The organism is Pseudomonas sp. MEJ086, from assembly GCF_030209025.1.
GTDB classification, from domain to species: domain Bacteria; phylum Pseudomonadota; class Gammaproteobacteria; order Pseudomonadales; family Pseudomonadaceae; genus Aquipseudomonas; species Aquipseudomonas fulva_A.
This window is the reverse complement of the sequence record NZ_JARVSV010000038.1, coordinates 1-111,235: the sequence shown is the minus strand read 5'-3', so window position 1 is coordinate 111,235 and position 111,235 is coordinate 1. Positions and strand designations below refer to the sequence as shown.

The following is a 111,235-nucleotide window of genomic DNA, read 5'->3' as shown; positions in this document are numbered from 1 at the left end:
CATGACCGCAGTGGTCGTTCGTACCCGTCACGGCGTTCGCCGTGCCGATGGTTCGATCATCCGCTTCGACGGCAACGCTGCTGTTCTGCTGAACAACAAGCAAGAGCCGATCGGTACCCGTATCTTCGGGCCAGTGACCCGTGAACTTCGTACTGAGAAGTTCATGAAGATCGTCTCGCTCGCCCCTGAAGTGCTTTAAGGAGATCCGACATGCAAAAGATTCGTCGTGACGACGAGATCATCGTGATCGCCGGCAAAGACAAAGGTAAGCGCGGTAAGGTGCTCAAGGTTCTCGCTGACGACCGTCTGGTCGTCGGTGGCATCAACCTGGTGAAGCGTCATACCAAGCCGAACCCGATGTCGGGCGTTCAAGGCGGTATCGTCGAGAAAGAAGCGCCACTGCACGCTTCCAACGTTGCCATTTTCAATGGCGAAACCAACAAGGCTGATCGCGTTGGTTTCAAAGTTGAAGACGGCAAGAAAATTCGTGTCTTCAAGTCCACCCAGAAGCCGGTTGGCGCTTGAGAATCATAGGTAAAACACCATGGCACGACTGAAAGAGATTTACCGGAAGGAAATCGCCCCCAAGCTGAAGGATGAACTGAAGCTTGGTAACGTGATGGAAGTTCCGCGCATCACCAAGATCACCCTGAACATGGGCCTGGGCGAAGCGATCGGTGACAAGAAAATCATCGAACACGCAGTTGCCGACCTCGAGAAGATCACCGGTCAGAAAGTCGTCGTGACTTATGCCCGCAAGTCGATCGCTGGTTTCAAGGTTCGTGAAGGCTGGCCGATCGGCGTCAAGGTCACTCTGCGTCGCGAGCGTATGTACGAGTTCCTGGATCGTCTGCTGTCCATCTCCCTGCCGCGCGTGCGTGACTTCCGCGGCCTGAATGCCAAGTCCTTCGATGGCCGTGGCAACTACAGCATGGGCGTGAAAGAGCAGATCATCTTCCCGGAAATCGATTACGACAAGATCGATGCGCTGCGTGGTCTGGACATCACTCTGACCACTACTGCCCGTACGGATGACGAAGGCCGCGCACTGCTGCGTGCTTTCAAATTCCCGTTCCGCAACTGATTGGAGTAGGAACATGGCCAAGACGAGCATGAAAAACCGCGAGCTGAAGCGTCAGCGCACGGTTGCCAAGTACGCCAAAAAGCGTGCTGAGCTGAAAGCTACCATCGTCAATCCGGAAACCTCTCCGGAAGCGCGTTGGGAAGCCCAGGTCGCACTGCAGAAGCAACCCCGTGATGCCAGCGCCTCGCGCCTGCGCAACCGCTGCCGTATCACTGGCCGCCCGCACGGTGTCTTCCGCAAGTTCGGTCTGTCGCGCATCAAGCTGCGTGAAGCAGCCATGCGTGGCGACGTACCAGGTCTGGTCAAGGCCAGCTGGTAAACCGCTGCGGCGTACGCCGGAGTTAGCTCCGGCGTACAAGCAATATGCATCAAGCCCCTTTTGGGGCTTGATTCATTTTTGATCAGTCTCTAGAATGCCCGGCTCGCCCGAGTCCGGATTTCCGTGAGTTCTGGTGATTCTTAGCCGAGAGGCTAATTCTTTTTGTATCAGGAGCGTCTAGCCCATGAGTATGCAGGACCCGTTAGCGGACATGCTAACTCGTATCCGTAATGCCCAGATGGCTGAAAAGTCCGTCGTAAGCATGCCTTCTTCTACCCTGAAGGTGGCTGTAGCCAAAGTTCTGAAAGACGAAGGTTATATTGCGGGTTATCAGATCAGCGGCGAAGCAAAGCCGCAGCTGTCCATCGAGCTGAAGTACTTCGAAGGCCGTCCGGTTATCGAAGAAGTCAAGCGCGTCAGCCGTCCCGGCCTTCGCCAGTACAAATCCGTCGATGATCTGCCGAAAGTTCGCGGCGGTCTCGGTGTTTCCATCGTCTCCACCAACAAAGGTGTGATGACGGACCGCGCTGCGCGCGCTGCCGGTGTCGGCGGCGAAGTGCTTTGCACTGTGTTCTAAGGGGGGATAAGCATGTCTCGCGTTGCTAAGAACCCCGTCAAGCTGCCTGCTGGTGTAGAGATCAAACTCGCCGGTCAGCAGCTTTCGGTGAAGGGTGCCAAGGGCACTCTGGAACTGAACGTTCACTCGTCCGTTGAAGTTCTGCAGGAATCCGGTGAGCTGCGTTTCGCTGCTCGCAACGGCGACCAGCAGACTCGTGCGATGGCTGGTACTACCCGTGCACTGGTTAACAACATGGTCATCGGCGTAAGCCAAGGCTTCGAGCGCAAGCTCCAGCTGGTCGGTGTTGGTTACAAGGCACAGGCCAAGGGCCAGGTCCTCAATCTGGCGTTGGGCTTCTCTCACCCTATCGACTATCAACTGCCGGAAGGCGTTGTGGCCGAAACCCCGAACCAGACCGAGATCCTTATCAAGGGTGTCGATAAGCAGCTGGTTGGTCAGGTTGCCGCGGAGATTCGTGACTTCCGCCGTCCTGAACCTTACAAGGGCAAAGGTGTTCGTTACGCTGACGAAGTCGTCCGCCGTAAAGAAGCCAAGAAGAAGTAAGGGGCTAGGAAATGACCGACAAAAAAGTTACTCGTCTGCGTCGCGCTCGCAAAGCACGCCTGAAAATGCACGAACTCGAAGCCGTGCGTCTCTGCGTGTATCGCTCTTCGCAGCACATCTATGCCCAGGTCATCTCGGCCGACGGCAGCAAGGTTCTGGCCAGCGCCTCTACCTTGGACAAAGCACTGCGTGACAGCGCCACTGGCAACGTCGACGCGGCCAAGAAAGTTGGTGAGCTGGTTGCCGAGCGCGCGAAAGCCGCTGGTGTGACTCAGGTTGCATTCGACCGTTCTGGCTTCAAGTACCACGGCCGCGTCAAGGCGCTGGCTGATGCTGCTCGTGAAGGCGGGCTGGAGTTCTAAGTTATGGCAAATAACGACCAAAAGCGCGACGAAGGCTATATCGAGAAGCTGGTTCAGGTGAACCGCGTTGCCAAGACCGTTAAAGGCGGCCGTATCTTCACCTTCACCGCGTTGACCGTGGTTGGTGATGGTAAGGGTCGTGTAGGTTTCGGCCGTGGCAAGTCCCGTGAAGTGCCGGCTGCTATCCAGAAGGCTATGGAAGCTGCTCGTCGCAACATGATCCAAGTTGATCTGAACGGCACCACTCTGCAGTACGCAATGAAGTCCGCCCATGGCGCTTCCAAGGTGTACATGCAGCCTGCTTCCGAAGGTACCGGCATCATCGCTGGTGGCGCCATGCGTGCCGTCCTGGAAGTCGCTGGTGTTCAGAACGTTCTGGCCAAGTGCTACGGCTCTACCAACCCTGTGAACGTGGTTCATGCCACTTTCAAAGGTCTGAAGGCTATGCAGTCTCCGGATTCGGTTGCAGCCAAGCGTGGCAAGAGTGTCGAGGAGATTCTCTAACCATGGCTAACACTGTCAAAGTGACTCTGATCAAGAGCACCAATGGCCGTCTGGCCAATCATAAAGCCTGCGTCAAGGGTCTCGGCCTGCGTCGCATCAATCATACCGTCGAAGTTCTGGATACTCCGGAAAACCGCGGCATGATCAACAAGGCTTATTACCTTCTCCGTGTGGAGGGTTGATCCATGTACCTGAACGATTTGAGTCCAGCGCCGGGTTCCCGCCGCGAGAAGCACCGTCCGGGCCGTGGTATCGGTAGTGGTTTGGGCAAGACCGGTGGCCGTGGCCACAAAGGTCAGACCTCCCGCTCCGGTGGCACCATTGCTCCGGGTTTCGAAGGCGGCCAGCAGCCTCTGCACCGTCGTCTTCCCAAGTTCGGTTTCGTGTCTCTGAAAGCTATGGATCGCGCAGAAGTGCGTACTTCCGAGCTGAACAAGATCGAAGGCGACGTAGTTACTCTGCAAGCGCTGAAGGATGCCAACCTGATTAATCAAAACGTACAGCGTGTGAAAGTCATGCTGTCCGGTGAGATTACTCGTGCGGTCACCCTTAAAGGTATCGCCGCCACCAAAGGTGCGCGCGCGGCTATCGAAGCAGCTGGCGGTAAGTTCGAGGAATAAATGGCTAAGCAAGGTGCTCTCTCTGCGCTGGCTGGTGGCGGGTTGTCCGAGCTCTGGGCTCGTCTGCGCTTTCTGTTCATGGCGATCATCGTCTATCGAATCGGTGCGCATATCCCAGTTCCAGGCATTAACCCGGATCGTCTAGCTGATCTGTTCCGACAGAATGAGGGGACCATTCTTAGCTTGTTCAACATGTTTTCCGGCGGCGCGCTGGAGCGGATGAGCATCTTTGCATTGGGGATCATGCCGTACATCTCGGCATCGATCATCATGCAGCTGATGACCGCCGTCAGCCCGCAGCTGGAGCAGTTGAAGAAGGAAGGTGAGGCTGGTCGTCGCAAGATCAGTCAATACACCCGCTACGGCACCTTGATCCTGGCGTTCGTCCAAGCTATCGGCATGTCCGTTGGCCTGGCGAGCCAGGGTGTAGCGTTTTCGGTCGATTTCGGCTTCCACTTCGTTGCAGTCACCACCTTCGTGGCCGGTGCGATGTTCATGATGTGGTTGGGCGAGCAAATCACCGAGCGCGGTGTTGGCAACGGTATTTCGATGCTGATTTTTGCGGGCATCGTAGCCGGTCTGCCGTCGGCGATCGGGCAGTCTTTCGAGTCTGCTCGTCAGGGCGATATCAATATCTTCGCCCTCATCGCCATCGGTTTGCTGGCAGTAGCGATTATCGGTTTCGTGGTGTTCATTGAGCGTGGCCAGCGTCGCATTGCGGTGCACTACGCCAAGCGTCAGCAGGGCCGCAAGGTCTTCGCTGCGCAGACCAGCCACTTGCCGTTGAAGGTGAACATGGCGGGCGTAATCCCGGCCATCTTCGCCAGCAGCCTTCTGTTGTTCCCGGCCTCGCTGGGTGCCTGGTTTGGTCAGTCCGAAGGTATGGGCTGGCTGCAGGATATTTCGCAGGCTATCGCTCCTGGTCAGCCGTTGAACATTTTGCTGTTTAGTGCAGGGATCGTTTTCTTCTGCTTCTTCTACACAGCGCTGATGTTCAACCCGAAAGACGTAGCGGAAAACCTGAAGAAGTCCGGTGCCTTTATTCCGGGTATCCGTCCCGGTGAGCAGTCCGCACGCTATATCGATGGCGTTCTGACTCGCTTGACCATGTTCGGTGCTCTGTACATGACGGCCGTATGCTTGTTGCCCCAGTTCCTGGTGGTGGCGGCCAACGTACCGTTCTACCTTGGCGGGACCTCGTTGCTGATCGTGGTAGTGGTTGTGATGGACTTCATGTCGCAAGTACAATCGCACCTCGTTTCGCACCAGTACGAATCCCTGATGAAGAAAGCCAACCTGAAGGGCTACGGCAGCGGCATGCTCCGCTGAAGTGTCCATAAGGTTCGAGGAGTTGGTGATGAAAGTTCGTGCATCGGTGAAAAAGCTGTGCCGTAACTGCAAAATTATTCGCCGTGAAGGTGTTGTGCGAGTGATTTGCAGCGCGGAACCGCGTCACAAACAGCGCCAAGGCTGAGTGTGATCGAAGCTATAAGCCCGGCAGCTAGTGCGCTGCCGGGTTGATTATTTGTTTCTACAGCGATAATATCTCGCGCCCCATTTCTTGGCTTCCGGGGCGTAGGTAGCTGTCAATTGGAGTTCCACTGAATGGCCCGTATTGCAGGCGTTAACATTCCGGATAACAAGCACACTGTTATCTCGCTGACCTACATCTTTGGTGTCGGTCGCACTACTGCACAGAAAATCTGTGCTGCTACCGGTGTAAACCCGGCAGCAAAGATCAAGGATCTCTCTGACGAGCAGATCGAGCAGCTGCGTGGTGAAGTCGCCAAGGTTAATACCGAGGGTGATCTGCGCCGTGAAGTGAACATGAAAATCAAGCGCTTGATGGATCTGGGCTGCTACCGCGGTCTGCGTCATCGTCGCGGCCTCCCGGTTCGCGGTCAGCGTACCAAGACCAACGCGCGTACCCGTAAGGGCCCGCGTAAGCCGATCCGCAAGTAATCGCGTTCGCGAATCGACAGGAATTTAGTCATGGCAAAACCTGCTGCTCGTACTCGTAAGAAAGTCAAGAAGACGGTGGTTGATGGCATCGCCCACATCCACGCTTCTTTCAACAACACCATCGTGACCATTACCGACCGTCAAGGTAACGCCCTGTCCTGGGCTACCTCCGGTGGTTCGGGTTTCCGCGGTTCTCGCAAGTCCACCCCGTTCGCTGCCCAGGTGGCTGCTGAGCGTGCTGGTCAAGCTGCGCTGGAATACGGCCTGAAGAACCTCGACGTAAACGTCAAGGGCCCAGGTCCGGGTCGTGAGTCCGCAGTCCGTGCTCTTAACGGTTGCGGTTACAAGATCGCCAGCATCACCGATGTGACGCCCATCCCGCATAACGGGTGCCGTCCTTCGAAGAAGCGTCGCGTGTAATCAGGAGACAGTGAGAAATGGCTCGTTACATTGGTCCCAAATGCAAACTGTCTCGTCGTGAAGGCACAGATCTTTTCCTGAAAAGCGGCGTTCGCGCTCTGGAATCGAAGTGCAACATCGAAGCAGCCCCAGGTATCCACGGCCAGCGCCGTGGCCGTCAGTCCGACTACGGCACCCAGCTGCGCGAGAAGCAAAAAGTTCGTCGTATCTATGGCGTCCTCGAGCGTCAATTCAGCGGTTATTACAAAGAAGCTGCCGGCAAGAAAGGCGCTACTGGTGAGAACCTGCTGCAACTGCTCGAATGCCGTCTGGATAACGTTGTTTACCGTATGGGCTACGGTGCTACCCGCGCCGAATCCCGTCAGCTGGTTTCGCACAAAGCGATCAGCGTCAACGGTAAGACTGTAAACGTACCGTCGTTCCAGGTTAAAGCTGGCGACGTGGTTGCAGTTCGTGAGAAATCGAAGAATCAGCTGCGCATCGTTCAAGCTCTCGAGCTGTGTGCCCAGCGTGGCCGCGTTGAATGGGTAGATGTAGATACCGAGAAGAAGTCTGGCGTTTTCAAAAGCGTCCCGGCTCGCGGTGATCTCTCCGCTGACATCAACGAAAGCCTGATTGTCGAGCTCTACTCCAAGTAAGGGCTAGAAAATAGGTGCATCCATGCAGATTTCGGTAAATGAGTTCCTGACCCCCCGCCACATCGATGTGCAGGTGGTCAGTCCGACCCGCGCCAAGATCACTCTCGAGCCTCTCGAGCGTGGTTTCGGCCATACCCTGGGCAACGCGCTGCGTCGCATCCTGTTGTCCTCCATGCCTGGCTGTGCAGTAGTCGAGGCCGAGATTGACGGTGTACTCCATGAGTACAGCGCCATCGAAGGTGTTCAGGAAGACGTAATTGAAATCCTGCTCAACCTTAAAGGTCTGGCAATCAAGCTGCACGGTCGAGACGAAGTTACACTGACTCTGGCGAAGAAGGGCTCTGGCGTCGTAACCGCTGCCGATATTCAGCTGGATCATGATGTTGAAATCGTCAACGGCGACCACGTTATCGCCAACCTGGCCTCCAATGGCGCGCTGAACATGAAGCTCGTAGTAGCTCGTGGTCGCGGCTATGAGCCAGCTGATTCGCGCCAGAGTGATGAAGACGAGAGCCGCAGCATTGGTCGCTTGCAGCTCGACTCTTCCTTCAGCCCGGTGCGTCGCGTGTCCTACGTGGTGGAAAACGCTCGTGTTGAGCAGCGTACCAACCTGGACAAACTGGTTATCGACCTCGAAACCAACGGTACCCTGGATCCTGAAGAGGCCATCCGTCGTGCTGCAACCATCCTGCAACAGCAGTTGGCTGCATTCGTCGACCTCAAAGGTGACAGTGAGCCTGTTGTAATCGAACAGGAAGACGAGATCGACCCGATCCTGCTTCGTCCGGTTGATGACCTGGAACTGACCGTTCGTTCGGCCAACTGCCTCAAGGCAGAAAACATCTACTACATCGGTGACCTGATCCAGCGCACCGAAGTAGAGCTGTTGAAAACGCCGAACCTGGGCAAGAAATCCCTGACTGAAATCAAGGACGTTCTGGCTTCCCGTGGTCTGTCCCTCGGTATGCGCCTCGACAACTGGCCGCCGGCAAGTCTGAAGAAAGACGATAAGGCGACTGCCTGATCGTCATCATCACCGAACGTGAAGTTTGGTAAGGAATTGAACCATGCGTCATCGTAAAAGTGGCCGTCACCTCAGCCGCACCAGCGCTCACCGCAAGGCCATGTTTCAAAACATGGCGGTATCGCTGTTCGAGCATGAGCTGATCAAAACTACTCTGCCGAAAGCCAAGGAACTGCGTCGCGTTGCCGAGCCGCTGATCACCCTGGCTAAAGAAGACAGCGTTGCCAACCGTCGTCTGGCGTTCGACCGTACTCGTTCGAAAGCCATCGTTGGCAAACTGTTCAACGATCTGGGCAAGCGCTACGCCACCCGTCAGGGCGGTTACCTGCGTATCCTCAAGTGCGGTTTCCGCGCTGGTGACAATGCCCCGATGGCTTATGTTGAGCTGGTTGACCGTCCGGTCGGCGGCGCAGTAGAAGCTGCCGAGTAAGGCATCGTTGCAAGAAAAACCGGGCTCAGGCCCGGTTTTTTTATGCCTAATTTTTAGTTAAAAACTATCGGTCTGTAAGGTCTTATTCATTTGAGAGTTCGCTACCGCTCGTCGATACTCAATGCCAATCCCGCTCAGTCGGGAACGATCAGGCCTGGTAAGGAGATAGATGATGAGTGAGAAGACCGAAGGTAAATGCCCTTTCTCGGGAAGCGCTTCCGAGACAACGCCGAAGCATACCGCTGGCGGTGGTACCGGTAATCGCGACTGGTGGCCGAACCAACTGCGTGTCGACCTGCTGCACCAGCATTCCTCCAAGTCTAACCCGTTGGGTGAGACGTTCAACTATGCCGAAGCCTTCCAATCGCTGGATTACGAAGCGCTGAAAAAAGATCTGCGCGCGTTGATGACCGACTCCCAGGACTGGTGGCCAGCTGACTTCGGCCACTATGGTCCGCAATTCATCCGTATGGCCTGGCACGCTGCCGGTACCTACCGTACTGGCGACGGCCGCGGCGGTGCCGGGCGTGGACAGCAGCGTTTCGCACCGCTCAACAGCTGGCCGGATAACGTCAACATCGACAAGTCGCGCCGCCTTCTGTGGCCGATCAAGCAGAAATATGGTCAGAAGATTTCCTGGGCCGACCTGTTGGTGCTCACCGGCAACGTCGCTCTGGAGACCATGGGCTTCCGTACGTTCGGCTTCGCTGGTGGGCGACAGGACACCTGGGAGCCGGATCAGGACGTCTATTGGGGTACCGAGAAGACCTGGCTGGGCGGCGATAACCGCTACGGCAAGGGCGCTGCAGGCCGTGATGACGATACCGGCGTGGTCGTGGCCGATGAAGAGCTGCATGGCCAGGAGCACGATCGTACCGACAGCCAGGGCCGCAACCTCGAGAATCCGCTCGCTGCCGTGCAGATGGGGCTGATCTACGTCAACCCGGAGGGCCCTGAGGGTAACCCCGATCCGCTCGCGGCAGCCCATGACATCCGCGAGACGTTCGCGCGCATGGCCATGAATGATGAAGAGACCGTCGCGCTGATCGCTGGCGGTCACACCTTCGGCAAGACCCATGGTGCTGGACCTGCGGACAACGTTGGTGCCGAGCCCGAGGCCGCCGGTCTCGAAGAGCAGGGTCTGGGTTGGGCCAGCTCGTTCGGTAGCGGGAAAGCCGGTGATGCGATCACCAGCGGTCTGGAAGTGACCTGGACGACCACGCCTGCGCAGTGGAGCAACAACTTCTTCGAGAACCTGTTCAAGTTCGAGTGGGAGCTGACCAAGAGCCCGGCGGGCGCCCACCAGTGGGTGGCCAAAGGCGCCGATGCGATCATCCCCGACGCTCATGATCCCTCGAAGAAGCGTCTGCCGACCATGTTGACCACCGACCTGTCGCTGCGCGTCGACCCAGCTTACGAGAAGATTTCGCGGCGTTTCCTGGATAACCCGCAGGCATTTGCCGAAGCCTTCGCTCGCGCATGGTTCAAGCTGACCCACCGTGACCTCGGTCCGAAATCGCGTTATCTGGGGCCGGAAGTGCCGAAGGAAGACCTGCTCTGGCAAGATCCTCTGCCGACTGTTCACCACCCGCTGATCGACGAGGCGGACGTCGCTGCGCTGAAGGCCCGCGTGCTGGCCTCCGGTCTGTCGGTCTCCGAACTGGTCGGCACGGCCTGGGCTTCGGCGTCCACCTTCCGTGGATCCGACAAGCGCGGCGGTGCCAACGGTGCACGCCTGCGCCTCGCACCGCAGAAGGATTGGGCTGCCAATCAGCCCGAGCAACTGGCCGGGGTTCTGGCGACGCTCGAGGGTATCCGTGGCGAGTTCAACCGCACCGCCACCGGCGGCAAGCAGGTCAGCCTGGCCGATCTGATCGTGCTGGCCGGTAATGCCGGTATCGAGCAGGCCGCCAGCCAGGCCGGTCACGCCGTCAACGTGCCGTTCTCGGCCGGGCGGGCGGATGCCTCGCAGGAGCAGACCGATGTCGAATCCTTCGCCGTGCTCGAGCCGATCGCCGACGGTTTCCGCAACTACCTCAAGGGGCGCTACAGCGTACCCGCCGAAGCGTTGCTGATCGACAAGGCGCAGCTGTTGACCTTGACCGCGCCTGAGTTGACCGTGCTGATCGGTGGCCTGCGCTCGATCAATATCAACGTGGGTGGTGCTGGCCACGGTGTGTTCACCGACAGGCCGGGGGCGCTGAGCAATGACTTCTTCGTCAACCTGCTCGACATGGGTACGGCGTGGAAGGCAGTGCCAGGCGACGCCAATCTGTACGAAGGGCGCGATCGCAAAAGCGGTGAGGTGAAGTGGACCGGCACGCGTGTCGATCTGGTGTTCGGCTCCAACGCCATCCTGCGCGCCCAGGCCGAAGTCTATGCCAGTGCCGATGCCCGCTTCATCGAAGACTTCGTGGCTGCCTGGACCAAGGTCATGAACCTCGACCGTTTCGACCTCGCCTGATTCCCGTCCGGGCGCTTGCGTCCGGCCTGGTGAGCCGCTGTAACCAACGCCTCCTCACGGGGGCGTTGTGCTTTTTACTTGACCGCGACGGATGATGGGTCGAGCATTCACCCATTCCATCCGCTGCACCAAGGATTTCCCCCCATGAAGGGCCACATCGAAGTCATCGATTACCTCAAAACCCTGTTGAAAGGCGAGCTGGCCGCGCGCGATCAGTACTTCATCCACTCGCGTCTATACGAGGACTGGGGTTTCACCAAACTCTACGAGCGCATCAATCACGAGATGGAAGAAGAGACTCAGCACGCCGACGCGCTGCTCAAGCGCATCATCTTCCTGGAAGGCGTGCCGGACATGGTTCCCGATGCCTTCACCTTCGGCCAGACAGTGCCCGATGCGCTGAAGCTGGACCTGGCCCTCGAGTATCAGGTGCGTGCAGCGTTGAGCAAGGGCATCGAGCTGTGCGAGCGCCATCAGGATTATCAGAGCCGCGACATCCTGCTGCTGCAGCTCAAGGACACCGAGGAAGATCACGCCTACTGGCTGGAGATTCAGCTGCAACTGATCGGCAAGCTGGGCCTGGAAAAGTACCTGCAAAGCCAGATGTAAGAATCGCGGCAAAAAAAAACGCCCCGCATCTGCGGGGCGTTTTCGTTTCAGGCCGCTGGGTCAGGCCCGATCACGCTCCAGCAGCGGCTTGAGGAAGTGCCCGGTATGCGATTGCGGCATTTCGGCGACTTCTTCGGGCGTGCCGACGGCAATGATCTGGCCACCCTTGGAACCGCCTTCCGGGCCGAGATCCACCAGCCAGTCGGCGGTCTTGATCACGTCGAGGTTGTGCTCGATCACCACCACGGTGTTGCCGTGATCGCGCAGGCGGTGCAGCACGTCCAGCAACTGCTGGATATCGGCGAAGTGCAGGCCGGTGGTCGGCTCGTCGAGGATGTACAGGGTCTTGCCGGTATCACGCTTGGACAGCTCGCGTGACAACTTGACCCGCTGCGCCTCGCCTCCGGACAGAGTAGTCGCCGACTGCCCCAGCTTGATGTACGAAAGGCCCACGTCCATCAGCGTCTGCAGCTTGCGCGCCAGTGCCGGTACTGCATCGAAGAAATCGCGGGCGTCCTCGATGGTCATCTCCAGCACTTCGTGGATGCTCTTGCCCTTGTACTTGATCTCCAGCGTCTCGCGGTTGTAACGCTTGCTCTTGCACACGTCGCAGGGCACGTAGATATCCGGCAGGAAGTGCATCTCCACCTTGATCAGGCCATCGCCCTGGCAGGCTTCGCAGCGCCCACCCTTGACGTTGAACGAGAAGCGCCCCGGGCCGTAACCCCGCGAGCGCGATTCGGGAACACCGGCGAACAGCTCGCGGATCGGCGTGAACAGCCCGGTATAGGTGGCCGGGTTGGAGCGCGGCGTACGACCGATGGGGCTTTGGTCGATGTCCACCACCTTGTCCAGATGCTGCAGGCCGTCGATGCTGTCGTGGGCCGCCGCTTCCAGCGTGGTGGCGCCGTTCAGTGCGGTGGCGCTGAGCGGGAATAGGGTGTTGTTGATCAGCGTCGACTTGCCCGAGCCCGATACACCGGTCACGCAGGTCAGCAGGCCGATGGGGATATCCAGGTTGACGTTCTGCAGGTTGTTGCCGCGGGCGCCCTTGATCTTCAGTGACAGCTTCTTGTTGCGCGGTGTGCGTTTGGCCGGCACGGCGATCTTGACCCGGCCGGACAGGTACTTGCCGGTTACCGAGTCCGGATGGGCCATGACTTCTTCTGCCGTGCCTTCGGCGACGATCCGGCCGCCGTGCACCCCTGCGCCCGGGCCGATGTCGACCACGTAGTCGGCCATGCGGATGGCGTCCTCATCGTGCTCGACCACGATCACCGTATTGCCGATATCGCGCAGGTGGCGAAGGGTGCCGAGCAGGCGCTCATTGTCGCGCTGGTGCAGGCCGATGGAGGGCTCGTCGAGGATGTACATGACGCCCACCAGGCCGGCGCCGATCTGGCTGGCCAGGCGAATGCGCTGCGCCTCACCACCGGACAGGGTGTCAGCGCTGCGATCCAGGGTCAGGTAGTCGAGGCCGACGTTGACCAGGAACTGCAGGCGTTCGCAGATTTCCTTGAGAATCTTGCTGGCGATCTCGCCACGTCGACCTTCCAGGGTCAGGCCCCCGAAGTAGTCGCTGGCCGAACCGATCGGCATGCCGGTCACCGCCGGCAGGGTCTTCTCGCCGACCCAGACGTGACGCGCTTCACGACGCAGGCGAGTGCCACGGCAGTCGGGGCAGGGCTGGGTGCTGAGGAACTTGGCCAGTTCTTCGCGCACGCTGGTCGACTCGGTCTCGCGATAGCGGCGCTCTAGGTTGGGCACGATGCCTTCGAACGGATGCGAGCGCTTGACGATGTCGCCCCGGTCGTTGAGGTACTTGAAGTCGACGTTCTGCGAGCCGCTACCACCGAGAATCACTTTCTGGTGGTCGTTGTCCAGCTCGCCGAAAGGCGTGTCCAGGCTGAAGCCGTAATGCGAGGCCAGCGAGCCGAGCATCTGGAAGTAGTAAACGTTGCGTCTGTCCCAGCCGCGTATCGCGCCTTCGGCCAGGGTCAGCTCGGCGTTGACCAGGCGCTTGGCATCGAAGAACTGCTTCACGCCCAGGCCATCGCAGGTCGGGCAGGCACCGGCCGGGTTGTTGAAGGAGAACAGCTTGGGTTCCAGCTCGCTGATCGAGTGGCCGCACACCGGACAGGCGAAGCGCGCGGAAAAGATGATCTCCTCACCGTCTTCGCCTTCCATGGGCGCGATCAGGGCCAGGCCATCGGCCAGCTTGAGTGCCGTCTCGAACGACTCGGCCAGGCGCTGCTGCAGATCGCCACGCGCCTTGAAGCGGTCGACCACGGCATCGATGCTGTGCTTCTTCTGCTTGTCGAGCTTCGGCAACTCATCCAGCTCATAGAGCTTGCCGTTGACCCGTACACGCACGAAGCCCTGGGCGCGCAGCTCGTCGAACACGGCCAAGTGCTCGCCCTTGCGCTCGCGAATCACCGGAGCCAGCAGCATCAGCTTGCTGCCTTCGGGCAGGGCGAGCACCTGGTCGACCATCTGGCTGACGGTTTGCGCTTCCAGTGGCAGATCGTGATCCGGGCAGCGCGGTTGGCCAGCGCGTGCATAGAGCAGGCGCAGGTAATCGTAGATCTCGGTGATGGTGCCGACCGTCGAGCGCGGGTTATGCGAGGTGGACTTCTGCTCGATGGAGATGGCCGGCGACAAGCCTTCGATGGTGTCGACGTCGGGCTTTTCCATCATCGACAGGAACTGCCGGGCATAGGCCGACAGCGACTCGACGTAACGGCGCTGACCCTCGGCATACAGAGTGTCGAACGCCAGGGATGACTTGCCCGAGCCGGACAGGCCGGTGATCACGATCAGCTTGTCGCGTGGCAGGGTCAGGTCGATGTTCTTCAGGTTGTGGGTGCGAGCACCCCGGATCAAAATCTTGTCCACAAGGAACCTCTAAAAGCTGCCTACGTTGTCATCGCTTCGTAAAAGAAAGGCTCTGGTCGCAGCCTCGCGTGGCGGGCGGATAAACCGCCGAGTATACGGGGGGCGACAGCCGTGCGGCAAAGCGCCGCTGCTGTGCCAGTAGGGTTTCGACTGGTAGAATCGCCCGCTTGTTTCAACAGGTTATCGACGATGCGCGATTCGCACAGCGAACGCATGAGTGGCGCGGAGACTCGGGCAGCCGGTGGGCTGGCACTGGTATTCGCATTCCGCATGCTGGGCATGTTCATGGTACTGCCGGTATTGGCTACCTATGGGCAAGAGCTCGCCGGTTCAACCCCGGCTCTGATCGGCCTGGCCATCGGCGCCTACGGCCTGACCCAGGCCTTTCTGCAGATTCCCTTCGGCGTGCTGTCCGATCGCATCGGTCGGCGACCGGTTATCTACTTCGGCCTCGTGGTGTTTGCCGCAGGCAGTCTGCTGGCGGCTAACGCCGACTCCATCTGGGGGGTGATCGCCGGTCGCGTGCTGCAGGGCGCCGGGGCGATTTCCGCGGCGGTGATGGCGCTACTGTCCGATCTGACCCGCGAACAGCACCGCACCAAGGCGATGGCCATGATCGGCATGAGCATCGGTCTGTCCTTCGCCGTTGCCATGGTGGTCGGGCCGCTGCTGACCCGGGCGTTCGGGTTGTCCGGCCTGTTCCTGGCCACTGGCGCCATGGCGCTGCTGGGGATAGTGATTGTCGCCGGCCTGGTGCCATCCAGCGCCGGGCCGCTGCAGCACCGTGAATCCGGGGTCGCCAAACAGGCGCTGTGGCCGACCCTCAAGCATCCTGACCTGCTGCGTCTGGACTTCGCCATCTTCGCATTGCACGCCATCCTGATGGCCAGCTTCATCGCTCTGCCGCTGGCTCTGGTGGAGCAGGGCGGCTTGCCCAAGGAGCAGCACTGGTGGGTGTACCTGACCGCACTGCTCGGTGGTTTTTTCCTGATGGTGCCATTCATCATCTACGGCGAGAAGAAGCGTCAGATGCGCCGTGTGCTGATCGGCTCGGTGATCGTCCTGCTTTGCTGTGAGCTGTATTTCTGGGCGTTCGGCCATGGTTTGCGCAATCTGGTGCTTGGCATCGTGGTGTTCTTCACCGCGTTCAACCTGTTGGAGGCCTCGCTGCCATCGCTGATCAGCAAGGTGGCGCCAGCAGGTGGCAAAGGCACCGCGATGGGGGTCTATTCGACCAGCCAGTTCCTCGGCTCGGCCCTGGGCGGCATCATGGGTGGCTGGCTGTATCAGCATCATGGTCTGCCCGGCGTGTTCGGTGGCTGTGCGCTGTTGACGCTTCTTTGGCTGGCCTTTGCTGTTACTATGCGCGAACCGCCGTATGTAACCAGCCTGCGTTTGCCGCTATCGACTGCGGCGTTACAGGAAGCAGGTCTGGCCGAGCGAATTCAGGCAGTGCCCGGAGTGGCGGATGCCGTCGTGGTGGCCGAAGAAGCCGCCATTTATGTGAAAGTGGATACCCAACAATTGGATCGCACGTCGCTGCAGCGCTTGATCGAAGCGGCGCCGGTGACGTGCTGAAAGTAGGAGAGCGTTATGGCCCGTGGGGTTAACAAAGTCATTCTGGTCGGTACCTGCGGACAGGATCCGGAAACGCGCTATCTGCCCAGCGGCAACGCCGTGACGAACCTGAGTCTGGCTACCAGCGAGCAGTGGACGGACAAGCAGACCGGGCAGAAGGTCGAAAAGACCGAGTGGCACCGTGTTTCGCTGTTCGGCAAGGTTGCGGAAATTGCCGGTGAGTATCTGCGCAAGGGTTCTCAGGTCTACATCGAGGGCAAGCTGCAGACCCGCGAGTGGGAAAAGGACGGTGTGAAGCGTTACACCACTGAAATCATCGTCGACATGCAGGGCACCATGCAGCTGCTTGGTGGCCGTCCGGACAACGCTGGCGGTGGCGACTCCGCCCCGCGTCAGTCGCGCCCGGCACCGCAGCGCGAGCCGCAGCAACAGGCTCCGCGCCAGTCCGCTCCGCAACAGCAGAAGCCGCAGCCGGCTCAGGACTACGACAGTTTCGATGACGATATTCCGTTCTGATCGTCAGCCGTGACAGCAAGAGGCCCCGCAATGCGGGGCCTTTTTCGTTTCGCTTGCTGCCAATTTCAGGCTGGGCTGAAGAAGCGTTTGCGCAGCAGGCCCTGGCAGATCCACAGCACCAGCGCGATGCTGATGCCGCACAGGTTGGCAAGAACGTCCAGCTGGCTGAATTCGCGACTAGGCTGGAAGTAGTGCTGCAGCCATTCCAGCAGCGGCGCCTGAATGTAGAGCAGGCTCCAGAGCGCCCAGCCTGGCACGGTCGGGAAGGCGATACGGCTGACCAGCGACAGGCCGGCAAAGGCCAGCAGGTGGAGGAATTTGTCCGATTCGTCGAACAGGTCCGGCGGCGGCTCCGGTCGGAACAGGCCGTAGGCGAGTACCGCGCAGCAGGCCAGGAACATCAGCTTTCTCAAATTTTCTGTCCTTTCATCTCTTCTTCGCTTGGCACTATGACCACCGCATCCGGCTGCGGTTGCCGGGGATGCCGATTCAGTGACCAGGTGTCCTTGATCCATCGACGTGCGTCAAGGTAGTTCGTGGTTGATGACGCCGCGGGGTAAAAACAGCAAAATGCAGGCCATAGGGCTGAACCGTCCGGGATCTGCCGAGAATTCTGCGGCTGGCGCGCCATTGCGCGGTGCACGCTCAAACCTGATTGTGGAGCCTCTAGTTTCGTTATGCGCATGCGCCTGTTGTTACTGGGTGGCGGCAGTACGCTGGGTCGGGCGTTGATTCGCCTGGGAGCCGAAGAAGACATCGGTTTCCTCGCACCCCGCCCGCCGGCCCAGGGTTGGGATGCCGCCAGCCTGACCCAGTTGGTCGACGATACCCGCCCCGATGCGGTGATCAACCTTGCCTATTATTTCGACTGGTTCCAGGCTTCGCAGGTCAGCGAGGAGCGTTTCGTCGCGCAGGAACGCGCCGTGGAACGCCTTGCCGAGCTCTGTCAGCATCACGATATTCGTCTGCTGCAACCGTCCAGCTACCGTGTGTTCGACGGCGCTCGCGCCACCGCATACAACGAAAAGGATGAGGCGCAGCCGCTCGGCTTGCGGGGGCAGGTGCTGGCCCGCATGGAGCAGAGTGTCCGAGCCCTGTGCCCGCGGCATGTGCTGCTGCGCTTCGGCTGGTTGCTCGATGACAGCCCGGATGGGCTGCTGGCGCGTTTTCTGGTGCGCGCCGAGCGCGAAGAAGCGCTGTTCCTGGCCGATGATCGGCGAGGCAACCCGACGCCGGTAGACGATGCCGCCCGAGTCATTCTGGCCGTGCTCAAGCAGCTCGATTGCGCTGCGCCGCTGTGGGGCACTTACCACTACGGCGGGCATGAGGCGACTACATCGCTGGCACTCGGTCAGGCGATCCTGGGCGAGGCACGGCACATGCGCCAGAACCTCCTCGAGGAGATATCCGGCCAGGCCCACGCCCTGCGGGGCGACGCTGCCGAAGAGCCGCAGCACGGCGTGATGTCGTGCAAGAAAATCCTTCACACCTTCGGCGTCAAGCCGCGCGCCTGGCGTGCCGGCCTGCCGAGCCTGCTGGAGCAGTACTATCGTCATGTCTGATCGACCCATTCTCGTTACCGGCGGTGCCGGTTTTATCGGCTCCAACCTGATCGACGCCCTGCTGGCGCGCGGCCACAGCGTTCGTGTGCTGGACAACCTGTCCATGGGCAAACTGGCCAATCTGCCGGTGAACGATCCGCGGCTGACCTTCATCGAGGGCGATGTGGCAGACGCCGGGCTCGTCAGTCGCGCCGTGGCCGGCTGTGGCGCGGTGGTGCATCTCGCCGCCGTGGCGTCGGTGCAGGCGTCGGTGGACGATCCGGTCAGTACTCACCAGAGCAATTTCATCGGCACCCTGAACATCTGCGAGGCCATGCGCGAGCACGGCGTGCGACGTGTGGTGTTCGCCTCCAGCGCCGCGGTCTACGGCAACAACGGGGAGGGGCTGGCGATCGATGAAAACACCGCCAAGGCACCGCTGACGCCCTATGCAGCCGACAAGCTGGCCAGCGAACATTACCTGGAGTTCTACGCGCGCCAGCATGGCCTGGAGCCGGCGATCTTCCGCTTCTTCAACGTCTTCGGCCCGCGTCAGGATCCGTCCTCGCCGTATTCCGGGGTGATCAGCATCTTCACTCAGCGCGCCCAGCAGGGGCTGCCGATCAGTGTGTTCGGCGACGGTGAGCAGACCCGCGATTTCTTCTATGTCGCCGATCTGGTCGAGTTGCTGCAGCAGGCGCTGGACGCCGAGCAAGTAGCGCAAGGCGCGGTGAACGTCGGTTGGAACCAGACCGTAAGCCTCAAGCAACTGCTGGCGCAGATCGGCGAGCTGCTTGGCGGCCTGCCGGCAGTCACCCACCTCGATCCACGGGCGGGCGACATCCGTCATTCCCGCGCAGACAATGGTCGCCTGGCCACGCATTATCAGTTGCCCGCGCAGACCACATTGCGCGATGGGCTGGCCGCGTTGCTCAATAGCTGAGCTGCCATGTTCCTGAAACGCAGAAAGCCGGCAATGCCGGCTTTCTGCGTTATCGGGCTTTGACAAGGCGCCAGCTTCGTCATTGTGGGAGCGCGCCATGCGCGCGAATCGCGGGCGCGGCCCGCTCCCACTGCGAACTGCAGGCGGCGCCCACCAAGGCGCCGCGTCACGGCGCCATAACGATGTCCGCTGTCGCCTTGTCGCGCGCTTAGAACTTGTAGCCCAGGCCAACCATGTACACGAACGGATCGACGTCGACGTCGACCTTGGCGCGCACGCCGAGGCCGGGATGGTCGACATAGGCGGTGGTGTCGATGTCGATGTAGCGCGCCTGGGCGTTGATCAGCAGGTTGTCGGTGAGCATGTAGTCGGCACCGATCTGCCAGGCCAGGCCCCAGGAATTCTTCGCCCGGAAATTGTCGAAGCCGGCCGAGGTGGCGCGGCTGCCCACGTGCTCGTCGTAGATCCAGGTGTAGTTGATGCCGGCGCCGATATAGGGTTGGAACACCGATTTCGAGTCGAGCGGGTAGTAGACCACGCTCAGGGTCGGCGGCAGGTGTTTCAAGGTGCCGAGTTTACCGTTGGCGGCATCCAGCGCGGTTCCCTTGATTTTCACGTCGTGTTCGAACGGTGTTGCGGCAAGCAGCTCGAGGCCGATGTTGTCGGTGAGCATGTAGGCAAAGTTGAGGCCCAGCTGCGTGTCACTGCTCATGGTCGCCTTGCCGCCCAGGTCGGTACCGGCGAGGCCGCCACGGTCGACCTTGACCGTGGAACTCTCGGCCTTCGGATTGACCGTGATGGCGCCCGCGCGCACGAGGATATCTCCGGCCTGGTGCGCCTGCGCCGCAGGGGCAGCCAGCGCCAGGGCGATCAGAGAGGCAGAGAACAGCGACTTGTACATGGTGAGCTCCTAACGGGTCATACGATAATCTCGGATGACGTCAGGTTAGGGCGCCTGGCGAAGCGTCCTTTGACTCAGCTCAATGCTCATGGCCGGCAGGGTGCGACTTTTTGCCACGATGTCAGTTGGCCGGCAGCTCGTACGGGTAGATCTTGTCCGCTGCCATCTGATAACCGACTTCGGCCAGCTCGCTGCTGCTGTGCTCGACCTTCAGTGGGCCCTCGATCCAGAACGGCTGGTACAGCGCGTCGAGCAGCACGCCCAGTTCGGCGGTGACATGGATGATCTGGTTGGAGGGTGGTGGCGGTACGTGGATGCAGGCGCCGAAGTAGGGCACCAGCAGGAACTCGGTAACGCGGCCTTCCTCGGTCACGTCCAGCGGCACGATGTAGCCCGGAATCTTGACCTGCTGGCCTTCCATCTCCTTGACCACCGGCGCGGACGGAAACTGCTGCAGAGAAGCGGCGCCCCCTTCGGACAGCGCGTCACCCAACTGCGACATGTCATGCATGGGCGTCATCTGGGCGATCTGCGGCGGTGCATCCTTGGGGATCAGCTCCTGCCAGTTCAGCGTACGCAGTTCGGCTGCCCATAGCGGAGCCGCCAGGGTCATGAGAAGGGCGATGAGCAGAGCGCGAAACATGACACTACCTCTTGATTGAAAACGGAGCCGCTGCCGGCTCCGAATATTCAGAACCTATTCACGATTGTGCGAGCTAGAGCCCTGCAAGGCGAAAATAAGCGAGGAAGCGGAGTTTACTGATGTAAATGAGCTTTCCGAGCTTGTTTTCAACGCCGCAGGGCCGACGCGCAGCCGATCGTGAGTAGGTTCTCAGAGGCGGATGGACAGACCATCTGCTAATGACTGCCGATAGGCCCGCCAGGCCGGTACGCAGCCCATCAGCAGAGCGGCCGCCAGAATAGCGCCGAGCAGCGTCCACTCATAGGGTGTCGGTGCACTCAATGGCAGATACAGCCCGTAGTTGGCCTGCACATAGCCCTGTGCACCGGCGATGCCGCCGTACAGCAGGGCGACACCGGCGACGACGCCAGCCACTGCCAGCGAGAAGGCTTCGAGGATCAGCAAACTGGCGACGTGCCACGGCCGTGCGCCCACCGAACGCAGGATGGCCATCTCCCGGCGCCGCTCGTTGAGGCTGGTGAGGATGGCCGTGAGCATGCCGATCAACCCAGTCAGTACGACGAACAGCGACACCACGAACAGCGCCTTCTCCGCCGTGCCCATCAGGCTCCACAATTCCTGCAGGGCAACGCCAGGGAGAATCGCCAGCAGCGGTTCGCCGCGGTACTCGTTGACCTCGCGCTGGACTGCGAAAGTGGCGATCTTGCTCTTCAGGCCGAGCATCACCGCGGTGATGGCCTTGGGCTGCAGATTCATCTCACGGGCCTGTTCAGCGCTTATCTTGCCAGCACCGCGGGCGGGGACACCGTTCTGCCAGTCGACATGCAGCGCTTCCATGCCCTCCAGGGAAATATGCAGGGTGCGATCCACGGGCGTACCGGTGCGGGCGAGGATGCCGCTGACCACGAACGGCTTGTCATCGTGTTGCTGCAGGCTGATGGCCGCCACGCCATGGGACAGCACCAGTTTGTCGCCGAGCTTGTAGTTCAGGGCCTGGGCCACTTCGGCGCCAAGCACCACGTCGAACAGATCGTGAAAGCGTTCGCCCTGGGCAACCTGCAATGCCTGGCCACGACCATAGTGGTAATGGTCGAAATAACCCGCGTCGGTGCCCATCACCCGGTAGCCTCGGTGCGAGTCGCCCAGAGAAATCGGGATGGCCCAGTCGACCTGGCGGTGCGCGGCGAGCTTCTCGAAACTGTCCCAGCGGATGTTGTTGGTGGCATTGCCGATACGGAACACCGAGTACAGCAGCAGATTCACGCTGCCGGAACGGGCGCCGACGATCAGGTCGGTACCACTGATGGTATTGGCGAAGCTGGCGCGGGCTTCGGTGCGCACCCGCTCCACGGCGAGCAGCAGACACACCGACAGGGCGATGGCGAAGACCGTGAGCAGAGCGGTGAAGCGGCGGTTGGCCAGACTGGCCAAGGCGAGTCGTAACAGGAACACCTCAGACCTCCTGGGGTTTGCTGGCGCGGTTCAGTTCGGCCAGCGACAGGCTGCGGTCGAACAGCGGGGCCAGGCTCTGGTCGTGGCTGACGAACAGCAGGCTGGCGCCGACATCTCGGCATTCGCCGAACAGTAGTTCGAGGAAGGCCTGGCGCGCATCGGCGTCCAGCGCCGAAGTCGGTTCGTCGGCAATCACCAGCTCCGGCTGGCCGATCAGTGCGCGAGCCGCGGCTACGCGCTGTTGCTGGCCGATGGACAGCGAATCCGCACGCCGTTCGAGCAACTCCGGGCGCAGGCCGAGGTGTTCCAACAGTTTCGCCGCCGCCTGATCCACGCTGCCATAGCGCTGCGCTGCACGTTGTGCGCGGAGGCTGGAGAAGCGGCAGGGCAGCTCGACGTTGGCGCGAACGCTGAGAAAGGGCAGCAGGTTGAATTGCTGGAAGATGTAGCCGGTGTGGTCGACACGGAAACGATCCCGGCGCGCGGCCGAGAGGGCGGCGAGATCCTCGCCGAGCAGACGAATATTGCCTCGGCCAGGTTTCTGCACACCGCCGAGCAATCCGAGCAGGGTGGTCTTGCCACTGCCGCTGGGGCCCTTGAGAAACAGGGTCTCGCCGCGCTGCAGATGAAAGTTCGGAATATCCAGAAGCTCGTCCTGGCCGGGCCAGGCGAAGCCGAGGTCGGTGAGTTCGATCAGTGCTGAGGTCATGGGGGCTGCTGGCGATTGAGGTGACGGGGCAAGTGTGCCAGTCATGGGCACCTCTAAAAACTACCTGCGTTGTCATCGCGACGTTAAAAACAGGCTCGAATGCGAGTCCAATCAAAATGCTCGTTTACAGCTCGTAAACTCCGCTTTCTCGCCTGTTTTGCCTCGCGCTGACTGCCTCGCCTACGTTTTTACAGGTGCCCTTATGGCGCGAAATGCTGACCCGAGGGGTGTTGCAGGACATGTGCGAATGCAAACGCCTCCAGCTGGAGGCGTCCGCGAGGCCGATCAGAACTTCAATTGTGCATTGGCTGGCGTCGACTCGACACCTTGCTGGCCGCTTGGGCCGATCAGTTGCACGTTGATCTTCTGGGTCGCCGGGAACTGCTTGTAGAAGGCCGACAGGTCGAGCGTCTTCAGGGCGTCCGGCTGCTTGCAGGTGAAGCTGTAGTCGGCATCGATGTCGCTGTGCTCATGGTCGTGATCGTGGCCAGCGGCAGCTTCATCGTGATCATGGTCATCGTTGCCGAACAGCGGGCTTTTCAGTTCATGCTCGGTGAGGCTGCAACCGGCAGCAGCGGGCAGGCTGAACAAGGCGAGTGGTTTTTCCAGCAAGGCGCGAGCGGCAGCGACGGTTTTCTTGTCGGCCTCGCTGGTTGCTGCGTGCTCGAAACCGACGATGTTCATGGCCGGGCTTTCCAGTTCGATCTCCAGCTCGTTGCCCTCGAGCGCGACGTTCAGCGTGGCGACGCCGTGCTCATGCTTGCCGAGGCTACCGTGTTCATGGTCGTGATCGTGGTCATGATTCTGCGCGTGAGCAGTGGCCAGGGGAAGCAGGGCGAAGGGCAGGGCGAGCAGTAGGCGGCGCATGAGAGGGCTCCGGTGCGTGAAAGTTGTTGATACGTTATAACAAATTTATGGACGGAGATAGAGGGGATGCTTGGTTTGCCTGCCTGTGGGAGCATGGCATCCGGAAAGTTCGGAGGTGGTGATGGTGCGTATACGTGGACGGATCGGTGACTGGCCGGTGGATTTGACGGTGGAGCTCGACCCCCAGGACTGGGCGCAGCTGGCGGCCGCCGTGCCGGGGTCGCTGCAGAGCCCGGCCGCTGTTAGCCCTCAGGCCGTTCAGCCCGATCAGGACGGGCAATGGCAAACGGTGCTCGAGTTGTTGCGCCGGGCCGGACGCATCGACGGGCCGCAGTTGCTGGCGCAACTGGCCGCACTGGCTGGCGGTGAGGTGGCGGGCAAGCGGTTGTTGGTGCGCCTGCGTCATTGCGAGCAGGTGCGCATGGAAACCGGCCCGGATGCGCCGGTTTATTGCTGGGTAGAGCAGCCGTAGCCGGCAGGTATCGGTAGGAGCCGGCTTGCCGGCGATAGCGATGTCGAAATCAACGTTACATCGCCCGCAGGCGGGTTCCTACCAGGCCGCATGATCGAGCGCAGTAGTTTTCACACAGTCGGCTACGGGACAGGTTCTCGGAATCAATAGAGCGCCTGATACACCCGGCGGCGGTAGGTGGTTACCAGCGGGTGGTCGTTGCCGAGCAGGTCGAACACCTGCAGCAACGTCTTGTGCGGCAGGCCGTCGGCGTAGTTGCGGTTGCGCACGAAGAGTTTCAGCAGGGCGTCCAGAGCCGGCTCATACTGCTGGCGGGCGAGCTGCTGAATGGCCAGTTGATAGGCGGCTTCGTCGTCCTCGGCGTTCTGCGCCAGACGGCTCTTCAGGGTGGCGGCATCCGGCAGATCGGCCGCTTCACGCAGGAAGGTCAGTTGCGCGCGGGCTCCGGCCAGGGCCTGTTTGTGTTCATCACCCTGGACGGCATCGAGTACCTGTTGCGCCTCACCCAGTTCGCCGCGCTCTGCCAGGCAGCGTGCATACAGAATCAGTGCGGCAGCGTTGCTGTTGTCCTCGCCGAGCTTTTGCTTGAGCAGGGCTTCGGCTTCGCCGATGCGGCCATCGGCGAAGGCTTCCTGGGCGACGTCCAGCAGATCGGCCTCGGGCGCCTGAGGTTCTGGAACATGGGGCTGGAGCAGGGCGCGGATCGCCGACTCGGGTTGCGCCCCCTGAAAACCGTCGACCGGCTGGCCATTCTTGAACAGCACCACGGTCGGCAGGCTGCGGATGCCGAAGCGCGCGACGATTTCCTGTTCGATATCGCAGTTGACCTTGGCCAGCAGCAGTTCGCCCTGATAGCCCTCGGTGATCTGCGTCAGCAGGGGCATCAACGCCTTGCACGGCGCACACCAGTCGGCCCAGAAGTCCACCAGTACCGGTTTGCTGAACGAGTTCTCGATCACCAGCTGTTCAAACTGGACGGCGCCATTGATATCGAAGATGTACGGGGTGTCGCTCATGGTCGGTCTCTGTCCGGGCGGAAAGTGGTTAATTGGAGATGACTATAAATGTGGGCGCCGGTGCGCGGCTACAAGGGGCCGCCGTCGGCATGATAGAGGCTGACGTGGCGGAAGGTTTCGGGCTCAGCCAGGTCCGGCCAGGTACAGCCCTCCAGGCCGCCGATGCGGCGGTAGGCCGGGTGGCTGAAGTCGCGCACTCTCGAGTCGGCCACCAGCACCTGTCGGGCATGTTCGAGAACGCGGTCGAGCAGGGGCAGGTTGGCGCGGTCGTAGAGCACGTCGGCGACTATCGCCAGGTCGTAGTCGCGCCGCTCGGCGAACAGGTCGCTGGAATACTCCAGCTGCACGCCATTGAGTTCGGCGTTGGCCTTGCAGGCCGCCAGCGCAAGCGGGTCCAGATCGCAGGCCACCACCTGCGCCGCGCCTGCTCGCATGGCGGCAATGGCTGCCACGCCGGAGCCAGCACCGACATCCAGTACTCGTTTGCCGCGTACCCATTGCGGGTGCTGGGCCAGCCAGTCCACCAGCACCAGGCCGCTGGCCCAGCAGAAGCACCAGTAAGGCGGCTCCTCGAGAATACGCCGGGTTTCCTCGGGGCTGAAGCAGCGATCCATGTTCGCCGGGTCGATCAACCACAGGCGCAGGTCGCTACCCGGCAGGGCGGTCGCGCTCAGGTGGGCATCGCCGAGCAGCTCACTCAGGGCCGCCTGCAGGTGGCGCGGTGGTGTCACAGCGCGGGTGTTACGCGTACTTCGCCGAGCGCCTGGCTTTGTGGCTGGCGGATCAACTGGCTAGGCATGTGCAGCACCAGCTTGCCGGACTGATGAACCCGGCCACGCAGTTCCACGCGGATGCCCTGGTCGAAGTTCTCGGGGTTGAACTGCAGGCGAAACGGCAGCGGCGCGCCGGTTCCGCGCAGCTGGATGTTACCCAGCAGCTTGTTAGGCAGACCGCGTTCGTTGATGGTCAGCAGGGCCAGCTCCACATCGGCGCCCGCTGGCACGTCGAGTAGCGTGCCGGTGAGGTCACGCAGGTGTGCCGGCGTTGCCGCTGGCTCCTGTTTCGGCGCAGGCGCTGCGGGTGGTGCGGCGGGTGGCGGTGTTTCGCTGGCGCAGGCGGCGAGCAAGGCGGCGAGACTGAGCAGGGCGAGCGGGCGCAATGGCATGGGGAATTCCTCGGGGCAGTGGCTGGATTCTCCCCATAGCCAACGGCGAATGCAAAGGAAAGTGGCCCTGCGGCGCTTGGCACCGGGCCGGGGGGATGCGCTACCATGCTGGCTTTCCCGCCTGGCTTTCCCGACCATGCATTGCCCCTTTTGCTCCGCCAACGACACCAAAGTCATCGATTCCCGTCTGGTCGCCGAGGGCGATCAGGTGCGTCGCCGCCGAGAGTGCCTGGCCTGCGGTGAACGCTTTACCACGTTCGAGACCGCCGAACTGGTGATGCCGCGTCTGATCAAGCAGGACGGCAGCCGCCAGCCCTTCGACGAAGACAAGCTGCGAGCAGGCATGCAGCGCGCACTGGAGAAACGTCCGGTGAGCATCGAGCGGCTGGAGGCGGCCATCGCCCATATCAAGCACCGCCTGCGGGCCACCGGCGAGCGCGAGATCAAGTCGCTGGTGCTGGGCGAACTGGTGATGACCGAACTGCAGAAGCTCGACGAAGTGGCCTACATTCGTTTCGCCTCGGTGTACCGGCGCTTCCAGGATCTCAACGAATTCCGCGAGGAAATCGACCGTCTTTCCCGCGAGCCCAATCAGGACTGAGATGAGCACCAGCGATCAGGCATTCATGGCGCGCGCGCTCGAGCTGGCGCGCAAGGGGCTGTATTCCACCCATCCCAATCCCCGTGTCGGTTGCGTGATCGTGCGCGACGGCAAGATCGTCGGTGAGGGCTGGCACGCCAAGGCTGGCGAGCCCCATGCCGAGGTTCATGCGCTGCGCCAGGCCGGTGACAAGGCGCGTGGTGCTACCGCCTACGTCACCCTCGAACCCTGCAGCCACCACGGACGTACGCCGCCTTGCGCCGATGCCTTGGTCGAGGCAGGCGTCGCGAGGGTCGTCGCGGCCATGCAGGATCCCAATCCGCAGGTGGCCGGTCGTGGCCTGCTGAGGCTGATGAACGCCGGCATCTCGGTGCAGAGCGGCGTGCTGGAAAGCGAGGCGCGGGCGCTCAATGCCGGCTTCGTCAAACGCATGGAAAAGGGCTTGCCGCTGGTGCGGGTCAAGCTGGCCATGAGCCTGGACGGGCGCACCGCCATGGCCAGCGGCGAAAGCCAGTGGATCACCGGGCCAGCCGCTCGCGCAGCGGTGCAGCGGTTGCGGGCGCGCTCCAGCGTGGTACTGACTGGGGCCGATACGTTGCTGGCCGATGCGGCGCGTCTGACGGTGCGTCCCGACGAACTGGGCCTGGGCGCCGAGCTCACGGCGCTGGCTCAGGCTCGCCCGCCATTGCGCGTGCTGATCGACGGGCGCTTGCGGGTACCGCTGAGTGCACCGTTCTTCCAGGTGGGGCCGGCACTGGTGGCGACCTGCGCGGCGGCGACGTCGCGCGACCGTTATCTCGACGATGGCCACGAACTCCTGGCGATGCCCGGCAACAACGGCCATGTCGACTTGCGCAAATTGCTGCAGGAGCTGGCAGGCCGTGGTGCCAACGAGGTATTGGTCGAGGCCGGGCCGAAACTCGCCGGTGCGTTCGCCCGTCTGGGGCTGGTCGATGAGTACCAGTTGTTCGTCGCGCCCAAGTTCCTCGGCTCCAGTGCCAGGCCGTTACTCGATCTGCCCCTGGCGCGGATGGCCGAGGCCAAAGCGTTGAAGATCGTCGATATGCGCGCCGTGGGTGACGATTGGCGCATCATCGCGGTGCCCGATTCCGGCAACTGAGCGTTGCCGCTGGGGCACGCCCTCCGTGCACCGCCACGGCAACTATGGTAAAACGCCTGTCGGCCGCACAGCGTGGCCACAACGTTCTCAGGGCGGGGTGCGATTCCCCACCGGCGGTAATGGTGCGCAACGCATCTAGCCCGCGAGCGCCCGGTACGGCACCAGCCGCCCGGGGTCCAGCAGATCCGGTGCGATTCCGGAGCCGACGGTATAGTCCGGATGAAGAGAGAGCGGGATTGCCTGACAAGGCGCCCTTGCGGCTGCCGACGTCCGTAATGTCCCTATCGATCCAAGCTGCCCTGTTTTAACCATAAACAGGAGTTGAACATGTCCATTGCTTCTCACGTGCGCCGGGTTGCCTTCGTGCAAGCCTGCTGGCACCGCGAAATCGTCGATCAGTCCCGTAACGCCTTCCTCGAAGAAATGCAGCGCCAGGGCTATGCAGCGAGCGAGATCGACTGCTTCGAAGTCGGCGGCGCCTTCGAAATTCCCCTGCATGCCAAGCGCCTGGCCAAGAGCGGTCGTTATGCTGGCATCGTCGCTGCCGGGCTGGTGGTCGATGGCGGTATCTACCGTCACGAGTTCGTCGCCCAGGCGGTGATCGAGGGCCTGATGCAGGTGCAACTGGAAACCGACGTGCCGGTGTTCTCGGCGGTTCTCACGCCCCATCATTTCCATGCCGGTGAAGAGCACCAGACGTTCTTCCGCGAGCACTTCCTGGTCAAGGGCGCCGAGGCCGCGCGCACCTGTGCCGATACGCTGCGCAAGCTCAAAGAACTGCCGGTCTGACGAGGAGCACTTATGTTCACCGGAATCATCGCGTCCATCGGCAGCATCGCCGCCATCACCCCCAAGGGCGGCGACGTGCGTGTCTACGTCAAGACCGCCAAACTCGATCTGGGCGATGTGGCCCTGGGCGACAGCATCGCCGTCAACGGCGTGTGCCTGACCGCCGTGGAGTTGCCGGGTGACGGCTTCTGGGCCGACGTCAGCCGGGAAACCCTGGCGCGTACCGCCTTCATCGACCTCAAGAGCGGCAGCCGGGTCAATCTGGAAAAGGCGCTGACGCCTACCACCCGCCTGGGTGGTCACCTGGTCAGCGGCCATGTCGATGGCGTCGGCGAGATCGTCTCCCGTGAGGAGAACGCCCGCGCCATCCAGTTCAGGGTGCGTGCCCCGCGTGAGCTGGCCAAGTACATCGCCCACAAGGGCTCGATCACCGTCGACGGTACCAGCCTCACGGTGAACGCCGTGGATGGCGCCGAGTTCGAGCTGACCATCGTGCCGCACACCCTGGCCGAGACCATCATGGCCGACTACCGCCCCGGGCGTCGGGTGAATCTGGAGGTCGACCTGCTGGCCCGTTACCTGGAGCGCCTGCTGCTCGGTGACAAGGCGGCAGAGCCCAGCAGCGCAGGGCTCACCGAAGGTTTTCTCGCCGAACACGGCTACCTGAAGAATTAAGGACACCGCCACCATGGCACTCAACAGTATCGAAGAGCTGGTCGAAGACATTCGCGCCGGCAAGATGGTCATCCTCATGGATGACGAAGACCGTGAGAACGAAGGCGACCTGATCATCGCCTCGGAATGCGTGACCGCCGAGCACATCAACTTCATGGCGCGCTTCGCCCGCGGCCTGATCTGCATGCCGATGACCCGCGAGCGCTGCGAAACCCTCAAGCTGCCCCTCATGGCACCGCGCAACGGCTCGGGGTTCGGCACCAAGTTCACCGTTTCCATCGAAGCCGCCGAGGGCGTCACCACCGGTATCTCCGCCGCTGACCGCGCTCGCACCGTGCAGGCTGCGGCGGCGAAGAACGCGGTTGCCGAAGACATCGTCAGCCCCGGCCACATCTTTCCGTTGATGGCCCAGCCCGGCGGCACCCTGGCCCGCGCCGGGCATACCGAAGCGGCCTGCGACCTGGCTCGGATGGGCGGCTACGAGCCGAGCGGAGTGATCTGCGAGATCATGAACGACGACGGCACCATGGCCCGTCGCCCGGAGCTGGAAGTGTTCGCCGAGCAGCACGGCATCAAGATCGGCACCATCGCCGACCTGATCCACTACCGGCTGATCCACGAACGTACCGTGACCCGCATCGCCGAGCAGCCGCTGGACAGTGAAGTGGGCCAGTTCAATCTGGTGACCTTCCGGGATTCGGTGGAAGGCGACGTGCACATGGCCCTGACCCTGGGCACCATCTGTCCGGAAGAGCCAACCCTGGTACGCGTGCACAACATGGACCCGATGCGCGACCTGCTGATGGTGCGTCAACCCGGTCGCTGGAGCCTGCGTGCGGCAATGACCGAAGTGGCCAACGCCGGCAGTGGCGTGGTACTGCTGCTGGGCCATTCGCTGGATGGCGACGAGGTGCTGGCACATATTCGCGAGGCGGATGGTGCTGCCAGCAAGGCACCGAGCACCTACAGTACGGTCGGTGCCGGTTCGCAGATCCTGCGCGACCTCGGTGTGCGCAAGATGCGCCTGATGAGTGCGCCGATGAAGTTCAATGCGATATCCGGTTTCGATCTGGAAGTTGTAGAATACCTGCCCCCGAAATAACGGGTGACCGTCACGGTGAGCTACGGTTAGCTCACCGACACTATTTTCAGGGCCTGCCACGGCATGCCCTGGCTCTTTAAAGACAGCTCGAGAACTCGCTATGACACTGAAGACCATCGAAGGTACTTTCATCGCTCCCGAGGGCCGCTTCGCCCTGGTGGTCGGCCGCTTCAACAGCTTCGTGGTCGAAAGCCTGGTCAGCGGCGCCGTCGACGCCCTGGTACGCCATGGCATCAGCGAAAGCGACATCACCATCATCCGTGCTCCTGGCGCCTTCGAAATTCCGCTGGTTGCCCAGAAAGTCGCCCAGCGCGGCGAGTACAGCGCGATCATCGCCCTTGGCGCAGTGATCCGTGGCGGCACGCCGCACTTCGAATACGTAGCAGGCGAATGCACCAAGGGCCTGGCCCAGGTATCCATGGAATTCGGCGTACCGGTCGCTTTCGGCGTGCTGACCGTCGACTCCATCGAGCAGGCCATCGAGCGCTCCGGCACCAAGGCTGGCAACAAGGGTGCCGAAGCTGCCCTGTCCGCTCTGGAAATGGTCAGCCTGCTGGCGCAGTTGGAGGCCAAGTGAGCCAGAACGACAACAAGCCGGTCAAAAAGGGCCCAAGCGCCAAGGTACTGGCTCGCCGTCAGGCGCGTACGCTGGCCATGCAGGCGCTGTACTCCTGGCATATCGCCGGGCAGGCGCTCAACGAGATCGAGGCCCAGTTCCGTGTCGACAACGACTTCAGCGCGGTCGACGGGGCTTACTTCCACGAGATCCTGCACGGCGTGCCGCGTCAGAAGACCGAGATCGACAGTTCCTTCGAGCCCTTGCTCGATCGTCCGCTGGAAGAGATCGATCCGGTCGAGCTGTCCATCCTGCGTCTGTCCACCTACGAGCTGCGTAACCGCATCGACGTGCCGTACCGCGTGGTGATCAACGAAGGCATCGAGCTGGCCAAGGTGTTCGGCGCCACCGACGGGCACAAGTTCGTCAACGGCGTGCTGGACAAGCTGGCGCCGAAGCTGCGTGCCGACGAAGTCCGCGATTTCAACAGCAAGCGCTGAGTGTGTTGGGCGAGTTCGAGCTGATCCGTCATTACTTCGCTGCTGCCGCCTGCGCGCAGGCGGCAGATGGTGTGGTGCTGGGGATCGGCGACGACTGCGCCCTGCTGGAAGTGCCCGTCGATGAACAACTGGCGGTTTCCACCGACACCCTGGTTGCCGGTGTGCACTTTCCCGCCGATGCGGCGGGCCTGTTACTCGGCCAGCGTGCCCTGGCCGTTTCGGTCAGTGACCTGGCCGCCATGGGAGCGGCACCTCTTGCCTTCACCCTGGCCCTGACGCTCCCCGACGTTGCCCCTGACTGGCTGGCCGATTTCACCGCCGGGCTGGAAAGCATGGCGCGCCATTGCGGTGTGCACCTGATCGGTGGCGATACCACCCGTGGGCCGTTGAGCCTGACCCTGACCGTATTCGGCCGTGTGCCCAAGGGCCTGGCGCTGACCCGTGCCGGGGCGCGCGCAGGCGATCTGCTGTGTGTCGGCGGTTCGCTTGGTGACGCCGCAGGTGCCTTGCCCTTCGTTCTCGGCGAGCAGCCGCTGCGCGAGGACGCCAACGCGTTGCTGGCCCACTACTGGTCGCCGTCACCGCAGTTGGCACTGGGGCAGGCGTTGCGCGGGCTGGCCACGGCGGCGCTGGACATCTCCGATGGCCTGCTCGCCGACTGCGGGCATATCGCCCGGGCATCCGGCGTGGCACTGATCGTCGAACAGCAACGCCTGCCTCTGTCAGCAGCCCTGCGAGCCTGTGCGGGCGACGAAACGGCACGCCAGCTGGCGCTTGCCGGTGGCGATGACTACGTGCTTGCCTTTACTCTGCCTGCCGAGAAGCTGGACGGGCTGCGCGCCATGGGGCAGCCTGTGCACGTGATCGGTCGCGTCGAGGCCGGACAGGGCGTACACCTGCAGGACGCCGAAGGCCGAGCCATCCAGCCGCTGCAGCGTGGCTACCAACATTTCGGATCGCAACGTGACTGATCATCCCAAGCAAGTCCCCGCCGAATTCGTGCCGCCCTCCGTGTGGCGCAACCCCTGGCATTTCATCGCCTTTGGTTTCGGCTCCGGCACGTTGCCCAAAGCGCCAGGCACCTGGGGCTCGATGGTTGCAGTGCCGTTCATCCCGTTGTGGCAGATGTTGCCAGACTGGGGCTACTGGCTGATGCTGGGCGTCACCATGCTGTTCGGTGTCTGGCTGTGCGGCAAAGTGGCCGAGGACCTGCGCGTACACGACCATGAGGGTATCGTCTGGGACGAGATGGTCGGCATGTGGATCACCCTGTGGCTGGTGCCGGAAGGGTGGGGCTGGGTGTTGGTGGGTTTTCTGGTATTTCGCTTCTTCGATATTCTCAAGCCGTGGCCGATCCGCTGGATCGACCGGCACGTGCACGGTGGCTTCGGCATCATGCTCGACGATGTGCTGGCCGGTGTGTTCGCCTGGCTGGCCATGCAGGTCCTGGTGTGGGGCTGGAGCAACGGCCTGGCGGCCAACCTGGGCTTCGCCTAATCCTGGAGGTGCGATGATTCGCGGTTTCTGGCTGGCTCTGCTGTTATCGCTCGGCGCCTGCGTTCAGGCGAGCGACGACGTGCCCGCGAACATTCGCATGGCCAGCGATGTCTGGGTGGATCGAATCAATGCCGACGGTACGGGCCTGTCCTGGGACATCCTGCGCCTGGTATTCGAGCCCGCCGGGGTCAAGCTGGACATGCAGATCGTGCCCTACACCCGATCCGTCGGCCTGGTGAAGCGTGGTGAGGCGGATGCCTGGGTGGCGTCCTATCAGAACGAGGTCAGCGGTGGCGTGGTGTACCCCACCTGGCACTACGATTCGGACCTGATCAGCGCCCTGAGCCTGGCCAGCAAGCCGCTGCCGGACCAGAAGACGCTCTCCGCTTCGCGCCTGGTATGGATGCGCGGTTACGAGTACCAGCGCTACATCCCCGGTCTCACCCATTACAACGAATTGCTGCGCCGTGGCGGCATCCTGCCGATGCTCGATTACGACCATGCCGACTACTACATCGATGCCCAACCGGAGGTTCAGGAAGTGCTCGCGGGCGCTGCCGACACCTCCAAGTACCGGGTCACCGATCTGATACGCCTGCCCCTGTACATCGGCTTCGCCGACACGCCGCGTGGGCGGGCATTGGCGAAACTGTACGACCAGCGTATGGCCCAACTCGTCGAGCAGGACGCGCTGCGTCCGGTCTTCGAGCGCTGGGGCCAGCACTACCCCTTCGATTAGCCGAGAGAGGCAGGGATGCGTCGATTGATCTTTGGCATGGCCGGCCTGCTGGCTGCTCAACTGAGTCTGGCTGCGCCGCAGGTACAGGTCGTCGGCCTGTTTCCGGGGGCTGCGGTGATTTCCGTCGATGGCCAGCGCAAGCTGGTGCGTGTCGGCCAGAGTGGCCCAGGTGGCGTGCAGGTGGTGAGTGCCGACAGCCGCAGCGCCGTGTTGCGAGTCGACGGCGTGGAGCGCAGTTACAGCCTCAGCCGCGAGTACAACGTCAGCGGTTTCGTCGAGCCGCAGAAACAGACCTTGAGCATCGCCCGCAGCAATGGTGGTCATTACTGGGCCGAGGGCGCGATCAATGGCCGCGCGCAGCAGTTTCTGGTCGATACCGGTGCCACTTCGGTGGCGCTCAACGAGAATCAGGCCCGCCGCCTTGGCATCGACTACCGTACCCGGGGGCAGCCGACCCAGGTCAGCACCGCCAGCGGTACTGCCCGTGGCTGGCGCGTGACGCTGGACAAGGTCAGCGTCGGTGCGCTGCAGGTGCTGGGTGTCGAGGCGGTTGTTCTGGAAGGCGCCTCGCCGGCCGAAGCGCTGCTCGGCATGAGCTTTCTCAATCGGATCGGCTGGCGGGTGGAGAACAACCTGCTGGTGCTCGAGTCCCGTCTTTGAGTCACGGCTGGCGATAGCGTCATCGCCAGCGCGCCCGGTCAGTGGCGGTCGTCGACAGCCGCTTGCGGCATGTCGCGGTACAAGCGGCTGACCAGCGGACCGATGGACAACCCCTGCAGCAGGATCGAGGTGAGCACGACGATGTAGGTCAGGCTCAGCAGCAGATCACGCTCCTCGCCGAGTGGCAGCGACAGTGCCAGGGCCACCGACACGCCACCGCGCAAGCCGCCCCAGGTGAGGATGCGGATCGCACCGTGGGACACCTGGCGGCGCCCGCCCGCGCTGCGGCGCATGATCAGAATGGCCGGCGCCACGGTCAGCAGGCGGGCCACCAGTACCGCGCCGCCAAGCACGAACGCCGCGATGATGTGCAGCCAGGAGAACGGCAGGAGCAGCAGCTCCAGGCCGATCAGGGCGAACAGCAGGGCATTGAGGATTTCGTCGATCAGTTCCCAGAAACCGTCCACGTAACGCCGCGACTCATCCGACATCGCATGCTTGCGGCCCATGTTGCCGATGATCAGACCGGCCACCACCATGGCGATCGGCCCGGAAACGTGCAGGCGCGAAGCCAGTGCCGCACCGCCGAATACCAGCGCCAGGGTCAGCATCACTTCTACCTGATACTGGTCGATGCTGCGCAGCATCAGCAGCACGCCATAGCCCAGCGCAGCGCCGAACAGCAGCCCGCCAACCGCTTCATGGATGAACAGCCAGCTCACCGTGCCCAGCGTTGGCGTACTGCCCAGTTGCAGGATGCCGAGCAGGATGGTGAACACCACCACCGCCGTGCCGTCGTTGAACAGCGACTCACCGACGATGGTGGTCGCCAGCGGCTTCGGTGCACCCGACGACTTGAGAATGCCCATCACCGCGATCGGGTCGGTAGGCGAGATCAGCGCGCCGAACAGCAGGCAGTAGATGAAATCCACGTGCCAGCCGAACAGGGCGAAGATGTAGTAGGCCAGGGTACCGATCACGCTGGTGGCGATCAGCACGCCGACGGTGGCCAGCAGGCCGATGGGCCACTTGTAGCTGCGCAGGTCGCTGAGGTCCACGTGCAGCGCTCCGGCGAACAGCAGTGCCGGCAGGAACCAGGTCATGAGGATGTCGGAGAAATCGATGCGGCGAATGATTTCCTGCGCTTCGAGCTCGATCAGCGGGTAGCCGAGCTGGCTCAGGCCCTGGGCGATCAGCGAGAAGATCAGCGCGGTGGCCATCACGCCAATGGTCGGTGGCAGGCGTATGAAACGGTAGTTGACGTAGGTGAGCAGGGTGGTGAGGACGATGAAAGCGGCTACGAGGTCGAGCACAGGGTCTCCTTTGAGGGCTGGTGTTCGCCATCCCGGCGAACACCCTGGAGGCCCGATGATACCTGCGTTGTAACCGGATGTGTGGTGCTGCTGGCCTTTTGGTACATGGCAGAACGATGGCAAGAAGGTTGAACCGGAGCCGTTCGTGAGGGTCGAGTAACCATGGGCCGGAAGGCTGCGAGGCGCATTTGCAGAGGCATGCAGAACGTCTGGCGAGCGATGTTCCCTTCCGGTGTTTGACGGCTGACGCGCAACGCGTCCGGCCAGCTCGACGGGCTGTTGCCCGTCGCTGATTGGAGTCGAAACATGTTGAAAAGCTTGGGCAAGGTGCTGCTGGGCGCTGCGGCGCTGGTTGCGGTACTGGCCTTGCTGATCCACTGGATCACCCCCGCAGTGCTCGCTTCGCACCGCGAAGACCTCATCTTCTACCTGCAGGCGCATCTGTATCTGGTGTTCCTGTCGATGTTCGCAGCGTTGGCGGTGGGAATCCCCGCGGGCATCCTGCTCAGTCGACCGGGGCGCGAGCACAGTGCCGAGCGCATCATGCAGGTGTTCAACGTGGGCAACACCGTGCCGCCGCTGGCGGTGCTGGCGATTGCCCTGTCCATCGTCGGTATCGGCAATGGCCCGGCGGTGCTCGCCCTGTTTCTCGCCTCACTGCTGCCCATCGTGCGTAACACCTATGAAGGTCTGCGCAACGTGCCGGGTTCGCTGAAGGAAGCGGCCACCGGTATCGGCATGACACCCGGCCAGGTGCTCTGGCAGGTCGAGTTGCCCAACGCCGTACCGATCATCGTTGGCGGCGTGCGCGTCGCGCTGGCGCTGAACGTTGGCACTGCACCGCTGGTTTTTCTGATCGGCGCCAACAGCCTCGGCAGTCTGATCTTTCCGGCCATCGCCCTGGAAGATCAGCCATTGCTGATTCTGGGCGCGGCAGCCACAGCCCTGCTGGCACTGCTGCTCGACGGCCTGGTGGCCGCGGTCAGCCGTTTCTGGTTCGAGCGAGGCCTGGCCCGCTAATGGAGACCTTGATGAAGTCATTTGTTCTTGGCCTCGGCATGCTGCTGGCCGCTACCAGCCAGGCGGCGGAAATTCGCATCGGCGCCAAGGTATTTACCGAGCAGGCGATCCTCTCGGAACTCACCGCGCAGTACCTGCAGCCCCACGGCTATCAGTCGCGCATCGTCGGCAATCTGGGCAGCACCATTGCCTGGAATGCCATGAAGAACGGCCAGCTGGATCTGACCTGGGAATACACCGGCACCTCGCTGGTGGCCTACAACAAGGTGACCGAGCGCCTCGACAAGGACGCGGCCTACGCGCGGGTCAAGGAGCTGGATGCCAAGACCGGCGCGATCTGGCTGGCGCCGACTCGCTTCAACAACACCTATGCCCTGGCGCTGCCGGAAAAGGTCGCCGAGGAACACCCGGATATCAAGAGCATCAGCGACCTGGCGGAGGCTCTGCAGCAGCCGGGCAAGGGCAATCGCCTGCTGGCGCTGGATATCGAGTTCGCCAACCGCTCCGATGGTCTCGACGGGCTGGTCAAGGAATACGGTCTGAGCTTCACCCGCAACGAGATCCGCCAGATGGACCCGGGCCTGGTCTACACCGCGCTGCGCAACGGCCAGGTGTTCGTCGGCCTGGTGTACACCACCGATGGCCGTCTGGACTCCTTTGGCCTGCGCCTGCTCGAGGACGACAAGGGCTACTTCCCTGACTACACCGCAGCCCCTGTGGTGAATGCCGACTACCTGAAGGAGCACCCTGATCTGGAAGCCCTGCTCAAACCCCTGGCCGAGCGCCTGGACGACGCCACCATGCGTCGCCTCAACGCCCGCGTCGATGTCGAGCGCGAGACGCCCGCTGCGGTGGCCGCCGACTTCCTTCGTGAACAGAAATTGATCGAGGGGGATCGTTGATATGGATTTCATGACCGCTTTTCAGCATATCGACTGGGCACAGGTTGTCAGCCTGACCGGTGAACACATCGCCCTGGTCGGTATCGCCGTCGGCCTGGCGATCGTCATCGGCGTGCCGCTGGGCATTCTGATGACCCGCTTCCCGTGGATTGCCGGACCGCTGCAGGGCGCCGCCACGGTCGTGCTGACGCTGCCGGCCATCGCGCTGTTCGGCCTGCTGTTGCCGTTCTACTCGCAGTTCGGGCAGGGCCTCGGGCCGCTGCCGGCCGTCACCGCCGTGTTCCTCTATTCACTGCTGCCGATCCTGCGCAACACCTACCTGGCATTGAGCAGCGTCGAGCCGGGCATCCGCGAGGCGGGTAAGGGCATTGGCATGAGTTTCTGGCAGCGCCTGCGCATGGTCGAGCTGCCGATCGCCGTGCCGGTCATTCTGGCTGGCGTGCGCACTGCCGTGGTGATGAACATCGGCGTGATGACCATCGCCGCCACCATCGGCGCCGGCGGCCTTGGCGTACTGATTCTCACGGCCATCAGTCGCAGCGACATGGCCACCCTTCTCGTCGGCGCGGTGCTGGTGAGCCTGCTCGCCATCGTCGCCGACCTGTTTTTGCAGTGGCTGCAGAAAACGCTCACTCCCCGTGGCCTGAAAGCCGCCCACTGAGGACTCGAACATGATTCAACTCGATAAGCTGACCAAGAAATTCCACCAGAAAGGCAAGGACGTCGTAGCCGTCAACGAAGTCAGTCTGACCGTCGACGAAGGGCAGATCTGCGTGTTCCTCGGCCCGTCCGGCTGCGGCAAGAGCACCACCCTGAAGATGATCAACCGGCTGATCGAACCGACCTCCGGGCGGGTGCTGATCAACGGCGAGGACACCACCGGCATCGACGAGGTGACCCTGCGCCGCAACATCGGCTATGTGATCCAGCAGATCGGTCTGTTCCCCAACATGACCATCGAGGAAAACATCACCGTGGTGCCCAAGCTGCTCGGCTGGGACAAGAAACGCTGCCACGAGCGGGCGGTCGAGCTGATGAGCATGGTGCAACTGGAGCCCAAACAATACCTGTCGCGCTATCCCCGTGAGCTGTCCGGTGGCCAGCAACAGCGTATCGGCGTTATCCGCGCCCTGGCAGCCGATGCGCCGGTGCTGCTGATGGATGAGCCCTTCGGCGCGGTCGACCCGGTCAACCGCGACGCCATCCAGAACGAGTTCTTCCAGATGCAGCGGGCGCTCAACAAGACCGTGATCATGGTCAGCCACGACATCGACGAAGCCATCAAGCTGGGCGACAAGATCGCCATCTTCAAGGACGGCACGCTGCTCCAGTTCGACCACCCTGACACCCTGCTGGCGCACCCTGCAGACGACTTCGTCAGTGGCTTCGTCGGCCAGGACAGCACCCTCAAGCGTCTGCTGCTGATCCGCGCCGAAGACGCTGCCGACGATGCCCCGTCGGTGTTGCCGGAAACCTCGGTAGCCGATGCCGTGGAATTGATGGAGGAGCACGACCGCCGTCACCTGGTGGTGACCGATGGGCAGAAAAAGGGCCTGGGCTACATCCGCCGCCGCGACCTGCGCGGGCAGGGCGGTTCGGTGCAGCCATTCCTGCAGCCGTTCAACGCCACCGCCTCCCACGACGAACACCTGCGCATCCTGCTGTCGCGCATGTACGAGTTCAATCGCTCCTGGCTGCCGGTACTCAGCGCCGACAACGACTTCCTCGGCGAAGTCACCCAGGAATCCATCGCCGACTACCTCAGCTCCGGGCGCTCGCGTGGCAAGAGCAGCATCGTCTCGCCGGCGGAGCAGGTGGCGGTCTAAGGAGGGCTGGGGCTCTCCGGCCACTCAACGCCATCGTTTCGTGGATTGCAGTGTCCCGTAGGAGCCCGCTTGCGGGCGATCCCTGCAGCCGACAGAGATATCGGCTGCAGGGCAGCCACTTCATCGCCCGCAAGCGGGCTCCTACCCGATCGCCATAAGCCCCATCTTGTAGAGACAGGCTGCGAGCGCCGCAGCCTGACCTCCATCTCTGCGCCTAGCCGGGCTCGGTGACGGCCATTACCATGCCGCCGCAACTCGCGTAATCTATCTGAGAATTATTATCTTTGATGGGTGCCGCTCCCGGCCCCTGGGAGGGGCCATGCCGGCCAGCCTGGCACGCATTCTGATCATCGAGGACGACCGAACCCTGTGCGCCCAGCTTGGCGAGCTGTTGCGCGGCCAGGGCTATGCCACCAGCTCGAGTCACTTGGGCGAAGCGGGGCTCGGCATGGCGATCAGCGATGCGCCGGATCTGGTGCTGCTGGACGTGCTGCTGCCGGATCTCAATGGCTTTTCCGTTCTACGCCGCCTGCGTGAGCAACAGCAGACGCCAGTGATCATGCTGACCGCCTGTGGCGCCGAGGAGGAGCGCATTCGCGGCCTGCGCCACGGTGCCGATGACTACCTGCCCAAGCCATTCAACATCACCGAACTGCAACTGCGCATCGATGCCGTGTTGCGGCGTACCCGGGTGACCGACAGCGTGCGCCCGGTAGACGTGCAGCAACTGCAGGCCAACGAGTTGCGCCTCGAGCGTCACGCTCAGCGGGTCACGGTCAACGAGCGCGAGGTCAGCCTCACGCCGATCCAGTTTCGTGTGCTCTGGCACCTGGTCAGTCACCGTGGCGAAGCGCTCAGCAAGCCCTACCTGTATCGCACGGTGCTGGAACGCGACTACAGCAGCTACGACCGCAGCCTGGACATGCACATCAGCCGCATACGCCGGTTGCTGGGAGAGGCGGGCTTGGCGACGGATCGCCTGCAGACCCTGCATGGCCGGGGTTACGTATTCCAATGAACCGGCGCCTGTTCTGGAAGCTGTGCATCGTCATCGCCGTGGGCAGCGTTGGGCTGTTCTGGATCATCGCCCGGGTCGCCTGGCAGACCGAAGAGCGCATGAGTTTCATCGACGCCGAGCACCAGCGCACCCTTCGTCATTACGGCGAGCAGGCCGAGTCGCTGTATCGTGGTGGCGATCACCAGGCGCTTGAGCGCTGGCTCAATACGTTGCAGCAGCAGGAGCGGACCTGGGCCGCCGTGGTACGAGCCGAGGTGCGCCCGCTGGCCGGCGAGCTGTCGGAACGCTTTCAGGACGGTTTCGGCCTGGGCCGCGATGTCAGCTGGAAGATCCACCTGTACTTCGCGGAAAACCCGATCATGGATATTCCCTTCAGTGATCGCAGCGCCAGTTTTCTGATCCAGCTGCCCCAGCGCATGCGCCCCGGCCTCAACTGGCACTACGCCAAACTGCTGCTGCAACTGGTGGTGCCGCTGGTGCTGCTGCTGATCGTCTGCCTGGTGCTGTACCGCCATTTGATGCAGCCGCTACGGCGGCTCGAACAGGCCACGCGGCAGTTCAGCGATGGCCGCTACGACGTACGGGTGCGCTCGCTGCTCGGCTCGCGCAACGACGAGCTGGCCAGTCTGGCGGATACCTTCGACGCCATGGCCGAACGCACTGGGCAACTGATCATCGACCAGCGCCAGCGTCTGGCGGACATGTCTCACGAATTGCGCACGCCGCTGACCCGCATCGAAATGGCGGTCAGCCTGGCCGAGCAGGGCGCCGACAGTCGCGTGCTGCTCGAACGCATCCGTGACGATTGCAACGGCATGCGCCAACTGGTCGAGGATGCCCTGACCCTCAGTTGGCTGGAAAACGAGCGCCCGCAGTTGCGTGACGAAACCCTCGACCTCACCGAACTGCTCGACAGCATTCTCGATGATGCCCGCTTCGAGTACCCGGATCGCCAGTTGCTGGCGCAACTGCCGGAAGAGGCGGTGCTGGCCGGCAGCAGCCATCGTGCGTTGGGCCAGGCCATCGAGAACGTGGTGCGCAATGCCCTCGACCACACGCCGCCAGGTGGGGTGGTCGAGGTCGACCTGCAGGCCGATGAACAGGCCTGGCAGTTGCAGATTCGTGATCAGGGCCCGGGCGTCGACGAACAGTGGCTGGAGCGGATCTTCCAGCCGTTCTTCCGGGTGGGCGGCGAGCGTGCCGGCTACGGCCTGGGCTTGGCACTGGCGCAGCGGCAGGTTCGCGCTACCGGCGGCAGCATCCGGGCGAGCAATCGTGAGGGCGGTGGGCTGCAGCTGACCATCTGCCTGCCGCAGCAGGCGAGCGGGCAGTCGTAACAGTTGTAAAAGTTGTACGTGCCCTCGGCTGGATTCGATAAGAATTTGCGAATACGAAATATTTGCATCTTTCTTGGGGAGGGATCAGTCATGCACCGTTGTCCGTATCGTCTGTCACTGCTGGGCGCCATGGTCGCTGGCAGCTTCATGGGCCAGGTTCAGGCGCAGAGCGCTGCTTCCTCGCTCGAGCTGGCGCCCAGTTCGGTGACGGCGGTGGCCAGCGAGCGCGCTGAAACCGTCGAGGCCGAGCAGATCCAGCGTCTGCAGGCCAACGATCTGCAGGACGTGTTCGAGAGCAACCCGCAAGTCACCGTCGGCGGCGGTGCAGGGATCGCCCAGAAACTCTACCTGCGCGGCTTCGAAGACACCCAGTTGAACATCACCATCGACGGTGCCAGCCAGGCTGGGCAGACCTTCCACCACACTGGGCGTATCGGCATCGAGCCCGAGCTGCTCAAGCGCGTCGAGGTACAGGCCGGAACCGGCGACGCCACCGCGGGCCCGGGAGCCCTGGGCGGTGCCATCCGGTTCGTGACCAAGGACCCGGACGATCTGCTGCGCGAGGGCGAGTCCTTCGGTGCATTGGTCAAGGGCGGTTACTTCAGCAATGCCGAGGGCTACAAGAGCAGCACCAGCCTGTATGGCCGCTTCAACGAGAGCTGGTCGGCGCTGGCTGTGGCCAGCTATCAGGATCAGAACGATTACGAGGACGGCAACAACGACGACGTACTGGGCACCGGGGCGCGGCAAAAGCTCGGCTTCACCAAGCTGGTGGGCAAGCTCAGCGAATCCCAGACCCTGCGCCTGAGCTACGAGCAGCGCACCGACGACGGCGAGCGCAGCCAGCGCCCGCAGTGGATTCCCAGCGGCTTCAACCGCCTGTATCCGATGCGCAGCGAGCGGGAAACCTGGACGCTCAATTACGCTTTCAAACCGCTGGACAACGACCTTGTCGATGTCGAGCTGACCGCCTTCCACAATGAGGTGGAGCTGCAGCAGGACGGGCGTTTCGGCCTGTACTTCGGTGGCACGCGCAGCAGCGGTTTCGACCTGCGCAACACCAGCCACCTGGGGCGTCATACGCTCACCTACGGCGTCGATTATCGCGACGACCGCGGCACCCTCGGCCCAGAAGGCAATCGTGAAGAGACCAGCGAAGACGGCAGCATCCTCGGCCTCTACGTGCAGGACAGCCTGCAACTGACCGAGCGCCTGCAGATCGGCGCCGGCCTGCGCTACGACCGTTACAAACTCGATGATCGTGACGACCAGCGCTTCCGTGAAGACGGCGTCAGCCCCAACCTCAGCGCCCGCTATGCGCTGACGCCCGAGCTGACCCTGCTCGCGGGGCATACCCGTGCCCTGCGCGGGCCGCAAGTGCGTGATGCCTTCAAGATGGACTCCTCGCGCAACGACCCTAACACCAAGGCCGAGCGTGCTCGCACCAGCGAGGTCGGTTTCGAGTACCGGCTGGCCAGCTGGGAGCTGTCCGGCAAGCTCTACGAGACGCGCATCGAGGACGCCGTCGCCGACCCCATCGGCGCGCCCAACGTTTACGGCAACATCGGTGACCTGAAGAGCGAAGGCGTGCTGCTGCAGACCGCCTACCACTGGCAGCGCGTGAGTGCCGGCCTGAGCTATCACCACAACAACGCCCGGCTCGATGGGCGCCGCCTGAACGTCTACGAACACAACGGTCAGGGCACCAGCCTCGGCGATACCTGGACGACCTTCGCCGACTACCGTGCCACCGATGACCTGACGGTTGGCTGGCAGGGCCGTTTCGTGGAAAGCGTCGACTCGGTGCATACCGGGCAGGGCACGGTGAGCAAGCCCGGTTACGGCGTGCATGACCTGTACGCCGAATGGCTGCCGCTGGCGGCCGACCGCCTGACCTTGACCCTGACCCTGAAGAACCTGTTCGACAAGCAGTATCTGGATCACGCCAGCAACGAGGACTTCACCCACATTCCCGGCTTCGAGGGGGTGCGGGGTTCCTACGAACCAGGCCGCGAACTGCGCCTTGGCGTGGCGCTGCGTATCTGATGGCGTGGTCGACGCGTACGCCCGGTGTGATGCCGGGCGTTTTGCTCATCCTGCTGGCACTGCAGTCCAGCCTGGCTCACGCCGGGCAACTGCTCACCGATATTGCCGGACGTCAGGTCGAAGTTCCCGCGCAGGTGCAGCGCATTGTTCTCGGCGAAGGACGCCTGTTGCCGGTGCTGGGGATTCTCGAGGGCCAGCAGGTGCTCGACCGCCTGGTGGGCATGCCGGCGGATCTGGCGCTGATCGACCCCGGCACCGAGCGGCAGTACCGCGACGCCTTTCCGGCGTTGCAGCAGGTGCCACGCATCGGCCAGGGCTCGGCCGATACCTTCAGCCTGGAGCAGGTGCTGAGCCTGGCGCCGGACCTGGCGATCTTCAGCCTGTCCGGTCACGGTCCCGGCAGCCATCAGCAGCGTCTGACCGAGCAGCTGCAGCGCGCTGGTATCGCCGTGCTGTTCGTCGATTTCCGCGAGCAGCCGCTGATCAATACGCCACGCAGCATTCGCCTGCTCGGCCAGGCCCTGGGGCGCGAGGCGCGTGCCGAGGCATTCGTCGCTGCCCACGCCAGGGCACTTGCCGCTGTCAGCGATGCGTTGCCCGGCCCGCCCGGCCCTCAGGTATTTCTGCATAGCCGGGCCGGGCTGGGCGACGGCTGCTGCGAGAGCATGGCGCGCGGCATGCTCGCCGGTCTGCTGGAGGCGGCCGGTGGTCGTAGCCTGGCAACGGACTACCTGCCGGGACATGCCGGCGTGTTGAGCCTGGAACTGTTGCTCAGCCAGCCGGTGGATCATTACGTGGCCAGTGCCGTGGGCTCGGCGAACAGCCTGGCCGAGGGTGCGCCTTACATTGCCCTGGGGCCTGGCGTGCAAGCCGAGCCGGCCCGCCAGTCGTTGCAGCGCTTGGTCAGCACGGGCGGTATCCGCCACCTGGCGGCGATCCGCAATGGGCAGACCCATGCCATCTGGCACGGTTTCTACAACAGCCCGTTCAATGTGGTGGCGGTGCAGGTATTCGCCCGCTGGCTGTACCCCGACGTTTTCGCCGATCTCGACCCCCAGGCCACGCTCGCGCAGTTGTACGGCGAGTTTCAGCCGGTGCCGCTGCAGGGCACCTACTGGATCAGCCTGTGAGCGCGAGCGAACTGCGCCGAGGTTATCGGCGATTGGCCTGGCGCCGGGTGATCTGCCTGGGGATTCTGACCCTGCTGCTCGGCGCGTCCTTCGTCAGCGACCTGGCCACCGGCCCGGCGGGCCTCGGCTGGTGGCAGGTGCTGCAGGGACTGCTGCAGCCGCAAAGCCTGGCGCCTGCGCAGTGGGTGATCATTCACGAAGTGCGCGTACCGTACGCGTTGATGGCGCTGGTGGTCGGCGCCAGCCTCGGGCTGGCCGGTGCGGAAATGCAGACCGCCTTGAACAACTCCCTGGCCAGCCCCTTCACCTTGGGTGTTGGCGCCGCCGCGACACTGGGCGCATCGCTGGTCATCGTGTTCAGCCCGTCGCTTGGCAGCCTGGGCCAGCAGGTGCTGCTGCCGCTGGCGGCGTTTGTCTGCGCCTTGCTCGCCTGCCTGCTGTTGCTGCTGATGGCGCGCTTGCTCGGCCCGGCGCTGCACACCCTGGTGCTGTTCGGAATCGCCCTGCTGTTCGGGCTCAATGCACTGGTCGGCATGTTGCAGTTTCTGGCCAGCGCCGACGCCTTGCAGCAGATCGTCTTCTGGACCCTGGGCAGCCTGGCCCGTGCCGACCTGCAGCGGGTCGCACTGGTCGCTGGGGTACTGTCGCTGTGCCTGTTCTGGGCCATGAGTCAGGCCTGGGCGATGACCACCTTGCGGGCAGGGGAGGAGCAGGCACGCAGCCTGGGTATTCGTGTCGAGCGCCTGCGCGCACTGGCGCTGCTGCGGGTCAGCCTGCTGACCGGCGTGGCGACGGCCTTCGTCGGTGAGGTGGGCTTCGTCGGCCTGGTCGGCCCCCATGTGGCGCGCCTGCTGCTGGGCGAGGATCACCGCTTCTTCCTGCCCGGCAGCGCCCTGGCTGGCGCCTTGCTGCTGTCGCTGGCATCGCTGGCCAGCCGCGCCTTGCTGCCCGGCGTCATCTTGCCGGTCGGCCTGGTGACCGCAGTGGTCGGCGTGCCGCTGTTCGTGGCGTTGATCCTGGCCCGTGGGCGGAGTGTGAGTGGATGAGCCTGCTGATTCGCGATCTGCGCCTGGCCCACGGCAAGTGGCTGGTGCTGGAGAACCTGAGCCTTGAGCCTATCGAGCCCGGCGCTATGGTGGCCGTGCTGGGGCCCAACGGGGTGGGCAAGTCGACGCTGATCCGCGCGTTGGCGGGCATGCACACGGCGACGGGGGAGGCGCTACTGGGCGATCAGCCGCTGCTCGGCATTGCGCCCTGGCGACAGCGCGCGCGGGTCGGCTACCTGCCGCAACACCTGCCACAGGCGACTTCCCTGCTGGCGTATGAGCTGCTGCAGGGCGCTTGCCGGGCACGCGGCGGCGCAGCAGGGGATGCCGACGTTCGCATCGCCGCCGTGCTGTCACGGCTGGGTATCGAGGGGCTGGCGTTGCGCCGGCTCAGTGAGTTGTCCGGTGGGCAGCGCCAACTGGTCGGCCTGGCCCAGGTGCTGGTCAGCGAGCCACGCCTGCTATTGCTCGACGAGCCGACCAGCGCCTTGGATCTGCGCTGGCAGCTACGGGTGTTGCAGGTGGTGCGCGAGCTCACCCAGGAGCGAGGCTGTATCGCCCTGGTCGCCTGTCACGATCTCAACCTGGCGCTGCGCCATTGCGATCGCCTGCTCTTGCTGGCGCCCGGCGGCCACTATCGGCTGGGCACGGCGGATCAGGTGCTGGATGCCGACTGGCTACGGCTGGCCTATGGCGTCGAGGCGCGCATCGAGCGCTGCTCCGCCGGTTGGCCTCTGGTGCTGGCGGATCGAGCGGTGACCCTTTAAATCGCCGCTCTTCCCGATGATGTTCAGGCCTGCTCGAAGATCACGTAGACCTTGCGGCACGGCTCGAGCACTTCCCAGGTGCCGACGAAGCCGGCCGGGATCACGAAGCGGTCGCCGACACGCACGGTCTTGGCGTTGCCTTCGCCGTCGCGCAGCACGGAAACCCCCTGAAGGATTTCGCAGTATTCGTGCTCGGTGTAGCTCACCGTCCACTGGCCGATGTCGCCCTCCCAGACGCCGGCATTGAACTGGCCGCAGGGGCTGGCGTAGTGGTTGCGTACCTGCTGCAGCGGGTCGCCCTTGAGGATTTTTTCAGGGGCTGGACGGTACTCTTCGGCGCTGCTGCCGCCTTGGGCGAAATCGACAATCTGCTGGATATTCATATTCGCTTCCGTGGTCAATCCGAGAACGTGCAGCGATCATCCCATGCCCATCGACGGCTTGGGACGGCAGGGCGTAACAGGCTGTTGAAAGCACCTGCGTTTTTCAACGGACCCTAACGATTCGCTCGAGTCTATGTTTAATAAATTGAACGCAGCAAGGGCATTTCCCGACAAAGTGTCAAGAATATTGAAAATCCTGCGGACGCTGGTTTAGTGTGGTTCGCAGTTTCCGAGGCGCCAGGCGCCTTCACCTACTAGAAGAGGATGATCAGATGAGCCGTTTGACTCGTGCCGACTGGGAACAGCGTGCCAAGGATCTGAAGATCGAGACCCGTGCCTTCGTGCAGGGTGAATACCAGGCCGCCCAGAGCGGCGAAACCTTCGATTGCATCAGCCCGGTCGATGGTCGGGTGCTGGGCCAGGTCGCCAGTTGCGACCTGGCCGACGCGGAGCTGGCGGTCAAGTCGGCGCGCGCAGCCTTCGACTCCGGCGCCTGGTCGCGCCTCGCGCCGGCCAAGCGCAAGGCCAAGATGATCCGTTTCTCGGAGCTGCTGCTGGCCAACGCCGAGGAACTGGCGCTGCTGGAAACCCTCGACATGGGCAAGCCGATCAGCGATTCGCTGAGCATCGACATTCCGGCGGCTGCCAATGCCATCCGCTGGAGCGCCGAGGCCATCGACAAGGTCTACGACGAAGTCGCGCCGACGCCTCACGATCAGCTCGGCTTGGTCACCCGCGAGCCGGTTGGGGTGGTGGCGGCCATCGTGCCGTGGAATTTCCCGCTGACGATGGCTTCCTGGAAGCTCGGCCCGGCGCTGGCTACCGGTAACTCGGTGATCCTCAAACCGTCCGAGAAATCGCCGCTGACCGCCATTCGCGTCGCCGCCCTGGCCGTGGAGGCCGGTATTCCGGCTGGCGTTTTCAACGTCCTGCCGGGTCATGGCCATACCGTGGGCAAGGCCCTGGCCCTGCACATGGACGTCGATACCATCGTGTTCACCGGCTCCACCAAGATCGCCAAGCAACTGATGATCTATGCCGGCGAATCGAACATGAAGCGCGTATGGCTGGAGGCGGGTGGCAAGAGCCCGAACATCGTCTTTGCCGATGCGCCGGATCTGCAGGCCGCGGCCGAGTCCGCGGCCAGCGCCATCGCCTTCAACCAGGGCGAAGTGTGCACCGCGGGCTCGCGCCTGCTGGTGGAAAACTCCATCAAGGAGCGTTTCCTGCCCATGGTGGTCGAGGCCCTGAAAGGCTGGAAGGCTGGCAACCCGCTGGATCCGGAAACCAACGTCGGTGCTCTGGTCGATACCCAGCAGATGAACACCGTGCTCGGCTACATCGACGCCGGTCACAAGGACGGCGCCACGCTGCTGCTCGGTGGCAAGCGCACCCTGCAGGAGAGCGGCGGCACCTATGTCGAGCCGACCATCTTCGACGGCGTGACCAATGCGATGACCATCGCCCGCGAGGAGATCTTCGGGCCGGTACTCTCGGTGATCGGTTTCGACAGCGCCGAGCAGGCCGTGCAGATCGCCAACGACACCGTTTACGGCCTGGCCGCAGCCGTGTGGACGGCGGATATCTCCAAGGCCCACCTGACCGCTCGTGCGCTGCGTGCTGGCAGCGTGTGGGTCAACCAGTACGATGGCGGCGACATGACCGCACCGTTCGGTGGCTTCAAGCAGTCGGGCAACGGCCGTGACAAGTCGCTGCACGCCTTCGACAAGTACACCGAACTGAAAGCCACCTGGATCAAACTCTGATCCTGCACGGATAAGCTCGCCAGCGGGCGGGCTCATCAACCCGGCGGCCGGGCTCCATGGAGCCCGGCCGCTGTGCTTTGTCTCTGGAGTCGCAATGCGTTGGGGAACCTACTTCGCCGTTTGCGCGGCGGTGATCAGTATCGGCCTGGCGATGGGCACCACCATGCCGCTGGTGTCCTTGCGTCTGGAGAGCTGGGGTTATGGCTCGTTCGCCATCGGCATCATGGCGGCGACACCGGCCATCGGCGTGCTGCTCGGCGCTTCGCTGGCCGGGCGGCTGGCCTCGCGCTGCCCCACGCCGCGGCTGATGCAACTGTGCCTACTGGTCGGTGCGCTGTCGGTCGCCGGGCTGGCGTTGATGCAGAGCTACGCCGTGTGGCTGCTGTTGCGCCTGCTGCTGGGCGTGACCCTGACCGTGGTGTTCATCCTCGGTGAAAGCTGGATCAACCAGCTGGCCGTCGAGAAGTGGCGTGGCCGTCTGGTCGCGCTGTATGGCACCGGTTATGCGCTGAGCCAGCTCTGCGGGCCGTTGTTGCTGAGCGTGCTCGGCACCGATACGGATCTGGGCTTCTGGTTCGGTATCAGCTTGCTGATCAGCGGGGCGCTGTTGTTGATCGGCCGCACCGGCGCGCCCGTAGTCGATGCTCACAGCGCTTCGGGTCGAGGCTTGCTGGTGTTCTGCCAGCGCATGCCGGCGATCGCCTGGGCAGTGATGCTGTTCGCCGCCTTCGAGGCGATGATGCTCACCCTGCTGCCGATCTATGGGCTGCGTCAGGGCTTCACCCAGGAAGTCGCGCTGTTCATGGCCAGCGTGGTGGTGGTCGGTGATGCGGCGCTGCAACTGCCCATCGGCCTGCTCGCCGATCGTATCTCGCGGGTCACGCTGTTCCGCGGCTGCGGCGTGGTGCTGCTGTTCTCCAGCCTGGGAATTCCGCTGCTCCTGCATACGCCGCTGATCTGGCCGGTGCTGGTGCTGTTCGGCGCCAGTGCTGGCGGCCTGTTCACCCTGTCGCTGATCCTGATCGGCGAGCGCTTCCGGGATGATCAACTGGTGCGCGCCAACTCCCACGTGGCTCAGCTGTGGGGCATCGGCTGCCTGATCGGCCCGCTGGCGACCGGGGCGGTCAGCCAGTGGGTCAGTGGGCATGCCTTGCCAATCCTCATGGCGCTCGGTGCGGCAGGCTTCGTGTGGTTGGCTTGGCGGCCTGATGCATTCGACGAGCGCGTCACGCTAGCAGGCCGTTGAAAAACTACCTGCGTTGGCAATACTGCGTTAAAAACGGCCTCAAAATGCTCATTTACAACGCGTAAACTGCGCTTTTTCGGCCGTTTTTGCCTTGTCTTACCTGCCTCGCCTACGTTTTTCAACGGCCTGCTATAGCATCTTCTCCAGCCCGATGGCCCGCGAGAACCAGGCGTTGAAATGCTGCCAGCGGTTGCCGGGCTCTTCGTGCAGCTCGAACGCCTTGCCGTCGTCCTCACCGACCCAGACCATGCGCGTGCCGTTGCCGTCAGGCTGCAGGCGCACTTCATAGCTGACCGAGGGTTTCATGCCCTGCAGGGCCAGTTCGCGCAGGTAGGCAGCCAGCTTGGGGCTGTCCACCAGCACGCCCACTTCGGTGTTCCAGAGCACCGAGCGCGGGTCGACGTTGAAGGAGCCGACGAAGGATTTCTGCCGGTCGATCACCAGCGCCTTGCTGTGCAGGCTGGAATCGGAGCCGCCGCTGAAACTGTAGGCCGGTGGCGAGTCGGCACCCGGTTGGCGGCGCAACTCGAACAGGCGAATGCCGTGTTCGAGCATTTCCTGTCGGTAGGGTGCGTAGCCACCGTGTACGGCAGGTACGTCGGTGGCCTCCAGGGCATTGGTCAACAAGCGGATATCCACGTCCCGGTCGGCCAGGCCGGTGAGGAATTCGAGGCCCGCCTGGGCCGGCACGAAGTAGGCGGAAACCATCACCAGATCACTCTTGGTGGCCTGCAGATGGGGCCCCAGTTGGGTGGTCAGCAGCAGGTGCGGGTCCGGTTCGCCACTGGCCAGCACCTTGCTCGGCGCATCCCACAGGGCGGTGCCGGGGGCCCAGATCAGCTCTCCCAGCCATTTCTGCAACTGTGGCTCCTGTTGGTAGGCGAGCAGGCGCTTGTAGAGCGTCGGTTGCTCCACGCGGGCGGTGTCCAGGTAATCGCGCAGCCCCTTGCGTGCCTTGCCCAGGTCCTTTTGCGAAGGTCGCTGCCAGACGAACTGCTCGATGGGTTTGCTCAGGGAGCTGTTCCAGTACTGGTCGAAACTCTGCGACAGATCCCGTGCCACCGGGCCGACGGCCAGCATGTCGATGTCGGTGAAGTTCATGTTCGGCTCGGCGTCGAAGTATTCGTCGCCCAGGTTGCGGCCACCGACGATGGCCGCGGCACTGTCGGCCAGCCACAGCTTGTTGTGCATGCGCCGGTGCTGCTGCGACAGGTTCAGGCCACGGCCGAGCATACGCGTGACGCCGGTCATGCGGCCGAGGTGCAGCGGGTTGAACACGCGGATCTGGATGTTCGGGTGAGCCGCCAGCAGGGCGATCTGATAATCCTTGCCGTCGCTGGTGGTGTCGTCGAGCAGAAAACGAATCCGTACGCCGCGATCCGCCGCTTGCAGCAATTCCTTGACCAGCGCCCGGGTGCTCAAGCCGTCATGCACGATGTAGTACTGCAGATCGAGGCTGTGCTGCGCCGCGCGGATCAGTTCGGCACGGGCCGCGAAGGCTTCATTGCTCGCCGGCAGCAGGCGAAACCCCGAGTGGCCCTGATGCTCGGCGGCACGTGCTTCAAGCGCCGCACCGAACGAGGAATCGGCCGTGGGAATCGCCTGGCTGGGCACGATGGGCACCTGATTGGCGCAGCCAGCGAGGCTCAGCAGAAGAATAAAGAGCAAGCGCAAGGGCACAGTCGCAGCCTCCATCGGCTGTCTGGGGAAGTGCTGATAGGACGCCGCTGCGCTTGAAAAGATTCAGTCTCTAGACTGCGGGGATTCTTCCAGCATGGCCGCCACGGTTTCGCCGACCTTGCGCACGGCCGCCTCGATGCTCGCGGTATGCCGTGAGGCGAAGTTCATGCGCAGGCAGTTGCGGTATTTGCCCGCTGCGGAAAAGATACTGCCCGGCGCGATCTGCACCTTGTGCACCGCCAGTTCGCGGTTCAGGCGCTGGCTGTCGAAGCCCTCCGGCATTTCCACCCAGATCATGAAGCCGCCCTGGGGCCGGCTGACCCGTACCGAAGGGGGAAAGTAACGGCTCACCCAGTCGCTCATCTGATCCAGGCCACGGGCGTACTGCGCGCGCATGCGGCGCAGATGGGGCTCGTAATGGCCGTCCTCGATGTACTCGGCCAGGGCCAGTTGCGGTAACTGGGCGGTGGCGCCGGTGCCCATGTACTTCATGTGCAGTACCTGATCGAGATAACGCCCCGGTGCTATCCAGCCAACCCGGAAGCCCGGTGCCAGGGTCTTGGAGAACGAACTGCAGAGCAGTACCCGGCCGTCGTCGTCATAGGATTTGATGGTGCGCGGGCGCGGGTAGTGGAAGGCCAGCTCGCCATATACATCGTCTTCGATGATCGCCACGTCGTGGCGCTGGGCGAGGGCCAGCAGGGCGCGCTTGTTGGCCTCCGGCATGATGTAGCCCAGCGGGTTGTTGCAGGTCGGGGTGAGCTGTATGGCCTTGATCGGCCATTGCTCCAGGGCCAGCTCCAGGGCTTCCAGGCTGATGCCGGTGAGCGGGTCGGTCGGCAGCTCCAGAGCTTTCATGCCGAAGCCTTTGAGCGCCTGCATCACGCCATGGAAACTGGGCGAGTCGACGGCGACGATATCGCCCGGTTCGCAGATCGCGCGGATCGCTGCCGATAGTGCCTCGTGGCAGCCGGTGGTGATGACGATGTCTTCATGGCTCAGCTGGCAGCCCGAATCCAGCGTCAGGCGGGCGATCTGCTCGCGCAGGCGCTGGTCACCGTGAATGCTGCCGTAGGTCAGGGTCTGCAGATCCTGCTTGCGACTCAGGCGCGACAGTGAGCGCAGTAGCGGCTTGAGGGTCGGGCTGTCGATGTCCGGTCGGCCGCGACCAAGCTGGATGAAATCGTTGCGCGGTGCAAAGGCGATCTGCTCCAGCACCTGATCCCACTGCGACACCTCGACTGGTCGCTGGGGGGGCCGACTGATCTTCGGCAGCGCTGGTTTGGCACGGCCCTGAGGGACGAAATAGCCGGATTTCGGCTTCGGCAGCGCGAGGCCGCGATCTTCCAGATGCCGATAAGCCTGCTGCACGGTACTCAGGCTGACCCCGTGTTCCTGGCTGAGGGCGCGCACCGACGGCAGGCGATCCCCCGGGCGATACAGGCCCTGTTCGATGCGCTCGCCAATCAGCTCGGCCAGGTTGGTATAGAGGGTCATGGTCGGCGCCTGTATGCAGGAATTGAATGAAAAACCGATACAGATAGCTGCGTAACCAACCATTCAGTTGGGTTTCGCCGATATCTGTATGGATTTAATTCCGTTTTTTTGGATCTGTCATGTCTTTTCATCGCTTGCCATCATGATCTCCCATGACCACCCGGTGCAGGAGAGCGAGATGAACGGATTAAGCGATGTGCGATTGACCCTCAAGAGCAGCGAACTCAATGGTGCGGTGCGCCAGCGTGTGGCGGAGCTGATGCCGGCGCGCGAGGCACTGGCCCATCGCTGGAAGCTGTTCATCCGCCGCCTGATGACTCGCCGCGCGTTGCTCGAGCTGAGCGATGCGCAGCTTCACGACATCGGCCTGACCCGGGATCAAGCCCGCAGAGAAGCCTCGCTGCCGTTCTGGAAACTCTAGAGGCGGGCATGCAGCGCAGCGGTACCCGGAGTGTTCCGTCCTGAGTATCGCTGCGCTGCGGGCTGCGTCAGGCCAGCTCTTTCAGCCGGTGCCAGAGCATACCCAGTGCCAGAAGCGGTGAACGCAGGTAGCGGCCGCCGGGGAAGGTCATGTGCGGCACCTTGGCGAACAGCTCGAAGCCGCCACCAGCCTGCCCGGTGATGGCCTCGGCGAGCAGCTTGCCGGCCAGGTGCGTGGCGTTCACGCCGTGGCCTGCGTAGGCCTGGGCATAAAAGACGTTGGGCTGATCCTTCAGTTGACCAATCTGCGGCAGGCGATTCGCGCCAATGCCGATCATCCCGCCCCATTGGTAGTCGATACGCACATCGTCCAGCTGCGGAAAGACGGCCAGCATCTTGGGCCGCATGTAGGCGGCAATATCCGCAGGGTCGCTGCCGGAATAGTGGCAGGCGCCGCCGAACAGCAAGCGACGGTCGGCGGACAGGCGGTAATAATCGACCGCCACCCGTTGGTCACAGAGCGCCATGTTCTGCGGGATCAGCGCGCTGGCCTGCTCCTCGCTCAACGGCTCGGTGGCGATGATGTAACTGCCGGCCGGCAGCACCTTGCCGCCCAGGGTCGGGTTCAGGTCGCGGATGTAGGCGTTGCAGCCCAGCACCAGGTGCCCGGCACGCACCACGCCCTGAGCCGTGTGCACGCGGATTTCACTGCCGTAGTCGATGCGTGTGGCCGCTGAATGCTCGTACAGGCGTACACCCAGGCTGTGTGCCGCAGCGGCTTCGCCCAAGGCCAGGTTGAGTGGGTGCAGGTGCCCCGCGCCCATGTCGATAAGGCCGCCGACATAGCGGTTGGAACCGACCACTTCGTGTATCTGTTCCGGTTGCAGCAGGCGCAGTTCGTGGCGATAGCCGAGGCTCCGCAGCTCGGCGGCGTCCTCGGCGAAACCGGCGAGGTCGCGGGGCTTGTTGGCCAGGTCGCAATAACCCCAGGTCAGGTCACAGGCGATGCCGAACTGTTCGACCCGGCGGCGCACGATCTCCACCGCTTCGAGGCCCATCAGTTTCAGCTCGCGTACGCCGCTGGCGCCGATCACCGACTCGAACTGCTCGACGCCGTGGCCGACGCCGCGAATCAGTTGCCCGCCGTTTCGTCCGCTGGCGCCCCAACCGATCCTATGGGCCTCCAGCAACACCACCGACAGGCCCTTCTGGGCAAGCTCGATGGCCGTGTTCAGGCCGGAGAAGCCCCCGCCAACGATGCACACGTCGGCACGCTGCTCACCTTGCAGCGGCGGATAATCGACCTGCAGGTTGGCGCTCGCGGCGTAGTAGGACGGGGCATGCGCGGCGCTATGAACCGGCGGGTGGGCACGGGCGGTCATGTGCGAAATCCTGAGTTTTGTGTTTGTAAAAATTGACGAAGCATAAGCGCTGACTTTGCCCTGCGCCAACCCGCGATGGCGCGCAGAGGATGCTGCCGTCGCATCCTTTGCGGCGGGCGGGCTCGCCTGTACCATGCGCGCCATCCATTTCCGAGCCGTGACCATGAGCTGCACCAGCCGCAAGATAGACCTGCTGCGCCGACAGATCCCGCGCTTCGATTGCGTGCCCGGCTGTCACGACTGCTGCGGCCCGGTGACCGCTTCGTCGGAAGAAATGTCGCGCCTGCCGCGCAAGACCGCCGCCGAGCAGGACGCCGCGCTGGCCGAGTACAACTGCGTTCACCTCGGCCCTCAGGGTTGTCAGGTCTACGACCAGCGCCCGCTGATCTGCCGCCTGTTCGGCACCACTCCCAACCTGCCATGTCCGCATGGACGTGCGCCCGAGCAGCCAATCGAGGCAGGCGTCGAGCGCCAGGTGCATCAGCTCATCGCCAGCACGCGGCAGGTGTTGGTCTAGGCATTTGGCGGGGGCTGATGGTATCCACGCTCCCGTGTGAGAACGTTAACCGGGGCGTTGCGTCGGGCAGCAAGTAGGGTGGATAACGCGAAGCTTATCCACCAATCACGGCACAAGGCTGGGCCGGCGTTGAACCAACCGGTGGAAAACGCTTCGCGGTTTTCCACCCTACGGTCAGTTGCCGTTCGCCTAGCAACTTACCGCTCGAAACGCGCAGCTTGCCGCTGCTTACTCCGGCACCGGCAGTGCCAGGCTCTCCTTCACCTCTTCCATCACGATATAGCTCTTCGACTCGCGCACATGGGGCAGCTTGAGGAGGATGTCGCCGAGCAGTTTGCGGTAGCTGGCCATTTCGTTGATGCGCGCCTTCACCAGGTAGTCGAAATCGCCGGATACCAGGTGGCATTCCAGTACGTGGGGCAGCTTGAGCACGGCGCGGCGGAAATCCTCGAAGGTGTCGCCGGATTTGTAGTCCAGGCTGATCTCCACGAAGACCAGCAGGCTGGCCTTGAGGTTCTGCGGATTGAGGCGGGCGTGGTAGCCCATGATGATGCCTTCGCGCTCCAGGCGACGTACCCGCTCCGTGCAGGGCGTGGTGGACAGGCCGACCCGTTCGCCCAGCTCGGTGAAGGAGATGCGGCCGTCCTCCTGGAGGATGCGCAGGATGTTGCGATCGATCTTGTCCAGCTCGCGGCGGCTCTGATGTTGCGTACGCATGGTCGGCGCCCCTCCATGAAAGGCTGTTAAACCCAGAATTCCCTTCAAATATAGGTGTGTATACAGTGAAAAGCACTGCTATTCACTTTCTATACTGTACGCATCGACTTCTCGGAACGTAATACGCCAGTGCATCGTCGCGGCGGGGAGAACATATGCGGGTTCTGGTGCTTGGTAGTGGTGTGATCGGTACGGCCAGTGCGTATTACCTGGCCCGTCAGGGTTTCGAGGTGGTGGTCGTGGATCGCCAGAACGGCCCGGCCATGGAAACCAGCTTCGCCAACGCTGGCCAGGTCTCGCCAGGCTATGCCTCGCCCTGGGCGGCGCCAGGTGTGCCGCTCAAAGCCATCAAGTGGCTGCTGCAGAAGCATGCGCCACTGGCGATCAAGATGACCGGCGATATCGACCAGTACCTGTGGATGGCGCAGATGCTGCGCAACTGCACGGCCAGCCGCTATGCGGTGAACAAGGAACGCATGGTGCGCCTGTCCGAGTACAGCCGCGACTGCCTCGACGAGCTGCGTGCGGAAACCGGTCTGGCCTATGAAGGGCGCCAACTGGGCACCACGCAGATCTTCCGCACCCAGGCCCAGCTGGACAACGCTGCCAAGGACATCGCCGTGCTGCAGCAGTCCGGCGTGCCCTACGAGTTGCTCGACCGGGCAGGTATCGCCAAGGTCGAGCCGGCGCTGGCGGGCGTCACCGACAAGCTCGCCGGTGCCCTGCGCCTGCCCAACGACCAGACTGGCGATTGCCAGATGTTCACCCGCAAGCTGGCCGACATGGCCGCTGCGCTGGGTGTGCAGTTCCGGTTCGGGCAGAACATCCAGCGCCTGGATTTCGCCGGTGATCGCATCAACGGCGTGTGGATCGACGGCCAGCTGGAAACCGCCGACCGCTACGTGCTGGCGTTGGGCAGCTACAGCCCGCAATTGCTCAAGCCGCTGGGCGTGCGCGCGCCGGTGTATCCGCTCAAGGGCTATTCGCTGACCGTGCCGATCACCAACCCGGCCATGGCGCCGACTTCGACCATCCTCGACGAGACCTACAAGGTGGCGATCACCCGTTTCGACCAGCGCATCCGCGTGGGCGGCATGGCCGAAATCGCCGGCTTCGATCTCAGCCTCGATCCGCGCCGCCGGGAAACCCTGGAGATGATCGTCGGTGACCTGTATCCCCAGGGCGGTGATCTGAGCCAGGCCGATTTCTGGACGGGCCTGCGCCCGGCAACCCCCGATGGTACGCCGATCGTTGGCGCAACACCCTATCGAAACCTGTTTCTGAACACCGGACACGGTACCCTAGGCTGGACCATGGCCTGTGGCTCTGGGCGCTTGCTCGCCGATATCATCGCCAGAAAGCGTCCGCAGATCAGCAGCGAAGGCCTGGATATTTCCCGTTATGGCACAACCAAGGAGTCGAACACCCATGTCCATACAGCGCCTGCGAACTGAGCCGCGTCTGAGCGAAATCGTCATTCACAATGGCACCGTCTATCTGGCCGGCCAGTTGGATGAAGACCACAGCGAAGGGATCGAGGCCCAGACCAAGGCGACCCTGGACAGCATCGATGCGTTCCTCGCCGAAGCCGGCACCGACAAGACGCGTATCCTGTCGATCACCATCTTCCTGAAGAACATCGATGATCGCGAAGGCCTGAACAAGGTCTGGGACGCCTGGGTACCGGCTGGCCAGTCTCCGGCCCGCGCCTGCGTCGAAGCCAAACTGTATTCGCCGGACGTGCTCGTGGAGATGACCGTGATTGCTGCTTTACCCTAAAGGCCGGCTCACGATCCAAACGAGATGTTCCGACTGCAATAAGGCGCTAGCAGCCGTTGCCGCTCCACTGTGGGAGGGCGCCATGCGCGCGAAAAATCGCGGGTATGGCCCGCTCCCACAGGCTGTAGGGTGGGCTTCAGCCCACCCAATCGAACGTCCGCACCCGCCTCAGTAGTATGTCTTCTTCCGTTATTCGAGATAACCATGCGTCCCGCCCGTGCCCTGATCGATCTGCAAGCCCTGCGTCACAACTATCAATTGGCCCGTGAACTGTCCGGCGCGCGCGCGCTGGCGGTGGTCAAGGCCGATGCCTACGGGCATGGCGCGGTGCGCTGCGCGCAGGCGCTACAGGGTGCAGATGGTTTCGCCGTGGCCTGTATCGAAGAAGCGTTGCAACTGCGCGAGGCGCGGATCAGCGGGCCCATCCTGCTACTCGAGGGCTTTTTCGAAGCGGCGGAGCTGGAGCTGATCGACAGGCACGAGCTGTGGTGCGTGGTACACGCACAATGGCAACTCGAAGCCATCGAGCAGGCGTCGCTCGAGCGGCCGCTGAACGTCTGGCTGAAGCTCGACAGCGGTATGCACCGCGTCGGCTTTCATCCGGCCGACTATCAGGCCGCCTACCGGCGCCTGCTGGCCAGCGGCAAGGTGGCGAAGATCGTGCTGATGAGCCACTTCTCCCGCGCCGACGAGCTCGACAACGTGCGCAGCGACGAGCAGCTTGCGGTGTTCCTCGCGGCTCGCGAAGGGCTTGCCGCCGAGGTCAGCCTGCGCAACTCGCCAGCGCTGCTCGGTTGGCCGAGCATTCCCAGCGACTGGTCGCGCCCCGGCATCATGCTCTATGGCGCCACGCCTTTCGAGCAGGCTCACGATGTCGCGGCCCGGCTAAAGCCGGTGATGACTCTGGAGTCGCGGGTGATCAGCGTCCGCGACCTGCCCGCAGGCGAGCCGGTCGGCTACGGCGCGCGCTTCACCAGTGAGCGGGCCACCCGCGTGGGGGTGGTCGCCATGGGCTATGCCGACGGTTACCCGCGTCACGCACCGACTGGTACACCGGTGCTCATCGATGGCCAGCCATCGCGGATCATCGGCCGGGTGTCGATGGACATGCTGACCGTCGACCTCAGCGATCTGCCCGCTGCCGGGCTGGGCAGCCGTGTCGAGTTCTGGGGCTCCGGCGTGCTGGCCAGCGATGTCGCCATCGCGGCGGGTACCATTCCCTATCAACTGTTCTGCAACGTGCGACGCGTGCCGCTGATTTACAGCGAAAGCTAAGGGCGCTCGCCTGGCGGGTCTCCGTCCGGCATGGCAATCCCTCACGTTGAAACATCAACAGTCCTTGGCTCACGGGTGTTTCAAGGTGTTCAGACTGTTGTAAATACTGAACACTGTTGCCATGATACGGCCAATTCCATGTCTTCCCTGGGGGCATCCTGCATTGGACGTCGGTCTACGCCTGCAATCGATCCGTAAGCTCAAAGGGCTTTCCCAGCGCGAACTCGCCAAACGGGCGGGGGTCACCAACAGCACCATCTCGATGATCGAGAAGAACAGCGTCAGCCCCTCGATCAGTTCGTTGAAGAAGGTGCTGGCCGGCATTCCGATGTCGCTGGTGGAGTTCTTTTCCCTGGAGGCCGAGCAGGACAATCAGGTGCAGGTGGTCTATCGGGCAAGCGAGTTGACCGATATTCACAGTGGCGCGATCACCATGAAGCTGATCGGCAAGGCGCATCCGAGCCGCGCCATTTCCTTTCTCGACGAAACCTATCCGCCGCACAGCGACACCGGCCTGGAGATGTACGCCCATGAGGGCGAGGAGACCGGCATGCTGGTCGAAGGTCGTCTCGAGCTCACCGTCGGTGATGAAGTGTTCGTGCTCGAGAGCGGCGACAGCTATTACTTCGAGAGCAGCAAGCCCCATCGTTTTCGCAATCCCTTCGATCAACCCGCCCGGTTGATCAGTGCCACCACCCCGGCAAACTTCTAAAACCGTGAGCGGCAGCGTGGCAATTCACGCTGCCGTTGATCTGCGTCATGGGTTCAATAACCCTGCGACAAGTTGGGTCATTCCGGCCCCGTAGGGCAGTCGTTATAATTCTCGGGCTTGCGAAACCGTGGCCGCGAGCGTGACTAGCCACCCATGAGGGCGTACGTGTGAACCCAATCAGAAGCATGCTCGTAGTGCCGGCAATCGCCTTGGCGCTATGGGCCGTGAATGCCCAGGCTACTACAGACGAAGCGATTGCCGAGCGAATCAAGCCAGTAGGGCAAGTGTGCATTTCCGGGCAGGCGTGCAAAGGCGTCGAAGCTGTAGCGGCTGTCACCGGCGGTGCCGCACGTAGCGCCGACGACATCGTGGCCAGGCACTGCACGGCCTGCCACACGCCGGGATTGCTCGGTGCGCCGAAGATCGGTGATACCGCTGCCTGGAGAAACCGGGCAGACGAGCAGGGCGGTATGGATGGCATCCTTGCGAAGGCGATTGCCGGTATCAATGCGATGCCGCCGAGGGGGACCTGTGGTGACTGCTCAGACGACGAACTGCGCGCCGCCATCGAGAAGATGTCCGGGCTCTAGGGCCCGTCCACGCCGTATCAGAGCCGCCTTCGGGCGGCTTTGTCATTTCAGAGTGATGACAAAATTGCAGCAAAAGGCCAGATCGGGCAGTCCAACGCACACTGCCGAGACCATTCTGCCTGGAGAGCTGCATGCCCCAACAGTGTTCCATCGAGCAAGCCGTCGAGCGCATTCTTGACGAAATCGACGGCCCTATTCGTCTGGGCCTGCCACTGGGGCTGGGCAAACCCAATCGCTGGGTCAATGCCCTTTACGCGCGTCTGCGCGAATGTCCCGAACGCCAGCTGACCATCTACACCGCCCTGTGCCTGGGGCGGCCCCGTGCTGGCCAGGATTTGCAGCAGCGCTTTCTCGACCCCTTCGTCGAGCGTGTATATGGCGATTATCCGGAGCTGGACTTTCTCGCCGACTTGCAGGGCGACACGTTGCCAGCCAATGTGCGGGTCGAGCAGTTCTTTCTGCAGCCCGGCAGCCTGCTCGATAGCGACTCGGCTCAGCAGGATTACACCAGCAGCAATTACAGCCACGCTGCCCGCGACATCAACGCCAAGGGCGTCAACGTGGTAGCGCAACTGGTCGCTGAGGACAGCAGTCGGCCCGGCCATTTCAGTTTGAGCTGCAATCCGGATATCACCCTGGACCTGCTGCCCCTGCTACAGGCAAGGCGTGAGCGCGGCGAAACCATCCTCTGCCTCGCTCAGGTCCACGGCCATCTGCCCTACATGCCGGGCGATGCCGAGTTGCCCCGTGAAACCTTCGATATTCAGCTACAGGAAAACGAAGCCAGCACGCTGTTCTCCACGCCGAACATGCCGGTGACGGTGCAGGACCACTGCATCGGCCTGCACGCCAGCACTCTGGTGCGTGATGGCGGCACCTTGCAGATCGGCATTGGCGCGATGGGCGATGCGGTCAGCGCAGCCTTGCTGGCGCGCCACGCCGATAACCCCAGCTACCGTGCGGTGCTGGCCGACTTGCACGACGGTCAGGCGCATCCGCTGACTGCGCTGCTCGGCGATCAGCAACCGTTCGACGTGGGGCTGTACGGTTGCAGCGAGATGTTCGTCAATGGCCTGCTGGCGTTGACCGACGCCGGTGTGATCCGCCGCGTCGTTTACCCCGACGTGCGGGTACAGCGTCTGGCCAGCGCCGGTGCGCTGGATGCCAATGGCCAGCCACGCGGCGTGCAGGCCATGCTCGACGCCGGGCTGCCGGAGCGCCTGGATGAAGCGACCCTGAACTGGATGCAGGAGGGCGGGCTGCTGGATGCCAACCTCAAGCTGCAGGGCGAGAACCTGCTACTGCCGACCGATCAGCAATGCTCCACCGAACTTTCCGACCCACTGAGTCAGGCGGCCCTGCGCGATTACCTGACGCCGGCCAAGCATGGCGTGTGGGTGCATGGCGGCTTCTTCCTGGGCCCGCAATCGTTCTATCAGCGTCTCGCCGATATGGATGCCGGGCAGCGCAGTCGCTTCGGCATGACCGGCATCGGCTTCATCAACGAGTTGTACGGCGAGGAGGCGCTCAAGCGCCTGCAGCGCGTCGAGGCGCGCTTCATCAACAGCGTGTTCACCGTCACCCTGCTTGGCGCGGCGGTGGCCGATCAGCTGGAAGATGGCCGCGTGCTCAGCGGCGTGGGCGGGCAGTACAACTTCGTCGCCCAGGGGCACGCATTGCCGGATGCGCGCTCGATTCTGCTGCTGCGCAGCTGGCGCGAATCCGCAGGCGAGGTGACATCCAACATCGTCTGGGAATATGGTCACGTGACCATCCCGCGGCATCTGCGCGACGTGGTGATCACCGAATACGGCATCGCCGATCTGCGCGGCAAGACCGATGCGCAGGTGATCGAGGCCTTGCTGAGCGTCAGTGATTCACGCTTTCAGGCGCAGCTGATGGAACAGGCCATCGAGGCCGGCAAACTGCCGAAGGATTTTCAGCTCGACCCGCGCTTCACGAGCAACACCCCCGAGCGTTTGCAGGCGATTGCCGATCGGCATGGGGCGTCATTCGCGGAGTATCCACTGGGCAGCGATTTCAGCCCGGAGGAGCAGGACTTGTTGCGCGCCTTGACCTGGTTGAAGGGCAAGTTCCGACTGAGCGAAGTGCTGGAACTGGGCAAGGCGGCGCTCGATCCACCGCCCGCCGAAGACTTTCCCGCGCACCTGCAGCGCATGTCGCTGGAGCAGCCCGACGGCTTGCGCGAGGAGCTGTACCAAAGGCTGCTGTTGAGCGGGCTGAAGGCGACGACTATTCGAGGAACGTGACCTTGCCGCCGGCCAGGGACTGGATGCGTGCCAGGGACTCGATGCGATAGCCCTCGGCGTCCAGCGTTGCACGGCCGCTCTGGAACGACTTCTCGATGACCACGCCGATACCGGCGATGCTGGCGCCAGCCTGGCCGACCAGATCGATCAGCGCCTTGGCGGCGTGGCCGTTGGCTAGGAAGTCATCGACCAGCAATACGTGGTCATTGGCATTCAGGTGCTTGGAGGAAATCGCCAGGGTGCTCTCGGTCTGCTTGGTGAACGAGAACACCTTGGAGATGTAGAGGTTGTCGGTGAGCGTCAGCGACTGGTACTTGCGCGCGAAAATCACCGGCACGCCCAGCTCCAGGCCAGCCATCACCGCCGGGGCGATACCGGAGGCCTCGATGGTGACGATCTTGGTGATGCCCTGACCTTTGAAGCGTTCGGCGAACTCGTGGCCGATCTGCTGCATCAGCTGTGGGTCGATCTGGTGATTGAGAAAGGCGTCGACCTTGAGCACCTGCTCGGACAGGACGGTACCTTCACTGCATATCTTCTGTTTCAACGACTCCACGATCGATCCTCTGGGCTCAAGAGCAAAGCGGCGGATTTTCCCTCAAATTGCCGATCATTTGTAGCGAAACCGCACCGCTCGCCACTTGGCGTCCGACGGCTGACCCGCAGGCAGTACCTGCGCAGCCAATATCGCGGCCAGGGTTTGTTGACGTTAGCAGCGCAAGCCGCGTTGCAGCGAGAAACCTCGACAGACCTTAGGCACGGCCCCAGCGCTCGAACAGGATCTGCGTGAATGCGGTGATCCGTGGCGAGCGTTGTCGTGATGGTGGGTAGACGATGGCGATTTCCCGCTGGCGCCCAGCGAAGGGCTGCAGCACTTCGATCAGGCGCCCGGCGGCAAGGTCATCGGCCACCGCGAAGTCCATCAGCTGGGCGACCCCCAGGCCAAGGCGAGCGGCTTCGAGCAGGGCGTCACCGTTATCGAAGATCAGCCGGCCGCTGGCCTCCACATCTCGTGGTCGACCGGTATCGATGAACTGCCAGGCGACCAGCTTTCCGTCCCGTGGATTACGTACTGCCAGGCAATCGTGACTGGCCAGGTCGTCGAGGTGCTGCGGTACGCCGCGACGAGCGAGGTAAGCGGGCGTGGCCACGCAAGTCCAGCGCGTGGCCCTGAGTGGGCGGGCGATCATGCGCTGATCGTCGATACGCCCGGTGCGCACGGCAAGGTCGAAGCCGTCCTCGACGATATCCACCACCCGGTCGCTCAGGGTGCTTTCGATGTGCAACTGTGGATAACGCTGGCTCAATTCGCCCAGCAGCGGCAGCAACACGATGCGCCCAAAGGCCGAAGGCGCGGTCAGGCGCAACACGCCGCTAGGCTCGCAGCGGCGGTCGAGCAACTCCCGTTCGGCATCCTCCAGGCCCGCGAGCAGGGGCGCGCACTGGTCGCGCAACAGGGTGCCGTCGGGCGTCAGGCTCACGCTGCGAGTATTGCGGTTGAGCAGGCGTGTGCCCAGTTCCCGCTCCAGGCGAGCGATGGCGCGTGACAGACCGGACTGAGTCAGGCCCGTGGCATGCGCGGCAAGGGTGAAACTGCGCAGCTCGGCCACCTTGAGCAGCAATTGCACGGCGTTCAGATCCATGATTTTTATCATCATTGAAAGGATTTGTAGCGTATTTATCATCTGTGACGCATGAATGAAACTGCAGAGCCGTCCATTAGCAGAGTTCTGTGCATGCCGTCTTCCCGTCCCCGCCTGATGCTGGCGCTACTCGCCTGCGCCCAACTGATCATCGCCCTGGATGCGACCATCCTTTTCGTCGCCCTGCCGAGCATCGGCGACGAGCTGAGGTTCTCCGCGCAGCAACTGCAGTGGGTGATCAGCGCCTACAGCGTGGCTTTCGGTGGTTGCCTGCTGCTCGGTGGGCGTTGCGCCGACCTGCTTGGTCGCCGCCGCATGTATCGCATCGGCCAGACCCTGTTCGCCGTGGCGTCTCTGGCCGGTGGTTGCACGGATTCGCCATGGCTGCTGGTACTGGCCCGGGCGCTGCAAGGGGTTGGCGCGGCGATGCTGTTCCCCGCCACGCTGGCACTGATCAATGGCAACTTCGCCGAAGGGGCCGCGCGTAATCGAGCGTTGGCGATCTGGAGTGCGGCATCGGCTGCCGGCCTGGCATTGGGGGCGTTACTGGGCGGTGTGTTGACCCAGGGCTTCGGCTGGGAGGCGGTATTTCTCGTCAATGTGCCGCTGGCAGGCGGCTGCGCCTGGGCGGCGGGGCGCTGGATCGGCGAAGACGCACCGCTCGACAAGGGTCGCAGCTTCGATCTGCCTGGGGCGTTTTGCGTCACCGCCGGGGGCAGCCTGCTGGTGCTGGCATTCATCCAGGGGCCGGAGTGGGGCTGGGCGACGCCTGAAGTTGTCGGTGCCTTCGGGCTGGCTGTGCTGTTGCTGGGGTTGTTCGTGTGGATCGAACGCAGGGCCGCAGATCCCCTGATGCATCTGCAACTGTTACGTCGCCGCAGCCTGTGGCTGGCGATGCTGATCACTGCGGTGTTCATGAGCAGTTTTGGGGTTCAGTACTACTTCCTGGCCATCTACTACGGGCAGGTGTACGGCTTCAGTGTGCTGCAAACCGGCCTGGCGTTTCTACCGGCGACCCTGGTGTGCACGCTGGGTATTGCTCTGGCCGAACCGATGCTGGCCCGCTTCGGCCCGCGCGTGACGCTGCTCCTGGGGCTGCTGGCCGGCGCTCTGGGCATTGCCTGGCAGACGTTCGGCCTGGCTCGCGTCGACGGCTATCTGCAGTTGTTGCCGGCCATCACGCTGCTGAGCCTGGGTCAGGGCATGACCTGGACGGCGATGTGGGTGTGCGCGGGGCAGGGCATCCCCACCGGCCAGCAGGGCGTGGCGTCCGGCATGACATCTACCGTGCAGCAGATCGGTGGGGCGCTTGGCCTGGCCGTTCTGGTGTCGGTTGCCAATGCCACCGAGGATCCGGTGCAGGGGTTGAACCGGGCCCTTTTCTTCAGTGCCCTGATTGCCGTGTTCGGCGCGTTGCTGGCCATGGGCTTGCGCCGGCCGGCGGTGCAGCCGGTGTATCAACCGCAACGTTAGGGTCTGTTGACGTTTCAGCGCGCGCCGCGTTGCCGCGAGAACTCTCGCCAAGCTAGGCGGAGGACGCAGGGAATGGCATTCCCTTTTCAAGTCCTCCAACGACGCATGGCGAGATTTCCCGCGCAACCCGTAGGGCTCCGGCGCGGCCGTGCGTGAAACGTCAACAGACCCTGGCAGGCTGTCCGGCTCAGGCGCTTTTGGTCAGCCGCCGCAGGATGTCCTTGGGAATGCCACGGGTGTCCAGTGGCAGTTTGTCCGGCGCCGGTTCCAGGCCCAGTTCGAACAGCCAGTTGAGGGCGTATTCGCGCAGTTGCTTCTGTTCGTAGTCTTGCCATTGCTGGCGTAGCACGGGGAAGTAGTCGATTTCGTAATCGAATGAGCGCAGCGGCTTGCGCCCGGTCAGTGCGGCGCTGAGCAGCGGGTGTGCGTTGAGATCGTTGAGGGTGAACAGAAAGGACTCACGCATGGCCACGCGCTGGACTACGTCGAGGTTGGGCACCGCGGCGTAGCGCTCGGGGTTCAGCTGGACCTGCTGATGTTCGTCGCTGCCCTGATCGTCCGGCGACAGGCTCAGAACCGTACCGGCCTCCAGGTCGAGCCAGTGCTCCAGGGTTTCGCGACCATTGATCAACGGGGTCAGGGTATCGAGGTCGAGAGTGAGCGTGCGCATGGTTCCGGGCCTCTTGCAAAGGTAGCTTGGCGATAACGAATGGCCGGCGGCAACTACCGGCCTCTCATTCTGACTACGAAATGTTACGCAGGTGCCCGTGAAGGTATTGGGCGCGGCGAAAACCTGACCTGGGTTGCGCGGCGCGACATCCGGAGCATTTCCCCGGCTGTCGTAGCGCTCGGCCGGGGCCACCGATTGCTCGTATCAGCGCTTGAGCATGGCGCGCATGCTGGCCAGGGCGTCGTTGCCGCGAGCGGCTTTGACCTCCACCGGCGCCTCTTCCATGCCTTCCCAGGTAAGGTCCTCGGGCGGTAGTTCGTTGAGAAAACGGCTCGGCGAACAGTCGATGATCTCGCCGTACTGCTTGCGCTTGGCGGCGAAGGTCAGTGCCAGGTTTCGCTTGGCGCGGGTGATGCCCACATAGGCCAGGCGCCGTTCTTCTTCGATGGTGTCGGCTTCGATGCTGGAACGGTGGGGAAGAATTTCCTCCTCGAAACCGATGATGTACACCGAAGGGAATTCCAGCCCCTTGGAGGCGTGCATGGTCATCATCTGCACGCCGTCGGCGCCATCCTCTTCTTCCTGCTGCCGTTCGAGCATGTCGCGCAGTACCAGCTTGCCGATGGCGTCCTCGATGGTCATGTCGCCCTCTTCGTCCTTGTCGAGGGTGTTCTTCAGGGCATCGACCAGAAACCAGACGTTGCCCATGCGCGCGTCCGCGACCTTGTCGCTGGAGGCGTTCTGGCGCAGCCAGTTCTCGTAGTCGATGTCCATCACCATGCTGCGGATGGCGGCGATCGGCTCGTTAACCACGCATTGTTCGCGTACGCCGTCCATCCAGCGTTTGAAGCGTGCCAGGCGCTCGGTGTAGCGGCTGTCCAGGTGCTCGCCAAGGCCGATTTCGTCGCTGGCGGCGTACATGCTGATCTTGCGTTCGTTGGCGTAGTTGCCGAGCTTTTCCAGGGTTGTGGAGCCGATCTCCCGGCGTGGCACGTTGATCACCCGCAGAAAGGCATTGTCGTCGTCCGGGTTGACCAGCAGGCGGAAGTAGCTCATCAGGTCCTTCACTTCCTGACGGGCGAAGAAGCTGGTGCCACCAGACAGGCGATAGGGGATCTGGTGGTGCTGCAGCTTCAGCTCCATCAGCTTGGCCTGGTAGTTGCCCCGATAGAGGATGGCGAAATCACTGTAGGGGCGCTGGGTGCGCAAGTGCTCGGTGAGAATCTCCAGCGCCACGCGCTCGCACTCGGCGTCTTCGTTGCGGGTGCGGATCACGCGGATCTCATCGCCCATGCCCATCTCGCTCCACAACTGCTTTTCGAACGCATGAGGGTTGTTGGCGATCAGCACGTTGGCGCATTTGAGGATGCGGCTGGTGGAGCGGTAGTTCTGCTCGAGCATCACCACCTTGAGCGACGGGTAGTCTTCCTTGAGCAGGTTGAGGTTCTCCGGCCGCGCACCGCGCCAGGCGTAGATCGACTGGTCGTCGTCGCCCACCACGGTGATCTGGTTGCGCATGCCCACCAGCAGCTTCACCAGCAGATACTGGCTGGAGTTGGTGTCCTGGTACTCGTCGACGAGCAGGTAGCGGATGCGGTTCTGCCACTTCTCCAGAATGTCGGTGTGTTCCTGGAACAGCTTCACCGGCAGCAGGATCAGGTCGTTGAAGTCCACCGCGTTGTACGCCTTGAGCGTGCGCTGGTAGTGCAGGTAGACGATGGCGGCCGTCTGCTCCTTGGGGCCGCGAGCATTGGCCAGGGCCTCGTCAGGCAGGATCAGGTCGTTCTTCCAGCTGTCGATGTAGTTCTTGACCTCATCGGCACCGTCGTCGCCGGCGTACTCCTTCTGCATGATGTCCGTCAGCAGCGCCTTGATATCGCCGTCGTCGAAGATCGAGAAGCCGGGCTTGTAGCCCAGGCGCGCGTATTCCTTGCGGATGATGTTCATGCCCAGGTTGTGAAAGGTCGACACGGTCAGGCCGCGGGCCTCGGGGCCTTTGAGCAGGGTGCCGACACGCTCCTTCATCTCGCGAGCGGCCTTGTTGGTGAAGGTCATGGCGACGATGTGCTGGGCGCGGATACCGCAGTTCTGTACCAGATGGGCGATCTTGCGGGTGATCACGCTGGTCTTGCCGGAGCCTGCGCCGGCGAGCACCAAAAGAGGGCCGCCGACGTAGTTCACGGCTTCCTGTTGCCGGGGATTGAGTCGGGACATCGTGTTTATCGCGAAGGGAAATGGCCACGCATTTTAGCTGAAAGTCGACTGTCATTCGTTGCTTTGATGAAGGAAGTTAGCCTCCACCAACAGCCGTGCTCTGACCATGGCCAATGCCTTGCCGTTATGTGACGGGGTTGGCGGCGAGTTTCGCCTGTGGGCTTGTAGGCGTGGCGCGTTTGTCGCAGGATGTCCCGCGTTTCACACGGAAGTGCTTGATTTGACGTCGGATATGGCGCACTCAGGGGCATTTTTCAGCCCGCACTTTCTTGTATCGGGGAGTTTTCTTGAGCGCATTCGTCGAGCCATTGCGCCTGATACTGCTGGCTGAAACGCCGCAGTGGAGCGAGTTGCTGCACGAACGCCTGGAGGCCCTTGGCGGTCCGGCGCCCTTGACCTGCGCCTCCAGCTGGCCAGCCGCCGAAGCGTTGCTGGGCGATAGCCCCGATGGGGTTCTGCTGACCACGCCGGCTCATCTGCCCAGCCCTGAACAATGCCGCGCACCGATCATCCTGTTACTGGATAACGAACCCGAGCAGGCGCCGGCGCAAGCCTGTGACTGGCTGGTGCGCGACCAGTTGAGCGATGACGTGGTGCGCCGCTGCCTGCGCTATGTCCGCGAACAGGGGCGTTTGCAGGCCACGCTGCAGCGCCTTACCGAGCAGGACGCGCTGACCGGCATCGCCAACCGCCAGGGCTTTCAGACCCTGCTGGCCGCTCGCCTTGGCGATCACAGCCAGCGTGGCCTGGCCCTGGTGCATCTGGACCTCGACAACTTCCACCAGGCCAACGATGCTCTCGGGCACCAGGCTGGCGATCAACTCATCCAGCAGGTGGTGGCGCGTCTCAAGCAGCACCTGGGGCGCGGTGACCAGCTGGCACGGCTGGGCGGTGACGAATTCGCCCTGCTGCTCGACACCCGTGGCGATCTTCGGCGCGCACGGTCCTGGGTTCGGCGTATCGCCGATGCCCTCGGCGAACCTTACTGGATCGACGGCGAGAGCCTGCTGCTCGGGTGCAGCCTTGGCGTGGCCGAGGCCAAGCCGGCAAGCAATGCCGATACGCTGATGTGGCATGCCCATGTCGCCATGCAGCAGGCCAAGAGTCGCCAGGGTTGCACCTATCACCTGTATGACGAACACCTGGATCGCAACCTGCGCAGTCAGGCCGATCTGCAGCGGGAAATGCGCCGGGCGCTGCGCCGTGAAGAGTTGCAGCTGCACTATCAGCCGCGGCTGTGCCTGCACAGTGGCGAAATCGTCGGGCTGGAAGCATTGGTGCGCTGGAAACACGAGGAACATGGCCTGCTGATGCCCGGCTCGTTCGTGCCGCTGGCCGAGGAATGCGGGCTGATAGTGCCGCTCGGTTACTGGGTGATCGATCGCGCGCTGCGTGACATGCAGTGGTTGGCCGGGCGCGGCCACCCGGCGCTGCACATGGCGGTCAACCTGTCGTTCCGCCAGTTCCAGGACAGCCAGTTGCTGCCGACCCTGGAGCGCTTGATCGAAAGCTGCGGTATCGACAGCAGCTGGCTGGAGTTCGAACTCACCGAAACCGCCGTGATGCGCCGTAGCGAATACGTGCTGCAGACCATGCGGCGCCTCGGCCACCTGGGGGTGCGCTTTTCTCTCGACGACTTCGGCACGGGCTTCTCGTCATTCGAGCACCTCAGCAATCTGCCCATCGCCCTGTTGAAGATCGACCGCAGTTTCGTCACGGGCATGGAGTTGCGTCCGCAGAGCCAGCAACTGGTACAGGCGATGATCAATCTGGCCCATAACCTGGATCTGCAGGTGGTGGCCGAAGGCGTGGAGAATGTCGATCAGTTGCAGCTGCTGCGCGAGTTCGGCTGCGACCAGGTGCAAGGTTATCTGGTCAGCAAGGCGATGCCGTTGGCCGAGCTGGCGCGCTTTCTGCCAGCGGGCGAGCACCAGTCGCTGCTCAGCGGTCGACCCTAGCCGCTGCAATCCGGACTCGCAGGCAGCCGCTTATGACAGGTAGGCCTGCATGGCGTTCGGCCGCTGCAGGCGCGCAGTCTTCCAGCGAAAGCCCAGCACCAGGCCGCTCGCCGTCACCGCCAGGCCCGCAGCCAAGCCCCACCACACGCCGTGGGCGCCCCAGCCGGCCGGGAAGGCCAGCAGCCAGGCCAGCGGTGCGCCAATGCACCAGTAGCCGGTCAGACCAATCACCAGGGTCAGACGGCCGTCGTTAAGGCCGCGTATCGCGCCCATGGCGATGCTTTGCAGGCCGTCGAACAGCTCGAACCAGGCGGCGATCGCCAGCAGGCTCACCGCCAGGGTGACGATATCGGCGAACGCCGGATCGTGGCGGTCGAGGAACAGGCCGATGATCCACTCTGGCAGTAGCCAGAACGCCAGGGCGAACAGCAGCATTAGCGCGGCGCCCATACCCATGCCCAGGTAGCCGGCCAGGCGCGACATGTGCAGGCGGTCGGCGCCGTAATGCATGCCGACCCGAAAGGTCACCGCATAAGAAAGACCATGGGGCACGATAAAGGCCAGGGCGACCGACTGCATGGCGATCTGGTGCGCCGCCAACTGCACGCTGCCCAGGGCGCCCATGCACAGGGTGGCAAAGGTGAACAGGCCTTGCTCCGCGGCATAGGTGCCGCCAATCGGCAGGCCGAGGCGCAGTAGGGCGCGGATCTCGGCGCGCTGCGGGCGACCCAGGCCGCCGCGCAGCTTGTAACGCTGGTAGGTCGGCGACATCAGGATGTACAGCCCCAGGGCCAGCGCCATGGCGCTGCTGACCAGCGCGGTGGTCAGACCGATACCGCTCAGGCCCAGGTCTACGCCCAGCCAGCCTTTGATCAACGCATAGTTGACGGCAAAGTTGGCAAGGGTGCCGACGATGCTGATGGTCATCACCGGGCCGGGACGGCCGATGGCGCTGGTGAAGCCGCGCAGGGCCATAAAGCACAGGTAAGCGGGCAGGCCCAGCGACAGCGGGCGCAGGAAATTCATGGCCTGACTGGCGGCGTCGGGATCCTGACCCAGGTGCGGCAGCAGCGGGCCAAGGCCATTGAGACACAGCGCGCTGATGACGCCCAGCAGCAGGGCCAGCCACAGGCCGTTGCGCAGCAGGCGAGTGACGCCCTCCGGGTCGCCAGCGCCGTGGCGAATGGCGATCATGCTGCCCACGGCGGCGATCACCCCCGTGCAGAAGATCGAGAAAATGAAGTAGCAGGTCGCGCCCAGCGCGCCGCCGGCCAACTGCCCAGGGCCGAGCATGGCCATCATCAATGTGTCGGTGAAGATCATCAGCGCATGGGCCAGCTGCGCGGAAATCAGCGGGCCTGCCAGGCGCAGCAGCGCACGCAGCTCGTGACCAAGGGGATTTTTCATGATGAGTAAAACTTCGGTAGGGTGAGCATCCCCAGACTGTCGGGAGATGAGCAATGACGGCTATTCTCCGGTTTGTAGCCAGTGCCCACAAAAGGAAAATAGCGATGCAAGGCATGATTAAAACTCATGGTTCAATGCAGTGACGCGGCGCCTGCCACCGCTCTATGCCCTGCGCGCCTTCGAGGCCGCCGCGCGGCATTGCTCTTTCACCCGTGCCGCTGATGAGCTGGCGATCACCCAGAGCGCGGTGAGCCGGCACATTCGCAGCCTGGAGGATTACTTCGCCTGTCGGCTGTTCGAGCGCCGCGGCCGGGCGGTGCACCTGACCGAGCCGGCGAGTCTGCTGCTGCCGGGCGTGCACGAAGGTTTCGAGTCCCTGGAGCGAGCATGCGCGACCCTGCTCGTGGAGGACGGCACCTTGCGTCTGAAGGCGCCTTCGACCCTGACCATGCGCTGGCTGCTGGCGCGCCTGTCGCTGTTTCGCGCCCGGCATGCAGGCCTTGAGGTGCAGCTCACCAGCGCATGGATGGATCTCGATCGTGTGGATTTTCTCCATGAGCCTTTTGACTGCGCCGTGTTACTCAGCGCAGGCACCTTCAGCAACGAATGGCATAGCGTGCGGCTGTTCGAGGAATGGCTGATCCCTGTGTGCGCGCCTGCTGTGCTCGGCGAGCAGCCGTGGGACGTCAGCCGCCTGCAGCAGGCCGAGCTGGTGCATCCGACTCCCGATCGGCGTGATTGGCGCCGCTGGCTGCAGGCCATGGGCCTGACCGACCAGGTGTCGCTCAAGGGCGGCCAGGTGTTCGACACCCTGGAGCTGGGCATCGTCGCCGCCGCCCGCGGTTACGGCGTGTCGATCGGCGATCTGGCCATGGTCGCCGAGGATGTGCTGCTGGGCCACCTGGCGCTACCCTGGTCGACCGCCGTGTCCAGCGGCGAAAGCTATTATCTGGTGTGGCCCAAGGCCCGCCGTGGGCAGGAGCGTTTCGGGCGGTTAGCCGAATTTCTGCTTGCCGAAGTGGCGGCCATGCAGTTGCCCGAGGTCGAGCTGCGCCGTTAGACGAACGCTGAAAACGTTCATCGACGAGACGTTTTTATTACTCCACGCAAAAAATGTGGTGATAGCGTCATGATGGCCATTGACGCACTAAAACTCTCAAGTATTCTCCGCGCTCGCCGACTTACAGGCTGATCACAATTTATTCAATTACTCCATACAGGGATGATGGAGCTCGGAGATTTTCATGAACCAACCCCGTTCCCGTATCGCCTGGCAACTGGCGACGGCCCTTGCCGCCATGCTGGTGCTGCTGATCAGCGTCAGCACGCTGTTCGCCCTGCGCTCGCTGAGCAGCGCCAACCTCGTGACCCGTGAAGAGCACCTGGGCAGCGAAGCGCGTCTGCTGGCTGACCAACTGAGCACCTTTCACGACAGCCTGCGCGAGAGCACGCAGCGGTTGGCCGGGTTGTTCGAGCGGCGCTTCAGCAGCGGCTTGACCGTCAGCCCGGACGAGCGCGTTGCGGTGGGTTCATTGCAGGCTCCTGCCCTGTATCTGGGCTCCACGCGGTTGAACAACGAATTCGCCGAAGTCGACGAGTTCCGCCAGCTCACTGCTGGTGTGGCGACCATCTTCGTGCGTGACGGCGATGATTTCGTCCGCGTGACCACCTCGCTGACCAAGCAGGACGGCGGCCGTGCCATCGGCACCGTGCTCGATCGCAATCATCCTGCCTACGCACGACTGCTGGCCGGCAACAACTACGTTGGCCGGGCGCTGCTGTTCGAGCGCTTCTACATGACCCAGTACACCCCGGTGCGTGACAGCGCGGGTCGAGTGATCGCCGTGCTGTTCGTCGGCTTCGATTACACCGATGCGCAGAACGCCCAGTTCGCCAACCTGCAGCGTTTCCGCATTGGCAGCACGGGCTCTCTTGCGTTGCTCGACGATCAGAGCAAGTGGCTGGTGCCTCCTTATGCCGCGCAGCGCCCCGAGCAACTGACCGCCAACATGGCCAGCGTGCTGGGCAAACCGGGCAAAGGTGGTTTCTGGAGCGATGGCGAGCAGCAGTTCTATAGCGTCGCCGTGCCGTTCCCTGGCGGTCCGTGGACGGTCGTGGCGAGCATGCCGGAAGAAGAAATCCAGGCGGTGACCTGGCGCGTCGGCAGCCAGCTGGCGATCGGCAGTCTGGTGACGCTGGTGCTTGCCGTGCTCGCGGTGATCTGGCTGCTGCGTCGCAAGCTGCGCCCACTCGGCGACCTGGTGCGTCAGGCTCAGGCGCTGGGCGCCGGTGACCTGAGCGTACGCCTGGAAGTCACCAGTAACGACGAGATCGGCGAACTGTCGCGCAATTTCAATCAGATGGGGGCTGCGCTGTCGACCATGGTCGAGCGCGTCCGCGCCGCTGCCGGTAACGTAAACCAGCGCGCCGAAGCGCTGTCCGGTCTTTCGCGCGGTGCCTACGAGGGGATCGAGCAGCAGTCCGGTGAGATCAGCAGCATGGCCGGTGCGGTGGAAGAGTTCAGTGCCACCTCGCTGAACATCGCCGACAACATGCGCAGCACCGAACGCATGGCCAGCGATAACGCCAGCCAGACCCGTATCGGCCGTACCTCCATGGAAGAGGCCTCCAATGCGCTGGAGCAGATCTCCTCGTCGCTGAACAGCGCCGCCAAGGTCATCGACAGCCTTGGCCAGCGCTCCCAGGAGATCGGCGGCATCCTCAGCGTGATCACCTCGATCGCCGACCAAACCAACCTGCTGGCGCTCAACGCGGCCATCGAGGCCGCCCGCGCCGGTGAGCAGGGCCGTGGTTTCGCCGTGGTCGCCGACGAAGTGCGCAGCCTGGCAGGCCGTACCCGTGAAGCGACCACCGAAATCTCCAGCATGATCGGTAGCATCCAGGGCGAAACCAGCAGCGCGATCAGCAGCATGGAGCAGGGCCGTCAGTTGATGCAGAACGGTTTGCAGCTCAATGCCAAGGTCGCCGCGGCGTTGACCCACATTGCCGAGCAGACCAGCGCCGCTGGTGATCAGTTCGCCGCCATCACCACCGCGACCAGCGAGCAGAGCAGCACCGCGACGGTGCTCAGCAGCAACCTGCAAAGCATCGCCCAGGCCAACGGCGAGCAGCGCGAAGTGATTGCCAACCTGGCCCATACCTCCAAGGAACTGGAGACCCTGGCCGCCGATCTGCATCGCGAAGTCGAGCGCTTCCGCTAAGCCCTCTCTACGGCAGGCGCAATTGACTGACAGTTGCGCCACAGCCGCCTGGCTGACCCGCCCGGGTCAACCGAAAGCCCCCTGTCATCGTCATGAAAGCTCCCTGTGCCAGGCTCGACGCCGGGCACCGGGTTTTCCCGTGGGGCCGCGGCTGTGCAGCATTTCGCCGCGTTTCGTGTGGAATCCAAAACGCTCGGCAAGCGAGAGTGCCCTCGAGGGCAATTTTTGATTGATCTGAGCGGGGCATGGTCTTAAAGTCCGCGGCCGAACGTCCATGCTGGCAACGATCCATCCGGCTCAAGTACTGACGACGAGAGGTTGTGGCGCCTGATTCCAGGCACGACAATTCTCGGCGACATGCCTTGGGAAGTAGGCGAACCAAAGTGGGGAAACTGATCAGACGTTCCAGGCCTGGCAGCAGGCTTTCCGGCCGATTGTCGATGGCCGCCCCCGACACCCGGTTGAACCTGTGCCCGGTTCAACTGCCCGAATCATAGTGTTCATGGTTTAGCCATTTGGAGCCCCGCATGTCGATCAAGGTCGAAGATTACTACCCACGCGAAACCTTCAACCGCATGAAGAACTTCGCTGACCAGCATGAAACCCCGTTCGTGGTGATCGACACCGCGATCATCAGCCAGGCCTACGATGACCTGCGCGCCGGTTTCGAATTCGCCAAGGTCTACTACGCCGTCAAGGCCAACCCGGCGATCGAGATCATCGAGCTGCTGCGCGACAAGGGCTCGAACTTCGACATCGCCTCGATCTACGAGCTGGACAAGGTGCTGTCGGCTGGCGTCAGCCCGGACCGCATGAGCTACGGCAACACCATCAAGAAAGCCCGCGACGTTCGCTATTTCTACGAGAAGGGCGTGCGCCTGTTCGCCACCGACTCGGAAGCCGACCTGCGCAACATCGCCAAGGCCGCACCGGGCTCGAAGATCTACGTACGTATCCTCACCGAAGGCTCGACTTCTGCCGATTGGCCGCTGTCGCGCAAGTTCGGCTGCCAGACCGACATGGCCATGGACCTGCTGATCCTCGCCAAGCAACTGGGCCTGGTGCCTTACGGCATTTCCTTCCACGTGGGCTCGCAGCAGCGCGACATCGACGTGTGGGATGCCGCCATCGCCAAGGTCAAGGTGATCTTCGAGCGTCTGAAGGAAGAAGACGGCATCGTGCTGCAGATGATCAACATGGGTGGCGGCTTCCCGGCCAACTACATCACCCGTACCAACAGCCTGGAAACCTACGCCGAAGAAATCATCCGCTTCCTCAAGGACGATTTCGGCGACGAGCTGCCGGAAATCATCCTCGAGCCAGGACGTTCGCTGATCGCCAACGCCGGCATCCTGGTCAGCGAAGTGGTACTGGTCGCACGCAAGTCGCGTACCGCCGTGGAGCGCTGGGTATACACCGATGTGGGCAAGTTCAGCGGCCTGATCGAAACCATGGACGAAGCCATCAAATTCCCGGTCTGGACCGAGAAGAAGGGCGAGATGGAAGAAGTGGTCATCGCCGGGCCGACCTGCGACAGCGCCGATATCATGTACGAGCACTACAAGTACGGCCTGCCGCTGAACCTGGCCAGTGGTGATCGCCTGTACTGGTTCTCCACCGGCGCCTACACCACCAGCTACAGCGCGGTGGAATTCAACGGCTTCCCGCCGCTGAAATCCTTCTACCTGTAAGCCTTGCGGTGACACCAGACGCCCGCACCTGCTGCGGGCGTTTTGCTTTCTGCGGGGCAGGTCGATACCGGTTGGCATCGGTGCCTTGCCAGGGGGAAGCGGGCGGCGCGAGAATGCAGACACTTCTCTGCGGTAATTAAGGATCTCCGATGCCCGATCCCGTTGCAGCCGGCCTGCGCCTGGCGCCCGATGCACTCACTCGTCCCTTCTCGCCTCAGCAGTTCGCCTTCACCACCACCGATGACCTGGAGCCTTTCCGTGGCGTGCTTGGCCAGGAACGTGCCGTCCAGGCGCTGCAGTTCGGCGTGGCCATGCCGCGCCCCGGTTACAACGTATTCGTCATGGGGGAGCCGGGCACCGGGCGGTTCTCTTTCGTCAAACGTTACCTGCGCGCCGAAGGCAAGCGCCTGGAAACCCCGCCGGACCGCGTCTACGTCAATCACTTCGACGAGCCCCGCGAGCCCCGCGCCGTGGAACTGGCTGCCGGAACCGCTGGCGAGTTCATCGCCGATATCAACGCACTGATCGACAACCTGCTGGCGACCTTTCCGGCGGTTTTCGAGCACCCGTCGTTCCAGCAGAAGAAGAGCGCCATCGACCGCGCCTTCAACAAACGCTACGACCAGGCGCTGGACGTCATCGAAAAGCTGTCTCTGGAGCGCGGCATCGCCCTGTACCGTGACAGCACCAACATCGCCTTCACGCCGATGCTCGAAGGCAAGTCCGTGGACGAGACCGAATTCGCCCAGTTGCCGGAAGCGGAGCGCGAACGGTTCCATGCCGATATCGCCACGCTGGAAGAGCGCCTCAACGAGGAGCTGGCCAGCCTGCCGCAATGGAAGCGCGAGTCGAGCAACCAGCTGCGTCAGCTCAACGAGGAAACCATCACCGTCGCCCTGCAGCCGCTGCTGGCGCCGCTCTCGGAGAAATACGCCGAGAACGCGGGCGTTTGCGCCTACCTGCAGGCGATGCAGGTGGACCTGCTGAAAAGCGTGGTCGACCTGCTCATCGAGGTGGAGAAGGCCGACGCCCAGACCCGTAAGCTGCTCGAAGAACTGTACGCCCCCAGCCTGATCGTCGGTCATCATGCCGACGGCGGCGCGCCGGTGGTGTTCGAGCCGCATCCGACCTACGACAACCTGTTCGGCCGTATCGAGTACAACACCGACCAGGGCGCGCTCTACACGAGCTATCGCCAGTTGCGCCCGGGTGCCTTGCACCGTGCCAACGGCGGCTTCCTGATTCTCGAAGCGGAGAAGTTCCTCAGCGAGCCATTCGTCTGGGAGGCCCTGAAGCGGGCCCTGCAGTCACGCAAGCTGAAGATGGAGTCGCCGCTGGCCGATCTGGGCCGTATCGCCACGGTCACTCTCAACCCGGAAACCATCCCGCTGCAGCTCAAAGTGGTGATCATCGGCTCGCGCCAGCTCTATTACGCGCTGCAGGACGCCGATCCTGACTTTCAGGAGATGTTCCGGGTGCTGGTCGATTTCGACGAGGACATTCCGCTTGCCGACGACAGCCTGGAGCAGTTCGCCCAGTTGATGAAAACCCGTACCAACGAAGAAGGCATGGCACCGCTGAGCGCTGCGGCAGTCGCGCGGCTGGCGACCTACAGCGCCCGCCTGGCGGAGCACCAGGGGCGGCTGTCGGCGCGCATCGGCGATCTGTTCCAGCTGGTCAGCGAGGCGGACTTCATCCGCAACCTGGCGGGTGAAACGGTTACCGACGCCGACCATATCGAGCGTGCGCTAAAGGCCAAGGCCACGCGCACCGGGCGGGTCTCCGCGCGGATCATCGACGACATGCTGGCCGGTATCATCCTCATCGACACCGCCGGTGCGGCCATCGGCAAATGCAACGGCCTGACCGTGCTCGAGGTCGGTGACTCGGCGTTCGGCGTACCGGCGCGAATTTCCGCGACCGTCTATCCAGGCGGCTCGGGCATCGTCGACATCGAGCGTGAGGTCAATCTCGGTCAGCCGATCCACTCCAAGGGGGTGATGATCCTCACCGGCTTTCTCGGCAGCCGTTACGCTCAGGAATTCCCGCTGGAGATCTCCGCCAGTATCGCGCTGGAACAGTCCTACGGGTACGTGGACGGCGACAGCGCCTCGCTCGGCGAAGTCTGCACGCTGATCTCGGCCCTGTCGCGCACGCCGCTCAAGCAGTGTTTCGCGATTACCGGTTCGATCAACCAGTTCGGTGAAGTGCAGGCCGTCGGTGGGGTCAACGAGAAGATCGAAGGCTTCTTCCGCCTGTGCGAGGCACGCGGGCTGACGGGCGAGCAAGGGGCAATCATCCCGCATTCGAACGTCTCCACCCTGATGCTCGACGAGCGTGTGCTGCAGGCCGTGCGTGCCGGTCAATTCCATGTCTATTCGGTGCGCCATGTCGACGAGGCGCTGAGCCTGCTGGTCGGCGAAGACGCCGGTACCCCGGACGACAAGGGCGTCTTCCCGAAAGGCAGCGTCAATGCGCGAGTGGTCGAGCGCCTGCGCGAGATCGCCGAGATCGGCATGGGTGAGGAAGACAAACCCGAGCAGGCCAAGGAAGCGCTGACCGCTGCGCTGCCAGAGAAGGCGCCCAAGAAGCCGCGGGTGAAAAAACCGTTGGTCGAGTGAGGTAGGCGCGGGCGAGCTGATCAATTCATGAACGTCTCGCCCGCGGCTATTCAGCATGCTGGATGGCCGCGCTTGCGCACCTGTCATGCACAGAGTTATCCACAGGTTCTGTGAATAAGCCTGCCTTTGCCAATAGAGGTTACAGGTGTAGGCTGCAAGTCTGTTTCCGCGAGGATTGCCGCCGTGTCGCGTAGCCTCTGCCTGACTCGTGAATACCTGGGCGTGACCACGCGCATCGAGTGCGCGGTACTGCCGCTGGCGGGTGATCGAGGTCTTTGGACATTGATCTGCATCGCCGGCATGTCCGCCAGGCAACCCTCCGCCGTCAAGGCACAAGGCCCATTCCACGGCCCTTTGGTGGTTGAAGAGCTGCTCGATGAAATCGCCGAGAGCCTGGCCGTTCAGGGGTATGGTGCCTGCAGTGAACCGCCGATCTGGCGCCTGCATGCCCAGGCCGAGTTGCGGCGCATCAACGGTGACAATCGCCACTCGACTGCTGCCCATCCGTTGTTGCCTGACAGCTGAGCGAGGAGCCTCTCGGATGTTTTTTCGAGGGGCTGAGCGGTGCACTGCGGCTATGCGTCGCAGTTCTTATCCACAATGTGCATTGCTGCTATCGATTGCGTTATATAGGCCCCTTTCAGGCTGCCGGCCGTGGCTTGCCTGCGCCTCGCTGCTGGGTATACTCGCCCGCTGTTTCAATCATTTGTGAGAGTCCATGGAACGCTTTATCGAAAACGCGATGTACGCATCGCGCTGGCTGCTGGCCCCCATCTATCTAGGTCTGTCGCTTGGCCTGCTGGCGCTGGCACTGAAGTTCTTCCAGGAAGTCTTTCATGTCCTGCCCAACGTTTTCGCCATTGCCGAAGCGGATCTGATTCTGGTGCTGCTGTCGCTGGTCGACATGGCCCTGGTCGGTGGTCTGCTGGTGATGGTGATGATGTCCGGCTACGAGAACTTCGTTTCGCAACTGGATATCGATGAAGGCAAGGAAAAGCTCAGCTGGCTGGGCAAGATGGACTCCAGCTCGCTGAAGATGAAGGTCGCGGCCTCCATCGTGGCCATTTCCTCGATTCACCTGCTGCGGGTATTCATGGACGCACGTAATCACGAAGCCGATCACCTCATGTGGTACGTGATCATCCACATGACGTTCGTCGTTTCAGCCTTCGCCATGGGCTACCTGGACAAGCTGACCAAGCACTGATCGGTACGCCGATGCAGCCAGGAACGCCCGGCTTTGCACTGCAAGGCCGGGCGTTTTGTTATCTGCGTGGCGGCGAACGTATAGTGACGGTTCCAGCTCTCGAGGATATGCCATGACTCTGCCCGAATTGCTGCGCGCGGCTCGCGATGGTGCGGTAAGCGAACTCGAACTGATTTCTCTGGAAGGGGGGATCTACCTGTTGCAGATCGTCGCTAGCCAGCGGCGCTGTCATCTCCTCGATGACGCCGGCCGCAACCTGCGCTTGCGCTCCGTGGAACACGCCAGGGACCTGCTGCAGGAACTGCCCGAGGTGCCGTTGTTTCTGGTGCATGCCTCGGCGTACGACGAGATGTGTGGCCTGCCAGGCGGAACCCGTGACGCGCTGCGTGTGCCTGTCAGCCTGCGCAGCCGCTGGTGAGCCGTCATCGGGTCTGTTGACGTTTCAGCAGGACCGCGCCGGCGCGGCCCTGTGGGTTGCGCGGGAAATCTCGCCATGCGTCGCTGGATGACTTGAAAAGGGAATACCACTCCCTGCGTTCTTCGCCTCGCCGCCCGGCCTTGCGAGATTTCTCGCTGCAACGCGGCTTGCGTTGAAGCGCCAACAGACCCTAGGCTAGTCAGCCTTTTTTCCAGCTTGCGGAGCGGCGACATGCCCGAACTCAATCTTTCCACTGACGAAGCACGCGTCAGCTACGGCATCGGCCGCCAACTTGGTGGCCAACTGCGTGACAATCCGCCGCCGGGCGTCAGCCTCGAAGCCGTTCTGGCAGGGCTGGCCGATGCATTCGCTGGTCAGGAAAGCCGTGTCAGCGAAGCCGAGCTGTCGGCCAGCTTCAAGGTAATCCGTGATGTCATGCAGGCCGAAGCCAAGGCCAAGGCCGACGCTGCTGCTGGTGCCGGCCTGGCTTTCCTGGCCGAGAACGCCAAGCGCCAGGGCATCACCGTGCTGGAATCCGGTCTGCAGTACGAAGTACTGACCGCAGGCGAGGGCGCCAAGCCATCGCGTGATGACAGCGTGCGCACTCACTATCACGGCACCCTGATCGACGGCAGCGTATTCGACAGCTCCTACGAGCGCGGCCAGCCGGCCGAATTCCCGGTCGGTGGCGTGATCGCTGGTTGGACCGAGGCCCTGCAACTGATGGGTACCGGCAGCAAATGGCGCCTCTACGTGCCGAGCGAGCTGGCCTATGGCGCCCAGGGCGTTGGCAGCATCCCGCCACACAGCGTGCTGGTATTCGATGTCGAGCTGCTCGACATTCTGTAATCGCGGCGCAGGGTGGATGGTGCGCCTGCGGTCACGCTATTCATCCAGCATTGCGGTCGAGTGGTGGTGGGCGGTGCAGCGCTGCCCACCCTACGGCTGGCTCGCGAGCCTTCGCATACGTCAACTTCACGGGCGCAAGGCCCGGGCGTAGCAGTACAGGAACAAACTGCGGACCAGTTCCTTGAGCACCAGTGGCTCGCTGGAATTCAGCTCGTGCAGATCCAGATCACCCTGTTTACGCAGTTCATCCAGCGCTTCTTCTTCGAGAACGGCGCAGACTTCGCCTGTTTCCCGGTGCAGGATGCGCAGATAGGGGTGAGGGCGATCCAGCCAGGCGTCTATCAAGTAAGTCATGCTCATCATCTCCCTGAGTCAATGGTAGATATGAGAATAATTCTTATTACGATAATAGCAAGCGTTAATCGCAGCCTTTCGTCGATCCGGCCGTCAGCGCTGATTTCCAGTCCCTGCCGATGAGCGGGGAGCGGGCAACCCGCAGCGCGTGCCACAAAAAAGCCCGTCACATGGACGGGCCTCGGTACGCTGTTCTCGCGGTCAGTGCGTGCGGGCTACGGCGAAGTGGCTCAGTTCCACCAGCGCGTCGCGATACGGGCTTGGCGGCAGCACTTCCAGGCAGGCGATGGCGCGTTCGGCGTAGTCGCGGGCCAGGTTGGCGGTGTAATCCAGGGCACCGGCCGCTTCCACGGCATTGCGGATGCTTTCCAGGTCTTCCAGGCCACCCTTCTGAATCGCCTTGCGTACCAGTGCCGCCTGCTCCGGCTGGCCTTCGCGCATGGTGTAGATGAGTGGCAGGGTGGGCTTGCCTTCGGCCAGGTCGTCACCGACGTTCTTGCCCAGGGTGGCTGCATCGCCCTTGTAGTCGAGCAGGTCGTCGACCAATTGGAAGGCCACGCCCAGGTGATCACCGAACGTGCGCAGTGCTTCGTTCTGCTCTGGCGTGGCTTCGGCCAGCGCTGCGGCGCTCTGGGTCGAGGCCTCGAACAGCATGGCCGTCTTGCCGCGGATGACTTCCATGTAGGTTTCTTCGGTGGTGCTGGCGTCGCGGATCTTGGTCAGCTGCAGCACTTCGCCTTCGGCGATCACGCGAGTGGCCTTGGCAAGGATCTTCATGACCGGCATCGAGCCCAGTTCGACCATCATTTCGAACGAGCGCGAATAGAGGAAGTCGCCGACCAGCACGCTTGGCGCATTGCCCCACTGTGCGTTGGCGGTGCTGCGGCCGCGGCGCATGTCCGACATGTCGACCACATCGTCATGCAGCAGGGTGGCGGTGTGCAGGAACTCGATGGTGGCGGCCAGCAGGCGCAGACGGTCGTCGCTCATGCCCAGTGCCTTGCCGCTGAGCAGCACGAGCAGCGGGCGCAGGCGTTTGCCACCGGCGGAAATGATGTAGTCGCCGATCTTCTCGACCAGCGGGACGCGGGAAACCAGCTGTTGACGGATAATGCCGTCCACGGCGGTAAAGTCATCCGCTACCACACTGTAAAAAGCCTGGGGTTGCATCAGCGACACGTGCTCCTTCTAGGTTGCGCGGCATGTTAGGGGCTCTTGACGTTTCAGTGCAAGCCGAAGGGCGCGCTTAAAAGGCTGCGACCCGGCGTGCCGTGGCAGAGCGGTCGTGGCGAGCGCTCATGGTGCTTGCGCAGCTCCGGGGGCTTGCGTACAATCGCGCACCCTGAACTTCCCCCTGGGTATTTCCCTGCCTTACGCAATTGCAAGGGTGTCCTTCCGGCCCCAAGCAGCCATGCCAGCCGACACTTATTCCTATAAAGCGCTGGGTGAGCAGGATTAACGGAGATTTACCATGTACGCAGTAATTGTTACTGGTGGCAAGCAATACAAAGTCACCGAAGGCGAATACCTCAAGGTCGAGAAACTGGAAATCGCCACTGGCGAAGCCGTTACTTTCGACCGCGTGTTGCTGATCGGCAACGGTGACGACGTGACCATCGGTGGTCCGGTCATCGAAGGCGCCAAGGTGTCGGCTGAAGTCGTTTCGCAAGGTCGTCACGATAAAGTCACCATCATCAAGTTCCGCCGTCGTAAGCACCACATGAAGCGTCAGGGCCACCGTCAGTGGTTCACTGAGATCAAAATCACCGGTATTCAGGCCTGATTCGTTTCGCCTGAACCCTTTATAGGAGTATTGAACTCATGGCACACAAAAAAGCTGGCGGTAGTACCCGCAACGGTCGCGACTCAGAAGCCAAACGCCTTGGCGTGAAGATGTATGGCGGCCAGAAAATCATTCCTGGCAACATCATCGTGCGTCAGCGCGGCACCCAATTCCACGCTGGTTACGGCGTTGGCATGGGTAAGGATCACACCCTCTTCGCGAAAATCGAAGGCGTGATCAAGTTTGAAGTAAAAGGCGCCTTCGGTCGTCGTTACGTGAGCGTCGTCGCAGCTTAACCGCGAAGTTGCTGGAGAAGCCCCGTCCTGCGACGGGGCTTTTTTGTTTCTGTATCCTATGGCGTGGCTTGGCTCTGCTTGCTATCTGCAAAGTGGCTGCGAGGCACGTATTGCGTGGGTTCTTGCCAAACTGTCCTGGGTTGACGCGGGCGGTTTCAGGGCAATTTTGCAAGCACCCGGTGTTTCTTGTTTCAGTGACCCGCGTTTTAAGCGGGAGGCGTATCCATGAAATTCGTCGATGAAGTATCGATTTCTGTAAAGGCTGGTGATGGTGGTAACGGCATGATGAGCTTCCGTCGTGAGAAGTTCATCGAGAACGGTGGCCCCAACGGTGGTGATGGTGGTGATGGCGGCTCGATCTTTATCGAGGCGATGGCCAACCTCAATACCTTGGTGGACTACCGCTACACCCGTCGCTTCCAGGCGCCCAATGGTGAGAAGGGTGGCAGCACCGATTGCACCGGTGCCAAAGGTGAAGATCTCATTCTGCCAGTGCCGATTGGCACCACGGTGATCGACGCTGGTACCCAGGAAGTGATTGGTGACCTGACCAAGGCCGGACAGCGCCTGCTGGTCGCTCAGGGTGGCTGGCATGGTCTGGGCAATACCCGCTTCAAATCCAGTACCAACCGTGCGCCGCGGCAGACCACGCCAGGCAAGCCGGGTGATGCGCGTGACCTCAAGCTGGAGTTGAAGGTGCTGGCGGACGTCGGTCTGCTTGGCCTGCCCAATGCTGGCAAGAGCACCTTTATCCGTTCGGTTTCGGCGGCCAAGCCGAAGGTCGCCGATTACCCCTTCACCACGCTGGTGCCGAATCTGGGGGTGGTGAGTGTCGATCGTTACAAGAGCTTCGTGGTCGCCGACATTCCGGGTCTGATCGAAGGTGCTTCCGACGGTGCGGGCCTGGGGATTCGCTTCCTCAAGCATTTGTCGCGTACTCGCTTGCTGCTGCATCTTGTCGACATGGCTCCACTGGACCTGACCGATCCGGCCGAAGCGGCTGCCGTCATCGTCGCCGAGCTGACCAAGTTCAGTCCGTCGCTGGCTGAGCGTGAACGCTGGCTGGTGCTGAACAAGGCCGACCAGATCCTCGATGAGGAGCAGGAGGCGCGGATCGCCGAGATCGTTGCGCGGATCGAGTGGACTGGACCTGTGTATGTGGTATCCGCCCTGGCGCGGCAGGGCACCGAGCAGCTGTGTTATGACATCATGGACTTCCTCGAGGCGCGCGCTGAGCGCATCCAGGAGAATCCAGAATATGCAGCCGAGCTGGCCGAGCTCGATACCCGTATCGAAGATGAGGCGCGCGCTCAGTTGCAGGCGCTGGATGACAAGCGCGCGCTGCGCCGCTCCGGTGTGCGGCCTGTCGCTGAGGCTGAAGAGGATGACAGCTTCTGGGACGAGGAAGATGAAGACGATGGCCCGGAAATCATTTACGTCCGGGACTGATTGGACGACAGACGCCGCTTTTTAGCGGCGTTTTCGTAAGTTTTGGCCGTTGCCGTCGGTGATGGCTTGCGAAATGAGCTTCTGGCTGGGGTTGGTGAACATGCGTGACAAGGTAAGCGGTGCGCAGCGCTGGGTGGTGAAGATTGGCAGTGCCTTGCTGACGGCCGATGGCAAGGGCCTGGATCGCGGCGCCATGGCGGTGTGGGTCGAGCAGATGGTGGCGCTGCGGGCGCAGGGCGTCGAGCTGGTGCTGGTGTCGTCCGGCGCTGTGGCGGCGGGCATGAGCCGCCTTGGCTGGACTGCGCGACCGAGTGCCATTCACGAGCTGCAGGCGGCTGCCGCCATCGGTCAGATGGGCCTGGTACAGGCCTGGGAGTCGAGTTTCGGCGAGCACGGTCGGCGCACGGCGCAGATTCTGCTGACCCACGACGACCTGTCCGATCGCAAGCGTTACCTCAATGCGCGCAGTACCTTGCGCACGCTGATCGACCTCGACGTGGTCCCGGTGATCAACGAGAACGATACCGTGGTGACCGACGGCATTCGTTTCGGTGACAACGACACCCTGGCAGCGCTGGTGGCCAACCTGGTAGAGGCCGACCTGCTGGTGATCCTCACCGACCGCGACGGCATGTTCGACGCCGATCCGCGCAACAACCCCGATGCCCAGCTGATCCACGAGGCGCGTGCCGACGATCCGGCGCTGGATGCCGTCGCCGGTGGTGTCGGTGGTGCACTGGGCCGTGGTGGCATGCAGACCAAGTTGCGGGCTGCACGGCTGGCGGCGCGTTCCGGGGCGCATACCGTGATTGTCGGTGGTGCCATCGAGCAGGTGCTGGCGCGGCTCAAGGCCGGCGAGTTGCTCGGTACCCTGCTGGTGCCGGAGCGCGGCATGCTGGCGGCGCGCAAGCAGTGGCTGGCGGGGCATCTGCAGACGCGCGGTACGCTGGTGCTGGATGCCGGTGCGGTGATGGCGCTGGTGTCCGACCGCAAGAGCCTGCTGCCGGTGGGCGTGAAGGCGGTGCAGGGCAGTTTCCGGCGCGGTGAGATGGTGGTTTGCGTGGCGCCGGACGGTCGTGAGATCGCCCGCGGTCTGGCCAACTACAGTGCGCTCGAGGCGCAGAAGATCATTGGCCGTCCTTCGGATGACATCGAGCGTCTGCTCGGCTATGTCGATGAGACCGAACTGGTGCATCGCGACAACCTGATTCTGGTTTAGACGCCGCTACAGGTTGCGAGTGTTTTGTCGGTATCCATGAGAGGTGACGTATGAAGGCAGGATGGCTGGGGTTGTTGTGTCTGTTGCCGCTGTGGGTGTCTGCCGAAGAGATCGGGCAGGTGTCTACCGTCTTCAAGTGGGTGGGGCCTAACGACAAGATCGTGGTCGAGGCCTTCGACGACCCGAAGGTGGCGGGCGTGACCTGTTACCTGTCGCGCGCCAAGACCGGTGGCGTGAAGGGTGGTCTCGGCCTGGCGGAAGACCGCGCCGAGGCATCGATTGCCTGTCGGCAGGTCGGCCCGATCAGCTTCGCCGGTGAGCTCAAGGATGGCGAGGAGGTCTTCCGCGAGCGTACCTCGCTGGTGTTCAAGACCATGCAGGTGGTGCGCTTCTTTGACCAGAAACGCAACACGCTGGTGTATCTGGTCTACAGCGACAGAATCATCGAAGGCAGCCCGCAGAATGCGGTGACCGCCATCCCGATTCTGCCCTGGCCGAAAGCGCAGTAATCCTCCTTGCGACCTGCGTCGCGCGCTTCCGGGCGTGGGGGCGGGCGCTTGCCAACCCTTTCCCTTGCTGACATTCAGATCCGGAAGCGCGCCACCAGTGTGTTGAGGTCGACGGCCAGGCGCGAGAGTTCCTGGCTGGCCGCACTGGTCTGGTTGGCGCCGGCGGATGTCTGCAGCGACAGGTCGCGAATGTTCACCAGGTTGCGATCGACTTCCCGGGCGACCTGAGCCTGCTCCTCCGAGGCGCTGGCGATCACCAGGTTGCGTTCGTTGATCATGGCGATGGCTTCGGTGATCTGCTCCAGCGCGCTGCCTGCGCCTTTCGCCACTTCCAGTGTCGAGCGTGCCCGGTCATTGCTGTTCTGCATGGCGGCGACGGTTTTCTCGGTGCCCACCTGAATGCCGCCGATCATGCCCTCGATTTCCTGGGTCGACTGCTGAGTGCGGTGCGCCAGGGCGCGAACCTCGTCGGCGACCACGGCGAATCCGCGCCCGGCATCGCCAGCTCGTGCCGCTTCGATGGCTGCGTTGAGGGCGAGCAGGTTGGTTTGCTCGGCGATGGAGCGAATCACGTCGAGCACCTTGCTGATTTCGCGAATCCGCTCGGCGAGCTGTTCCACTTCACTGGATGTGGCGGTTACGTCTCGGGTCAGCTGGCTGATCGACTCGACGGTTTCACGTACCTGCTCGCGGCCCCTCAGGGCTGTGCTGTTCGATGCCTGGGAGGCTTCCGAGGTGCTTACCGCGTTGCGCGCCACTTCTTCCACGGCGGCAGTCATCTCGTTGACCGCGGTGGCGGCCTGTTCGATTTCGGTATTCTGCTGATGCAGGCCGCGCGTGGAGTCTTCGGTGACCGCATGCAGTTCTTCGGAGGCGGACGCCAGCTGGTTCGAGGAGTCGGAAATGCTCTGAATGGCGGCGTGCAGGTTCTTCTGCATGACCTGCAGGGCGGTCATCAGGCGAGCCGGCTCATCCGTGCCCTTTACTTGGATGCTTTGCGTCAGGTCGCCAGCCGCGATGACTTCGGCGATGCGCAGCGATTCGCCCAGTGGCACGACGATGCTGCGGGTCAGCACCACGGCCAGTAGTACGGTCAGTGCCAGGCTGGCGACCAGGGTGGCGATGACCATCTGTTGTGCGTCATCGAAGGCGGCCTGGCTGGCGTCCGTGGATTGTATGGCGCCGTCATTGTTGAAGCTGGAAATGCTCTTGATCGCTGCCGCCAGCCCGTCGGCATAGGTGGACAGCGGGCCATTGGCCAGGCGCGTGGCTTCGTCGATGCGCCCGGCGCGCGCCGCGCCGACTACCTGCTGCTGCAGGTTGGAGTATTCGTCGTAGGCTTTATGAAGCTGATCGAGCAGTGCCTGCTCCTGGGGCGAGCTGACCAGTTTGGCGTAGGCGTCGAACTGTCCCGGAACCGCCTTCACCAGGCCGTCGATGGTGCCGAGGGTGCTCTGCCGTTCGGCTTCGTCGGTCAGCAGTACGCTGCGTAGCGTCAGGGCACGGATGCGGCCTATGTTGGTGGCCAGACCTTCGGCGGTGATCAGCGACGGTAACCAGTTGTCGCGGATCTGGTCCGAGGCGCTGTCCATGCGATTCATCTGCGACAGCGCGAAAAGCCCGAGCCCTAGCAGCAGGGCTGCCAGCAATGCGAATGCCAGGCCGGCGCGCTTTCCTATATCCAATCCTCTCGACCACATAGCAGACATCCTTTCCGTTATCCGCGCACCATGCAGCGGACGATGTTGAGGGTATCGGCAGGGTTCTCGCGGGCTTGAAATGGTCCGGGGGTCGTTGGTCGTACTTTTCTTCAGGCAATAAAAAACCGACCCTGAGGTCGGTTTTTCACGAAGCGGGACGCTTAAGCAGCAGCTTGGCTGAGTGCTTTTACGTGACCGTTCAGGCGGCTCTTGTGACGAGCGGCCTTGTTCTTGTGGATGATGCCTTTGTCGGCCATACGGTCGATAACAGGCACAGCCAGAACGTAAGCAGCTTGTGCTTTTTCGTGGTCTTTGGCGTCGATAGCCTTGACTACGTTCTTGATGTAGGTACGAACCATGGAGCGCAGGCTGGCGTTATGGCTACGACGCTTCTCAGCCTGTTTTGCGCGTTTTTTGGCAGAAGGTGTATTGGCCACCGTCAAGCTCCTCGAAAACTAAGGGGTTACAGACAAATAAGGCCGCGAATCATGCAGGCGAGCGAAGCACTTGTCAAGGTCGATCCTTGGTCAGTCGTCGTAGAGCCGTTGCAAGAAAGGATGCTTTATCGGGCCGGCGATTCTACACTCCCGGCCCGCACTTGTGGCGCCGCACCTTCGTGCGGTGTCGCGGTCTGTTGCTGGCGTGCGACGGGCGTTGCGCGTAGTGGGCCCTGTAATCGTCGATAGAGCATCCCTGCCGAATGAATCTTCTCAAGTCGCTGGCCGCGGTCAGTTCCATCACCATGCTGTCGCGCATTCTCGGTTTCGTGCGGGACACCATCATGGCGCGGATCTTCGGGGCGGGCATCGCCTCGGATGCCTTCGTGGTGGCGTTCAAGCTGCCCAACCTGTTGCGGCGCATTTTCGCCGAAGGAGCCTTTTCCCAGGCCTTCGTGCCGATCCTGGCGGAGTACAAGACCCAGAAGGGCGAGGAGGCCACGCGTACCTTCGTCGCGTACGTTGCCGGTCAACTGACTCTGGTGCTGGCCCTGGTCACGCTGCTCGGCGTGCTGGCCGCGCCATGGATCGTCTGGGCATCGGCGCCGGGCTTCAGCGACAACCCCGAGCGCTTCGAGCTGACCAGTGACCTGCTGCGGGTGACCTTTCCTTATATATTCCTGATTTCCCTGTCGTCCTTCGTCGGCGCGCTGCTCAACACCTGGAACCGCTTCGCGGTACCGGCTTTCGTGCCGACGCTGCTCAACGTCAGCATGATTGTCTTCGCCCTGTTCCTGACGCCGTATTTCGACCCGCCGATCATGGCCATGGGCTGGGCCGTGCTGGTGGGTGGCCTGCTGCAGCTGCTTTATCAGTTGCCGCACCTGCGCAAGATCGGCCTGCTGGTGCTGCCGCGTCTCAACCTTCGCGATAGCGGCGTGTGGCGTGTGTTGCGGCAGATGGGCCCGGCGATTCTCGGCGTGTCGGTGGCGCAGATCTCCCTGATCATCAACACCGTGTTCGCCTCCTTCCTGGTGGCCGGTTCGGTGTCGTGGATGTATTACGCCGACCGCCTGATGGAGCTGCCGGCCGGTGTGCTGGGCGTGGCGCTGGGCACCATCCTGTTGCCGTCGCTGGCGAAGACCCATGCCGCCGAGGACCCCGCCGCCTACTCGAAACTGCTCGACTGGGGCCTGCGCCTTTGCGTTCTGCTGGCGCTGCCCTGTGCGCTGGCCCTGGCGCTGCTGTCCGAGCCATTGGTGGTGGCACTGTTTCAGTACGGCAAGTTCACCGCTGCCGACGCCGACATGACCCAGCGCGCCTTGCTCGCCTACTCGGTGGGCCTGCTCGGCATGCTGCTGGTCAAGGTACTGGCCCCGGCGTTCTACGCCCGTCAGGACATCCGTACCCCGGTGCGCATCGCCATGTTCACGCTGCTGATGACGCAGGTGATGAACGTGCTGTTCGTCTTCGTCATTCCCCTGGCCCATGCTGGCCTGGCCCTGGCCATTGGCCTGGCGGCCTGCCTGAATGCCGGGCTGTTGTTCTGGAAGTTGCGCGCGCGCGGTTTCTATCAGCCGCAACCCGGTTGGGGCATGTTCGCCAGCAAGCTGCTGGCGGCGATGCTGGTGATGGTCGTGGTGCTGGTCGGCATGCTGTGGCTGATGCCCGCCTGGAGCGACGGCAACATGCTGCAGCGCCTGCTGCGCCTGGGGGCATTGGTCGCGGCCGGGGCGCTGAGCTATTTCGCGGTGCTGGGCATTCTCGGTTTCCGCCTGCGCGACTTCGCCCGACGTTCGGTCGGCTGAGCGGGCTAACGCTAATAGAGCGCCGGATCAGCCTACCCGGCGCCAGCCGCTGTGCGTATAATTGGCCACTTTGTGAGCAAGAAGCGCGTTATGCAGCTGGTTCGAGGCCTTCATAATCTGCGGCCCCAGCATCGGGGCTGTGTCGCCACCATCGGTAATTTCGACGGCGTTCATCGTGGCCACCAGGCGATTCTGGCGCGTTTGCGTGAGCGTTCGGCGGAGCTTGGCGTACCGAGCTGCGTGGTGCTGTTCGAGCCGCAACCGCGTGAGTACTTCGACCCCAGCGGTGCACCTGCCCGGTTGAGCCGGCTGCGTGACAAGCTCGCCTTGCTGGCTGCCGAAGGTGTCGACCGCGTGCTGTGCCTGGCCTTCAACCCACGTCTGCGTGAGTTGAGCGCGGCGGAGTTCGTGCAGCGCGTATTGCTCGATGGCCTGGGCGTTCTGCATCTGGAGGTGGGGGACGACTTCCGCTTCGGTTGCGACCGCGCCGGCGATTTCGCCTTTCTGGCCGAAGCCGCGCAACGCGAAGGCTTCACCGTCGAGGCGGCCAAGACCGTGGAAGTCAATGGCCAGCGGGTCAGCAGCACGCGTGTGCGCGAGGCCCTGGCCAGCGGTGATTTCAAGGTCGCCGAAGGCATGCTCGGGCGGCCGTTCCGGATCGTTGGGCGGGTCCTGCACGGGCAGAAGCTCGGTCGTCAGTTGAACGCGCCGACCGCCAACGTGCAGCTCAAGCGCAAGCGCGTACCGCTGACCGGGGTCTACCTGGTCAGCGCCGAGATAGATGGCCGGCCATGGCCAGGCGTCGCCAATATCGGCGTGCGCCCCAGCGTGGCCGGTGACGGGAGCGCCCACCTCGAGGTGCACCTGCTGGATTTTGCCGGCGACCTGTATGGCCGGCGTTTGACGGTGGCATTCCACCACAAGCTGCGCGATGAGCAGCGTTTCGCCTCACTCGAGGCACTGAAGACGGCAATTGCTGCCGATATTGCCGCCGCCCGCGCCCATTGGCACGGCCAACCGCTTAAGTGAAGAGCCGAGATGACCGACTATAAAGCCACGTTGAATCTTCCTGATACCCAGTTCCCGATGAAGGCCGGCCTGCCGCAGCGCGAGCCGCAGATCCTGCAACGCTGGGACGAGATTGGTCTGTATCGGAAGCTGCGTGAGATTGGCGCCGACCGGCCGAAGTTCGTCCTGCACGACGGCCCGCCCTATGCGAACGGCAGCATTCATATCGGTCACGCGCTGAACAAGATCCTCAAGGACATCATCACCCGCTCCAAGACCATCGCGGGCTTCGATGCACCTTACGTTCCGGGTTGGGATTGCCATGGCCTGCCGATCGAGCACAAGGTCGAAACCACCTTTGGCAAGAATCAGCCTGCGGATCTGACCCGCGAGCGTTGCCGTACCTACGCTGGCGAGCAGGTCGAAGAGCAGAAGGGCAACTTCATCCGTCTCGGCGTGCTGGGCGAGTGGAACAACCCGTACCTGACCATGAACTTCGCCAACGAGGCCGGTGAAATCCGTGCCCTGGCGGAAATCGTTAAGAAGGGCTTCGTGTTCAAGGGCCTGAAACCGGTCAACTTCTGCTTCGATTGCGGTTCGGCACTGGCCGAAGCCGAAGTCGAATATCAAGACAAGAAGTCCGATGCCATCGACGTCGCCTTCCCGGTGGAAGACGCCGACAAGCTGGCTGCCGCATTCGGCCTGGCCAGCCTGAGCAAGCCGACCGCCATCGTCATCTGGACCACCACGCCCTGGACCATCCCGGCCAACCAGGCACTGAACGTGCACCCGGAATTCAACTACGCCCTGGTGGACGTCGGTGATCGCCTGCTGCTGCTGGCCGAAGAAATGGTCGAGAGCAGCCTGCAGCGTTACGGCCTGCAGGGCGAAGTCGTCGCCATCGCGGCGGGCGCCAAGCTGGAACTGATCAATTTCCGCCACCCGTTCTACGATCGTCTGTCGCCGCTGTACCTGGCCGACTACGTCGAACTGGGTGCCGGTACCGGTATCGTGCATTCCGCGCCAGCCTACGGTGAGGACGACTTCTACAGTTGCAAGCGCTACGGCATGAGCAACGACGACATCCTCAACCCGGTACAGAGCAACGGCGTCTACGTCGACTCGCTGCCGTTCTTCGGTGGCCAGTTCATCTGGAAGGCCAACCCGGCCATCGTCGCCAAGCTCGAAGAAGTCGGCGCGCTGCTCAAGCACGAAGCGATCAACCACAGCTACATGCACTGCTGGCGCCACAAGACGCCACTGATCTACCGTGCCACGGCACAGTGGTTCATCGGCATGGACAAGCAGCCGAACGAGGGTTCCACTCTGCGTGAGCGCTCCCTGGCTGCCATCGAAGAAACCCAGTTCGTACCGGCCTGGGGCCAGGCGCGTCTGCACAGCATGATCGCTGGTCGCCCCGACTGGTGCATCTCGCGTCAGCGCAACTGGGGCGTGCCGATCCCGTTCTTCACGCACAAGGAAAGCGGCGAGCTGCACCCGCGTACCGCCGAGCTGATGGAGCAGGTGGCGCAGCGCGTCGAGCAGGAAGGCATCGAAGCCTGGTTCAAGCTCGACACCGCCGAGCTGCTGGGTGACGAAGCCGGCCAGTACGACAAGAGCCGCGACACTCTGGACGTCTGGTTCGATTCGGGTACCACCCACTGGCACGTGCTGCGCGGTTCCCATGCCGAGCTGGCACACCCGAACGGCCCGGCCGCCGACCTCTACCTGGAAGGCTCCGACCAGCACCGCGGCTGGTTCCATTCCTCGCTGCTGACCGGGTGTGCCATCGACGGCCACGCGCCCTACAAGGAACTGCTGACACACGGCTTCACCGTCGACGAGCAGGGCCGCAAGCAGTCCAAATCGCTGGGCAACGTGGTCGCCCCGCAAAAGGTCATCGACAGCCTGGGCGCCGACATCCTGCGCCTGTGGGTCGCCTCCACCGATTACTCGGGCGAGATGGCCGTCTCCGACCAGATCCTGCAGCGCAGCGCCGATGCCTATCGGCGTATCCGCAACACGGCGCGCTTCCTGCTCTCCAACCTCAGCGGCTTCGATCCGGCTCAGCACCTGCTGGCCCCCGAAGACATGCTGGCCCTGGATCGCTGGGCGGTGGATCGTGCTCTGCTGCTGCAGCGCGAGATCGAAGAGGCCTACACCAGCTATCGCTTCTGGAACGTGTACCAGAAGGTGCACAACTTCTGCGTGCAGGAGCTGGGCGGCTTCTACCTCGACATCATCAAGGACCGTCAGTACACCACCGCAGCCGACAGCGTGGCGCGTCGTTCCTGCCAGACCGCCATGTTCCATATCGCCGAAGCGCTGGTGCGCTGGATCGCGCCGATCCTGTCGTTCACTGCGGACGAAATCTGGCAGTACCTGCCGGGCGAGCGCAACGAGTCGGTGATGCTCAATACCTGGTACGCAGGCCTGAGCGAGCTGCCGGCCGGTTTCGAGCTGGATCGCGCCTTCTGGGATCGCGTCATGGCGGTCAAGACCGCGGTCAACAAGGAACTGGAGAACCAGCGCAGCGCCAAGCTGATCGGTGGCAACCTGCAGGCCGAAGTGACCCTCTACGGTGAAGCGCCGCTGGTGGCCGACCTGACCCGTCTGGGTGACGAGTTGCGCTTCGTGCTGATCACCTCCGGCGCCAGCCTGGCACCGCTGGCCGCTGCGCCGGCTGACGCGGTGCAGACCGAGGTTGCCGGGCTGAAGCTGAAGATCGTCAAATCCGGCCTGACCAAGTGCGCTCGCTGCTGGCACTTCTGTGCCGACGTCGGCACCCATGCCAACCACCCGGATATCTGTGGCCGTTGCGTGGACAACATCGAAGGCAAGGGCGAGGTGCGCCATCATGCGTAACGCCCCAGCCCGCACCACGGAGATGCCATCATGAGCGCGCGTTTCGGCAAGCTCGGCTGGGTGTGGTTGAGTGTGGTGATCTTCGTGGTCGATCAGATCACCAAGTACTGGTTCGACAACAACCTGCAGATGTACGAGCGCATCGTGGTCATCCCCGACTACTTCAGCTGGACCCTGGCCTACAACACCGGCGCCGCCTTCAGCTTCCTGGCCGGTGCGGGCGGCTGGCAGCGCTGGCTGTTCACCCTGATCGCCCTGGTGGTCAGCGTGGTGCTGGTGGTGTGGCTCAAGCGTCTGAAGCCCGACGAGACCTGGCTGGCCGTCGGCCTGGCCCTGGTGCTCGGCGGCGCGCTGGGTAATCTGGTGGATCGCGTGGTGTTCGGCCACGTGGTCGACTTCATCCTGGTGCACTGGCAGAACCGCTGGTATTTCCCGGCCTTCAACCTGGCCGACAGCGCGATCACCGTCGGTGCCGTGCTGCTGGCGCTGGACATGTTCAAGAGCAAGAAGTCGGAAGAAGAGGTGGCACGTGACTGATGTACGTATCGGCCCGGACCGGCAGGTAACCCTGCATTTCGCGCTGAAGCTGGACAACGGCGATGTAGTCGACAGCACCTTCGACAAGCAGCCGCCCACCTTCAAGGTCGGCGATGGCAACCTGCTGCCGGGGTTCGAATCCGCGCTGTACGGTTTCAAGGCCGGCGACAAGCGCAGCGTGACCGTGCTGCCGGAGCAGGGCTTCGGCCAGCCGAACCCGCAAAACGTGCAGATCATGCCGCGTTCGCAGTTCCAGGGCATGGAGTTGTCCGAAGGGCTGCTGGTAATCTTCAACGACGCCGCCAATACCGAGCTGCCCGGTGTGGTCAAAGCCTTCGATGACGCCCAGGTGACCATCGACTTCAACCACCCTCTGGCTGGAAAGACGCTGACGTTCGACGTCGAGATCATCGACGTCCAGGCGATTTGAAGCGGCGACATCGATCCAGTCGGACATTCCTCGCGAACGCGCTGTCTATCGCGTAAGGTCTTTTGGGCTTACGCGATAGACTCTCCACTCAAGCCTCCGTGCCGAGCGTGCCATGCATATCAAACTCGCCAATCCCCGCGGTTTCTGCGCCGGTGTCGACCGCGCCATCGAGATCGTCAACCGTGCCCTCGAGGTGTTCGGTCCGCCGATCTACGTGCGTCACGAAGTGGTGCACAACAAGTTCGTGGTCGAGGATCTGCGTTCTCGCGGCGCGATTTTCGTCGAAGAGCTGGATCAGGTGCCCGATGACGTCATCGTCATCTTCAGCGCCCACGGCGTATCCCAGGCCGTGCGCAACGAAGCCACCAACCGTGGTCTGAAAGTGTTCGACGCCACCTGCCCGCTGGTCACCAAGGTGCATCTGGAAGTGGTGCGCTACAGCCGTGACGGCCGCGAGTGCATTCTCATCGGCCACGCCGGTCACCCGGAAGTCGAAGGCACCATGGGCCAGTACGACGCCAGCAATGGCGGCGCCATCTACCTGGTAGAAGATGAAGAGGATGTCGCCAAGCTGCAGGTGCGCGACCCCGATTCGCTGGCTTTCGTGACCCAGACCACGCTGTCGATGGACGACACCAGCAAGGTCATCGATGCCCTGCGCACACGCTTCCCCAGTATCGGCGGCCCGCGCAAGGACGACATCTGCTACGCCACCCAGAACCGTCAGGATGCGGTCAAGCAACTGGCCGACGAGTGCGACGTCCTGCTGGTGGTCGGTAGCCCCAACAGCTCCAACTCCAATCGCCTGCGCGAGCTGGCCGAGCGCATGGGCACGCCTGCCTACCTGATCGACGGCGCCGAAGACCTCAAGCGCGAGTGGTTCGAGGGTGCCAAAGGCATCGGCATCACCGCCGGCGCGTCCGCTCCGGAAGTGCTGGTGCGCGGCGTGATCGACAAACTCGGCGAATGGGGCGCCAGCAACGTCCAGGAACTCGACGGTCGCCCCGAGAACGTGACTTTCTCCATGCCCAAGGAACTGCGCCTGAAAGCGGTGTAGTGCTGAGGCCGTGCAATCGAAGCCAGGGCATCTGCCCTGGCTTTTTTATGGGTGTTGCCAGGCTACTGCTGAAATGTCAGGCATAAAAAAGCCGGCTTGTGGCCGGCTTTCGTAAGGCAGGTTGTGCTTACTTTTGATAAGCAGCAGCCGCCTTGGTGATCTCGGCGCGGGCCGCTTCAGCGTTGCCCCAGCCTTCGACCTTGACCCATTTGCCTTTCTCGAGATCCTTGTAGTTCTCGAAGAAGTGCTTGATCTGCTCGATCAGCAGTGGGGGCAGGTCGGTGTATTCCTGAACGTCCTTGTAGATGGTGGTCAGCTTGTCGTGCGGTACGGCGATCAGTTTGGCGTCGCCACCGGCTTCGTCGGTCATGTGCAGCACGCCGACCGGACGGGCGCGGATCACCGAGCCTGGTGCTACCGGGTACGGGGTCACGACCAGCACGTCGAGGGGGTCACCGTCGTCGGCCAGGGTGTGCGGGATGAAACCGTAGTTGGCCGGGTAGAACATCGGGGTCGCCATGAAACGGTCGACGAACAGGCAGTCGGTGTCGTGATCGATTTCGTATTTGATCGGCGCGTGGTTGGCCGGGATTTCGATAGCGACGTAGATGTCATTCGGCAGGTCTTTACCGGCCGGAACCTTGCTGTAGCTCATGGGTGACTCCCTGATGTGGGCCAAAAAAGTGGCCGGATTATAGGTGGATTCCCGCGTCGTTGCCATTACAGCCATTGGTCGTATCCGGCTGAGCGGGGTTGGGTTCCTGATAGTCCGGGTGTTCGACCTGCAGGCGGCGTAAACGTGCCAGCGGATCCTGTCGATAGAACAGCCGCAACTGGGCGTAGACCGCTGGAAAGGCCTCGTCGAGCAGGTCGGGAGCGTTGAAGAAATATTCGCTGGTCACCGCGAAGAATTCGGCGGGGTTTTCGGCTGCGTAGGGGTCGATGGCGGTCTGCGCCTCCTCATCGGCGTCCAGTTCGGCATTCAGGCTGTCGAAGGCCTGCTGCATGGCGCTGGCCCATTGCTGAATATCCATATTGCTGTGCAGCGGCGGTAGACCGTTGGCGTCGCCGCCGAGCATGTCCAGCTTGTGTGCCAGTTCGTGGATCACCAGGTTGTAGCCTTCCCAGCCGCCGCTGGCCTGTACGCCGGGCCAGGCGAGGATCACCGGGCCCTGTTGCCAGGCTTCACCGCTGTGCTCGCCATCCCACTCATGTTCGATACCGCCGGAGTCGCGATGCCGTTGCGGGCTGACGAAGTCGTCCGGGTAGAGGATCACCTCGTGAAAGCCTTGGTACCAATTCAGCTCGGCCAGCCCGAGCAGCGGCAGTTCGGCCAGCGTCGCCAGGGCCAGGCGATCGTCGTTGTCGAGTTCGAGGCCGGGCAGGGTGGTCAGGTGTTTGTTGTGCAGGAACAGCACGGCGCGTTCGCGCAGGCGCTGCAGCTCCTCTTCGCCGAGCCCGTCGAGAATCGCCAGGCGCTGGCGCACGATGGCCCAGCTGCTGTCGCTGACAGGGTTGCGGGAGAGGATGCGCTTACGGCGCCAGGCGCTGAACGACCACATGACAAAAGCTCGATGGCAGGGTGGCGTCACCTTAAGCAGGCCATCCGCTTACCGCAAGCGCGCAGGCGTTACGCGCTGTTGAAGGGCCACGGCATGCCTGTTCGCCTGGCAGATGCACCTGGCAGCGCCACGCGACCGGGCTTGCGCGCCTGGGACGCCTGGCAGGCAGGATGCGGGGCGCCGCTGTGCTAATCTGCGGCCATGTTTTCATTCGGCTCGCCCGGCTTTCGGCGCGCCTGTTTTCGAGGTTTTCATGCATATCCACATTCTCGGCATCTGCGGTACGTTCATGGGGTCGCTGGCCGTGCTGGCCAAGGCGCTGGGCCATCGCGTCACCGGTTCCGATGCCAACGTCTATCCGCCCATGAGTACCCAGCTCGAGGCCCAGGGCATCGAGCTGATGCAGGGCTACGATCCCGCTCACCTGCAGCCGGCACCCGATCTGGTGGTGGTAGGCAATGCCATGAGCCGCGGCAACCCGGCGGTGGAGTACGTGCTCAACAAGGGGCTGCCCTACGTGTCCGGGCCGCAGTGGCTGGCCGACCATGTGCTGCAGGGCCGTTGGGTGATGGCAGTGGCGGGCACCCACGGCAAGACCAGCAGTTCGAGCATGCTCGCCTGGGTGCTCGAGCATGCGGGCATGGCGCCGGGCTTCCTGATCGGTGGCGTGCCGCAGAATTTCGGCATCTCCGCGCGTCTGGGCGATACGCCGTTCTTCGTGGTCGAAGCCGATGAATACGACAGTGCGTTCTTCGACAAGCGCAGCAAGTTCGTCCACTACCGCCCGCGTACCGCGATCCTCAACAACCTCGAGTTCGACCACGCGGATATCTTCCCGGATCTGGCGGCCATCGAGCGGCAGTTCCACCACCTGGTACGGATCATTCCCGGCGAAGGCCTGGTTATCCACCCGGCCAGCGAAACCGCGCTGACTCGGGTGATCGGCATGGGCTGCTGGACGCCCGTGCAGACCACTGGCGACGGTGGGCAGTGGCAGGCGCGCCTGCTGGCTGCCGACGGCTCGCGGTTCGAGGTGAGTTTCGATGGCAAGGTCGAGGGCGTGGTGGAGTGGGGGCTCACCGGCCAGCACAACGTCGCTAACGCCTTGGCCGTGCTGGCTGCCGCGCGGCATGTGGGTGTGGTGCCGGCGCTGGGCATCGAGGCGCTGGGACGTTTCATCAATGCCAAGCGGCGCATGGAAAAGGTCGCCGAGGTGAAGGGCGTGACCGTCTACGACGACTTCGCCCACCACCCGACCGCCATCGCCACCACCCTCGACGGCCTGCGCAAACGGGTTGGCGACGAGCAGGTCATCGCGATCATCGAGCCGCGTTCCAATTCCATGAAGCTCGGCGCCCATCGCGATGGCCTGGCGGAATCTGCCGAGCAGGCCGATGCGGTGTTCTGGTACGCGCCGCCGAATCTGGGCTGGGATCTGGCGGCTACCGTGGCTGGCGCTGCCAATCCGACTCAGGTCTGCGATTCGCTGGAGACGATCATCGCTGGTGTCAAGGCGCTGGTGCGTCCCGGCACCCAGGTGGTGATCATGAGCAACGGTGGCTTCGGCGGCTTGCACGGCAAGCTGGCCGCGGCGCTGGAGGCATGAGCGTGGCCGGACCGGAGCGCATCACTCTCGCCATGACCGGCGCCTCCGGCGCGCAGTATGGGTTGCGGCTGCTCGACTGCCTGGTGCGTGAGGACCGGGAAGTGCACTTCCTGATCTCCAAGGCCGCGCAGTTGGTGATGGCCACCGAGACGGACGTCAGCCTGCCGGCCAAGCCCCAGGCCATGCAGGCGTTTCTCACCGAATACACCGGTGCCACCGACGGGCAGATTCGTGTCTACGGCAAGGAAGACTGGATGGCCCCGGTGGCCTCCGGCTCCGGCGCGCCCTCGGCCATGGTGGTGGTGCCGTGCAGCACCGGCACCCTGTCGGCGATCGCCACCGGTGCCTGCAACAACCTGATCGAGCGTGCCGCCGACGTGGCCCTCAAGGAGCGCCGCCAGCTGATTCTGGTGCCCCGCGAGGCGCCGTACTCGAGCATTCATCTCGAACACATGCTCAAACTTTCCAACCTTGGCGTGACCATCCTGCCGGCCTCGCCCGGTTTCTATCACCAGCCGCAGACTGTGGATGACCTGGTCGACTTCGTCGTTGCGCGCATCCTTAATTGCCTGAATATCCCTCAGGATATGCTGCCGCGCTGGGGCGAGCAGCACCTCAACAGTGGCGATGAGTAAGCACGCGCTCTGCGCGGTCCTGCTGGCCTGCCTGCACGTGGGCGGCTGCGCCACCGCGCGTACCCTGGACGCCGCCAAGCCCGGCGCCCCGGTGGTGTACGCCGGTACCCGGCTGGACTGGTATGCGCTGCAAGGCGGTTGCTGCCCGGTCGAGCGTTTCGGGGCCGAAGCACCTGCCTATGCCGCGGTGGATCTGCCAGCCAGTGCCTTGCTCGATACCCTGCTGTTGCCGCTGTCGCTCGCCAAGGCCCTGGGTATTGGTTTGCAGGTCCGCGGTGGTGGGTAGGGCGCTTGTTGACCTCGTGACCGGATTCGATGGATGCGCCGTGGTTTTTGGCCGTAGGGTGGGCTTTAGCCCACCAGTTGCGTCGCGCTATCAGATCGGCGTCAGCAGCGGCTCACCACGGAAATGCCGGTCGATATTGCCAAGGAACTGCGTTAGCGACTGCTCCAGCGCCTGGGGCGAGTTGCCGCCCACGTGCGGGGTGATGGTCAGGTTGTCGAGGTCGAGCAGTTCACTGGGCGGCAGCGGCTCGCTTTCGTAGACATCCAGCGCCGCGGCACGGATGCGTTTTTCGCGCAGTGCACGGCCCAGCGCGGCGGTGTCCACCACGCTGCCGCGCGCCACGTTGACCAGATAACCCTGCGGCCCCAGGGCGTCGAGCACCTCGGCGTTGACCAGGTGGAAGGTCGAGGCGCCGCCAGGAATGGCCACCACCAGGCAGTCGCTCCAGCGCGCCAGTTCCAGGGCGCTGGCGAAGTAGCGGTGCGGGCTGTCCGCTTTGGCCGAGCGGTTGTGATAGCCCACCGGCATGTCGAAGGCCGCGGCGCGGCGGGCGAGTTTTTCGCCGATGGCGCCGAGGCCGAGAATGCCCAGGCGCTTGCCGCACACGCCATCGGTCATCGGCAGCGCATCGCGCCAGATGCCGGCGCGGCAGGCGACGTCCAGGCGACGCACATCGCGAATGGCAGCCAGCAGCAGGGCCATGGCGTGATCGGCGACGCAATCGGCGTTGCTGCCGGCGCCATTGCTCATGGCGATGCCACGGGCGCGGGCGGCCTCCAGGTCGACCTTTTCATAGCCCACGCCAAGGGTGCCGACGAAGCCCAGTTTCGGCAGGCGGGCGATTTCTTCGCCGGTCAGGCCGATGGTGCCGATGGTCAGTACCGCCTGCACGCTGTCGGCGTGCTCCGAGATGGCCGCTTCCCGCGCTGCAGCATTGGGCGCATGGGTTACTTCGAAGCGCTCGGCGATACGCGCCAGGCTGGCCTCGCTGAGCGGGTTGAGAATCAGCAGGTGCGGTTTCATGGTTTCTCCAGTTTCAGGGGGCCGCGACTTCGCGGTTTTCAACGGGCAGCGACTGGCACACGTCCACCCACTCGGCTTCGACCAGCTCGGCCATGCGCGCCGGGGCGATGCGCACCGCGCTGTGGATAGATCCCGCAGCCGGCACCACTTCCTCGAACGCGCGCAGCGACACATCGCAATACACCGGCAGTGGCGTGGCGAGGCCGAACGGGCAGACGCCGCCGACTGGGTGGCTGGTCAGGGCGAGTACCGTGTCGGCATCGAGCATCTTGGCCTTGCTGCCGAAGGTTTCCTTGATCTTGCGGTTATCGATGCGCGCATCGCCGCGGGCGACGATCAGCAGAGTGCGCTCGCCCATGCGAAAGGCCAGGGTCTTGGCGATCTGCCCGGGCTCCACGCCGTGGGCCTCGGCGGCCAGGGCCACGGTAGCGGTGCTGGTGTCGAGTTCGATGACGTGCAGGTCGGGCGCCTTCTCGGCGAAGAAGGCGCGAACGGATTGCAGGCTCATGGGGCGGCTCCCGGTGCAAAGCCACAACCATGTCGCGTCATGCGCGGCGAGGTCAAGCCTCAGCCAGGCAATTGCAGGCGGCTGCGCCCGCGGCTGATGTCGGCGAGCAGGAGCTGCAGGTCGTCGATGTGCGCTTGCGGCACGGCCAGTTGCAGCTCGGCGCCTTGGGCGTCGAAGGTTTCCTGCTCCAATACCGCATCGAACTCGGCCAGGCGCGACTTGAGCAACGCCAGCTCGGCGAACCCGCAATGGCAGAAGCAGGAGAGCCGCGCGACCTGCTCCTGGCGTTCGGCGTTCTGCAGGCAGTTGTTGGCGCTGCCGCCATAGGCGCGGGCCAGGCCGCCGGTGCCGAGTTGGATGCCGCCGTACCAGCGCGTCACCACCACCGCCACGCCATCGAACCCTTGAGCCTCGATGGCGGCGAGGATTGGCCGACCTGCGGTGCCACCAGGCTCGCCGTCGTCGCTGAATCGATACTGTTGGCCGAGCTTCCAGGCCCAGCAGTTGTGCGATGCGCTCGGGTCGCTGAGCTGCTCGATTAGCGCCTGAGCGTCCGCTGCATCCTTGATGGCGCGGGCCTGGGCGAGAAAGCGGCTCTTGCGGATTTCCTCGCGGTAGTCGCAAGGAGCGAGTAACAGAAAGGCCATCAGACGCTCGGTTTCAGTCCGCAGCCCTTGAGGATGATGCGCACCAGGTTATCGGCAGCGGCCTGGTAATCCTGCTTGGTCAGGCGCGAGCGGCCACTGACACGGCAGATCTCGGAGGCGAAGTCGGCGTAATGCTGGGTGCTGCCCCAGAGCAGGAAAATCAGGTGCATGGGGTCCACCGCATCCATCTTGCCGGCGGTGATCCAGCTTTCGAAGACGGCCGCGCGCTCGCGAAACCAGCTCTGGTGGTCCTTGCCGAAATGCTGCGACAGGCACACACCGCCGCTGATCACCTCCATGGCGAAGATGCGCGAGGCCTTGGGGTAGCGGCGCGAGTACTCCATCTTGGCGCGGATGTAGCGCTCGAGGGCCTCGGCCGGGTCATCCTCGGCACGCAGGTTGCTGAAGGCGCTGTCCCACAGCGTGAGGATGTTGTTCAGCACCGCCAGGTACAGGCCCTGCTTGCTGCTGAAGTAATAATGCAGGTTGGCCTTGGGCAGGCCCACCGCCTGGGCGATGGTGTTCATGCTGGTGCCCTTGAAGCCGTGCCGGGCGAACTCGTCTTCGGCGGCGGCGATGATCGCTTCTACGTTCTTCTGCCGAATCCGGCCATTCGGCTTGCCGGAGGTGGCGCTAGGGGCGAGGGCGTCGAGGGACATCGGAGGCTTCCGTTCTGTTCAGGGGGCACAGCGCAAGAACAGATACTCCAGAACCCGCCGACGTGACAAGCGCTGGTCGCTGAAAATATCTGGCCGGTCTCACTGCCGGCCACTGTATCCGCTCAACTGAAGGCCTGGACGATGCGCTCAAGCAGCTCGGCATTGGGCAGCCGACCCTGGCCTGCCTTGAGGTTGTCGACCACATAGCGCGGGTTCGAGGTGGCCGGAATCACCGCGGTAACCGCTTCGTTGGCGAGGATGAACTTGAGCAGCAACTGCGCCCAGGACGTTGCATCGACCTCGTTGGCCCACTCCGGCAGCGGCTTGCCTTTCACCCGGGCGAGCAGTTGCGCGCGCTGGAACGGACGGTTGATCAGCGTGGCGATGCCGTGCTCGGCGCAGTAAGGCAGCAGGCGTTTCTCGGCATTGCGCTCGCCCACCGAATAGTTGAACTGGACGAAATCGACCTTCTCCTTGGCCAGCACCTCCAGCAGGTCGTCGTGGGCCGACTCGATGTAATGGGTGATGCCGATGTAGCGCACCTTGCCTTGTTCGCGCAGCTCACGGGCCAATGCCAACTGCGTGGTGGTGTCCTGCAGGTTGTGCACCTGCAGCAGGTCCATCTTGTCGGTCTGCAAGGCTTTCAGGCTCGCCTCGAACTGCGCCAGGCCGCGCTCGCGTCCGCTGCTCGACAGCTTGGAGGCGAGAAATGCCTTGCCCTGAGTCTTGGTGCGCTTGAGCAGCTCGCCGGTCACCGCCTCGGCGGCGCCGTAACTGGGCGCGGTATCGATCAGCGTGGCGCCGCCATTGATGAAGGCTCGCACCACCTCGTCCAGTGGTTTCAGGCTGGCGTCGTCGAGGCTTACGTTGAAGGTTTGCGACGTGCCCAGGCCGATCACCGGCAGTGCCTCGCCACTCGACGGAATCTTGCGCTGCAGCAGCGGGGCCGGGTTGGCCGCGAACGCGAAGCCCGGCAACAACTGGCTGCCGGCCGCGAGGGTCATCAGAGCAGCGCTGCCCTGCAGGAAATGGCGACGATTGGGCATGGCATGCTCCAGAGGCTGGTTGAAGAGACAATGGCTTGAGACTAGACGCCCAGCCCAAGGGAGTATCGACAGCCTGTTACCGGGTATGTCGCTAGCGGCTGGCCGGCGAAGAGGGAACCAACCTTCGCGAGGGCCATCACAGCAGAGCCCATGAGCTTCTCCGATGCGCCTGGAATGTTCAGGGCGCCTGCCCGAACCGTTGCCGAAGGACCCTGCAACCCGTGTTGTCTCGCCACTCGCTATTACCCGTATTTACTCTACTGACGCTACTCGGCGGTTGTACCCAGTACCGCGAAGTGCCGCCGCAAACTGCCGAAGGCCAGGCCTGCGTTCAGCAGTGCAACGAAACGCAGCGGGCCTGTGAACGCCGTGAGGATGAGGCCTACCAAGGCTTCAAAGTCATCCACGACAGCCAGAACCAGAGCTACCAGAACTGCCTGCACACCACCGAAGATCCCAATCTCAAGACCCTGTGCCCGAAGCCCACGGCAATCGACGGGCCTGACTACCGAACCTGCTCGCAGGTCTACAAGAACTGCTTCGTCAAATGTGGCGGCAGTTACCAGAAGATCGAGTAAGCGCTGCATGGCTGGGTGGTGCCGATAGCAGCCGTTCGTAGTCGGGGACCAATTGGTGGGCTAAAGCCCACCCTACGGCTAGGTGCGCGGCTGTAGGGTGGGCTTCAGCCCACCAAATCGAAGGTCCGCTATCGCCTTACAGCAGCCAATTCAAACACGCATCTAATCGATCGAAACGACCATTCAGGCGCTCGCCGCCAGCTCTTCGAGAAAGGTCTCCAGCACCAGGTGCGGGCGGCGGCCCTTGCGGGTGACCGAGGCCAGGTTGAGGTCGTAGAAGCGCGTATCGGCTTTCAGTGCACGCAGGCGGCCTTCCTTGATCCAGGCGGCGGCGTAGTGATCCGGCAGGTAGCCAATATAGCGCCCGGTGAGGATCAGAAAGGCCATGCCTTCGCGATCCGAGGCGCTGGCCGTGCAATTCAGGGCCTGGTAGTGGTTCTGGATGTCCGGCGGCAGGCGAAAGGTCGGGGCGATGGCATGCTGGGCATTGAGGCGTTCGTCGGGCAGCTCCCGGTCATCCACATAGAACAGCGGGTGGCCGACCGCGCAGTAGAGCAGCGAGCGCTCGTCGTAAAGCGGCTGGTAATCGAGGCCGGACAGGCCACCGACCATGGGCACCACGCCCACGTGCAGGCGCCCGTCGAGCACGCCCTGTTCGACCTCGCTGGGCGGCGTCATGCGGATATGCACGTGCACGTCCGGGCCGCGATCCTTGAGGCGGGCGAGGGCGCTGGTGATGCGCATGTGCGGCACCGTCACCAGGTTGTCGGTCAGGCCGATATTCAGCTCGCCGCGCAGGTGCTGATGCAGGCCATTGACCTCGGTACGAAAGCTTTCCAGCGCCGCCAGCAACTGCTGGGTCGACTGGTACACCTCGCGACCCTCTTCGGTCAGTGCGAAGCCGGCGCGGCCGCGCTGGCACAGGCGCAGGCCGAGGCGTTGCTCCAGGTCGCTCATCTGCTGGCTGATCGCCGAGCGACCGATGCCCAGCGCGCTCTCCGCAGCGGAAAAACCGCCGCACTCGACCACGCTGCGAAACAGCTTGAGCAGGCGGATATCGAAATCGCTGACCTGGGCCAGGGGCTCCGGGCGTCGAACGCTCATTGTTTAGTCACCGCTGAACTGAGGATAAGAAGAGTCTGGTTTGAGTGACTTTATGCCTGTGGCACCTTTCCAGGCAACCGATACGCTTCTATCCATCTTCACGAAAACGCCATTACGAGGCTGACTCCATGAACATGCCGCAGACCGCCACGCCGCCCCTGGCCAGCCAGCTCAAGTTGGACGCCCACTGGATGCCGTTTTCCGCCAACCGCAGCTTTCAGCGCGACCCGCGGATCATCGTCAGCGCCGAAGGCTCCTGGCTGACCGACGACTCCGGTCGCAAGGTTTACGACAGCCTGTCCGGTTTGTGGACCTGCGGCGCCGGTCATTGCCGCAAGGAGATTCAGGAGGCCGTGGCCAAGCAGCTCGGCACCCTCGATTACTCGCCGGGTTTCCAGTACGCCCACCCGCTGTCCTTCAAGCTGGCCGAGGAAGTCGCCGACCTGATGCCGGGCGACCTCAACCACGTGTTCTTCACCGGCTCCGGCTCCGAGTGCGCCGATACCGCCGTGAAGATGGCCAAGGCCTACTGGCGCCTGAAGGGCCAGGCCAGCAAGACCCGTATGATCGGCCGTGCCCGTGGGTACCACGGCGTCAACATCGCCGGCACCGCGCTCGGCGGCATTGGCGGCAACCGCAAGATGTACGGCCAGTTGATGGATGTGGACCACCTGCCGCACACCCTGCAGCCAGGCATGGCCTTCACCAAGGGCGCGGCCGAGACCGGCGGCGTCGAGCTGGCCAACGAGATGCTCAAGCTGATCGAACTGCATGACGCCTCCAACATCGCCGCGGTGATCGTCGAGCCGATGTCCGGTTCGGCCGGTGTCATCGTGCCGCCTGCCGGTTATCTGCAGCGCCTGCGCGAGATCTGCACGCAGCACAACATCCTGCTGATCTTCGACGAAGTGATCACCGCCTTCGGGCGCATGGGCAAATGGACCGGCGCCGAGTACTTCGGCGTCACCCCGGACATCGTCAACGTCGCCAAGCAGATCACCAACGGCGCCGTGCCCATGGGCGCGGTGATCGCTACCCGCGAGATCTACCAGACCTTCATGGGCCAGCCGACGCCCGAGCACATGATCGAATTCACCCACGGCTACACCTACTCAGCCCACCCGGTAGCCTGCGCCGCTGGCCTGGCTTCTCTGGAGTTGCTCAAGCGCGAGAACCTGGTGCAGCAGTCCGCCGAGTTGGCGCCGAAGTTCGAGAACGCCATCCATGGCCTCAAGGGCGCCAAACACATCGTCGACATCCGCAACTGTGGCCTCGCTGGCGCGATCCAGCTTGCGCCCCGTGATGGCGACCCGTCGATCCGTCCCTTCGAGGCCGGTGTGGCACTGTGGAAAGCCGGCTTCTATGTCCGTTTCGGCGGCGACGGCCTGCAGTTCGGGCCGATGTTCAACGCCAAGATCGAAGACCTCGACCGCGTGTTCAGCGCCGTGGGCGATGTCCTGCAAAGGATCGACTGATGGCTGTCCGGCAGCAGGCGGTAGCCACCGTGCAGGTGGATAACGACGAGGTGATCGTCACCGAATGGCGGTTCGCGCCGGGTACCGAAACCGGTCGCCACCGGCATGGCTACGATTACGTGGTGGTACCCATGACCGACGGCACGCTGCTGCTGGAAACCCCGGAGGGTGACAAGCACGCCCCGCTGGTGGCCGGGCAGAGCTACTTCCGCAAGGCGGGGGTGGAACACAACGTGATCAACGCCAGCGACCATGAAGTGGTCTTCGTCGAAACCGAAATCAAAGCGCATTGAACCCATTTCTGTAGGAGCCGGCTTGCCGGCGATGCTTGCAGGATTGATCGCCGGCAAGCCAGCTCCTACGCAACGTCTCCAATCGAGGAAGCTCCATGACCACCATCCAGCACCTGATCCACGGCGAACTCACCGACGGCCAGGGCGGCCGCAGCGCCGAGGTCTTCAACCCCGCTACCGGCGAAGCGGTACGTCGCGTCGCCCTGGCCGATGTGGCCACCGTGCAGCAGGCCATCGACTCCGCCAAGGAGGCGTTCCCGGCCTGGCGCAACACGCCGCCGGCCAAGCGCGCTCAGGTCATGTTCCGCTTCAAGCAACTGCTCGAGCAGCACGAGAACGCCATCGCCAAACTGATCAGCGAAGAGCACGGCAAGACCGTCGAAGACGCTGCCGGCGAACTCAAGCGCGGTATCGAGAACGTCGAATACGCCTGCTCTGCGCCGGAAATCCTCAAGGGTGAATACACCCGCAACGTCGGCCCCAACATCGACGCCTGGAGCGACTTCCAGCCGGTGGGCGTGGTCGCTGGCATCACCCCGTTCAACTTCCCGGCCATGGTGCCGCTGTGGATGTATCCGCTGGCCATCGTCTGCGGCAACTGCTTCATCCTCAAACCCTCCGAGCGCGACCCCAGCTCCACCCTTTACATCGCCCAGTTGCTGCACGAAGCTGGCCTGCCCAAAGGCGTGCTCAACGTCGTGCACGGCGACAAGACCGCGGTGGATGCACTGATCCAGGCGCCCGAGGTCAAGGCCCTGAGCTTCGTCGGCTCCACGCCCATCGCCGAATACATCTACGCCGAAGGCAGCAAGCGCGGCAAACGCGTACAGGCCCTGGGTGGCGCCAAGAACCACGCGGTGCTGATGCCCGATGCCGACCTGGACAACGCCGTCAGCGCACTGATGGGCGCCGCCTACGGCTCCTGTGGCGAGCGCTGCATGGCCATCTCCGTGGCCGTGTGCGTGGGCGACCAGATCGCCGATGCGCTGGTCGACAAGATCGTCCCGCAGATCAAGGCCCTGAAGATCGGCGCCGGCACCCAGTGTGGCCTCGACATGGGCCCGCTGGTCACCGCTGCGGCGAAGGACAAGGTCACCGGCTACATCGACGCCGGAGTGGCCGCTGGCGCCGAGCTGGTGGTGGATGGCCGTGGCCTGAGCGTGTCCGGCAATGAAAACGGCTTCTTCCTAGGCGGCACCCTGTTCGACCGGGTGACGGCGGACATGACCATCTACACCGACGAGATCTTCGGCCCGGTGCTGTGCATCGTCCGCGTCGATAGCCTGGAAGCGGCCATGCAACTGATCAACGATCACGAATACGGCAACGGCACCTGCATCTTCACCCGTGATGGCGAAGCGGCGCGGCTGTTCTGCGACGAGATCGAAGTCGGCATGGTCGGCGTCAACGTACCGCTGCCGGTACCGGTGGCCTACCACAGCTTCGGCGGCTGGAAGCGCTCGCTGTTCGGCGACCTCCACGCCTACGGCCCCGACGGCGTGCGCTTCTACACCCGCCGTAAATCCATCACCCAGCGCTGGCCGCAGCGCAAGAGCCACGAGGCCGCGCAATTTGCGTTTCCGAGTAATAGCTGAGGGGATGTGAGGTAACGAAAAGGCCGATCAGTTGATCGGTCTTTTTGTTGGTGCCCGAGAAGTCCGCGTGCTGCCCATGCCTGTGCGAGGGGAACTGTGGGACAGCAACTTGTGGGAGCGGGCCATGCCCGCGAATCTCCATCGGCAGCAACACATGGTTTGCGGTTGGATATCGCACCCCGACGCCTGCCATCCATTCAAGGCTGTCCGCCTGGCCCTCTACACAACGATTCCGTTCGGCCTCCTGAAGGGGCGAGTG

116 protein-coding genes, 1 pseudogene and 1 riboswitch (1 of these 118 cut by a window edge) are annotated in these 111,235 nt (G+C 63.1%); of the genes and pseudogenes, 84 read left to right on the top strand and 33 right to left on the bottom strand.

Features of this window, described 5'->3' with window-relative positions; translation table 11 throughout:
* The 19 genes from rplN to bfr all read left to right on the top strand — a co-directional run.
* Window positions 1–199, top strand: the 3' portion of a protein-coding gene (gene rplN / locus QRN22_RS23175; protein ID WP_002555479.1) for a 50S ribosomal protein L14. 170 nt of this gene lie to the left of the window's left edge; only the last 199 of its 369 coding nucleotides appear in the window; its start codon lies off the left edge, out of view; the stop codon is at window positions 197–199.
* Between the two features lie 11 nt (window positions 200–210).
* Window positions 211–525 (top strand): 50S ribosomal protein L24, encoded by a 315-nt coding sequence (gene rplX / locus QRN22_RS23170; RefSeq protein ID WP_042552938.1) that lies wholly within the window; start codon window positions 211–213, stop codon window positions 523–525.
* Between the two features lie 19 nt (window positions 526–544).
* The gene (rplE, locus tag QRN22_RS23165; RefSeq protein WP_042552937.1) at window positions 545–1,084 is read left to right on the top strand and encodes a 50S ribosomal protein L5; all 540 of its coding nucleotides are present in this window, start codon (window positions 545–547) and stop codon (window positions 1,082–1,084) included.
* A gap of 13 nt (window positions 1,085–1,097) precedes the next feature.
* Complete coding sequence (gene rpsN, locus QRN22_RS23160) at window positions 1,098–1,403, top strand: 30S ribosomal protein S14 (RefSeq protein WP_042552936.1); 306 nt, start codon at window positions 1,098–1,100, stop codon at window positions 1,401–1,403.
* Window positions 1,404–1,587: 184 nt separating this feature from the next.
* Window positions 1,588–1,980, top strand: coding sequence for a 30S ribosomal protein S8 (rpsH, locus tag QRN22_RS23155; protein ID WP_013789766.1), 393 nt, complete (start codon window positions 1,588–1,590; stop codon window positions 1,978–1,980).
* 12 nt (window positions 1,981–1,992) lie between these two features.
* The gene (gene rplF / locus QRN22_RS23150; RefSeq protein WP_042552935.1) at window positions 1,993–2,526 is read left to right on the top strand and encodes a 50S ribosomal protein L6; all 534 of its coding nucleotides are present in this window, start codon (window positions 1,993–1,995) and stop codon (window positions 2,524–2,526) included.
* A gap of 11 nt (window positions 2,527–2,537) precedes the next feature.
* On the top strand, window positions 2,538–2,888 hold the full coding sequence (gene rplR, locus QRN22_RS23145) for a 50S ribosomal protein L18 (RefSeq protein WP_042552934.1): 351 nt from the start codon (window positions 2,538–2,540) through the stop codon (window positions 2,886–2,888).
* Between the two features lie 3 nt (window positions 2,889–2,891).
* Window positions 2,892–3,392, top strand: a complete 501-nt coding sequence (gene rpsE / locus QRN22_RS23140) for a 30S ribosomal protein S5 (RefSeq protein ID WP_013789768.1) — start codon at window positions 2,892–2,894, stop codon at window positions 3,390–3,392.
* Between the two features lie 2 nt (window positions 3,393–3,394).
* Window positions 3,395–3,574 (top strand): 50S ribosomal protein L30, encoded by a 180-nt coding sequence (rpmD, locus tag QRN22_RS23135; protein ID WP_013789769.1) that lies wholly within the window; start codon window positions 3,395–3,397, stop codon window positions 3,572–3,574.
* A gap of 3 nt (window positions 3,575–3,577) precedes the next feature.
* Window positions 3,578–4,012 (top strand): 50S ribosomal protein L15, encoded by a 435-nt coding sequence (gene rplO, locus QRN22_RS23130; RefSeq protein WP_013789770.1) that lies wholly within the window; start codon window positions 3,578–3,580, stop codon window positions 4,010–4,012.
* Complete coding sequence (gene secY / locus QRN22_RS23125) at window positions 4,013–5,341, top strand: preprotein translocase subunit SecY (RefSeq protein WP_042552933.1); 1,329 nt, start codon at window positions 4,013–4,015, stop codon at window positions 5,339–5,341.
* Window positions 5,342–5,369: 28 nt separating this feature from the next.
* A complete protein-coding gene (gene rpmJ, locus QRN22_RS23120) occupies window positions 5,370–5,486 on the top strand; it encodes a 50S ribosomal protein L36 (RefSeq protein WP_002555468.1) in 117 nt (38 codons plus the stop codon).
* Between the two features lie 131 nt (window positions 5,487–5,617).
* On the top strand, window positions 5,618–5,974 hold the full coding sequence (rpsM, locus tag QRN22_RS23115; RefSeq protein ID WP_010487012.1) for a 30S ribosomal protein S13: 357 nt from the start codon (window positions 5,618–5,620) through the stop codon (window positions 5,972–5,974).
* Between the two features lie 30 nt (window positions 5,975–6,004).
* A complete protein-coding gene (gene rpsK / locus QRN22_RS23110) occupies window positions 6,005–6,394 on the top strand; it encodes a 30S ribosomal protein S11 (RefSeq protein WP_013789773.1) in 390 nt (129 codons plus the stop codon).
* Between the two features lie 17 nt (window positions 6,395–6,411).
* Complete coding sequence (rpsD, locus tag QRN22_RS23105; RefSeq protein WP_042552932.1) at window positions 6,412–7,032, top strand: 30S ribosomal protein S4; 621 nt, start codon at window positions 6,412–6,414, stop codon at window positions 7,030–7,032.
* Window positions 7,033–7,054: 22 nt separating this feature from the next.
* Window positions 7,055–8,056, top strand: a complete 1,002-nt coding sequence (locus tag QRN22_RS23100) for a DNA-directed RNA polymerase subunit alpha (protein ID WP_042552931.1) — start codon at window positions 7,055–7,057, stop codon at window positions 8,054–8,056.
* 43 nt (window positions 8,057–8,099) lie between these two features.
* Window positions 8,100–8,486, top strand: a complete 387-nt coding sequence (rplQ, locus tag QRN22_RS23095; protein ID WP_042552930.1) for a 50S ribosomal protein L17 — start codon at window positions 8,100–8,102, stop codon at window positions 8,484–8,486.
* 169 nt (window positions 8,487–8,655) lie between these two features.
* Window positions 8,656–10,950, top strand: coding sequence for a catalase/peroxidase HPI (gene katG / locus QRN22_RS23090; protein ID WP_042552929.1), 2,295 nt, complete (start codon window positions 8,656–8,658; stop codon window positions 10,948–10,950).
* Between the two features lie 144 nt (window positions 10,951–11,094).
* A complete protein-coding gene (bfr, locus tag QRN22_RS23085) occupies window positions 11,095–11,559 on the top strand; it encodes a bacterioferritin (RefSeq protein WP_042552928.1) in 465 nt (154 codons plus the stop codon).
* A gap of 60 nt (window positions 11,560–11,619) precedes the next feature.
* Here bfr and uvrA read toward each other — a convergent pair whose 3' ends face one another.
* Window positions 11,620–14,454, bottom strand: a complete 2,835-nt coding sequence (gene uvrA, locus QRN22_RS23080) for an excinuclease ABC subunit UvrA (RefSeq protein ID WP_285404127.1) — start codon at window positions 14,452–14,454, stop codon at window positions 11,620–11,622.
* A gap of 189 nt (window positions 14,455–14,643) precedes the next feature.
* Here uvrA and QRN22_RS23075 point away from each other — a divergent pair, with 189 nt between their 5' ends.
* Both QRN22_RS23075 and QRN22_RS23070 read left to right on the top strand, forming a co-directional pair.
* A complete protein-coding gene (locus QRN22_RS23075; RefSeq protein WP_042553303.1) occupies window positions 14,644–16,032 on the top strand; it encodes an MFS transporter in 1,389 nt (462 codons plus the stop codon).
* Between the two features lie 15 nt (window positions 16,033–16,047).
* Entirely contained in the window at window positions 16,048–16,548 is a 501-nt protein-coding gene (locus QRN22_RS23070; protein WP_042553302.1) for a single-stranded DNA-binding protein, read from the top strand.
* Window positions 16,549–16,613: 65 nt separating this feature from the next.
* Here the strand turns inward: QRN22_RS23070 and QRN22_RS23065 are convergent, their stop codons facing one another.
* Window positions 16,614–16,961 (bottom strand): VanZ family protein, encoded by a 348-nt coding sequence (locus QRN22_RS23065; RefSeq protein ID WP_156152684.1) that lies wholly within the window; start codon window positions 16,959–16,961, stop codon window positions 16,614–16,616.
* Window positions 16,962–17,225: 264 nt separating this feature from the next.
* Between QRN22_RS23065 and QRN22_RS23060 the strand changes: the two genes are divergently transcribed.
* Entirely contained in the window at window positions 17,226–18,110 is an 885-nt protein-coding gene (locus tag QRN22_RS23060) for a sugar nucleotide-binding protein (RefSeq protein ID WP_042553300.1), read from the top strand.
* On the top strand, window positions 18,103–19,032 hold the full coding sequence (locus QRN22_RS23055) for an NAD-dependent epimerase/dehydratase family protein (protein ID WP_042553299.1): 930 nt from the start codon (window positions 18,103–18,105) through the stop codon (window positions 19,030–19,032). The genes QRN22_RS23060 and QRN22_RS23055 overlap by 8 nt, the downstream gene beginning before the upstream one ends.
* A gap of 208 nt (window positions 19,033–19,240) precedes the next feature.
* Here the strand turns inward: QRN22_RS23055 and QRN22_RS23050 are convergent, their stop codons facing one another.
* The 5 genes from QRN22_RS23050 to QRN22_RS23030 form a co-directional block, all read right to left on the bottom strand.
* Window positions 19,241–19,933 (bottom strand): OmpW/AlkL family protein, encoded by a 693-nt coding sequence (locus tag QRN22_RS23050; RefSeq protein WP_042553298.1) that lies wholly within the window; start codon window positions 19,931–19,933, stop codon window positions 19,241–19,243.
* Between the two features lie 121 nt (window positions 19,934–20,054).
* Window positions 20,055–20,576, bottom strand: coding sequence for a DUF3299 domain-containing protein (locus QRN22_RS23045; RefSeq protein WP_042553297.1), 522 nt, complete (start codon window positions 20,574–20,576; stop codon window positions 20,055–20,057).
* Between the two features lie 189 nt (window positions 20,577–20,765).
* Window positions 20,766–22,028: an ABC transporter permease gene (locus QRN22_RS23040; RefSeq protein ID WP_042553296.1), complete on the bottom strand. Its 1,263-nt coding sequence runs from the start codon at window positions 22,026–22,028 to the stop codon at window positions 20,766–20,768.
* Between the two features lies 1 nt (window position 22,029).
* Entirely contained in the window at window positions 22,030–22,737 is a 708-nt protein-coding gene (locus QRN22_RS23035; RefSeq protein WP_042553295.1) for an ABC transporter ATP-binding protein, read from the bottom strand.
* Between the two features lie 285 nt (window positions 22,738–23,022).
* Window positions 23,023–23,604 (bottom strand): DUF2796 domain-containing protein, encoded by a 582-nt coding sequence (locus QRN22_RS23030; RefSeq protein ID WP_042553294.1) that lies wholly within the window; start codon window positions 23,602–23,604, stop codon window positions 23,023–23,025.
* Window positions 23,605–23,725: 121 nt separating this feature from the next.
* On the opposite strand from QRN22_RS23030, the gene QRN22_RS23025 reads away from it, so the two are divergent.
* Window positions 23,726–24,076 (top strand): hypothetical protein, encoded by a 351-nt coding sequence (locus tag QRN22_RS23025; protein ID WP_042553293.1) that lies wholly within the window; start codon window positions 23,726–23,728, stop codon window positions 24,074–24,076.
* A 143-nt stretch (window positions 24,077–24,219) separates the two neighbouring features.
* On the opposite strand, the gene trxA is transcribed toward QRN22_RS23025, so the two are convergent.
* From trxA to QRN22_RS23010, 3 genes are all read right to left on the bottom strand, one after another.
* Complete coding sequence (trxA, locus tag QRN22_RS23020; RefSeq protein WP_042553292.1) at window positions 24,220–25,092, bottom strand: thioredoxin; 873 nt, start codon at window positions 25,090–25,092, stop codon at window positions 24,220–24,222.
* A gap of 68 nt (window positions 25,093–25,160) precedes the next feature.
* On the bottom strand, window positions 25,161–25,823 hold the full coding sequence (locus tag QRN22_RS23015; protein WP_042553291.1) for a class I SAM-dependent methyltransferase: 663 nt from the start codon (window positions 25,821–25,823) through the stop codon (window positions 25,161–25,163).
* Window positions 25,820–26,257, bottom strand: coding sequence for a YbaY family lipoprotein (locus QRN22_RS23010; RefSeq protein WP_042553290.1), 438 nt, complete (start codon window positions 26,255–26,257; stop codon window positions 25,820–25,822). Before QRN22_RS23010 ends, QRN22_RS23015 begins: the two co-directional genes overlap by 4 nt.
* 136 nt (window positions 26,258–26,393) lie before the next feature.
* On the opposite strand from QRN22_RS23010, the gene nrdR reads away from it, so the two are divergent.
* From nrdR to QRN22_RS22955, 11 genes are all read left to right on the top strand, one after another.
* Window positions 26,394–26,858, top strand: a complete 465-nt coding sequence (gene nrdR / locus QRN22_RS23005; RefSeq protein WP_042553289.1) for a transcriptional regulator NrdR — start codon at window positions 26,394–26,396, stop codon at window positions 26,856–26,858.
* 1 nt (window position 26,859) lies between these two features.
* Window positions 26,860–27,978: a bifunctional diaminohydroxyphosphoribosylaminopyrimidine deaminase/5-amino-6-(5-phosphoribosylamino)uracil reductase RibD gene (gene ribD, locus QRN22_RS23000; RefSeq protein WP_042553288.1), complete on the top strand. Its 1,119-nt coding sequence runs from the start codon at window positions 26,860–26,862 to the stop codon at window positions 27,976–27,978.
* Window positions 27,979–28,057: 79 nt separating this feature from the next.
* A riboswitch (FMN riboswitch) is annotated at window positions 28,058–28,214 on the top strand.
* Window positions 28,215–28,305: 91 nt separating this feature from the next.
* Window positions 28,306–28,767, top strand: coding sequence for a 6,7-dimethyl-8-ribityllumazine synthase (locus QRN22_RS22995; protein WP_042553287.1), 462 nt, complete (start codon window positions 28,306–28,308; stop codon window positions 28,765–28,767).
* Window positions 28,768–28,779: 12 nt separating this feature from the next.
* Window positions 28,780–29,442 carry a riboflavin synthase gene (locus tag QRN22_RS22990; RefSeq protein WP_042553286.1) on the top strand — a complete coding sequence of 221 codons (663 nt, stop codon included), beginning with the start codon at window positions 28,780–28,782 and terminating at the stop codon, window positions 29,440–29,442.
* Window positions 29,443–29,455: 13 nt separating this feature from the next.
* Window positions 29,456–30,544 (top strand): bifunctional 3,4-dihydroxy-2-butanone-4-phosphate synthase/GTP cyclohydrolase II, encoded by a 1,089-nt coding sequence (ribBA, locus tag QRN22_RS22985; protein WP_042553285.1) that lies wholly within the window; start codon window positions 29,456–29,458, stop codon window positions 30,542–30,544.
* A 100-nt stretch (window positions 30,545–30,644) separates the two neighbouring features.
* Window positions 30,645–31,121 (top strand): 6,7-dimethyl-8-ribityllumazine synthase, encoded by a 477-nt coding sequence (gene ribH, locus QRN22_RS22980; protein ID WP_042553284.1) that lies wholly within the window; start codon window positions 30,645–30,647, stop codon window positions 31,119–31,121.
* Window positions 31,118–31,600 (top strand): transcription antitermination factor NusB, encoded by a 483-nt coding sequence (gene nusB / locus QRN22_RS22975; RefSeq protein WP_042553283.1) that lies wholly within the window; start codon window positions 31,118–31,120, stop codon window positions 31,598–31,600. The genes ribH and nusB overlap by 4 nt, the downstream gene beginning before the upstream one ends.
* Before the next feature lie 5 nt (window positions 31,601–31,605).
* On the top strand, window positions 31,606–32,571 hold the full coding sequence (thiL, locus tag QRN22_RS22970; RefSeq protein ID WP_042553305.1) for a thiamine-phosphate kinase: 966 nt from the start codon (window positions 31,606–31,608) through the stop codon (window positions 32,569–32,571).
* Entirely contained in the window at window positions 32,564–33,097 is a 534-nt protein-coding gene (locus QRN22_RS22965) for a phosphatidylglycerophosphatase A family protein (RefSeq protein ID WP_042553282.1), read from the top strand. The genes thiL and QRN22_RS22965 overlap by 8 nt, the downstream gene beginning before the upstream one ends.
* A 13-nt stretch (window positions 33,098–33,110) precedes the next feature.
* A complete protein-coding gene (locus QRN22_RS22960) occupies window positions 33,111–33,836 on the top strand; it encodes a transporter substrate-binding domain-containing protein (protein ID WP_042553281.1) in 726 nt (241 codons plus the stop codon).
* A gap of 15 nt (window positions 33,837–33,851) precedes the next feature.
* A complete protein-coding gene (locus QRN22_RS22955; protein WP_042553280.1) occupies window positions 33,852–34,496 on the top strand; it encodes a retropepsin-like aspartic protease family protein in 645 nt (214 codons plus the stop codon).
* A 38-nt stretch (window positions 34,497–34,534) separates the two neighbouring features.
* Here QRN22_RS22955 and QRN22_RS22950 read toward each other — a convergent pair whose 3' ends face one another.
* A complete protein-coding gene (locus tag QRN22_RS22950) occupies window positions 34,535–35,809 on the bottom strand; it encodes a cation:proton antiporter (protein WP_042553279.1) in 1,275 nt (424 codons plus the stop codon).
* Between the two features lie 306 nt (window positions 35,810–36,115).
* On the opposite strand from QRN22_RS22950, the gene QRN22_RS22945 reads away from it, so the two are divergent.
* The 10 genes from QRN22_RS22945 to QRN22_RS22900 all read left to right on the top strand — a co-directional run bounded on the left by QRN22_RS22945 (window position 36,116) and on the right by QRN22_RS22900 (window position 46,901).
* A complete protein-coding gene (locus tag QRN22_RS22945) occupies window positions 36,116–36,829 on the top strand; it encodes an ABC transporter permease (RefSeq protein WP_042553278.1) in 714 nt (237 codons plus the stop codon).
* An 11-nt stretch (window positions 36,830–36,840) separates the two neighbouring features.
* Window positions 36,841–37,731, top strand: a complete 891-nt coding sequence (locus QRN22_RS22940; protein ID WP_042553277.1) for a glycine betaine ABC transporter substrate-binding protein — start codon at window positions 36,841–36,843, stop codon at window positions 37,729–37,731.
* A gap of 1 nt (window position 37,732) precedes the next feature.
* Window positions 37,733–38,392: an ABC transporter permease gene (locus tag QRN22_RS22935; protein ID WP_042553276.1), complete on the top strand. Its 660-nt coding sequence runs from the start codon at window positions 37,733–37,735 to the stop codon at window positions 38,390–38,392.
* 10 nt (window positions 38,393–38,402) lie between these two features.
* Window positions 38,403–39,557 carry an ABC transporter ATP-binding protein gene (locus tag QRN22_RS22930; RefSeq protein WP_042553275.1) on the top strand — a complete coding sequence of 385 codons (1,155 nt, stop codon included), beginning with the start codon at window positions 38,403–38,405 and terminating at the stop codon, window positions 39,555–39,557.
* 319 nt (window positions 39,558–39,876) lie between these two features.
* A complete protein-coding gene (locus QRN22_RS22925) occupies window positions 39,877–40,575 on the top strand; it encodes a response regulator transcription factor (protein ID WP_042553274.1) in 699 nt (232 codons plus the stop codon).
* Complete coding sequence (locus tag QRN22_RS22920) at window positions 40,572–41,912, top strand: sensor histidine kinase (protein ID WP_042553273.1); 1,341 nt, start codon at window positions 40,572–40,574, stop codon at window positions 41,910–41,912. The genes QRN22_RS22925 and QRN22_RS22920 overlap by 4 nt, the downstream gene beginning before the upstream one ends.
* Before the next feature lie 90 nt (window positions 41,913–42,002).
* The gene (locus tag QRN22_RS22915; RefSeq protein ID WP_042553272.1) at window positions 42,003–43,958 is read left to right on the top strand and encodes a TonB-dependent receptor domain-containing protein; all 1,956 of its coding nucleotides are present in this window, start codon (window positions 42,003–42,005) and stop codon (window positions 43,956–43,958) included.
* Window positions 43,958–45,088, top strand: a complete 1,131-nt coding sequence (locus QRN22_RS22910) for an ABC transporter substrate-binding protein (RefSeq protein WP_042553271.1) — start codon at window positions 43,958–43,960, stop codon at window positions 45,086–45,088. Before QRN22_RS22915 ends, QRN22_RS22910 begins: the two co-directional genes overlap by 1 nt.
* The gene (locus QRN22_RS22905; protein WP_231570138.1) at window positions 45,085–46,134 is read left to right on the top strand and encodes a FecCD family ABC transporter permease; all 1,050 of its coding nucleotides are present in this window, start codon (window positions 45,085–45,087) and stop codon (window positions 46,132–46,134) included. Before QRN22_RS22910 ends, QRN22_RS22905 begins: the two co-directional genes overlap by 4 nt.
* Window positions 46,131–46,901, top strand: a complete 771-nt coding sequence (locus QRN22_RS22900; RefSeq protein WP_042553269.1) for an ABC transporter ATP-binding protein — start codon at window positions 46,131–46,133, stop codon at window positions 46,899–46,901. The genes QRN22_RS22905 and QRN22_RS22900 overlap by 4 nt, the downstream gene beginning before the upstream one ends.
* 23 nt (window positions 46,902–46,924) lie before the next feature.
* Here the strand turns inward: QRN22_RS22900 and QRN22_RS22895 are convergent, their stop codons facing one another.
* The gene (locus QRN22_RS22895) at window positions 46,925–47,284 is read right to left on the bottom strand and encodes a cupin domain-containing protein (RefSeq protein WP_042553268.1); all 360 of its coding nucleotides are present in this window, start codon (window positions 47,282–47,284) and stop codon (window positions 46,925–46,927) included.
* Between the two features lie 272 nt (window positions 47,285–47,556).
* Here QRN22_RS22895 and QRN22_RS22890 point away from each other — a divergent pair, with 272 nt between their 5' ends.
* Together QRN22_RS22890 and QRN22_RS22885 are read left to right on the top strand one after the other, a co-directional pair.
* Window positions 47,557–49,050, top strand: a complete 1,494-nt coding sequence (locus tag QRN22_RS22890) for an aldehyde dehydrogenase (RefSeq protein ID WP_042553267.1) — start codon at window positions 47,557–47,559, stop codon at window positions 49,048–49,050.
* A gap of 94 nt (window positions 49,051–49,144) precedes the next feature.
* Window positions 49,145–50,296 (top strand): MFS transporter, encoded by a 1,152-nt coding sequence (locus tag QRN22_RS22885; RefSeq protein ID WP_042553266.1) that lies wholly within the window; start codon window positions 49,145–49,147, stop codon window positions 50,294–50,296.
* Window positions 50,297–50,425: 129 nt separating this feature from the next.
* Here the strand turns inward: QRN22_RS22885 and QRN22_RS22880 are convergent, their stop codons facing one another.
* The gene (locus QRN22_RS22880) at window positions 50,426–51,991 is read right to left on the bottom strand and encodes a phospholipase D family protein (RefSeq protein WP_042553265.1); all 1,566 of its coding nucleotides are present in this window, start codon (window positions 51,989–51,991) and stop codon (window positions 50,426–50,428) included.
* Window positions 51,992–52,039: 48 nt separating this feature from the next.
* Window positions 52,040–53,473 (bottom strand): aminotransferase-like domain-containing protein, encoded by a 1,434-nt coding sequence (locus tag QRN22_RS22875; protein ID WP_042553264.1) that lies wholly within the window; start codon window positions 53,471–53,473, stop codon window positions 52,040–52,042.
* Between the two features lie 178 nt (window positions 53,474–53,651).
* Between QRN22_RS22875 and QRN22_RS22870 the strand changes: the two genes are divergently transcribed.
* Entirely contained in the window at window positions 53,652–53,894 is a 243-nt protein-coding gene (locus tag QRN22_RS22870; RefSeq protein ID WP_042553263.1) for a DUF1127 domain-containing protein, read from the top strand.
* A gap of 67 nt (window positions 53,895–53,961) precedes the next feature.
* Here the strand turns inward: QRN22_RS22870 and QRN22_RS22865 are convergent, their stop codons facing one another.
* The gene (locus tag QRN22_RS22865; RefSeq protein ID WP_042553262.1) at window positions 53,962–55,275 is read right to left on the bottom strand and encodes an NAD(P)/FAD-dependent oxidoreductase; all 1,314 of its coding nucleotides are present in this window, start codon (window positions 55,273–55,275) and stop codon (window positions 53,962–53,964) included.
* 163 nt (window positions 55,276–55,438) lie between these two features.
* On the opposite strand from QRN22_RS22865, the gene QRN22_RS22860 reads away from it, so the two are divergent.
* Window positions 55,439–55,792, top strand: a complete 354-nt coding sequence (locus QRN22_RS22860) for a YkgJ family cysteine cluster protein (RefSeq protein ID WP_042553261.1) — start codon at window positions 55,439–55,441, stop codon at window positions 55,790–55,792.
* Between the two features lie 228 nt (window positions 55,793–56,020).
* Here the strand turns inward: QRN22_RS22860 and dadR are convergent, their stop codons facing one another.
* A complete protein-coding gene (dadR, locus tag QRN22_RS22855; RefSeq protein ID WP_013789818.1) occupies window positions 56,021–56,509 on the bottom strand; it encodes a transcriptional regulator DadR in 489 nt (162 codons plus the stop codon).
* 155 nt (window positions 56,510–56,664) lie between these two features.
* Here dadR and dadA point away from each other — a divergent pair, with 155 nt between their 5' ends.
* The 6 genes from dadA to QRN22_RS22825 all read left to right on the top strand — a co-directional run bounded on the left by dadA (window position 56,665) and on the right by QRN22_RS22825 (window position 63,135).
* Window positions 56,665–57,963, top strand: coding sequence for a D-amino acid dehydrogenase (gene dadA / locus QRN22_RS22850; protein WP_042553260.1), 1,299 nt, complete (start codon window positions 56,665–56,667; stop codon window positions 57,961–57,963).
* Window positions 57,938–58,288 (top strand): RidA family protein, encoded by a 351-nt coding sequence (locus tag QRN22_RS22845; protein ID WP_042553259.1) that lies wholly within the window; start codon window positions 57,938–57,940, stop codon window positions 58,286–58,288. Before dadA ends, QRN22_RS22845 begins: the two co-directional genes overlap by 26 nt.
* A 204-nt stretch (window positions 58,289–58,492) precedes the next feature.
* The gene (gene alr, locus QRN22_RS22840; RefSeq protein ID WP_042553258.1) at window positions 58,493–59,563 is read left to right on the top strand and encodes an alanine racemase; all 1,071 of its coding nucleotides are present in this window, start codon (window positions 58,493–58,495) and stop codon (window positions 59,561–59,563) included.
* A 163-nt stretch (window positions 59,564–59,726) separates the two neighbouring features.
* Entirely contained in the window at window positions 59,727–60,275 is a 549-nt protein-coding gene (locus tag QRN22_RS22835; protein ID WP_042553257.1) for a cupin domain-containing protein, read from the top strand.
* A 167-nt stretch (window positions 60,276–60,442) separates the two neighbouring features.
* A complete protein-coding gene (locus QRN22_RS22830; protein WP_082045755.1) occupies window positions 60,443–60,865 on the top strand; it encodes a c-type cytochrome in 423 nt (140 codons plus the stop codon).
* Window positions 60,866–60,996: 131 nt separating this feature from the next.
* Window positions 60,997–63,135: an acetyl-CoA hydrolase/transferase C-terminal domain-containing protein gene (locus QRN22_RS22825; RefSeq protein WP_042553255.1), complete on the top strand. Its 2,139-nt coding sequence runs from the start codon at window positions 60,997–60,999 to the stop codon at window positions 63,133–63,135.
* On the opposite strand, the gene QRN22_RS22820 is transcribed toward QRN22_RS22825, so the two are convergent.
* Complete coding sequence (locus QRN22_RS22820) at window positions 63,119–63,691, bottom strand: xanthine phosphoribosyltransferase (protein WP_042553254.1); 573 nt, start codon at window positions 63,689–63,691, stop codon at window positions 63,119–63,121. The two genes, QRN22_RS22825 and QRN22_RS22820, sit on opposite strands and share 17 nt — an antisense overlap.
* A gap of 196 nt (window positions 63,692–63,887) precedes the next feature.
* Window positions 63,888–64,778 (bottom strand): LysR family transcriptional regulator, encoded by an 891-nt coding sequence (locus tag QRN22_RS22815; protein ID WP_042553253.1) that lies wholly within the window; start codon window positions 64,776–64,778, stop codon window positions 63,888–63,890.
* Window positions 64,779–64,895: 117 nt separating this feature from the next.
* On the opposite strand from QRN22_RS22815, the gene QRN22_RS22810 reads away from it, so the two are divergent.
* Window positions 64,896–66,251: an MFS transporter gene (locus QRN22_RS22810; protein WP_082045756.1), complete on the top strand. Its 1,356-nt coding sequence runs from the start codon at window positions 64,896–64,898 to the stop codon at window positions 66,249–66,251.
* A 187-nt stretch (window positions 66,252–66,438) separates the two neighbouring features.
* Here the strand turns inward: QRN22_RS22810 and QRN22_RS22805 are convergent, their stop codons facing one another.
* Together QRN22_RS22805 and rep are read right to left on the bottom strand one after the other, a co-directional pair.
* Window positions 66,439–66,921, bottom strand: coding sequence for a UPF0158 family protein (locus tag QRN22_RS22805; RefSeq protein WP_042553251.1), 483 nt, complete (start codon window positions 66,919–66,921; stop codon window positions 66,439–66,441).
* Between the two features lie 204 nt (window positions 66,922–67,125).
* A complete protein-coding gene (gene rep, locus QRN22_RS22800) occupies window positions 67,126–69,135 on the bottom strand; it encodes a DNA helicase Rep (protein WP_042553250.1) in 2,010 nt (669 codons plus the stop codon).
* Window positions 69,136–69,422: 287 nt separating this feature from the next.
* Here rep and QRN22_RS22795 point away from each other — a divergent pair, with 287 nt between their 5' ends.
* On the top strand, window positions 69,423–71,093 hold the full coding sequence (locus QRN22_RS22795; RefSeq protein WP_042553249.1) for a putative bifunctional diguanylate cyclase/phosphodiesterase: 1,671 nt from the start codon (window positions 69,423–69,425) through the stop codon (window positions 71,091–71,093).
* 30 nt (window positions 71,094–71,123) lie between these two features.
* Here the strand turns inward: QRN22_RS22795 and QRN22_RS22790 are convergent, their stop codons facing one another.
* Window positions 71,124–72,500 carry a NorM family multidrug efflux MATE transporter gene (locus QRN22_RS22790; protein ID WP_042553248.1) on the bottom strand — a complete coding sequence of 459 codons (1,377 nt, stop codon included), beginning with the start codon at window positions 72,498–72,500 and terminating at the stop codon, window positions 71,124–71,126.
* A 139-nt stretch (window positions 72,501–72,639) separates the two neighbouring features.
* Here QRN22_RS22790 and QRN22_RS22785 point away from each other — a divergent pair, with 139 nt between their 5' ends.
* The 9 genes and pseudogenes from QRN22_RS22785 (at window position 72,640) to bamJ (ending at window position 82,507) form a co-directional block, all read left to right on the top strand.
* Complete coding sequence (locus QRN22_RS22785; protein WP_042553247.1) at window positions 72,640–73,560, top strand: LysR substrate-binding domain-containing protein; 921 nt, start codon at window positions 72,640–72,642, stop codon at window positions 73,558–73,560.
* A 184-nt stretch (window positions 73,561–73,744) separates the two neighbouring features.
* Window positions 73,745–74,866: pseudogene (locus QRN22_RS26710) on the top strand (Cache 3/Cache 2 fusion domain-containing protein); the annotation flags it as partial.
* A complete protein-coding gene (locus tag QRN22_RS26705) occupies window positions 74,861–75,721 on the top strand; it encodes a methyl-accepting chemotaxis protein (protein ID WP_373565158.1) in 861 nt (286 codons plus the stop codon). The pseudogene QRN22_RS26710 and the gene QRN22_RS26705, both read left to right, overlap by 6 nt.
* Window positions 75,722–76,248: 527 nt before the next feature.
* On the top strand, window positions 76,249–77,412 hold the full coding sequence (locus tag QRN22_RS22775; RefSeq protein ID WP_179539127.1) for a type III PLP-dependent enzyme: 1,164 nt from the start codon (window positions 76,249–76,251) through the stop codon (window positions 77,410–77,412).
* A 149-nt stretch (window positions 77,413–77,561) separates the two neighbouring features.
* Window positions 77,562–80,033: a Lon protease family protein gene (locus QRN22_RS22770; protein WP_042556297.1), complete on the top strand. Its 2,472-nt coding sequence runs from the start codon at window positions 77,562–77,564 to the stop codon at window positions 80,031–80,033.
* Between the two features lie 183 nt (window positions 80,034–80,216).
* Window positions 80,217–80,558: a PA4575 family protein gene (locus QRN22_RS22765; RefSeq protein WP_042556298.1), complete on the top strand. Its 342-nt coding sequence runs from the start codon at window positions 80,217–80,219 to the stop codon at window positions 80,556–80,558.
* A 193-nt stretch (window positions 80,559–80,751) separates the two neighbouring features.
* The gene (locus QRN22_RS22760; RefSeq protein WP_042556299.1) at window positions 80,752–81,240 is read left to right on the top strand and encodes a TIGR00645 family protein; all 489 of its coding nucleotides are present in this window, start codon (window positions 80,752–80,754) and stop codon (window positions 81,238–81,240) included.
* 112 nt (window positions 81,241–81,352) lie between these two features.
* Window positions 81,353–81,658, top strand: coding sequence for a DUF6482 family protein (locus QRN22_RS22755; RefSeq protein WP_042556300.1), 306 nt, complete (start codon window positions 81,353–81,355; stop codon window positions 81,656–81,658).
* A 231-nt stretch (window positions 81,659–81,889) separates the two neighbouring features.
* Window positions 81,890–82,507 (top strand): BamJ family beta-barrel-assembly machinery protein, encoded by a 618-nt coding sequence (gene bamJ, locus QRN22_RS22750; protein WP_042556301.1) that lies wholly within the window; start codon window positions 81,890–81,892, stop codon window positions 82,505–82,507.
* Between the two features lie 126 nt (window positions 82,508–82,633).
* Here bamJ and QRN22_RS22745 read toward each other — a convergent pair whose 3' ends face one another.
* Both QRN22_RS22745 and QRN22_RS22740 read right to left on the bottom strand, forming a co-directional pair.
* Window positions 82,634–82,861: a PA4570 family protein gene (locus QRN22_RS22745; RefSeq protein ID WP_042556302.1), complete on the bottom strand. Its 228-nt coding sequence runs from the start codon at window positions 82,859–82,861 to the stop codon at window positions 82,634–82,636.
* A 201-nt stretch (window positions 82,862–83,062) separates the two neighbouring features.
* Window positions 83,063–84,031, bottom strand: a complete 969-nt coding sequence (locus tag QRN22_RS22740; RefSeq protein WP_042556303.1) for a polyprenyl synthetase family protein — start codon at window positions 84,029–84,031, stop codon at window positions 83,063–83,065.
* 301 nt (window positions 84,032–84,332) lie between these two features.
* Between QRN22_RS22740 and rplU the strand changes: the two genes are divergently transcribed.
* The 5 genes from rplU to QRN22_RS22715 all read left to right on the top strand — a co-directional run bounded on the left by rplU (window position 84,333) and on the right by QRN22_RS22715 (window position 88,117).
* Complete coding sequence (gene rplU / locus QRN22_RS22735) at window positions 84,333–84,644, top strand: 50S ribosomal protein L21 (RefSeq protein WP_042556304.1); 312 nt, start codon at window positions 84,333–84,335, stop codon at window positions 84,642–84,644.
* Window positions 84,645–84,682: 38 nt separating this feature from the next.
* Complete coding sequence (rpmA, locus tag QRN22_RS22730; RefSeq protein ID WP_042556305.1) at window positions 84,683–84,940, top strand: 50S ribosomal protein L27; 258 nt, start codon at window positions 84,683–84,685, stop codon at window positions 84,938–84,940.
* Window positions 84,941–85,165: 225 nt separating this feature from the next.
* Window positions 85,166–86,389, top strand: coding sequence for an Obg family GTPase CgtA (gene cgtA, locus QRN22_RS22725; protein ID WP_042556306.1), 1,224 nt, complete (start codon window positions 85,166–85,168; stop codon window positions 86,387–86,389).
* A 100-nt stretch (window positions 86,390–86,489) separates the two neighbouring features.
* Window positions 86,490–87,608: a glutamate 5-kinase gene (proB, locus tag QRN22_RS22720; protein ID WP_042556400.1), complete on the top strand. Its 1,119-nt coding sequence runs from the start codon at window positions 86,490–86,492 to the stop codon at window positions 87,606–87,608.
* Window positions 87,609–87,658: 50 nt separating this feature from the next.
* Entirely contained in the window at window positions 87,659–88,117 is a 459-nt protein-coding gene (locus QRN22_RS22715; RefSeq protein WP_042556307.1) for a CreA family protein, read from the top strand.
* A 74-nt stretch (window positions 88,118–88,191) separates the two neighbouring features.
* Here QRN22_RS22715 and QRN22_RS22710 read toward each other — a convergent pair whose 3' ends face one another.
* Together QRN22_RS22710 and rpsT are read right to left on the bottom strand one after the other, a co-directional pair.
* On the bottom strand, window positions 88,192–89,817 hold the full coding sequence (locus QRN22_RS22710; RefSeq protein WP_042556308.1) for a methyl-accepting chemotaxis protein: 1,626 nt from the start codon (window positions 89,815–89,817) through the stop codon (window positions 88,192–88,194).
* Between the two features lie 161 nt (window positions 89,818–89,978).
* Complete coding sequence (gene rpsT / locus QRN22_RS22705) at window positions 89,979–90,254, bottom strand: 30S ribosomal protein S20 (protein WP_042556309.1); 276 nt, start codon at window positions 90,252–90,254, stop codon at window positions 89,979–89,981.
* A gap of 263 nt (window positions 90,255–90,517) precedes the next feature.
* Between rpsT and murJ the strand changes: the two genes are divergently transcribed.
* From murJ to ispH, 6 genes are all read left to right on the top strand, one after another.
* Window positions 90,518–92,062, top strand: a complete 1,545-nt coding sequence (murJ, locus tag QRN22_RS22700; RefSeq protein WP_042556310.1) for a murein biosynthesis integral membrane protein MurJ — start codon at window positions 90,518–90,520, stop codon at window positions 92,060–92,062.
* 90 nt (window positions 92,063–92,152) lie between these two features.
* Entirely contained in the window at window positions 92,153–93,091 is a 939-nt protein-coding gene (gene ribF / locus QRN22_RS22695; protein WP_042556311.1) for a bifunctional riboflavin kinase/FAD synthetase, read from the top strand.
* 9 nt (window positions 93,092–93,100) lie between these two features.
* Entirely contained in the window at window positions 93,101–95,935 is a 2,835-nt protein-coding gene (gene ileS, locus QRN22_RS22690) for an isoleucine--tRNA ligase (RefSeq protein ID WP_042556312.1), read from the top strand.
* Window positions 95,936–95,965: 30 nt separating this feature from the next.
* Window positions 95,966–96,472: a signal peptidase II gene (lspA, locus tag QRN22_RS22685; protein ID WP_042556313.1), complete on the top strand. Its 507-nt coding sequence runs from the start codon at window positions 95,966–95,968 to the stop codon at window positions 96,470–96,472.
* A complete protein-coding gene (locus QRN22_RS22680; protein ID WP_042556314.1) occupies window positions 96,465–96,902 on the top strand; it encodes an FKBP-type peptidyl-prolyl cis-trans isomerase in 438 nt (145 codons plus the stop codon). Before lspA ends, QRN22_RS22680 begins: the two co-directional genes overlap by 8 nt.
* Before the next feature lie 112 nt (window positions 96,903–97,014).
* On the top strand, window positions 97,015–97,959 hold the full coding sequence (gene ispH / locus QRN22_RS22675) for a 4-hydroxy-3-methylbut-2-enyl diphosphate reductase (protein ID WP_042556315.1): 945 nt from the start codon (window positions 97,015–97,017) through the stop codon (window positions 97,957–97,959).
* A 127-nt stretch (window positions 97,960–98,086) separates the two neighbouring features.
* On the opposite strand, the gene ppa is transcribed toward ispH, so the two are convergent.
* The gene (ppa, locus tag QRN22_RS22670) at window positions 98,087–98,614 is read right to left on the bottom strand and encodes an inorganic diphosphatase (protein WP_042556316.1); all 528 of its coding nucleotides are present in this window, start codon (window positions 98,612–98,614) and stop codon (window positions 98,087–98,089) included.
* A 37-nt stretch (window positions 98,615–98,651) separates the two neighbouring features.
* The gene (locus QRN22_RS22665) at window positions 98,652–99,521 is read right to left on the bottom strand and encodes a M90 family metallopeptidase (RefSeq protein WP_042556317.1); all 870 of its coding nucleotides are present in this window, start codon (window positions 99,519–99,521) and stop codon (window positions 98,652–98,654) included.
* A gap of 253 nt (window positions 99,522–99,774) precedes the next feature.
* On the opposite strand from QRN22_RS22665, the gene mpl reads away from it, so the two are divergent.
* Genes mpl through QRN22_RS22650 form a run of 3 tightly spaced genes read left to right on the top strand, consistent with a single transcriptional unit; the run spans window position 99,775 to window position 102,048 of the window.
* Entirely contained in the window at window positions 99,775–101,127 is a 1,353-nt protein-coding gene (gene mpl, locus QRN22_RS22660) for a UDP-N-acetylmuramate:L-alanyl-gamma-D-glutamyl-meso-diaminopimelate ligase (RefSeq protein ID WP_042556318.1), read from the top strand.
* Between the two features lie 2 nt (window positions 101,128–101,129).
* On the top strand, window positions 101,130–101,762 hold the full coding sequence (gene ubiX, locus QRN22_RS22655; RefSeq protein ID WP_197077064.1) for a flavin prenyltransferase UbiX: 633 nt from the start codon (window positions 101,130–101,132) through the stop codon (window positions 101,760–101,762).
* The gene (locus QRN22_RS22650) at window positions 101,755–102,048 is read left to right on the top strand and encodes a YceK/YidQ family lipoprotein (RefSeq protein ID WP_042556320.1); all 294 of its coding nucleotides are present in this window, start codon (window positions 101,755–101,757) and stop codon (window positions 102,046–102,048) included. Before ubiX ends, QRN22_RS22650 begins: the two co-directional genes overlap by 8 nt.
* A 90-nt stretch (window positions 102,049–102,138) precedes the next feature.
* Here the strand turns inward: QRN22_RS22650 and QRN22_RS22645 are convergent, their stop codons facing one another.
* The 5 genes from QRN22_RS22645 to QRN22_RS22625 all read right to left on the bottom strand — a co-directional run bounded on the left by QRN22_RS22645 (window position 102,139) and on the right by QRN22_RS22625 (window position 105,931).
* Window positions 102,139–103,071, bottom strand: coding sequence for a 2-hydroxyacid dehydrogenase (locus tag QRN22_RS22645; RefSeq protein ID WP_042556321.1), 933 nt, complete (start codon window positions 103,069–103,071; stop codon window positions 102,139–102,141).
* A 13-nt stretch (window positions 103,072–103,084) separates the two neighbouring features.
* Entirely contained in the window at window positions 103,085–103,579 is a 495-nt protein-coding gene (locus QRN22_RS22640) for a YbaK/EbsC family protein (protein WP_042556322.1), read from the bottom strand.
* 59 nt (window positions 103,580–103,638) lie between these two features.
* Window positions 103,639–104,226: an IMPACT family protein gene (locus tag QRN22_RS22635; protein ID WP_042556323.1), complete on the bottom strand. Its 588-nt coding sequence runs from the start codon at window positions 104,224–104,226 to the stop codon at window positions 103,639–103,641.
* Entirely contained in the window at window positions 104,226–104,885 is a 660-nt protein-coding gene (locus QRN22_RS22630; protein ID WP_042556324.1) for a TetR/AcrR family transcriptional regulator, read from the bottom strand. The genes QRN22_RS22635 and QRN22_RS22630 overlap by 1 nt, the downstream gene beginning before the upstream one ends.
* Window positions 104,886–105,007: 122 nt before the next feature.
* Window positions 105,008–105,931 carry an aldo/keto reductase gene (locus tag QRN22_RS22625; protein ID WP_042556325.1) on the bottom strand — a complete coding sequence of 308 codons (924 nt, stop codon included), beginning with the start codon at window positions 105,929–105,931 and terminating at the stop codon, window positions 105,008–105,010.
* 221 nt (window positions 105,932–106,152) lie between these two features.
* On the opposite strand from QRN22_RS22625, the gene QRN22_RS22620 reads away from it, so the two are divergent.
* Window positions 106,153–106,509 carry a hypothetical protein gene (locus QRN22_RS22620; protein ID WP_042556326.1) on the top strand — a complete coding sequence of 119 codons (357 nt, stop codon included), beginning with the start codon at window positions 106,153–106,155 and terminating at the stop codon, window positions 106,507–106,509.
* Between the two features lie 183 nt (window positions 106,510–106,692).
* Here QRN22_RS22620 and QRN22_RS22615 read toward each other — a convergent pair whose 3' ends face one another.
* Complete coding sequence (locus QRN22_RS22615; protein WP_042556327.1) at window positions 106,693–107,613, bottom strand: LysR family transcriptional regulator; 921 nt, start codon at window positions 107,611–107,613, stop codon at window positions 106,693–106,695.
* A gap of 128 nt (window positions 107,614–107,741) precedes the next feature.
* Between QRN22_RS22615 and aptA the strand changes: the two genes are divergently transcribed.
* The 3 genes from aptA (at window position 107,742) to QRN22_RS22600 (ending at window position 110,976) form a co-directional block, all read left to right on the top strand.
* Window positions 107,742–109,088, top strand: a complete 1,347-nt coding sequence (gene aptA, locus QRN22_RS22610; RefSeq protein ID WP_042556328.1) for an omega-aminotransferase AptA — start codon at window positions 107,742–107,744, stop codon at window positions 109,086–109,088.
* Complete coding sequence (locus tag QRN22_RS22605) at window positions 109,088–109,381, top strand: cupin domain-containing protein (protein ID WP_042556329.1); 294 nt, start codon at window positions 109,088–109,090, stop codon at window positions 109,379–109,381. Before aptA ends, QRN22_RS22605 begins: the two co-directional genes overlap by 1 nt.
* 95 nt (window positions 109,382–109,476) lie before the next feature.
* Window positions 109,477–110,976 carry a CoA-acylating methylmalonate-semialdehyde dehydrogenase gene (locus QRN22_RS22600; RefSeq protein WP_042556330.1) on the top strand — a complete coding sequence of 500 codons (1,500 nt, stop codon included), beginning with the start codon at window positions 109,477–109,479 and terminating at the stop codon, window positions 110,974–110,976.
* The last annotated feature ends 259 nt before the right edge of the window (window positions 110,977–111,235 follow it).

Bases quoted from the DNA above. Each gene is read 5' to 3' on its own strand.
- rplX (WP_042552938.1), top strand. From the start codon at position 211: ATGCAAAAGATTCGTCGTGACGACGAGATCATCGTGATCGCCGGCAAA.
- rplE (WP_042552937.1), top strand. From the start codon at position 545: ATGGCACGACTGAAAGAGATTTACCGGAAGGAAATCGCCCCCAAGCTG.
- rpsN (WP_042552936.1), top strand. From the start codon at position 1,098: ATGGCCAAGACGAGCATGAAAAACCGCGAGCTGAAGCGTCAGCGCACG.
- rpsH (WP_013789766.1), top strand. From the start codon at position 1,588: ATGAGTATGCAGGACCCGTTAGCGGACATGCTAACTCGTATCCGTAAT.
- rplF (WP_042552935.1), top strand. From the start codon at position 1,993: ATGTCTCGCGTTGCTAAGAACCCCGTCAAGCTGCCTGCTGGTGTAGAG.
- rplR (WP_042552934.1), top strand. From the start codon at position 2,538: ATGACCGACAAAAAAGTTACTCGTCTGCGTCGCGCTCGCAAAGCACGC.
- rpsE (WP_013789768.1), top strand. From the start codon at position 2,892: ATGGCAAATAACGACCAAAAGCGCGACGAAGGCTATATCGAGAAGCTG.
- rpmD (WP_013789769.1), top strand. From the start codon at position 3,395: ATGGCTAACACTGTCAAAGTGACTCTGATCAAGAGCACCAATGGCCGT.
- rplO (WP_013789770.1), top strand. From the start codon at position 3,578: ATGTACCTGAACGATTTGAGTCCAGCGCCGGGTTCCCGCCGCGAGAAG.
- secY (WP_042552933.1), top strand. From the start codon at position 4,013: ATGGCTAAGCAAGGTGCTCTCTCTGCGCTGGCTGGTGGCGGGTTGTCC.
- rpmJ (WP_002555468.1), top strand. From the start codon at position 5,370: ATGAAAGTTCGTGCATCGGTGAAAAAGCTGTGCCGTAACTGCAAAATT.
- rpsM (WP_010487012.1), top strand. From the start codon at position 5,618: ATGGCCCGTATTGCAGGCGTTAACATTCCGGATAACAAGCACACTGTT.
- rpsK (WP_013789773.1), top strand. From the start codon at position 6,005: ATGGCAAAACCTGCTGCTCGTACTCGTAAGAAAGTCAAGAAGACGGTG.
- rpsD (WP_042552932.1), top strand. From the start codon at position 6,412: ATGGCTCGTTACATTGGTCCCAAATGCAAACTGTCTCGTCGTGAAGGC.
- QRN22_RS23100 (WP_042552931.1), top strand. From the start codon at position 7,055: ATGCAGATTTCGGTAAATGAGTTCCTGACCCCCCGCCACATCGATGTG.
- rplQ (WP_042552930.1), top strand. From the start codon at position 8,100: ATGCGTCATCGTAAAAGTGGCCGTCACCTCAGCCGCACCAGCGCTCAC.
- katG (WP_042552929.1), top strand. From the start codon at position 8,656: ATGATGAGTGAGAAGACCGAAGGTAAATGCCCTTTCTCGGGAAGCGCT.
- bfr (WP_042552928.1), top strand. From the start codon at position 11,095: ATGAAGGGCCACATCGAAGTCATCGATTACCTCAAAACCCTGTTGAAA.
- QRN22_RS23075 (WP_042553303.1), top strand. From the start codon at position 14,644: ATGCGCGATTCGCACAGCGAACGCATGAGTGGCGCGGAGACTCGGGCA.
- QRN22_RS23070 (WP_042553302.1), top strand. From the start codon at position 16,048: ATGGCCCGTGGGGTTAACAAAGTCATTCTGGTCGGTACCTGCGGACAG.
- QRN22_RS23060 (WP_042553300.1), top strand. From the start codon at position 17,226: ATGCGCATGCGCCTGTTGTTACTGGGTGGCGGCAGTACGCTGGGTCGG.
- QRN22_RS23055 (WP_042553299.1), top strand. From the start codon at position 18,103: ATGTCTGATCGACCCATTCTCGTTACCGGCGGTGCCGGTTTTATCGGC.
- QRN22_RS23050 (WP_042553298.1), bottom strand. From the start codon at position 19,933: ATGTACAAGTCGCTGTTCTCTGCCTCTCTGATCGCCCTGGCGCTGGCT.
- QRN22_RS23045 (WP_042553297.1), bottom strand. From the start codon at position 20,576: ATGTTTCGCGCTCTGCTCATCGCCCTTCTCATGACCCTGGCGGCTCCG.
- QRN22_RS23035 (WP_042553295.1), bottom strand. From the start codon at position 22,737: ATGACCTCAGCACTGATCGAACTCACCGACCTCGGCTTCGCCTGGCCC.
- QRN22_RS23030 (WP_042553294.1), bottom strand. From the start codon at position 23,604: ATGCGCCGCCTACTGCTCGCCCTGCCCTTCGCCCTGCTTCCCCTGGCC.
- QRN22_RS23025 (WP_042553293.1), top strand. From the start codon at position 23,726: ATGGTGCGTATACGTGGACGGATCGGTGACTGGCCGGTGGATTTGACG.
- trxA (WP_042553292.1), bottom strand. From the start codon at position 25,092: ATGAGCGACACCCCGTACATCTTCGATATCAATGGCGCCGTCCAGTTT.
- QRN22_RS23010 (WP_042553290.1), bottom strand. From the start codon at position 26,257: ATGCCATTGCGCCCGCTCGCCCTGCTCAGTCTCGCCGCCTTGCTCGCC.
- nrdR (WP_042553289.1), top strand. From the start codon at position 26,394: ATGCATTGCCCCTTTTGCTCCGCCAACGACACCAAAGTCATCGATTCC.
- ribD (WP_042553288.1), top strand. From the start codon at position 26,860: ATGAGCACCAGCGATCAGGCATTCATGGCGCGCGCGCTCGAGCTGGCG.
- QRN22_RS22995 (WP_042553287.1), top strand. From the start codon at position 28,306: ATGTCCATTGCTTCTCACGTGCGCCGGGTTGCCTTCGTGCAAGCCTGC.
- QRN22_RS22990 (WP_042553286.1), top strand. From the start codon at position 28,780: ATGTTCACCGGAATCATCGCGTCCATCGGCAGCATCGCCGCCATCACC.
- ribBA (WP_042553285.1), top strand. From the start codon at position 29,456: ATGGCACTCAACAGTATCGAAGAGCTGGTCGAAGACATTCGCGCCGGC.
- ribH (WP_042553284.1), top strand. From the start codon at position 30,645: ATGACACTGAAGACCATCGAAGGTACTTTCATCGCTCCCGAGGGCCGC.
- QRN22_RS22960 (WP_042553281.1), top strand. From the start codon at position 33,111: ATGATTCGCGGTTTCTGGCTGGCTCTGCTGTTATCGCTCGGCGCCTGC.
- QRN22_RS22955 (WP_042553280.1), top strand. From the start codon at position 33,852: ATGCGTCGATTGATCTTTGGCATGGCCGGCCTGCTGGCTGCTCAACTG.
- QRN22_RS22945 (WP_042553278.1), top strand. From the start codon at position 36,116: ATGTTGAAAAGCTTGGGCAAGGTGCTGCTGGGCGCTGCGGCGCTGGTT.
- QRN22_RS22940 (WP_042553277.1), top strand. From the start codon at position 36,841: ATGAAGTCATTTGTTCTTGGCCTCGGCATGCTGCTGGCCGCTACCAGC.
- QRN22_RS22935 (WP_042553276.1), top strand. From the start codon at position 37,733: ATGGATTTCATGACCGCTTTTCAGCATATCGACTGGGCACAGGTTGTC.
- QRN22_RS22930 (WP_042553275.1), top strand. From the start codon at position 38,403: ATGATTCAACTCGATAAGCTGACCAAGAAATTCCACCAGAAAGGCAAG.
- QRN22_RS22925 (WP_042553274.1), top strand. From the start codon at position 39,877: ATGCCGGCCAGCCTGGCACGCATTCTGATCATCGAGGACGACCGAACC.
- QRN22_RS22920 (WP_042553273.1), top strand. From the start codon at position 40,572: ATGAACCGGCGCCTGTTCTGGAAGCTGTGCATCGTCATCGCCGTGGGC.
- QRN22_RS22915 (WP_042553272.1), top strand. From the start codon at position 42,003: ATGCACCGTTGTCCGTATCGTCTGTCACTGCTGGGCGCCATGGTCGCT.
- QRN22_RS22910 (WP_042553271.1), top strand. From the start codon at position 43,958: ATGGCGTGGTCGACGCGTACGCCCGGTGTGATGCCGGGCGTTTTGCTC.
- QRN22_RS22900 (WP_042553269.1), top strand. From the start codon at position 46,131: ATGAGCCTGCTGATTCGCGATCTGCGCCTGGCCCACGGCAAGTGGCTG.
- QRN22_RS22895 (WP_042553268.1), bottom strand. From the start codon at position 47,284: ATGAATATCCAGCAGATTGTCGATTTCGCCCAAGGCGGCAGCAGCGCC.
- QRN22_RS22890 (WP_042553267.1), top strand. From the start codon at position 47,557: ATGAGCCGTTTGACTCGTGCCGACTGGGAACAGCGTGCCAAGGATCTG.
- QRN22_RS22885 (WP_042553266.1), top strand. From the start codon at position 49,145: ATGCGTTGGGGAACCTACTTCGCCGTTTGCGCGGCGGTGATCAGTATC.
- QRN22_RS22880 (WP_042553265.1), bottom strand. From the start codon at position 51,991: ATGGAGGCTGCGACTGTGCCCTTGCGCTTGCTCTTTATTCTTCTGCTG.
- QRN22_RS22875 (WP_042553264.1), bottom strand. From the start codon at position 53,473: ATGACCCTCTATACCAACCTGGCCGAGCTGATTGGCGAGCGCATCGAA.
- QRN22_RS22870 (WP_042553263.1), top strand. From the start codon at position 53,652: ATGAACGGATTAAGCGATGTGCGATTGACCCTCAAGAGCAGCGAACTC.
- QRN22_RS22865 (WP_042553262.1), bottom strand. From the start codon at position 55,275: ATGACCGCCCGTGCCCACCCGCCGGTTCATAGCGCCGCGCATGCCCCG.
- QRN22_RS22860 (WP_042553261.1), top strand. From the start codon at position 55,439: ATGAGCTGCACCAGCCGCAAGATAGACCTGCTGCGCCGACAGATCCCG.
- dadR (WP_013789818.1), bottom strand. From the start codon at position 56,509: ATGCGTACGCAACATCAGAGCCGCCGCGAGCTGGACAAGATCGATCGC.
- dadA (WP_042553260.1), top strand. From the start codon at position 56,665: ATGCGGGTTCTGGTGCTTGGTAGTGGTGTGATCGGTACGGCCAGTGCG.
- QRN22_RS22845 (WP_042553259.1), top strand. From the start codon at position 57,938: ATGTCCATACAGCGCCTGCGAACTGAGCCGCGTCTGAGCGAAATCGTC.
- alr (WP_042553258.1), top strand. From the start codon at position 58,493: ATGCGTCCCGCCCGTGCCCTGATCGATCTGCAAGCCCTGCGTCACAAC.
- QRN22_RS22825 (WP_042553255.1), top strand. From the start codon at position 60,997: ATGCCCCAACAGTGTTCCATCGAGCAAGCCGTCGAGCGCATTCTTGAC.
- QRN22_RS22815 (WP_042553253.1), bottom strand. From the start codon at position 64,778: ATGGATCTGAACGCCGTGCAATTGCTGCTCAAGGTGGCCGAGCTGCGC.
- QRN22_RS22810 (WP_082045756.1), top strand. From the start codon at position 64,896: ATGCTGGCGCTACTCGCCTGCGCCCAACTGATCATCGCCCTGGATGCG.
- QRN22_RS22805 (WP_042553251.1), bottom strand. From the start codon at position 66,921: ATGCGCACGCTCACTCTCGACCTCGATACCCTGACCCCGTTGATCAAT.
- rep (WP_042553250.1), bottom strand. From the start codon at position 69,135: ATGTCCCGACTCAATCCCCGGCAACAGGAAGCCGTGAACTACGTCGGC.
- QRN22_RS22790 (WP_042553248.1), bottom strand. From the start codon at position 72,500: ATGAAAAATCCCCTTGGTCACGAGCTGCGTGCGCTGCTGCGCCTGGCA.
- QRN22_RS26705 (WP_373565158.1), top strand. From the start codon at position 74,861: ATGGGGGCTGCGCTGTCGACCATGGTCGAGCGCGTCCGCGCCGCTGCC.
- QRN22_RS22775 (WP_179539127.1), top strand. From the start codon at position 76,249: ATGTCGATCAAGGTCGAAGATTACTACCCACGCGAAACCTTCAACCGC.
- QRN22_RS22770 (WP_042556297.1), top strand. From the start codon at position 77,562: ATGCCCGATCCCGTTGCAGCCGGCCTGCGCCTGGCGCCCGATGCACTC.
- QRN22_RS22760 (WP_042556299.1), top strand. From the start codon at position 80,752: ATGGAACGCTTTATCGAAAACGCGATGTACGCATCGCGCTGGCTGCTG.
- QRN22_RS22755 (WP_042556300.1), top strand. From the start codon at position 81,353: ATGACTCTGCCCGAATTGCTGCGCGCGGCTCGCGATGGTGCGGTAAGC.
- bamJ (WP_042556301.1), top strand. From the start codon at position 81,890: ATGCCCGAACTCAATCTTTCCACTGACGAAGCACGCGTCAGCTACGGC.
- QRN22_RS22745 (WP_042556302.1), bottom strand. From the start codon at position 82,861: ATGACTTACTTGATAGACGCCTGGCTGGATCGCCCTCACCCCTATCTG.
- QRN22_RS22740 (WP_042556303.1), bottom strand. From the start codon at position 84,031: ATGCAACCCCAGGCTTTTTACAGTGTGGTAGCGGATGACTTTACCGCC.
- rplU (WP_042556304.1), top strand. From the start codon at position 84,333: ATGTACGCAGTAATTGTTACTGGTGGCAAGCAATACAAAGTCACCGAA.
- rpmA (WP_042556305.1), top strand. From the start codon at position 84,683: ATGGCACACAAAAAAGCTGGCGGTAGTACCCGCAACGGTCGCGACTCA.
- cgtA (WP_042556306.1), top strand. From the start codon at position 85,166: ATGAAATTCGTCGATGAAGTATCGATTTCTGTAAAGGCTGGTGATGGT.
- proB (WP_042556400.1), top strand. From the start codon at position 86,490: ATGCGTGACAAGGTAAGCGGTGCGCAGCGCTGGGTGGTGAAGATTGGC.
- QRN22_RS22715 (WP_042556307.1), top strand. From the start codon at position 87,659: ATGAAGGCAGGATGGCTGGGGTTGTTGTGTCTGTTGCCGCTGTGGGTG.
- QRN22_RS22710 (WP_042556308.1), bottom strand. From the start codon at position 89,817: ATGTGGTCGAGAGGATTGGATATAGGAAAGCGCGCCGGCCTGGCATTC.
- murJ (WP_042556310.1), top strand. From the start codon at position 90,518: ATGAATCTTCTCAAGTCGCTGGCCGCGGTCAGTTCCATCACCATGCTG.
- ribF (WP_042556311.1), top strand. From the start codon at position 92,153: ATGCAGCTGGTTCGAGGCCTTCATAATCTGCGGCCCCAGCATCGGGGC.
- ileS (WP_042556312.1), top strand. From the start codon at position 93,101: ATGACCGACTATAAAGCCACGTTGAATCTTCCTGATACCCAGTTCCCG.
- lspA (WP_042556313.1), top strand. From the start codon at position 95,966: ATGAGCGCGCGTTTCGGCAAGCTCGGCTGGGTGTGGTTGAGTGTGGTG.
- ispH (WP_042556315.1), top strand. From the start codon at position 97,015: ATGCATATCAAACTCGCCAATCCCCGCGGTTTCTGCGCCGGTGTCGAC.
- ppa (WP_042556316.1), bottom strand. From the start codon at position 98,614: ATGAGCTACAGCAAGGTTCCGGCCGGTAAAGACCTGCCGAATGACATC.
- QRN22_RS22665 (WP_042556317.1), bottom strand. From the start codon at position 99,521: ATGTGGTCGTTCAGCGCCTGGCGCCGTAAGCGCATCCTCTCCCGCAAC.
- mpl (WP_042556318.1), top strand. From the start codon at position 99,775: ATGCATATCCACATTCTCGGCATCTGCGGTACGTTCATGGGGTCGCTG.
- QRN22_RS22650 (WP_042556320.1), top strand. From the start codon at position 101,755: ATGAGTAAGCACGCGCTCTGCGCGGTCCTGCTGGCCTGCCTGCACGTG.
- QRN22_RS22645 (WP_042556321.1), bottom strand. From the start codon at position 103,071: ATGAAACCGCACCTGCTGATTCTCAACCCGCTCAGCGAGGCCAGCCTG.
- QRN22_RS22640 (WP_042556322.1), bottom strand. From the start codon at position 103,579: ATGAGCCTGCAATCCGTTCGCGCCTTCTTCGCCGAGAAGGCGCCCGAC.
- QRN22_RS22635 (WP_042556323.1), bottom strand. From the start codon at position 104,226: ATGGCCTTTCTGTTACTCGCTCCTTGCGACTACCGCGAGGAAATCCGC.
- QRN22_RS22630 (WP_042556324.1), bottom strand. From the start codon at position 104,885: ATGTCCCTCGACGCCCTCGCCCCTAGCGCCACCTCCGGCAAGCCGAAT.
- QRN22_RS22625 (WP_042556325.1), bottom strand. From the start codon at position 105,931: ATGCCCAATCGTCGCCATTTCCTGCAGGGCAGCGCTGCTCTGATGACC.
- QRN22_RS22615 (WP_042556327.1), bottom strand. From the start codon at position 107,613: ATGAGCGTTCGACGCCCGGAGCCCCTGGCCCAGGTCAGCGATTTCGAT.
- aptA (WP_042556328.1), top strand. From the start codon at position 107,742: ATGAACATGCCGCAGACCGCCACGCCGCCCCTGGCCAGCCAGCTCAAG.
- QRN22_RS22605 (WP_042556329.1), top strand. From the start codon at position 109,088: ATGGCTGTCCGGCAGCAGGCGGTAGCCACCGTGCAGGTGGATAACGAC.
- QRN22_RS22600 (WP_042556330.1), top strand. From the start codon at position 109,477: ATGACCACCATCCAGCACCTGATCCACGGCGAACTCACCGACGGCCAG.